Origin of the sequence: Pseudomonas sp. RA_5y_Pfl1_P24 (assembly GCF_963970945.1) — a bacterium.
In the GTDB taxonomy this organism is placed as follows: domain Bacteria; phylum Pseudomonadota; class Gammaproteobacteria; order Pseudomonadales; family Pseudomonadaceae; genus Aquipseudomonas; species Aquipseudomonas tritici.
The window spans coordinates 1-115,343 of sequence record NZ_CAXAOJ010000016.1; the positions used below are offsets into that span (position 1 = coordinate 1).

General features: G+C 56.3%; 108 protein-coding genes and 3 pseudogenes (1 of these 111 running past the window's edge). 34 read left to right on the top strand and 77 right to left on the bottom strand.

Translation table 11 applies throughout. The annotated features are described in order from the left end of the window. From tnpB to AACY30_RS23210, 3 genes and pseudogenes are all read left to right on the top strand, one after another. Window positions 1-168: IS66 family insertion sequence element accessory protein TnpB (gene tnpB, locus AACY30_RS23200; protein WP_339541209.1), on the top strand; the 168-nt coding region annotated here is incomplete at its 5' end. An 18-nt stretch (window positions 169-186) separates the two neighbouring features. Beyond that, window positions 187-1,719: an IS66 family transposase gene (gene tnpC / locus AACY30_RS23205; RefSeq protein ID WP_339541180.1), complete on the top strand. Its 1,533-nt coding sequence runs from the start codon at window positions 187-189 to the stop codon at window positions 1,717-1,719. A gap of 54 nt (window positions 1,720-1,773) precedes the next feature. Beyond that, window positions 1,774-1,962: pseudogene (locus AACY30_RS23210) on the top strand (IS630 family transposase); the annotation flags it as partial. 53 nt (window positions 1,963-2,015) lie between these two features. On the opposite strand, the gene AACY30_RS23215 reads toward AACY30_RS23210, so the two are convergent. The 12 genes from AACY30_RS23215 to AACY30_RS23270 all read right to left on the bottom strand — a co-directional run bounded on the left by AACY30_RS23215 (window position 2,016) and on the right by AACY30_RS23270 (window position 14,805). Further along, window positions 2,016-5,132, bottom strand: coding sequence for an N-6 DNA methylase (locus AACY30_RS23215; protein ID WP_339541181.1), 3,117 nt, complete (start codon window positions 5,130-5,132; stop codon window positions 2,016-2,018). 94 nt (window positions 5,133-5,226) lie between these two features. Next, complete coding sequence (locus AACY30_RS23220; protein ID WP_339541182.1) at window positions 5,227-6,312, bottom strand: DNA cytosine methyltransferase; 1,086 nt, start codon at window positions 6,310-6,312, stop codon at window positions 5,227-5,229. A 433-nt stretch (window positions 6,313-6,745) separates the two neighbouring features. Then, on the bottom strand, window positions 6,746-7,849 hold the full coding sequence (locus AACY30_RS23225) for a nuclease (protein ID WP_339541183.1): 1,104 nt from the start codon (window positions 7,847-7,849) through the stop codon (window positions 6,746-6,748). 247 nt (window positions 7,850-8,096) lie between these two features. After that, window positions 8,097-8,333 (bottom strand): DUF6124 family protein, encoded by a 237-nt coding sequence (locus tag AACY30_RS23230; protein ID WP_339416958.1) that lies wholly within the window; start codon window positions 8,331-8,333, stop codon window positions 8,097-8,099. Window positions 8,334-8,669: 336 nt separating this feature from the next. Next, window positions 8,670-9,827 (bottom strand): glutathionylspermidine synthase family protein, encoded by a 1,158-nt coding sequence (locus tag AACY30_RS23235; RefSeq protein ID WP_339541184.1) that lies wholly within the window; start codon window positions 9,825-9,827, stop codon window positions 8,670-8,672. A gap of 12 nt (window positions 9,828-9,839) precedes the next feature. Beyond that, window positions 9,840-10,550, bottom strand: coding sequence for a DUF1190 domain-containing protein (locus AACY30_RS23240; RefSeq protein WP_339471656.1), 711 nt, complete (start codon window positions 10,548-10,550; stop codon window positions 9,840-9,842). An 18-nt stretch (window positions 10,551-10,568) separates the two neighbouring features. Continuing rightward, window positions 10,569-10,997 (bottom strand): DUF350 domain-containing protein, encoded by a 429-nt coding sequence (locus AACY30_RS23245; protein WP_065873700.1) that lies wholly within the window; start codon window positions 10,995-10,997, stop codon window positions 10,569-10,571. A 16-nt stretch (window positions 10,998-11,013) separates the two neighbouring features. Then, window positions 11,014-11,688 (bottom strand): DUF2491 family protein, encoded by a 675-nt coding sequence (locus AACY30_RS23250; protein ID WP_339541185.1) that lies wholly within the window; start codon window positions 11,686-11,688, stop codon window positions 11,014-11,016. Then, window positions 11,675-12,709, bottom strand: a complete 1,035-nt coding sequence (locus AACY30_RS23255) for an ion channel (RefSeq protein WP_339471658.1) — start codon at window positions 12,707-12,709, stop codon at window positions 11,675-11,677. Before AACY30_RS23255 ends, AACY30_RS23250 begins: the two co-directional genes overlap by 14 nt. 72 nt (window positions 12,710-12,781) lie before the next feature. Next, window positions 12,782-13,342 (bottom strand): rhomboid family intramembrane serine protease, encoded by a 561-nt coding sequence (locus AACY30_RS23260; RefSeq protein WP_339541186.1) that lies wholly within the window; start codon window positions 13,340-13,342, stop codon window positions 12,782-12,784. A gap of 57 nt (window positions 13,343-13,399) precedes the next feature. After that, window positions 13,400-14,098 (bottom strand): PspA/IM30 family protein, encoded by a 699-nt coding sequence (locus AACY30_RS23265; RefSeq protein WP_065881133.1) that lies wholly within the window; start codon window positions 14,096-14,098, stop codon window positions 13,400-13,402. Between the two features lie 17 nt (window positions 14,099-14,115). After that, window positions 14,116-14,805, bottom strand: coding sequence for a YjfI family protein (locus AACY30_RS23270; RefSeq protein WP_445261453.1), 690 nt, complete (start codon window positions 14,803-14,805; stop codon window positions 14,116-14,118). Window positions 14,806-15,311: 506 nt separating this feature from the next. Between AACY30_RS23270 and AACY30_RS23275 the strand changes: the two genes are divergently transcribed. From AACY30_RS23275 to ycaC, 7 genes are all read left to right on the top strand, one after another. After that, window positions 15,312-16,643 (top strand): amino acid permease, encoded by a 1,332-nt coding sequence (locus AACY30_RS23275; protein WP_339471660.1) that lies wholly within the window; start codon window positions 15,312-15,314, stop codon window positions 16,641-16,643. Then, window positions 16,627-17,898, top strand: a complete 1,272-nt coding sequence (locus AACY30_RS23280; protein WP_339541187.1) for an aspartate aminotransferase family protein — start codon at window positions 16,627-16,629, stop codon at window positions 17,896-17,898. Before AACY30_RS23275 ends, AACY30_RS23280 begins: the two co-directional genes overlap by 17 nt. Before the next feature lie 75 nt (window positions 17,899-17,973). Next, window positions 17,974-18,702, top strand: coding sequence for a TetR/AcrR family transcriptional regulator C-terminal domain-containing protein (locus tag AACY30_RS23285; protein WP_339471662.1), 729 nt, complete (start codon window positions 17,974-17,976; stop codon window positions 18,700-18,702). Window positions 18,703-18,821: 119 nt separating this feature from the next. Continuing rightward, on the top strand, window positions 18,822-20,819 hold the full coding sequence (locus AACY30_RS23290; protein ID WP_339541188.1) for an acetoacetate--CoA ligase: 1,998 nt from the start codon (window positions 18,822-18,824) through the stop codon (window positions 20,817-20,819). Beyond that, window positions 20,816-21,994 carry a thiolase domain-containing protein gene (locus AACY30_RS23295; protein ID WP_339471665.1) on the top strand — a complete coding sequence of 393 codons (1,179 nt, stop codon included), beginning with the start codon at window positions 20,816-20,818 and terminating at the stop codon, window positions 21,992-21,994. The genes AACY30_RS23290 and AACY30_RS23295 overlap by 4 nt, the downstream gene beginning before the upstream one ends. Before the next feature lies 1 nt (window position 21,995). Further along, complete coding sequence (locus AACY30_RS23300) at window positions 21,996-22,382, top strand: Zn-ribbon domain-containing OB-fold protein (protein ID WP_339471666.1); 387 nt, start codon at window positions 21,996-21,998, stop codon at window positions 22,380-22,382. Between the two features lie 104 nt (window positions 22,383-22,486). After that, entirely contained in the window at window positions 22,487-23,119 is a 633-nt protein-coding gene (ycaC, locus tag AACY30_RS23305; RefSeq protein ID WP_049711340.1) for an isochorismate family cysteine hydrolase YcaC, read from the top strand. A gap of 96 nt (window positions 23,120-23,215) precedes the next feature. On the opposite strand, the gene AACY30_RS23310 is transcribed toward ycaC, so the two are convergent. After that, window positions 23,216-24,247: a PDDEXK nuclease domain-containing protein gene (locus AACY30_RS23310; protein WP_339541189.1), complete on the bottom strand. Its 1,032-nt coding sequence runs from the start codon at window positions 24,245-24,247 to the stop codon at window positions 23,216-23,218. 201 nt (window positions 24,248-24,448) lie between these two features. Between AACY30_RS23310 and AACY30_RS23315 the strand changes: the two genes are divergently transcribed. From AACY30_RS23315 to AACY30_RS23340, 6 genes are all read left to right on the top strand, one after another. Beyond that, on the top strand, window positions 24,449-25,093 hold the full coding sequence (locus AACY30_RS23315; RefSeq protein WP_339471668.1) for an NAD(P)H-dependent oxidoreductase: 645 nt from the start codon (window positions 24,449-24,451) through the stop codon (window positions 25,091-25,093). Next, on the top strand, window positions 25,032-25,409 hold the full coding sequence (locus tag AACY30_RS23320) for a MerR family transcriptional regulator (protein WP_339541190.1): 378 nt from the start codon (window positions 25,032-25,034) through the stop codon (window positions 25,407-25,409). The genes AACY30_RS23315 and AACY30_RS23320 overlap by 62 nt, the downstream gene beginning before the upstream one ends. A 125-nt stretch (window positions 25,410-25,534) precedes the next feature. Next, on the top strand, window positions 25,535-25,777 hold the full coding sequence (locus tag AACY30_RS23325; protein ID WP_003176346.1) for an exodeoxyribonuclease VII small subunit: 243 nt from the start codon (window positions 25,535-25,537) through the stop codon (window positions 25,775-25,777). After that, a complete protein-coding gene (gene ispA, locus AACY30_RS23330) occupies window positions 25,774-26,661 on the top strand; it encodes a (2E,6E)-farnesyl diphosphate synthase (protein ID WP_339541191.1) in 888 nt (295 codons plus the stop codon). The genes AACY30_RS23325 and ispA overlap by 4 nt, the downstream gene beginning before the upstream one ends. 111 nt (window positions 26,662-26,772) lie before the next feature. Next, the gene (gene dxs / locus AACY30_RS23335) at window positions 26,773-28,671 is read left to right on the top strand and encodes a 1-deoxy-D-xylulose-5-phosphate synthase (protein ID WP_339416981.1); all 1,899 of its coding nucleotides are present in this window, start codon (window positions 26,773-26,775) and stop codon (window positions 28,669-28,671) included. Window positions 28,672-28,765: 94 nt separating this feature from the next. Further along, window positions 28,766-30,661, top strand: a complete 1,896-nt coding sequence (locus AACY30_RS23340) for a TonB-dependent receptor domain-containing protein (RefSeq protein ID WP_339541192.1) — start codon at window positions 28,766-28,768, stop codon at window positions 30,659-30,661. 11 nt (window positions 30,662-30,672) lie between these two features. Here AACY30_RS23340 and AACY30_RS23345 read toward each other — a convergent pair. The 10 genes and pseudogenes from AACY30_RS23345 to nrdR all read right to left on the bottom strand — a co-directional run. Next, window positions 30,673-31,458, bottom strand: a pseudogene (locus AACY30_RS23345) (cobalamin-binding protein); the annotation flags it as partial. After that, entirely contained in the window at window positions 31,455-31,874 is a 420-nt protein-coding gene (locus tag AACY30_RS23350; protein WP_339471674.1) for an MFS transporter, read from the bottom strand. The gene AACY30_RS23350 and the pseudogene AACY30_RS23345, both read right to left, overlap by 4 nt. Next, window positions 31,871-32,488 carry a GTP cyclohydrolase II gene (gene ribA, locus AACY30_RS23355; RefSeq protein ID WP_339471676.1) on the bottom strand — a complete coding sequence of 206 codons (618 nt, stop codon included), beginning with the start codon at window positions 32,486-32,488 and terminating at the stop codon, window positions 31,871-31,873. Before ribA ends, AACY30_RS23350 begins: the two co-directional genes overlap by 4 nt. A 148-nt stretch (window positions 32,489-32,636) precedes the next feature. Beyond that, on the bottom strand, window positions 32,637-33,599 hold the full coding sequence (gene thiL, locus AACY30_RS23360) for a thiamine-phosphate kinase (protein ID WP_339471678.1): 963 nt from the start codon (window positions 33,597-33,599) through the stop codon (window positions 32,637-32,639). A gap of 18 nt (window positions 33,600-33,617) precedes the next feature. Further along, window positions 33,618-34,118: a transcription antitermination factor NusB gene (gene nusB, locus AACY30_RS23365; protein WP_065873720.1), complete on the bottom strand. Its 501-nt coding sequence runs from the start codon at window positions 34,116-34,118 to the stop codon at window positions 33,618-33,620. Continuing rightward, window positions 34,115-34,591, bottom strand: a complete 477-nt coding sequence (gene ribH, locus AACY30_RS23370; protein WP_003194576.1) for a 6,7-dimethyl-8-ribityllumazine synthase — start codon at window positions 34,589-34,591, stop codon at window positions 34,115-34,117. Before ribH ends, nusB begins: the two co-directional genes overlap by 4 nt. A 90-nt stretch (window positions 34,592-34,681) precedes the next feature. Further along, the gene (ribBA, locus tag AACY30_RS23375; protein WP_339471680.1) at window positions 34,682-35,773 is read right to left on the bottom strand and encodes a bifunctional 3,4-dihydroxy-2-butanone-4-phosphate synthase/GTP cyclohydrolase II; all 1,092 of its coding nucleotides are present in this window, start codon (window positions 35,771-35,773) and stop codon (window positions 34,682-34,684) included. A gap of 15 nt (window positions 35,774-35,788) precedes the next feature. Next, window positions 35,789-36,451 (bottom strand): riboflavin synthase, encoded by a 663-nt coding sequence (locus tag AACY30_RS23380; protein WP_339416990.1) that lies wholly within the window; start codon window positions 36,449-36,451, stop codon window positions 35,789-35,791. Between the two features lie 46 nt (window positions 36,452-36,497). Then, the gene (gene ribD, locus AACY30_RS23385) at window positions 36,498-37,634 is read right to left on the bottom strand and encodes a bifunctional diaminohydroxyphosphoribosylaminopyrimidine deaminase/5-amino-6-(5-phosphoribosylamino)uracil reductase RibD (RefSeq protein WP_339541194.1); all 1,137 of its coding nucleotides are present in this window, start codon (window positions 37,632-37,634) and stop codon (window positions 36,498-36,500) included. Further along, a complete protein-coding gene (gene nrdR / locus AACY30_RS23390; protein ID WP_049713467.1) occupies window positions 37,631-38,101 on the bottom strand; it encodes a transcriptional regulator NrdR in 471 nt (156 codons plus the stop codon). The genes ribD and nrdR overlap by 4 nt, the downstream gene beginning before the upstream one ends. A 140-nt stretch (window positions 38,102-38,241) precedes the next feature. On the opposite strand from nrdR, the gene AACY30_RS23395 reads away from it, so the two are divergent. From AACY30_RS23395 to trxA, 3 genes are read left to right on the top strand one after another with little or no spacing between them, the layout of a single operon-like run. Further along, on the top strand, window positions 38,242-38,697 hold the full coding sequence (locus tag AACY30_RS23395) for a YbaY family lipoprotein (RefSeq protein WP_339471684.1): 456 nt from the start codon (window positions 38,242-38,244) through the stop codon (window positions 38,695-38,697). Beyond that, window positions 38,694-39,350, top strand: a complete 657-nt coding sequence (locus AACY30_RS23400) for a class I SAM-dependent methyltransferase (protein ID WP_339416993.1) — start codon at window positions 38,694-38,696, stop codon at window positions 39,348-39,350. The genes AACY30_RS23395 and AACY30_RS23400 overlap by 4 nt, the downstream gene beginning before the upstream one ends. A 57-nt stretch (window positions 39,351-39,407) precedes the next feature. Then, window positions 39,408-40,280, top strand: a complete 873-nt coding sequence (trxA, locus tag AACY30_RS23405) for a thioredoxin (RefSeq protein WP_339471686.1) — start codon at window positions 39,408-39,410, stop codon at window positions 40,278-40,280. On the opposite strand, the gene AACY30_RS23410 is transcribed toward trxA, so the two are convergent. Beyond that, the gene (locus AACY30_RS23410) at window positions 40,277-40,618 is read right to left on the bottom strand and encodes a hypothetical protein (protein ID WP_339416995.1); all 342 of its coding nucleotides are present in this window, start codon (window positions 40,616-40,618) and stop codon (window positions 40,277-40,279) included. The two genes, trxA and AACY30_RS23410, sit on opposite strands and share 4 nt — an antisense overlap. Before the next feature lie 136 nt (window positions 40,619-40,754). On the opposite strand from AACY30_RS23410, the gene AACY30_RS23415 reads away from it, so the two are divergent. The 5 genes from AACY30_RS23415 to AACY30_RS23435 all read left to right on the top strand — a co-directional run bounded on the left by AACY30_RS23415 (window position 40,755) and on the right by AACY30_RS23435 (window position 44,866). After that, the gene (locus tag AACY30_RS23415) at window positions 40,755-41,342 is read left to right on the top strand and encodes a DUF2796 domain-containing protein (protein ID WP_339416996.1); all 588 of its coding nucleotides are present in this window, start codon (window positions 40,755-40,757) and stop codon (window positions 41,340-41,342) included. 149 nt (window positions 41,343-41,491) lie between these two features. Further along, complete coding sequence (locus tag AACY30_RS23420; RefSeq protein ID WP_339416997.1) at window positions 41,492-42,202, top strand: ABC transporter ATP-binding protein; 711 nt, start codon at window positions 41,492-41,494, stop codon at window positions 42,200-42,202. 1 nt (window position 42,203) lies between these two features. Beyond that, complete coding sequence (locus AACY30_RS23425) at window positions 42,204-43,469, top strand: ABC transporter permease (RefSeq protein WP_339416998.1); 1,266 nt, start codon at window positions 42,204-42,206, stop codon at window positions 43,467-43,469. A 91-nt stretch (window positions 43,470-43,560) separates the two neighbouring features. Next, entirely contained in the window at window positions 43,561-44,073 is a 513-nt protein-coding gene (locus AACY30_RS23430) for a DUF3299 domain-containing protein (RefSeq protein WP_339416999.1), read from the top strand. Window positions 44,074-44,167: 94 nt separating this feature from the next. After that, a complete protein-coding gene (locus tag AACY30_RS23435) occupies window positions 44,168-44,866 on the top strand; it encodes an OmpW/AlkL family protein (RefSeq protein ID WP_339417000.1) in 699 nt (232 codons plus the stop codon). Between the two features lie 77 nt (window positions 44,867-44,943). Here the strand turns inward: AACY30_RS23435 and AACY30_RS23440 are convergent, their stop codons facing one another. Then, the gene (locus AACY30_RS23440; protein WP_339417053.1) at window positions 44,944-45,828 is read right to left on the bottom strand and encodes a sugar nucleotide-binding protein; all 885 of its coding nucleotides are present in this window, start codon (window positions 45,826-45,828) and stop codon (window positions 44,944-44,946) included. Window positions 45,829-45,970: 142 nt separating this feature from the next. Here AACY30_RS23440 and AACY30_RS23445 point away from each other — a divergent pair, with 142 nt between their 5' ends. After that, window positions 45,971-50,221: a DEAD/DEAH box helicase gene (locus AACY30_RS23445; protein WP_339541195.1), complete on the top strand. Its 4,251-nt coding sequence runs from the start codon at window positions 45,971-45,973 to the stop codon at window positions 50,219-50,221. Window positions 50,222-50,262: 41 nt separating this feature from the next. On the opposite strand, the gene AACY30_RS23450 is transcribed toward AACY30_RS23445, so the two are convergent. Further along, window positions 50,263-52,368, bottom strand: coding sequence for a mechanosensitive ion channel family protein (locus AACY30_RS23450; RefSeq protein WP_339541196.1), 2,106 nt, complete (start codon window positions 52,366-52,368; stop codon window positions 50,263-50,265). A gap of 177 nt (window positions 52,369-52,545) precedes the next feature. Here AACY30_RS23450 and AACY30_RS23455 point away from each other — a divergent pair, with 177 nt between their 5' ends. Genes AACY30_RS23455 through AACY30_RS23470 form a run of 4 tightly spaced genes read left to right on the top strand, consistent with a single transcriptional unit; the run spans window position 52,546 to window position 55,928 of the window. Beyond that, on the top strand, window positions 52,546-52,950 hold the full coding sequence (locus AACY30_RS23455; RefSeq protein ID WP_339471690.1) for a DUF72 domain-containing protein: 405 nt from the start codon (window positions 52,546-52,548) through the stop codon (window positions 52,948-52,950). After that, window positions 52,947-53,723 carry an endonuclease/exonuclease/phosphatase family protein gene (locus AACY30_RS23460; RefSeq protein ID WP_339471691.1) on the top strand — a complete coding sequence of 259 codons (777 nt, stop codon included), beginning with the start codon at window positions 52,947-52,949 and terminating at the stop codon, window positions 53,721-53,723. Before AACY30_RS23455 ends, AACY30_RS23460 begins: the two co-directional genes overlap by 4 nt. Then, window positions 53,720-54,982 carry a cardiolipin synthase ClsB gene (gene clsB / locus AACY30_RS23465; protein ID WP_339541197.1) on the top strand — a complete coding sequence of 421 codons (1,263 nt, stop codon included), beginning with the start codon at window positions 53,720-53,722 and terminating at the stop codon, window positions 54,980-54,982. The genes AACY30_RS23460 and clsB overlap by 4 nt, the downstream gene beginning before the upstream one ends. Further along, a complete protein-coding gene (locus tag AACY30_RS23470; protein WP_339471692.1) occupies window positions 54,972-55,928 on the top strand; it encodes a lysylphosphatidylglycerol synthase domain-containing protein in 957 nt (318 codons plus the stop codon). The genes clsB and AACY30_RS23470 overlap by 11 nt, the downstream gene beginning before the upstream one ends. Window positions 55,929-55,971: 43 nt before the next feature. Here AACY30_RS23470 and AACY30_RS23475 read toward each other — a convergent pair whose 3' ends face one another. From AACY30_RS23475 to AACY30_RS23485, 3 genes are all read right to left on the bottom strand, one after another. After that, on the bottom strand, window positions 55,972-56,727 hold the full coding sequence (locus AACY30_RS23475) for an alpha/beta hydrolase family protein (RefSeq protein WP_339417011.1): 756 nt from the start codon (window positions 56,725-56,727) through the stop codon (window positions 55,972-55,974). Continuing rightward, window positions 56,717-57,826 (bottom strand): DUF3182 family protein, encoded by a 1,110-nt coding sequence (locus AACY30_RS23480; protein ID WP_339541198.1) that lies wholly within the window; start codon window positions 57,824-57,826, stop codon window positions 56,717-56,719. Before AACY30_RS23480 ends, AACY30_RS23475 begins: the two co-directional genes overlap by 11 nt. A gap of 171 nt (window positions 57,827-57,997) precedes the next feature. Continuing rightward, window positions 57,998-58,957 (bottom strand): GlxA family transcriptional regulator, encoded by a 960-nt coding sequence (locus tag AACY30_RS23485; protein ID WP_339471694.1) that lies wholly within the window; start codon window positions 58,955-58,957, stop codon window positions 57,998-58,000. 96 nt (window positions 58,958-59,053) lie between these two features. Here AACY30_RS23485 and AACY30_RS23490 point away from each other — a divergent pair, with 96 nt between their 5' ends. After that, window positions 59,054-59,617, top strand: a complete 564-nt coding sequence (locus AACY30_RS23490; protein ID WP_339417016.1) for a cysteine hydrolase family protein — start codon at window positions 59,054-59,056, stop codon at window positions 59,615-59,617. A gap of 21 nt (window positions 59,618-59,638) precedes the next feature. On the opposite strand, the gene tam is transcribed toward AACY30_RS23490, so the two are convergent. Beyond that, a complete protein-coding gene (gene tam / locus AACY30_RS23495; RefSeq protein ID WP_339541210.1) occupies window positions 59,639-60,400 on the bottom strand; it encodes a trans-aconitate 2-methyltransferase in 762 nt (253 codons plus the stop codon). A gap of 1,122 nt (window positions 60,401-61,522) precedes the next feature. Here tam and AACY30_RS23500 point away from each other — a divergent pair. Continuing rightward, window positions 61,523-63,928, top strand: a complete 2,406-nt coding sequence (locus AACY30_RS23500) for a sensor histidine kinase (protein WP_339541199.1) — start codon at window positions 61,523-61,525, stop codon at window positions 63,926-63,928. Window positions 63,929-63,930: 2 nt separating this feature from the next. Further along, entirely contained in the window at window positions 63,931-65,784 is a 1,854-nt protein-coding gene (locus tag AACY30_RS23505) for a hypothetical protein (protein WP_339541200.1), read from the top strand. Window positions 65,785-65,929: 145 nt separating this feature from the next. Here AACY30_RS23505 and AACY30_RS23510 read toward each other — a convergent pair whose 3' ends face one another. The 4 genes from AACY30_RS23510 to AACY30_RS23525 form a co-directional block, all read right to left on the bottom strand. Continuing rightward, window positions 65,930-66,769: a phosphoadenosine phosphosulfate reductase domain-containing protein gene (locus AACY30_RS23510; RefSeq protein WP_122706982.1), complete on the bottom strand. Its 840-nt coding sequence runs from the start codon at window positions 66,767-66,769 to the stop codon at window positions 65,930-65,932. Continuing rightward, window positions 66,762-70,073 carry an ATP-binding protein gene (locus tag AACY30_RS23515; RefSeq protein WP_206361711.1) on the bottom strand — a complete coding sequence of 1,104 codons (3,312 nt, stop codon included), beginning with the start codon at window positions 70,071-70,073 and terminating at the stop codon, window positions 66,762-66,764. Before AACY30_RS23515 ends, AACY30_RS23510 begins: the two co-directional genes overlap by 8 nt. Beyond that, on the bottom strand, window positions 70,063-70,989 hold the full coding sequence (locus AACY30_RS23520) for a DUF4007 family protein (RefSeq protein ID WP_122706980.1): 927 nt from the start codon (window positions 70,987-70,989) through the stop codon (window positions 70,063-70,065). The genes AACY30_RS23515 and AACY30_RS23520 overlap by 11 nt, the downstream gene beginning before the upstream one ends. A gap of 238 nt (window positions 70,990-71,227) precedes the next feature. Further along, window positions 71,228-71,518, bottom strand: coding sequence for a helix-turn-helix domain-containing protein (locus AACY30_RS23525; RefSeq protein WP_122706978.1), 291 nt, complete (start codon window positions 71,516-71,518; stop codon window positions 71,228-71,230). Window positions 71,519-72,697: 1,179 nt separating this feature from the next. On the opposite strand from AACY30_RS23525, the pseudogene AACY30_RS23530 reads away from it, so the two are divergent. Beyond that, window positions 72,698-73,142, top strand: a pseudogene (locus tag AACY30_RS23530) (transposase); the annotation flags it as partial. A gap of 306 nt (window positions 73,143-73,448) precedes the next feature. On the opposite strand, the gene AACY30_RS23535 reads toward AACY30_RS23530, so the two are convergent. The 7 genes from AACY30_RS23535 to AACY30_RS23565 all read right to left on the bottom strand — a co-directional run bounded on the left by AACY30_RS23535 (window position 73,449) and on the right by AACY30_RS23565 (window position 83,436). Continuing rightward, window positions 73,449-75,566, bottom strand: coding sequence for a hypothetical protein (locus AACY30_RS23535; RefSeq protein WP_339541201.1), 2,118 nt, complete (start codon window positions 75,564-75,566; stop codon window positions 73,449-73,451). Between the two features lie 438 nt (window positions 75,567-76,004). Continuing rightward, on the bottom strand, window positions 76,005-76,496 hold the full coding sequence (locus tag AACY30_RS23540) for a protein kinase (RefSeq protein ID WP_339541202.1): 492 nt from the start codon (window positions 76,494-76,496) through the stop codon (window positions 76,005-76,007). Further along, on the bottom strand, window positions 76,493-78,481 hold the full coding sequence (locus tag AACY30_RS23545) for an integrase (RefSeq protein WP_339541203.1): 1,989 nt from the start codon (window positions 78,479-78,481) through the stop codon (window positions 76,493-76,495). The genes AACY30_RS23540 and AACY30_RS23545 overlap by 4 nt, the downstream gene beginning before the upstream one ends. Further along, the gene (locus AACY30_RS23550) at window positions 78,481-79,881 is read right to left on the bottom strand and encodes a tyrosine-type recombinase/integrase (protein WP_339541204.1); all 1,401 of its coding nucleotides are present in this window, start codon (window positions 79,879-79,881) and stop codon (window positions 78,481-78,483) included. Before AACY30_RS23550 ends, AACY30_RS23545 begins: the two co-directional genes overlap by 1 nt. A gap of 172 nt (window positions 79,882-80,053) precedes the next feature. Next, the gene (locus AACY30_RS23555; protein WP_339541205.1) at window positions 80,054-81,292 is read right to left on the bottom strand and encodes a tyrosine-type recombinase/integrase; all 1,239 of its coding nucleotides are present in this window, start codon (window positions 81,290-81,292) and stop codon (window positions 80,054-80,056) included. A 212-nt stretch (window positions 81,293-81,504) separates the two neighbouring features. Continuing rightward, window positions 81,505-82,032, bottom strand: a complete 528-nt coding sequence (locus AACY30_RS23560; RefSeq protein ID WP_010467282.1) for a single-stranded DNA-binding protein — start codon at window positions 82,030-82,032, stop codon at window positions 81,505-81,507. A 9-nt stretch (window positions 82,033-82,041) separates the two neighbouring features. Then, window positions 82,042-83,436 carry an MFS transporter gene (locus tag AACY30_RS23565; RefSeq protein WP_339428436.1) on the bottom strand — a complete coding sequence of 465 codons (1,395 nt, stop codon included), beginning with the start codon at window positions 83,434-83,436 and terminating at the stop codon, window positions 82,042-82,044. A 178-nt stretch (window positions 83,437-83,614) separates the two neighbouring features. On the opposite strand from AACY30_RS23565, the gene uvrA reads away from it, so the two are divergent. Next, window positions 83,615-86,449: an excinuclease ABC subunit UvrA gene (uvrA, locus tag AACY30_RS23570; RefSeq protein ID WP_339471696.1), complete on the top strand. Its 2,835-nt coding sequence runs from the start codon at window positions 83,615-83,617 to the stop codon at window positions 86,447-86,449. Between the two features lie 66 nt (window positions 86,450-86,515). Here the strand turns inward: uvrA and bfr are convergent, their stop codons facing one another. The 36 genes from bfr to rpoB form a co-directional block, all read right to left on the bottom strand. Beyond that, window positions 86,516-86,980: a bacterioferritin gene (bfr, locus tag AACY30_RS23575; protein ID WP_015886133.1), complete on the bottom strand. Its 465-nt coding sequence runs from the start codon at window positions 86,978-86,980 to the stop codon at window positions 86,516-86,518. Window positions 86,981-87,135: 155 nt separating this feature from the next. Next, window positions 87,136-88,584, bottom strand: a complete 1,449-nt coding sequence (locus AACY30_RS23580) for a catalase (protein ID WP_339541206.1) — start codon at window positions 88,582-88,584, stop codon at window positions 87,136-87,138. Between the two features lie 236 nt (window positions 88,585-88,820). Further along, window positions 88,821-89,207, bottom strand: a complete 387-nt coding sequence (rplQ, locus tag AACY30_RS23585; RefSeq protein WP_017135967.1) for a 50S ribosomal protein L17 — start codon at window positions 89,205-89,207, stop codon at window positions 88,821-88,823. 41 nt (window positions 89,208-89,248) lie between these two features. Then, on the bottom strand, window positions 89,249-90,250 hold the full coding sequence (locus AACY30_RS23590; RefSeq protein WP_003176403.1) for a DNA-directed RNA polymerase subunit alpha: 1,002 nt from the start codon (window positions 90,248-90,250) through the stop codon (window positions 89,249-89,251). Window positions 90,251-90,272: 22 nt separating this feature from the next. Beyond that, window positions 90,273-90,893, bottom strand: coding sequence for a 30S ribosomal protein S4 (rpsD, locus tag AACY30_RS23595; protein WP_003210056.1), 621 nt, complete (start codon window positions 90,891-90,893; stop codon window positions 90,273-90,275). A gap of 18 nt (window positions 90,894-90,911) precedes the next feature. Beyond that, the gene (gene rpsK, locus AACY30_RS23600) at window positions 90,912-91,301 is read right to left on the bottom strand and encodes a 30S ribosomal protein S11 (protein ID WP_002555466.1); all 390 of its coding nucleotides are present in this window, start codon (window positions 91,299-91,301) and stop codon (window positions 90,912-90,914) included. A 30-nt stretch (window positions 91,302-91,331) separates the two neighbouring features. Then, on the bottom strand, window positions 91,332-91,688 hold the full coding sequence (gene rpsM, locus AACY30_RS23605) for a 30S ribosomal protein S13 (RefSeq protein ID WP_003210063.1): 357 nt from the start codon (window positions 91,686-91,688) through the stop codon (window positions 91,332-91,334). A 129-nt stretch (window positions 91,689-91,817) separates the two neighbouring features. After that, window positions 91,818-91,934, bottom strand: a complete 117-nt coding sequence (rpmJ, locus tag AACY30_RS23610) for a 50S ribosomal protein L36 (protein WP_002555468.1) — start codon at window positions 91,932-91,934, stop codon at window positions 91,818-91,820. Window positions 91,935-91,962: 28 nt separating this feature from the next. Beyond that, complete coding sequence (secY, locus tag AACY30_RS23615) at window positions 91,963-93,291, bottom strand: preprotein translocase subunit SecY (protein ID WP_003176406.1); 1,329 nt, start codon at window positions 93,289-93,291, stop codon at window positions 91,963-91,965. After that, window positions 93,292-93,729, bottom strand: a complete 438-nt coding sequence (gene rplO / locus AACY30_RS23620) for a 50S ribosomal protein L15 (protein WP_003176407.1) — start codon at window positions 93,727-93,729, stop codon at window positions 93,292-93,294. Window positions 93,730-93,732: 3 nt separating this feature from the next. Further along, window positions 93,733-93,909, bottom strand: a complete 177-nt coding sequence (gene rpmD / locus AACY30_RS23625; protein ID WP_003176408.1) for a 50S ribosomal protein L30 — start codon at window positions 93,907-93,909, stop codon at window positions 93,733-93,735. A 2-nt stretch (window positions 93,910-93,911) separates the two neighbouring features. Next, on the bottom strand, window positions 93,912-94,412 hold the full coding sequence (gene rpsE / locus AACY30_RS23630) for a 30S ribosomal protein S5 (protein WP_003176409.1): 501 nt from the start codon (window positions 94,410-94,412) through the stop codon (window positions 93,912-93,914). Window positions 94,413-94,415: 3 nt separating this feature from the next. Next, window positions 94,416-94,766: a 50S ribosomal protein L18 gene (gene rplR / locus AACY30_RS23635; RefSeq protein WP_003176410.1), complete on the bottom strand. Its 351-nt coding sequence runs from the start codon at window positions 94,764-94,766 to the stop codon at window positions 94,416-94,418. Between the two features lie 10 nt (window positions 94,767-94,776). Further along, window positions 94,777-95,310, bottom strand: coding sequence for a 50S ribosomal protein L6 (gene rplF, locus AACY30_RS23640; RefSeq protein ID WP_003176412.1), 534 nt, complete (start codon window positions 95,308-95,310; stop codon window positions 94,777-94,779). Between the two features lie 12 nt (window positions 95,311-95,322). Next, window positions 95,323-95,715, bottom strand: a complete 393-nt coding sequence (rpsH, locus tag AACY30_RS23645) for a 30S ribosomal protein S8 (RefSeq protein WP_003176413.1) — start codon at window positions 95,713-95,715, stop codon at window positions 95,323-95,325. 208 nt (window positions 95,716-95,923) lie between these two features. Beyond that, entirely contained in the window at window positions 95,924-96,229 is a 306-nt protein-coding gene (gene rpsN, locus AACY30_RS23650) for a 30S ribosomal protein S14 (protein ID WP_003176414.1), read from the bottom strand. Window positions 96,230-96,242: 13 nt separating this feature from the next. Continuing rightward, window positions 96,243-96,782: a 50S ribosomal protein L5 gene (gene rplE, locus AACY30_RS23655; protein ID WP_003176415.1), complete on the bottom strand. Its 540-nt coding sequence runs from the start codon at window positions 96,780-96,782 to the stop codon at window positions 96,243-96,245. Window positions 96,783-96,802: 20 nt separating this feature from the next. Continuing rightward, window positions 96,803-97,117, bottom strand: coding sequence for a 50S ribosomal protein L24 (gene rplX, locus AACY30_RS23660; protein ID WP_003176416.1), 315 nt, complete (start codon window positions 97,115-97,117; stop codon window positions 96,803-96,805). An 11-nt stretch (window positions 97,118-97,128) separates the two neighbouring features. After that, window positions 97,129-97,497 carry a 50S ribosomal protein L14 gene (rplN, locus tag AACY30_RS23665; RefSeq protein ID WP_002555479.1) on the bottom strand — a complete coding sequence of 123 codons (369 nt, stop codon included), beginning with the start codon at window positions 97,495-97,497 and terminating at the stop codon, window positions 97,129-97,131. Between the two features lie 23 nt (window positions 97,498-97,520). Further along, a complete protein-coding gene (rpsQ, locus tag AACY30_RS23670) occupies window positions 97,521-97,787 on the bottom strand; it encodes a 30S ribosomal protein S17 (RefSeq protein WP_003176419.1) in 267 nt (88 codons plus the stop codon). A gap of 2 nt (window positions 97,788-97,789) precedes the next feature. Beyond that, window positions 97,790-97,981, bottom strand: a complete 192-nt coding sequence (gene rpmC / locus AACY30_RS23675; RefSeq protein ID WP_002555481.1) for a 50S ribosomal protein L29 — start codon at window positions 97,979-97,981, stop codon at window positions 97,790-97,792. Further along, complete coding sequence (gene rplP, locus AACY30_RS23680; RefSeq protein ID WP_003232424.1) at window positions 97,981-98,394, bottom strand: 50S ribosomal protein L16; 414 nt, start codon at window positions 98,392-98,394, stop codon at window positions 97,981-97,983. The genes rpmC and rplP overlap by 1 nt, the downstream gene beginning before the upstream one ends. 12 nt (window positions 98,395-98,406) lie before the next feature. Next, window positions 98,407-99,093, bottom strand: a complete 687-nt coding sequence (rpsC, locus tag AACY30_RS23685) for a 30S ribosomal protein S3 (RefSeq protein ID WP_003176422.1) — start codon at window positions 99,091-99,093, stop codon at window positions 98,407-98,409. A gap of 13 nt (window positions 99,094-99,106) precedes the next feature. Beyond that, window positions 99,107-99,439 carry a 50S ribosomal protein L22 gene (gene rplV, locus AACY30_RS23690; RefSeq protein WP_003103908.1) on the bottom strand — a complete coding sequence of 111 codons (333 nt, stop codon included), beginning with the start codon at window positions 99,437-99,439 and terminating at the stop codon, window positions 99,107-99,109. Window positions 99,440-99,450: 11 nt separating this feature from the next. Then, a complete protein-coding gene (gene rpsS, locus AACY30_RS23695; RefSeq protein WP_003232420.1) occupies window positions 99,451-99,726 on the bottom strand; it encodes a 30S ribosomal protein S19 in 276 nt (91 codons plus the stop codon). A 16-nt stretch (window positions 99,727-99,742) separates the two neighbouring features. After that, window positions 99,743-100,567, bottom strand: coding sequence for a 50S ribosomal protein L2 (gene rplB, locus AACY30_RS23700; protein WP_003176423.1), 825 nt, complete (start codon window positions 100,565-100,567; stop codon window positions 99,743-99,745). A gap of 14 nt (window positions 100,568-100,581) precedes the next feature. Further along, window positions 100,582-100,881 (bottom strand): 50S ribosomal protein L23, encoded by a 300-nt coding sequence (rplW, locus tag AACY30_RS23705; RefSeq protein WP_046718923.1) that lies wholly within the window; start codon window positions 100,879-100,881, stop codon window positions 100,582-100,584. Further along, complete coding sequence (gene rplD, locus AACY30_RS23710) at window positions 100,878-101,480, bottom strand: 50S ribosomal protein L4 (protein WP_049711296.1); 603 nt, start codon at window positions 101,478-101,480, stop codon at window positions 100,878-100,880. Before rplD ends, rplW begins: the two co-directional genes overlap by 4 nt. A gap of 12 nt (window positions 101,481-101,492) precedes the next feature. Beyond that, window positions 101,493-102,128, bottom strand: coding sequence for a 50S ribosomal protein L3 (gene rplC, locus AACY30_RS23715; protein WP_003194649.1), 636 nt, complete (start codon window positions 102,126-102,128; stop codon window positions 101,493-101,495). A gap of 81 nt (window positions 102,129-102,209) precedes the next feature. Further along, on the bottom strand, window positions 102,210-102,521 hold the full coding sequence (rpsJ, locus tag AACY30_RS23720) for a 30S ribosomal protein S10 (protein WP_003186070.1): 312 nt from the start codon (window positions 102,519-102,521) through the stop codon (window positions 102,210-102,212). A gap of 159 nt (window positions 102,522-102,680) precedes the next feature. Further along, window positions 102,681-103,874, bottom strand: coding sequence for an elongation factor Tu (gene tuf / locus AACY30_RS23725; RefSeq protein ID WP_003176426.1), 1,194 nt, complete (start codon window positions 103,872-103,874; stop codon window positions 102,681-102,683). A 30-nt stretch (window positions 103,875-103,904) separates the two neighbouring features. Continuing rightward, entirely contained in the window at window positions 103,905-106,010 is a 2,106-nt protein-coding gene (fusA, locus tag AACY30_RS23730; RefSeq protein WP_339541207.1) for an elongation factor G, read from the bottom strand. A 30-nt stretch (window positions 106,011-106,040) separates the two neighbouring features. Further along, entirely contained in the window at window positions 106,041-106,511 is a 471-nt protein-coding gene (rpsG, locus tag AACY30_RS23735) for a 30S ribosomal protein S7 (protein ID WP_002555493.1), read from the bottom strand. 118 nt (window positions 106,512-106,629) lie between these two features. After that, complete coding sequence (gene rpsL / locus AACY30_RS23740; protein ID WP_002555494.1) at window positions 106,630-107,001, bottom strand: 30S ribosomal protein S12; 372 nt, start codon at window positions 106,999-107,001, stop codon at window positions 106,630-106,632. Between the two features lie 217 nt (window positions 107,002-107,218). Then, window positions 107,219-111,418, bottom strand: a complete 4,200-nt coding sequence (rpoC, locus tag AACY30_RS23745; protein WP_049711295.1) for a DNA-directed RNA polymerase subunit beta' — start codon at window positions 111,416-111,418, stop codon at window positions 107,219-107,221. A 64-nt stretch (window positions 111,419-111,482) separates the two neighbouring features. After that, window positions 111,483-115,343 carry the 3' portion of a DNA-directed RNA polymerase subunit beta gene (gene rpoB, locus AACY30_RS23750; RefSeq protein WP_339417034.1) on the bottom strand. It continues 213 nt past the right edge of the window, so the window shows 3,861 of its 4,074 coding nt (coding positions 214-4,074); its start codon lies off the right edge, out of view; its stop codon occupies window positions 111,483-111,485.

The following is a 115,343-nucleotide window of genomic DNA, read 5'->3' on the forward strand; positions in this document are numbered from 1 at the left end:
TTCTGCCTTTGGCTCAAGCGCCTCGAATCCGAACGATTCAAAACGTCCCCTGACGATACGGATGAAGCCATTGTCCTGACGGTTCAGGAACTGAACTGGCTGCTCGACGGTTTTGATCTCTGGCGCAACCGTCCGCATCAGGTTTTGACGCCGCGATTCGTCGCTTGATTGGGTATAATCCGGGCCATGATTTCCATGCCCGACGACCTCCCCGATGATCCGGTTCTGCTCAAGCAAATGCTTGTGCAGATGCTCAGTGAGCGTCAGGTGGACAAAGACCAGATTGTTGATCTGAAAGAACAGATCCGGCTATGGCGTGAACGTTTTTTCGGGCGTAAATCAGAACAAACCGTCGATCCGCAGACGCCACAGCTCGCGCTCTTTAATGAACCTGAAAGTCTCGCGGTTCCGGTCTGCGATGAGTCTGACGAAGAAGTCGTTGCCCCGACCCAACGCCGAGGCAAACGCAAACCACTGTCAGCCGATCTACCACGCATCGAAGTCATTCACGAACTGCCCGAACATGAACTGACCTGCGCGTGCGGCTGCCGCAAACACACCATCGGTGAAGAAACCAGCGAACAGCTTGAAATCGTGCCGATGCAGATCCGGGTGATCAAACACATCCGCAAGGTCTACGGCTGCCGTGGTTGTGAAGCCACGCCAATCACCGCCGACAAACCGGCCCAATTGATCGAAAAAAGCATGGCCAGCCCCAGCGTCCTGGCGATGCTGCTGACCACCAAATACGTCGACGGTCTGCCACTGTATCGGTTCGAAAAAGTCCTTGGCCGACACGGCGTCGACATCCCACGCCAAACCCTGGCGCGCTGGGTGATCCAGTGCTGCGAACACTTTCAGCCGCTGCTGAATCTGATGCGCGACCGGTTGCTGGAAAGTCCGGTGATCCACTGCGATGAAACGCGGGTACAAGTGCTGAAGGAACCGGATCGAGACCCGGCCAGCCAGTCCTGGATGTGGGTGCAGGCCAGCGGCCCGCCTGAGCGCCCAGTTATTCTTTTTGACTACACCACCAGCCGCGCGCAGGAGGTGCCACTGCGTCTGCTCGCCGATTATCGTGGCTACCTGATGAGCGACGATTACGCTGGCTATAACGCCGTGGGTGCGCAACCGGGTGTCGAGCGTCTGGGCTGCTGGGCGCATGCGCGGCGCAAGTTCGTCGATGCGCAAAAAGTGCAACCCAAAGGCAAGACGGGCCGTACCGATATCGCGCTGGCCATGATTAACAAGCTGTATGGAATCGAACGTGAACTCAAAGAGGTCACGGGTGATCAGCGTTTTGTCGGTCGCCAGGAACAGAGCTTACCGGTGCTTGCCCAACTGAAAAGCTGGCTGGAGAAAACCCAGTCCCAAATGACGCCGCAAAGTGCGCTGGGCAAGGCCGTTAATTATCTGGCCAGCAACTGGAGCCGGCTGGAGCGTTACGTGGAGGCTGGGTTTTTACCGATAGACAACAATAAAGCCGAGCGCGCAATAAAGCCGTTTGTCATAGGGCGCAAGGCATGGCTGTTCAGCGATACGCCCAAAGGCGCCACCGCCAGTGCGCAGATCTATAGCTTGGTCGAGACCGCCAAGGTCAACGGCCAGGAGCCCTATACGTGGCTGCGCCACGTACTTGAGCGGTTGCCGCATGCATCCACGGCAGAAGACTACGAAGCGTTGTTACCGTGGAACTGCTCACCGGAAATGCCACGGTAAACGGAAACCGTACCTGATTGTAGGTGTGCTTGGTGGCTTGGTGGATCGCTTACAGAGAGACGGGCGCTGTATCGAGGTGTGTTCACCAGCGTTACTGACCTGAAAGCCGCAATCCGCCAATTCATCACGACTCACAACGAGCATTTGGCCAAGCCGTTCAAATGGAACAAGACGGCAGAGGCCATCATCAGCTCGGTATATATGGCAAAGCTGAGCGTGACGAAAAACAAGCTAATGAATTAAGCACTCGGGACATTAGGTATGTAAGCTATAGTTGGACATTTCGTTATTAGAACCTAAAAATTCAACAATTTTTTAACGTATATATCAAGAGCCTGTAACTGAGATTTTGAAGCCCCCACTGACTTATTGGTAATCTCGAGAGATAAGTCGCGAATAGCTCTAACCTGAAAATTGCTTTCATCATATAGAGGAATATTAATATATTTGGTAACACTAACACCTAAGCTAAGCTTAGATGCGTAGGCAGATATGGTGCCTGAGATCACAGGAGCATTCAAAAATCCAGTTAAATACGCAGCCTCACCTTCTGTTTCAACGGGAATAAAATAAAGCTTATGATCTGGAATAACTAGCTTCTCACCTGCATACTCTGTTTTGGCACTGCCGATATATGCTGCGGCAAATACCCTACCAATCTCCCGCCACAGAACCTTATACGGCGAGAACGTATAAGCCCCCATATTCCACAAAGAATAAAAAGCTTCTTTTTTTTGAAATTTTTTATAACTACCCCGAGCTAAAAGCTGAGTTTCGAACCGCCTTAAAAACCTATACGTCAGGCGCGCATTGGTTTTGAGGTCTGGGTCACCATGCATACCACGCTGAGGAACAATGATCCGTAATTTTTCGTCCGGAATAGCACAAAATGCTTTCACTCCTTTACCTCTCAAAAGAGGAAACAGGTGCTCAGATTCTATCAAGGCTGTGACTTCGGGAATGCCTTTTGTTTTCCCGATAGCGGCAGCATTTTGTATTTTTACTACAGAGTAATTTATCCTTGCCCTCTCGTAGACCCAAAAAACCCCGTTGCGATCTGCCGTTACTCCTTTACGAGCTGTGTACAAACGCTCAGCGCCAGCAAATACCTTTGCAAACACCGCCTGCTCTTCATCAGATCCAATTAACCAGGGCCCTCCGCCTTCGTCACCTGGCACAGGTACAGCCGTGTGATTAATCTGATTTGCAGCCTGCCGAAAATCTTGAGCCGTTTTCGACCTCCGTAGCGTTGAAGCTAAGCCCTCTGCTGCAGTCCAAATACGATAGGGTACGGGAAAAACGGTTTGCGCATCTCGTTGTAAAACCAAAAAGCGAGGCATATTAGTCACACCATCAAATGGACTTATCGCATCGAAATCTTCAACTAGTAGCACTTTACAACTTAGCTTATCAGGCCCAACCGAAAACTTCCGAAACCCTGCACTTGAAGGTGTAGTAAAAACAGATCCCGGCAAGAAAAAACCTAGTCGACCTAACGGCGCCAAATAATGATAAATGGCTTGATAAGTCACTACCGTTGAAATATCCGCCTCAATCCCGCCGACCCATTTATCTTTACTAAAAACACCAAGTTGTTTGCATTGCGCTTGAATTGCCTTAGCATACTCTTTCGGAAGATTACTCCACTTTACCCAAGGAGGGTTGCCACAAACGTGGCTCGACGGAGGAATAGCTCCGGCGGCAAATCGATCTGCAAGTATTGCGCACCAAATACCGTTCCACCCTTGATCATGAAGCGAGACCAAGTTTTCGATAGTAGCCTCTACCGTTTGAATATCATGTCCATCTAATCTCATGCTATTAAGGTCAGATCGAACTGCGCTTTTTATTCCAGCAGCAGAGACGTCTGCATCTATCAACCCTCTGATTTTCGTAAATATCTTGAAAAAGTCTTCATGCCGAATCATGTTTTCCGGTACGGAAAACTCTTTTGGTCCGACCTCGGTTTGCATGATGTAGCTGTAGCTGGGAAATAGCCCGCTGCTCACTCGGGCCGGGTTGATGGCATCTGCCAAGTAAACTGGTAAGCGTATTGGATCAGAAGGATCCAGGAACGGAGAAAGAAAAATAGCTAGTGAACCCTTAGCAGCCAGCACTGCCAAAGGATTAAGGTCGATACCGTGCAGTCCATTAAGCAATGAGTGAGCAGTGTTCCTTCCGTCCGTTTGCAACAAACGACGGCGCAAAGCTTCGAGCAAGAAGGTACCTGAACCACATGTTGGATCTGTCAAAGAGTCTCCAATGCCCCACTGAACAAGATCCATCCCGTGTTCGGCAAGCCAGTCAGGAGTGTAAAACTCTCCTAGTGCATGGCGAACCTCTCGAGGAATAAAACGCTCGTATATTCCCTTAAACAAATCTCTAGTGGTATTCGGATTTTTTTTAGCTATCGTAAAATCAACGCCGGCAAGGGCTCCCAGTAAAGCCTCCAAACTAGAGCTAAATCGAGGCCAAGCACAATCATCCAAATACCAATCAAAAAAATCCCCACTCAGCATATTCAAAATACCTGAATGTTCGAAGAGCTCACCAGTTTCAATAACTCGCAACCGATCAAATACTGGAACGGAAGAATCTAAAACATTTTGACTTGGGGAGGGAAGAGTACACGCGGTAACGACCTTTGCTATTATTGCAATGTACGTATTTAAAGCAAAAAGATAGGCTGCTGGGTTTTCCTCATAAGGTTGATCATGAGATATTTCCTGACGAGCAAGCAAGGCCTTCATATTCGCAGGCTGAAAACCAACCACTTGGCTAAACAGCCTACGCCACTCGGTAAACAACATATTCGTTTTTGATGTACGAGAAATAGATTCTGCACGACACACACTTTCATAAAGTGCAGGAATTAAAGAAACACCATAATCAGAATCCGGCCCAACCAAAGTTTGTAAAAGCTGAGGGTGAACTAACGGACGGCCATCTCGCTCAAGAAATGCCAATAAACAATTTGCTGCGTTAATATCAAAATCTATTACGCGATCCCAATGCGGAGCGCCGCCTTCAAATCTACCGAAGTTAATATGGAGGCCATCCCAGATCACCAAGACGTACTCTTCTAAAACTCGCCCCTCCTCCGCAGAAATTAGAACAGCATATTCCTCCGCTTGAGAGCGAGCATGTTTTGCTTTGCTATTGAAACGCCCAGCAAAAGATTTCGGTGGTTCATATTCAATGACCACGGCTCCGTGAGCAACATCGGCAAACTTGGTGGACTTCCCCGTTTCTTTGAGAGCTCTTTCCAACTGAAAAGGGGTCCACGGAATCCCTTTAGCTTCACATGCAATTTTCAAGGCACTTTCCAGCTCGTGCCTTAACTGAGCCTCGTTGCTCGCAGCTTCAGAAGCAGAAATAACTTTACTTACAAGCTGATGAGCGACGTTTTGCACAGTTGTGTTCCTATTAGCTCTGGAGCAATCTAAGTCGTCGCTGATATTGAGGAGTTCGGGATAACATCAGCGCCGCATATATATGCGATAACTACTACACCGTGCTCTTCAAACCGGCCCCCGTGAAAAGATGCCTAAAAATCGCTTCGGCAAGCATTGGTGGAACAGCATTTCCTATCTGGGTAAATTTCGAATCAGTATCACCCACCGGTTCAAAATTTAGACCAAATGTCTGAATTCGAGAACACTCTCTCCATGAAAGTCTTCTAGGCTGTTCAAGAATAGGTCGAGAAGGGTCATCAGCCAGATGCTCATACTCATCTGAAAAGTCCCAACGCTGCTTCCATCCATCCGCTAAATTTGACCAGGTTAGCTTCATGACGGGGCTAGCAGGATGCAAAGTAATATGCCTCGAGTTTGCAACTACGGTATACGCAGGCTCACTCCACTTAGCTTTACGATTGCGAGACATAAAGTACCATGAAAAATGCCCCTCGGGATCATGAGGACGCTCATAAAACTCTCCCTCAGGCCACAAAGGAAGATCTAAAATCGCATCTCCATGAGAAGTGAAGGGTTTCAAATTTGGATTTTTTTTTGTGGCTTTCCCATGAGTTTCTGGAGGAAATTCAAAAACTTGATTTAGGTCCTCTCTAACACCAACGATGATTAAACGTTTGCGTGACTGGGGAACGCCATATGCTTTTGCATTAATAAGATGATGGCTAACAACGTAACCTTCCTGTCTATAGGCGGTCTCCTGTTCCTCCAAAAAGCTACCAGCACCCAACTGTTTTAATCCAGAAACATTTTCCGCCACAAAATACTTAGGCCGTACTAAACTAATTACTCGTAAAAATTGTTTGTAAAGGTTTGTGCGCTCATCTTTTTTAGGGTCTCTGTTCCCAGCCATAGAAAAAGACTGGCACGGATATCCACCAACAACAACATCCGCACTAGGAAACGCAAGAATTTGCGATATATCGCCATTCACCACGTCGGTATTAGGAAAGTACTTTTCCAGAGTTTTGCATGCATCTTTCAGGATATCATTTGCAAAAACTATGTGGCCGCCGGCAGCTTCGATACCGAAGTCCATTCCACCACATCCGGAAAATAACGATAGGACTCGAATATCGTCCCCATCCTTCTCAAAAATGTTATTCACTTTGTCACGCATCAGATTTCTTATCTTCCGAGCTACCGCCCTGCACCAAAAGCGGCCAGCGCGCCCTCAAGTCCCCCCCCCGCCGATGTCCAGCCTCCCCAAGCGAGAGTAAGCCGGCGTATGCCGTAAACGTCTCTCTATGTGGGGAGGTCCTCTGGAAGGCGAGGATTTCTTAACTCTGCGCCCTAGAGCGCATGCGTCTACGTTTTATCGTTGAGTCGAAATAACGGACGTAGTCGCAAAATTCGTCGACCAAGGTACACCAAACCGGCGAACTGTGGATACATCCAGCAGTCCGAAAATTCTGTGCCTATCGCACAGCCCAGTAAATGCCCATAGGCACATAGGCGCATACTCTGTGCTTAGCAGCACTCTATTTTGCTAGTAAACGCCGCGTATGCTAATGGCCTGGCTTTTGCGCAACCATTACCACCCGCTAACACCGTTAAAGCATGGTCACTACCACACGGTCAAAGTCTGTAAATCTTTCCTTCAACTGCTCAATCGTCCACCGCCACTTCTGCGTTCGCGGCCTACAAATCGTATTCTGATTGCCAAACATCCCAGTCTCCCGCACAGCCTGACTCACGGGCACGGTTTCCAACCACTCAACCGACACAAAGTAATCACACCGTTCCGGGTCTTCCACAAACTCAGCGTGATAATTTGCACGCTTGGCAACCTCAAGCACGGGCCTCTCCTCACCGTTCACGATCACAGTGAACTCGCTCGCAGGAGTCGACTTTCCGCGCACCCTGCCAACGCCCACGTAACCTTGTTGCGGAATGTTCACCCAGACACGATCACCTGGAGAGAGCAGCTGCAAAGTTCTGCTATACCATTCTCCGCCGCCGCCCGAGACAAAACCAAACTCCCTGGCATCCTCCCATGAACGCGAAGTCGAGTCCCCGAACGAGCAGTAGAACTCACCATTCCAAGGCTCACTATGCCCCTCGCTCGCCGATACCGCATTCACTTGTGTCTGAACGGGATCGAGCAGCCAAGACCGACTCAATAGCTGCTGCTCACCCATTTGGAAAATTTGAAAGCAGAGCACGTTGATCGGAATATCTCGCTTGCTGAGGTATTCAACAATCCGCTCGCTGCTGGCATCTAACTCGGTCGCAACAATGACCAGTTGATGACTTTGATTTAGCTCATCATCGTTCAAAACACGTCCAAAGCGAGCTAAAAAGTCAGCATAGAGTGTATTTCCAGGCTTGAACCGCTCATAGATCGCACCGATCTCATTTGGCTGCAAGCCTTGAACCCAAGCGGCGTAATCGAGCGTCTGGGCGACAACGTCCCGAGGAGTACGGTCGCGTTTAAGCTCAACCAGCACCAAGTATCCATCTGGATCGATCGCCAGCAGGTCAATGCGCCCACCTGAGCTGGTTTTTTCTTGCTTACCAATGATCATCCATTCGTCCGAGAGAATGCCTGGCGAGTTGAGGATCATATTTTCAAGCAATTGCTCACTGATCAATCGGCTCAAAGGGAGCTTGCTCGGTGCATTACCGACGGTCCAAACATCCGTTTTTATGGGCAATTACTGCATCCTTGATTCGATGGTTGTTCGTGACTCTACCACCGTCGCGTGCCGTTCCGGCGGCAAGCGCAATTGGGCAGCAGGCTGCTGCACAATTGAAACGGGTTGAGTTGATAGGTCGCCAATAACGCCATGAAGACTAGACGTGTCGCAAAAACCGGCAAATGGCGACATGAGCGCGGAAAGTAAACATGCGGGCCAGTAAGGCATCTGGTCAGCTCCTTACTGACCAAATGCGAATGTCACATCACCTCGGCTGCATACACTCCACCGCCCGATCCGCTACCATCTTCGCCATCTCCACCAAATGCATCACCGCTCTATGCGGCGCACCCAGCGGTTCACCAAGCGCCTGCGACGTGGCCACTGCACACTGCAGTAACTCAGCCACACGCACCCAGGCATCCTCAAAGCTCAGTTCTTCATTAACGGTAAATGGGTGAGTCGCGCCCGATGATGGCGAATCCGAACAAACGTTATCCATAGCAAAACTCCTAGCAGTAAGTGAATACCACCGTCCTTTCGCGACTAAACGAGCAGAGGTGGCGGCTGTACGCAGGTTAGTCGACCGGCCGCTAGGCACCGGCGCACCCGAAGGTGCCCTGCGCACAGCCACCATAAAGTGCAGGCGAGAAGACACCTGTCTTTGGGATGGCGCGTGCGCCTAGCGAGGTCTGGGCGACTAAACCCGATCACTGAATAGGCAGTGACGATCCGCAGCCTAGTCGCGGAATTTCGCTGGCGCAATGCACTTGGGATTCTCTCGGAAACGTCCTGCAAATGAAAGAGATCAACCCTGCTGGCCCTTTAAGCTCGGGCCTCAATCCAATATCAAATGCGGCAAAAACCGACTCGAATCCTTGGTAATCAAACTATTATCCTCGCGCACCCCAATCCCCGCCGCCTGATCACCAATCACCCAAGACCCAATCAACGTATAGCTGTCCCCAAACTTCGGCAGCGGCGCAAACTCTTGAAGAATGAACGGCGCATCCGTATAGGGGCCATCCTCCTTCACAATCAGCCCGTCCGCCGTTTGCAGCTCGATGTTGGCCCCTTCCCGCGAGAAGAACGGCTTGCGCACCCAGCCCTTTGGCACGGCTTTACCCGGGTCGGTATCCAGGTGGGACGCCAGCAAATTCGGATGCCCTTTATTGAATTCCCACAACAGCGGCAGGATGCCTTTGTTGGAAATAATGGACTTCCAGGCCGGCTCGAAAAACTGCGTATCACTCTGGGCAATCGCCGAGCCGAAGGGCTCGTGGAAGATGAATTCCCAGGCGTGCAGTTTGAACAGGTGGGGGATCCAGCGGTCTTCGAGGTCGACGAAGCGGCCTTCGGCTGTCAGGCCGATGTCTTCGATGTCGATGTGGCGTGATTCGATGCCGACTTTTTCCGCGACAAGGCGCAGGTAGTCGGTGGTGCCTTTGTCTTCGATCGAGTCTTTCATCGAGGCGAAGTAGAAAGGTTGGTTGATCTGCAATTGGGCGAAGGCCTGGTGCAGTTTGGTGTCGATGCTGTTGAACTGATCGGCGTGCTTGGGCAGCAGGCCGCGTTCGATGCATTGTTCCAGCCAGCCCCACTGGAACGCCGCCGCTTCGTACAGGCTGGTGGGGGTGTCGTAGTTGAGTTCGAGCAGCTTGGCGGGCCCGGTGCCGTTGTAGGAGAAGTCCATGCGCCCGTACAGGTGTGGGTGACCTTCGAGCCATGAGGTTCGAATAATGTCGTAGAACGGCGCGGGGATGCTCAGGCGGTCCAGCAGTTCCTCGCTATGGACCACGCGGGCCACGAGGTCCATGCACATGTCATGGATCTCGGTGGTCGGGTCTTCGAGGTCTTGCTCGATTTGCTTGAGCGTGAACTGGTAGTACGCGCGCTCGTCCCAGTAGGGTTCGTCGTCGATGGTGTGGAACAGGAAGCCGAGGCTGTCGGCGGTCTGTTTCCAGTCATGACGCTCTGCGCAATGGATCTTCTTCATGGCCCGGTTTCCTTAACTGCTCGACCCGCCGCCGCCCCAGCCGCTGCGTGCGCTGGCCTTGCTGCCGAAGCCGCCACGGGAGGTGGCCGACGATACGGCACTGGACGCGCTGGAGGAGCGCAGCGTGTTCGAGTAATTGCTGCTGCCGTACCGTGCCTGATTCGAGCGGCCGAATGTCGCCCCGCTGGAGGCTCGCTGACTCAGCGTCGAGGAACCATAACTGCCGCGATCGTCGCGGTAGCGATACACCGGCTCGGAGCGGTAGCTGTTGCGGTTGTTGCTCAGCATGTTGCCGATCAGCAACCCCGTCAGCAGGCTGCTGGTGGAGAAGCCTGAGCCGCCGCTCGCTTGCGACTCGCCCGCTTGCGCCTTGGCCGCGTCAACCTGGGATTGTGTGACCTGGCCTTCGGCGGTCAGTTCGAAACCGCCCAGCTTGGGGATGAACTTGCCGGTGGAGTCTTGCTGGCACCAGTCGGCGACAAAGTCGGCGTCGCAGTCGGCCTGGCTGTCGTACACCGGAGCAATGCGGCGGTGCTCGACCATGGCCTTCATGTAGGCGTCCGAGCAGACGTCCACCGGTAGCTTTTCATCGGCGCACTGCTGAACAGACTGGAAGTTGTACTTCTTCTGCAACTCGTAGGTTTTTTCCGTCGGCCCACAGCCGGATATCGCCATGGCGACCGACGCTGCCAGCGAAAGCTGGACGTACTTGCTTCGTTTCATCGGGAGCTCCGTGCGCAATCAGTTCTGGGAAGGCGTCATGCAGGCGGCATTCAACATGCCGACGCTGATGGCCACGGCTGCCACGTAGATACCGGCCGCGAGTTCACCTTTTTTGATGCGTTCGGAAGTGCCTTTGAGTACCAGGCTGGTCACCAGAAACGCCAACAGTTGGACGAGGGCGGCGATCACGGCCCAAACGACAAAGTCGAGGAGGCTGATCGAGAAGGCAATCACATTGCTGGCCGGAATCGCGAAACCGATGATGGCACCGCCCAGCGCGACCGCAGCCGATACGTTGCCCGCACGGATCAGTTCGAATTCCTTGTGCGGGGTGACGCGGGTGTAGATGAACTGGAACAGCGCGAACAGCACGGCGGCACCCAGGATGTAGGTGACAAACCCGAACACGGCGGGTTTATTCAGCGAGATGGACAGAGCTTCTAGCATGGATTTCTTCCTTTTTTCAGAGCGTATTCAGGTCGGTTGTGTACAGCGAAATGCCCAGCGAGGTGCTCAGGCTGACGGTGCCTTCAGCGTCTTCTTCAACGGAAAACAGCAGGAACTCCCGGCGATCGGTCAGGCCGGTATCGCGGGCGTACAACATCGAACGGTGCTCGACGGTGTAGGCACTCTCCGGATTGATCACCTGCTCGCTCATTGCCACTAATTCTGTCTGGCCCTCTTCGCTGCCCCACACGCGGCTGTATTCGACGCCGTTGTGCGTGTAGGTCGCCAGCCCGATCAGGCTCTGTGGACCTGCCAGCCGACGCAGTTCCGCCTCACTGCTGAGGGTGACGTAACTCAGGTAGTTGAACAGGATCACCGACTCGACCTGCCCGGCGATGTCACCCGTAGTGTGCACCTGCAGCCAGTAATCTTCGTCGTTCATGTAATAGCGCGACAGCCAGGTCGACTGCCCGAGGTCCACGGTGCCGTTGCTCCAGATTTCCTGGGAACCGGGGATGACCACGCTGGTTTTATCATCGAGCAACAATCGCAGGGTTGCGTCGAAGATCACACCTTTACCCGGCGCCAGGCCCAGCGGGCCAGTGGTCGGCAGGGCTACGCTGGCTGTGCGGTTCGACGCGGTATTCGCGTTCGGGGCCTCAAGCCCCATCAACTGTTTAAGCCATCCCATTGGAGATTTCCTTGAGGCGTGTAGAGGCGATGTAAAAGAGTTCGCCGCCTTCAACGCGCGTGGCGCTGGGCGGGTTGATCGACGGTTGTTGGGCACCTTTGGCGCGGTAGCCGATGAGGGTGGCGTTGTGGTGTTCCTTCATCTGCGCGTACAGGTCGCCGAACGTTGCTTCAAAGGCCTCGGGCAATTTCATCAGGTATTGGGTGGCGCCTTGGCCCACGCACAGCAGCTCATTAATGACCACTGACGAGCCCGGATCCTGGGAGGCGCGCACCAACATCTCAATCGCCATGCTGGAGGTGCATTCCAGGCTGGGGGCGTAGGAGCTGGCGAGTGCGGCAATTTCACTTTCGTTGAAGTGCGCGACCACATGCCCCACAGGATTCAATTGATTCACCGCCAGCACAGTGGCCAGCGTCAAGTCGTCAGACGAGGTTCGCACCAGCACACGCTCGGCACCGGGCACGCCTGCACGCAGCAGTAACGCGGTGGAGGACAGGCTTTCGCCGCGGATGAATGCCGCTTTGCCGGGCATCGGGTTTTCTTCGAGGGTGCAATCGCAGATGACGATCAGGTTGTCGTTCGAGGTTTCGTCTTGCAGCAACAACTCAATGACCCGCTCGCTGGATGCGCCTTCCCAGCCAATGAGCACCGTATGGTCGACCTTGCCCGTGAAATCGCCTTTGCCCTTCATGCCTTTTCTCCATGCATCGATGACACTGCTGGTGGTTTTGCCGATGGCTGCCGTCAACAGCGCAATGCCCCCGAGCATGACCCAGGTGGCCACGAAAATTCGTCCCGCCGAGGTCTGCGGCGCGAGATCGCCGTAGCCGACGGTGAGTGTGGTGGTGAGATAGAAGTAAATAAACGTGGCGGGAGCGGTGAGGTGCTGTTCGCCCAGAAACACCAGGCCCAGATAAGCCGTGCTCAGGTGGACGCCCAGGGCAATGACCAGACCTGCCCAGCCGAAGCGGTGAAAGAGGGAGGACGCGTACAGGCGCAGCAATAGAAAAATCGACATGTTGTCCCTGATTCCCTGGGTACTTGATTCCGGATGAGGTCAGCGCCTCGGCGTCTGGAGGCTCAAGTGCGTTCACCGCGCATTAAACCTGCTGCGCGGCGCAGAGAGAAGTACCTTGGCTGCAATAAATCCAGCGAACGCACCAAACAGGTGACCTTCGAAGGACACCCCCTGACGCGGCAGGAAGCCAAAAATCAGCCCGCCATACAGCAGAGCGACAACGCCGGCGATTATCAGGTTGCTCCAGCTCCGATGAAACCAGGCGCGAGACAGGAGGTAGGCCAACAGCCCGAATACCCAGCCGCTGGCACCCACGTGTACGCCTGCAAAACCGAACAGCCAGACCAACAAGCCGCCCAGCAGGATAATGATCGCGCTGACGCTGATGAACCGATTGAAACCTTCGAGGATGACCAGGGTGCCCAGTATCAAAAAGGCGATCAGGTTCGCACTCAGGTGAGCAAAGGACGCGTGCAAAAAGGGTGAGGTAAGAATGCCCGGCAGCCCGTACAGCGTTCTTGGGACCAGGCCGAATGCCATCAGGCTGTAACCGGTGGCTGCATTGAGTAGTTGCAGCGCGACCATCAAGAGGGCGAGGCCTGCAATTATCTTGAAACCCTTCAGGGCATCCATCCTGACCTCGATATAAAAAAGGAAGGGCAGACCATGCCCTTCCTGTTGCCGCGTTGCTTACTCGGCCGACTTTTGCTTCAGACGTTCCAGAATCGCATTGGCGCTGCCTTCGTTCGGCGTGATGCCGGCGTCGCGCAATTTGCGCTCCAGGTCGGTACCCGTCGAGGCGTCAGCCAGTTCGTCCTGGGCTTGCAGCTCAGCGGCGCGTTGCTGCTGCTTGGCTTGCAAGCGATTCAGCGTACCGACGGCGGTTTCCAGCTTGCCGTTGGCACCGCCACTGGCGATGGACGCGCTGACCTGGGCCTTCTGTACGCTGTCGCGCGCCTTGGCCATGTCCACTTGCTGACGCAGGCTTTTAATCCGGCTTTCAGCCTTGGTGATGTCCTTGCGCATGCTTTCAGCGTACCCACCGAACTCGGCGGCCTGCTTTTGCTCGACATCCAGTTCGTTGGTCAGGGTCGAAATGGCCTCGGCCACTTCCAGCGCCAGGTCTTCACGGTTGGCCTGGATAGCGGCCATCGCCTTGGACTCCAGGTCCTTGATCTTGGCGTTGTACTCGCCGACGCGATCATTCGCCAGTTTGTGCTTGGCCATGATGCTGACCAGCTCACGCTTGGCGTTAGCCAGCGCGCTGTCGGCGTCGCGAATTTCCTGGTCGAGGATGCGCAGGGCTTGTTGATCGACAATCGATTCGCCGACTTCGTTGGCACCGCCACGCAGCGCGGTGAACAATTTGCTCCAGATGGACTGAGTCATTGGATATTCCCTACTGATTAGTTGAAGAAGCGTTCAAAGGCTTCGCTCGCGCGCTGCACGTTATCGACGAGGGTTTTTACCTCGGTCACGATGTTCGTCAAGCTGGAGTCGGAGCTCAACGCGCCGAACATGTTGTAAATAACTTGCCCGTTCGGCATGGATTCGATGCCGATCGAGGACAGCGGGAACATCTCCCGGCTGCGCAGCACGGCGTCATTGAAGGCAGGTACGTCGTTGATGGACTCGACGTCGACCAGAACGGTGTCGACGATGATCTGCTCGCCGACCACCGCGATGTAAATCGGCAGGCCACCGAAGTCGTTCATTTCCAGCTTGATGCTGGACTCGGAGCCTTGAACCAGAGAAAGCGTAATGTCGTTGGAAACCACGTCATCCAGGGCCTGAAGTGCACTGAAGAGGCGATCGATGTTCCAGTTGGTACCTGCGCTCATGTAATTCTCCGACATGAATGAGCCAGCCAGAATCGGCTGGCGAAGCTGTTTCTCCATCTGCTTGAGCAGGCTTCGATTTTCGGGAAGCACCCAAGTCTCGTGTTTCACATAACCGGCGGCCGCCAGGCCCGCGCGCATCTGCTTCATATAAAAGCTCGACGGCTTTTTCGCAGGCGATTTCAAGCGCTCTCCCTTGCGGCTTGCTGAATCTGTATCGGGCCCAGCCGGCGGGCTCGATGGAGAGCTGCTTTTCATGGTACTGACCTCGTTGTGAAAAACTCACGCGTGAGAAACACTACAGGCAATCTCGACCATGCTCAAGAGCTCACGCGTGAGATTTTTGCGTTACGTTTTTCGGCCATCAAAAAGCGTCGACGAGCGATAGGCGCTCCCTAGGAAACGTCCTGCACGTAACAAAGATCAGCCCTGCTGGCCTTTGAAGATCACTTCCCACTCACTCCCGTGTTCCCCCCACCCACCTGTGTTCCCAGGTGACACCCTGCAACCTTACCCCCATCGCATAAACATCAAATGAAACGTCCTACACGCATATCTAAATGAACCGTTTAAACGCCAATTCCCCGACTCCCCTCGCCGCTGGCCCAAAACCTGCTTATTGCACAGCGTACAATAAAACCGGTTCAAGCCGGGCTCGCCCTCAACCACTGCTGCGTAATGCAGCCTGGGGAATGCTGATGTCTACAACACCGCTTCACTCTTCCAACCATGGCTTGGCGCGATCGCTCAAGGAGCGCCACGTCATGTTGATCGCTATCGGCGGCATTATCGGGGCCGGGTTGTTTTTGGGGTCGGGCAAGGCGATTGCCACGGCGGGGCCGGCGCTGTTGCTGGCGTATGCGTTGTGTGGAGGGATGGTTTATCTGATTGCGCGGGCGCTGGGGGAGTTGTCGTTGTATCGACCCAGCAGTGGGTCGTTTGCAACGTACGCGGAGGAGTTTTTGGGGCCGCGGGTGGCGTTTATCACGGGGTGGTCGTATTGGATGATCTGGATTCTGGTCGGGGTGCTGGAGGTGACCGGGATTGGTTTGTTGATGAAGTATTGGTACCCGGAGTTGCCGCAGTGGATTCCCGCGTTGGTCACTGTCGGCGTGTTGATGGTGATCAATCTGTTTGCGGTGAAGACGTTTGGTGAGGTGGAGTTCTGGCTGGCGTTGATCAAGGTGTTGACGATTGTCGGGCTGATTGGGGCGGGGTTGGTGATTTTGTTGTTTGGGTTGGAGACGTCTGCGCAGACGACACCCTCAGTCGCGAATCTCTGGCAGCACGGTGGGTTTTTTCCGAATGGCTGGCATGGCTTCTGGTTCGCGGTGCCTGTCGCCGCGTTTACCTTTGCCGGGGTCGAGGTGATTGGTTTGGTGGCGGCGGAAACAGCGGAGCCGCAGCGCACCTTGCCACGAGCGATCAATAGTATCCTGTGGCGCATGGCGATTTTTTACCTGGGGTCGACCGCTGTGATCATGGCGCTGTACCCGTGGAACCAGATCGACACCTCGCAAAGCCCGTTTGTGATGGTGTTCGACAGTATTGGGCTGGGTGTGGCGGCCGGATTTATCAATTTCGTGGTGATCAGCGCGTTGGCGTCCTCGTGTAATACCGGACTGTTTGCCACCAGCCGCATGTTGTTTGCACTGTCGCATATCAGGCAGGCGCCGCGTCAGTTACAGGTGTTGAGCGCGCAACAGGTGCCGGCCCGTTGCTTGATGGTGTCGACCGCCATTTTGCTAGTGGGGGTGCTGCTGAATTATTTGATCCCGGAGAGCATTTTCAGCCTGTTGATCACGGGAATCCTGGGCCTGTTGATTTGGGTGTGGATGGTGATCATCACCGCGCATATGGCCTATCGCCGTAAGGTGCAGCGCAGCGAGCTGGCAGAAGTGGATTACCGCCTGCCCTGGCCCAAGGTCAGCAGCGTGCTGGTGCTGGGTTACCTGGGCGTGCTGACGGTGTTGGTGATCCGCGACCCGGAAACGCGCGCGGCGTTTTACGTGGCGGCGGCGTGGTTTGGCTTATTGATGCTGGTGTATCCGAAACGTACTGCGTCGAAGGGGGTGAGTGATGCCTGGCAAGCTTGAGTTGGAGCGTTGCATTCAACGGTACATCCGGGCCAATCCCAAGAGTGCGCGCCAGCTGGAGTGGGCCGCGCAGGTGATGCCCGGCGGCAACACGCGCTCGGTGCTGTTTTATGAGCCGTTTCCGTTGGTGATGACAGGCGGCAACGGGTGTTTTCTCGATGATCTGGATGGGCACCGCTACGTCGATTTTCTCGCGGAATACACGGCAGCGCTGTATGGACACTCCCATCCGGTGATCACCCATGCGCTGACAAAGGCGATGGCGAATGGGCTGAACCTGAGCGCCCATACGGAATGTGAGGCGCGGCTGGCGACGCTGATTGTGGAGCGCTTCGGCTGCATCGAGCAGGTGCGGTTTACCAACTCCGGCACCGAGGCGAATCTTCTCGCGCTGGCGGCGGCGAAGGCCTACACCGGGCGCAGCGCAGTCATCGCGTTCAACGGCGGTTATCACGGCGGTGTGTTGAGTTTTGCCGGGACAAGCACGGCGATGAATGTGCCGCATCGGGTCTACTTGGCCGACTACAACGACCTGGACAGCGTCGAGCGTTTGTTGCATGAGCATGTCGACATTGCGGCCATCCTGGTGGAGCCGATGCTGGGTGCGGGCGGGTGTATCTGTGCCGAGCCGGGTTTTCTCGAAGGGTTGCGCAGAAGGAGCCACGCCCATGGCACGCTGCTGATCTTCGATGAGGTGATGACCTCGCGCCTGGCCCCCGGCGGCCTGCAGGAAAAGCTCGGCATCACCCCGGACCTGATCACGCTGGGCAAATACCTCGGCGGTGGCATGCCGTGCGGCGCGCTCGGTGGGCGGCGGGACATCCTCGCGCAGTTTGACCCGCGCCATGGATGCCTGTCCCATGCGGGCACGTTCAATAACAATGTGCTGACCATGGCGGCGGGCATCGCCGGACTGGAGCAGGTGTACACCCGCGAAGCAGCGTTGGAACTGAATGCCCGTGGCGACAGGTTGCGCGGCCAGCTCAATGAGGTGCTGGCGCCCATGCCGATGCAATTTACCGGGCAAGGATCGGTGATGAATCTGCATCCCACGGGCTTACCGATTCGTCGTCCTTCAGATATTCCAACGGAGCGAAACGACCTGCGCGACCTGTTCTTTTTTCACCTGCTCGAATGTGGGATCTACAGCGCGCGGCGCGGGTTGTTTGCGCTGAGTTTGCCGCTGACTGACCGCGAGCTGAGCCGACTGGTCACGGCCACGCAAGCGTTCGTCGAGCGCTACGGAGGGGATTGACGGCTATTGCGCAAGAGCGACAGCGAATCGGTGAGCCGCTATCCTTTCGCCGTCGCCCAACCGGAACCCACAATAATGACCAGCAAAACCGCAAACCCACGAGGCAGGCGTAAAAAAACCGCTGGCGAAGATGCAAAGAGCCCACTGAACAAAGACGCGATCATCACCGCCGCCCTGACGCTGATCGATCGCGAAGGCCTGGACAAATGCAGCCTGCGCAACCTGGCCAGCAGCCTGGGTGTGTACCCGACGGCCATCTATTGGTACGTCTCATCACGCGAGTTGTTGTTGAGTGAAGTGCTGGCCAAAGTCCTGGAACACGTTGCGCCAGCGCCTCAGGAGCGCTGGCAGGACTACCTGCGTGCGGCGATGGTCAACTGCCATGATGCCGTGCACCAGCATCCGAACATCGCGCCGTTGTTGGGCTCGCAATTGGTGTCCAACGCCAGCACCGACTTCACGTTGGTCGAGGGTGTGTTGGCAGCACTGCAACAAGCGGGTTTCAGCGGCCCTTCCCTGGCCGCCGCCTACAATACGTTTATCGCTGCGCTTGCCGGTTTCACGACGCTGGAGTACGCGCCATTGCCGGATAACACCGAGGCATGGCAATGCCAAGTGCAGGAGAAGCTGAGGGCCGTCGACGCAGAACAGCACCCCACTCTCGCGCAGAATATGGACCAACTGAGCAATCGCGGTTTCAGCCTGCGCTGGCAAAATGGCGTGCACGCCGCGCTGGATGAGAGCTTCACGTTCTACGTCGACACCCTCCTCTGCGGCCTGGAAACCCTGGCTGCCCGCCGCTGAAAATTCGCACAGCAAAACCAGACACGCCACTAATTGTACGACGTACAATTTATCGCTACAGTCCGCCACGCAAGAGCACCCCATGACCCGAATAACAACAACGTCAGAGGTCTTTTATCGTGGCGACTGCATTCAACGACGTGGCCCAGGGGCAATTGCTCTGGCAGCCCTCCCCTGAGCTTCTTCAACACGCCCGCCTCACTCATTACCTGAATTGGCTGAAGCACGAACGCCAGCTCAGATTCGCCGATTACCACGGGTTATGGCAGTGGTCCGCCGATAAGCCGGAGGCGTTCTGGCAATCGATCTGGGATCATTTTCACATTCAGGCCAGCAGCCCTCACCAGGCAGTGCTGGGTGACCGTGCGATGCCCGGTGCGCACTGGTTTCCCGGCGCGCGACTGAATTTTGCCGAACACATTCTGCGCAATGAACGCGAAGGCGACGCGCTGCTCTACCAGAGTGAAACGGCTGCCTTGCAAGGCCTGCCATGGAGTGACTTCGCCCGTCAGGTTCGCACCCTGGCGACCTACCTACGGGAAGTGGGAGTGGTGCCGGGTGATCGAGTGGTGGCTTATTTGCCAAATGTTCCCGAGGCGATGATTGCGCTGTGTGCATGTGCAGCCATCGGCGCGGTCTGGGCCAGTTGCTCGCCGGATTTCGGTGCGCAGGGCGTGCTGGACCGGGTGCGGCAATTGTCGCCAAAGGTGCTATTGGCGGTAGACGGTTATCGCTATGGCGGTAAGGCGTTTGATCGACGCGAACAGGTCCGGCACATTGCCCGCGAGCTGGGCAGTATCGAGCACGTCATCGTGCTGCCAGCGCTGTTTCCCGATGAACCGCTGACGTTTGCCAACGCCATCGACTGGCGCGCCTTGCTCTTGCGTCCTACCGTGCCCGCAGCCGATTTCCACTGCGAACAATTGCCCTTCGATCATCCGTTATGGGTGCTGTTTTCTTCCGGCACGACTGGCTTGCCCAAAGCCATCGTACACAGCCATGGCGGGATACTTCTGGAGCAGCTGAAGGCACTGCATCTACACCTGGATTTTCGCCCCGGTGATGCAGCATTCATCTTCACCACCACCGGCTGGATGATGTGGAACACCTTGTTCAGCGCCCTGCTCTGCGGAGTACGGCCAGTGCTCTATGACGGCCATCCGACCTGGCCGAACATCGATACGCTGTGGCAGATCGTGCAGGACAGCCGCGCCAGCTTTTTCGGCACCAGCCCCACCTATATCGAGTTGATGAAACGCTACGACGTAGTGCCCCGTGAGCGCTTTGAACTGGGCGCGCTGCGCACCGTGATGCCGGTGGGCTCGCCGGTTTCGCCGCAATGCAATGCCTGGTTTTACCGCAACCTCAAAACGGATATCTGGGTGACCACAGGCAGCGGGGGCACGGACATTTGCACGGGGCTGGTAAGCGGCGTGCCGACGCTGCCGGTGTATGCCGGTGAGATCCAGGCGCGCGCCCTGGGTGTGGCGGTTTATGCGTTTGATGAAAATGGTCAGGCGGTGGTTGAACAGGTTGGCGAGCTGGTGGTGACGTCGCCCATACCGTCAATGCCGGTGTACTTTTGGGATGACACTGGGGGCGAGCGCTACCGCGAAAGCTATTTCCACCCCTGGCCAGGGGTGTGGCGCCATGGGGATTTTTTCTTGCTCAATGCCCGCGGCGGTTGCCAGGTGCTGGGGCGTTCGGACGCCACGCTGAACCGCTTTGGGGTGCGGATCGGTACGGCAGAAATCTACCGGGCATTGGAGCCCATCGCAGAAATCGACGATGCGCTGATCGTGAATCTGGACCTGCCCGAAGGCGGTTTTTTCATGCCGCTGTTTGTCCAACTGCGTAATGGCGCGGTGCTGGACGACGCCTTGCAGCAGCGCGTGCGTGAATGCCTGCGCCAGGCGTGCACGCCCCGGCATGTACCGGACCAGATCCTCGCGGTGCCGCTGATTCCCCTGACGCTGACCGGTAAAAAAATGGAAGTGCCGGTGCGCCGAATCCTGATGGGACACGACCCGCAAAACGTCGCCAACCTCAGCGCCATGCGCGATCCGCAGGCGCTGGCGTTTTTCATCGAGTACGCCCGCCGGAGTCGTCAACCATGAAGGGCAAAGCCTTTATCGTCGGTGCCTATGAACATCCCACACGGCATGCGGTGGACCGCTCCCTCGCGCAATTGCACGCGGACGTGGCCCGCGGCGCCCTAGCGGATGCAGGGTTGAGCCTCAGCGATGTGGACGGCTACTTTTGCGCCGGCGACGTACCCGGTTGGGATGCACCGGGCGTGGGGCCTTTTTCCATGGTCGAGTACCTGGGCATTCATCCTCGGCACTTGGAGACCACAGAAAGTTGGGGTTCGTCCTACCTGCATCATGTCGCCCAGGCTACGCGCGCGATTGCCGACGGGCGCTGCACCGTTGCCCTGATCACCCAAGCCGGACGCCCGCGTGCCAGGCGCCAACGGCCGGACGCCAACCACCTCGATCAGCCCCAAACCACCTGCGAGGGCCCCTTTGAAATGCCCTACGGCGCCGCCGTGACCAACCTGTACGCGATGTGCGCGATGCGCCATCAGTACGAGCACGGTACCACCGCCGAGCAACTGGCCTGGATCAAAGTCGCAGCGTCGCACCATGCCCAGCACAACCCCCTGGCGATGTTGCGCAACATAGTGACGGTGGACGATGTGCTGAACTCACCGCTGATCGCCGCCCCATTGCGACGCTTGGATTGTTGTGTGATCAGCGACGGCGGTGGCGCGTTGGTGGTGGTTCATCCGGCCATTGCACGGGCACTCAAGCGGCCGCTGATTACACCCATCGGTGCAGGTTACTCAATCAGTCATCTGAACGGCGGCTACTTCGACCTGCTGGCTTCGGGCGCGGTGAAGTCTGGCGCCGATGCATTCGCCGAGGCACGGCTCAAACCCAGTGACATCCGCTACGCCTCGCTGTACGACAGCTTCACCATCACCGTATTGATCCAGCTGGAAAACCTCGGCTTCTGCCCCCCCGGCGAGGGCGGCGCTTTCGTTGCCGACGGTAAGTTGATCAGCGGCGTGGGCCCGTTGGCGATCAATACCGACGGTGGTGGGCTGTGCAACAACCACCCCGGCAATCGCGGCGGCATGGCCAGGCTGATAGAGGCCGTGCGTCAGTTACGTGGCGAGGCACACCCAGCGGTGCAACGGCCTGACTGCGCGCTGGCCCTGGCCCACGGCACCGGTGGATTGCTGGGCTCAAGGCATGGCAGCGCTACTCTCATTCTGGAGCGACTCTGATATGCACCTGACATCACCGCACATCACCCCCGAAAGCGCACCGTTCTGGGAAGCGGCCAACCGGGAGCAACTGCTGCTGCGCCGCTGCCTCGACACTGGCAAGGCCTTTTTCTACCCCCGCGACCACAGCCCTTTTACCGGCAGTGCGGCCACCGACTGGATCGTCGCCAGCGGCAACGCCACCTTGTACAGCTTCAGCTACAGCGGGCGAGACGATGAAGCGTATTGCATCGCCTACGTAACGCTCGACGAGGGACCGACAATGTTGTCCGTCATCGAGTGCGAGGACAGGCAACAGCTGCATATCGGGCAAAGGCTTGAGGTGACCTTCGCGCCGACGCCCAATGGGCAAAAAATACCCATCTTTAGATTGTCTCTTAAAGGTTGACAGTCAGACACACCGCAGCCGATTTATCCCCCGTCACCCCCCCATTAATCTGTGCCCATGTTGAACGCAACGCCAAACCCACTTAAACAAAAAAGGATTCAACCATGAGCACGCCAACCTACAACCGCTTGAACAAAGACGACGCCGTAGTGCTGCTGGTCGACCACCAGACCGGCCTGATCTCCCTGGTGCAAGACTTCTCCCCTAACGAGTTCAAGAACAACGTGCTCGCCTTGGCGGACCTGGCCAAGTTCTTCAACCTGCCGACCATCCTCACCACCAGCTTCGAGCAAGGCCCCAACGGCCCGCTGGTGCCGGAGCTGAAAGAAATGTTCCCGGACGCGCCGTACATCGCTCGCCCTGGCCAGATCAATGCATGGGACAACGAAGACTTCGTCAAGGCGATCAAGGCCACCGGCCGCAAGCAGATCATCATTGCCGGCGTGGTCACGGATGTGTGCGTCGCGTTCCCAACCTTGTCGGCACTGGCGGAAGGCTTTGATGTGTTTGTGGTGACTGATGCCTCGGGCACGTTCAACACCACAGTGCAGCAGGCGGCGTGGAGCCGGATGACCCAAGCCGGTGCGCAGATGATGAACTGGTTCTCGGTGGCCTGTGAGCTGCATCGCGACTGGCGCAACGATATCGAAGGCCTGGGCAATCTGTTGTCCCAGCGTATTCCGAACTACCGCAACTTGATGAATGGTTACTCGGCGCTGACGGCGCGTAAGGACTAAGCCAACCGTTTCACTCAACACAAGCCTGCCCTGAAAAGCAGGCTTTTTTTATTCGCTAAAACAACGTCCCCACCCGTATTTGGCCTATCACGCACTCTAATTCGCCAGCTCGCGCTCGATCTGCTCAATGCTAGGCAAAACCGTCTGCAGCTCCGCGGGCAGCGACTCAACCAGTTGATATTCAGCCACACCCATCGGTCGGTTGTTGTCGCGCAATGCATATTCGGCGACGACTTCGTTCTTGCTCTTGCACAGCAGCAGGCCAATCGTTGGTCCGTCTTGCGGGTGTTTGAGCTGGGCATCGACGGCCGCAAGATAAAAGCTCAACTGCCCCAGATGCTCGGGTTTGAACTTGCCCGCTTTCAGTTCGATCACCACGTAGCAGCGCAGCTTCAGGTGATAGAACAACAGGTCAACAAAGAATTCATCGCCCCCAACGTCGAGCAGCACTTGCTGGCCGACGAAGGCAAAACCCGCGCCCAGCTCCAACAGAAAGTCAGTGACGTGTTTGATCAAGGCGTTTTCTATGTCGCGCTCCTGCGCGTCCAAGCCCAGGCTGAGGAAATCAAAACGGTAAGGGTCTTTCAGCGATTCGCGCGCTAAATCGGATTGAGGTTTGGGCAGATGGCTGTCGAAATTGCTGACGGCCTTGCCACTGCGCTCCAGCAATCGGCTTTCGATCTGCATGACCAACGTGTTGCGCGACCAGTTGTGTGCTATCGCCTGGGCGATGTACCAGCGGCGGGTTTCGGGGCCGGGGAGTTTGTCCAGCAACACCACATTATGACCCCAGGGCAATTGTGCAGCAGCCTGTTGCACAAATTCCGAGCTTGGCCATGCCTGCGCGAAAGCACGCATGTATTTAAGATTACGCGGTGAAAAACCCTTCATTTTGGGAAAGGCCGCACGCAAATCCTGGGCAAGACGATCAATCACTTTACTGCCCCAGCCCTGCTCAGCCTGACGGGTCAAAATGTCCTGGCCGATCTGCCAGTAGAGCAGCACGAGTTCTCGGTTTACCGCCAGCGTTGCGCGCTGTTGCGCCGAATGGATGCGGCCTTTCAGGTCAGTCAGCCAGTCGCTGTAACCCGCAGGCGGTTGGGTCAAGCCGATAGCGGTTTCGCTCATGCCGTTGCACTCTTGTGTTTTAAGGCAGGCTAGTCAGGGGCATGTGCTGTCACAAGGGGCCAGGAACGGTTCAGGAAGGGCCTTTCAACGGTTACAGAAACGCCCTGCTGGCCATTGCAGATCGGCGTATTGCCGCCCCACGCTTGACTCTCCCCTATACGGTAACCCTTACCCTGAAAGGCCATGTTCAGGACCTTTCCCATGACCCCGCGCACCCTGGTTATCCTCGGGCACCCCTCCGCCACCAGCTTTTGTTCAGCCCTGGCCGAAACGTACGTCCACGCCGCAAAAGACGCCGGCCATGAGGTGCGCGTCCTACGCTTGGGCGACCTGGCTTTCGACCCTGTCTTGCACAACGGCTACTCCGAGATCCAAGCCTTGGAACCCGACCTGCTCAGCGTACAAGCTGACATCCTTTGGGCCACCCATCTGACGTTCATTTTCCCGATCTGGTGGGGCGGCGTCCCTGCCTTGATGAAAGGTTTTATCGACCGAACTTTCCTGCCCGGCTTTGCCTTCAAATACCGTGCTGGCAAGGCATTCCCTGACAAACTGTTGAAAGGCCGGAGCGCGCACCTATTGGTGACCCTGGACACCCCTGCGTGGTACTACCGCTGGTTCTATCGCATGCCAGCCATCCATCAGATGCGCAAGACCACGCTGGGGTTGTGTGGCATCAAGCCGACCAAGACGTTGCTGTTCGGGCCGGTACTGGGCTCTACTGCAGCGCAGCGGGCCAGGTGGCTGAAACAAACCGGCGCTTTATTGGGAAAAGGGAATTTTCATGTACATCGGCAAAGCCGCGCAGTTGTCGGGCACGACCATCAAGGCAATTCGTCACTATGAGGCGATCGGGCTATTACCTACGCCGCAGCGTCAGGGCCAGTACCGGGTCTATTCGGAGCAAAGCGTTCAGTTGCTGATGTTTATCAAGTGCGCGCAGCAACTGGGCTTCAAGCTCAAGGAGTTGCAGGACATTCTCCGAGGCCATCAAGGCGATGCGTTGCCCTGGGACCGAGCGGACCAGGCTATCGCTGGCAAAAAACAGGAACTGGCCGTGCAGATTGCCGAATTGCAGAAGATGCACATGGGATTGTTGGCATTTGAGGCACAGCTGAAGGATGCACAAGGACAGTGTTTGTCAGTAGCGCAGAGAACCTGACGGCTCATGAGCCGAATAATCCGCTTACTCGGCTCACACACCACGGCATCCTCCCCCGCTCATTTGCCCAGAATCCCCATGTCTGCTAGTGTCGCGCCGGTTTACCGTCTACCGGAATAGCCGCCATGGCCCGCAAAAAAGTTGCACTCGATTTCGAACAATCCCTCGCCGACCTGCAAACCCTGGTCGAGCGTCTGGAGAACGGCGAGTTGTCGCTGGAAGACTCGTTGACAGCGTTTGAGCAAGGCATCGGCCTGACCCGTGACTGCCAGAGTGCTTTGGCGCAGGCGGAACAGAAGGTCCAGGTATTGCTGGAACGTGACGGGGAGTTGGCCGAAGAGCCTTTCGATGCGGAACAGCCCGAATGATCGACGCGTATCAGGCCAGTAGCCAAGCCCGGGTCAATGCGGCGTTGGAACCCTTGTTTGTTGCGCCAAGCCCCGAACTCAAGCGTCTTTACGAAGCCATGCGCTACAGCGTGATGAATGGCGGCAAGCGCGTGCGCCCCTTGCTGGCCTATGCGGCCTGTGAAGCCTTGGGCGCGCCGGCCGAACAGGCGAATGGCGCGGCGTGTGCGGTGGAGTTGATTCACGCCTATTCGTTGGTGCATGACGATTTGCCGGCGATGGACGACGACGATTTGCGTCGCGGCCAGCCGACCACCCACAAAGCGTTTGATGAAGCCTGCGCGATCCTCGCCGGTGACGGCCTGCAAAGCCTGGCGTTCAGCGCACTGCTGGACCCGGCGCTGAGCAGCGTCAACGCCGACATCCGTCTGCGTATGGTGACCGCCCTGGCCGTGGCTGCAGGCCCCGCCGGTATGGTCGGAGGCCAAGCTATCGACCTCGGTTCGGTAGGCCAGAAGCTTGATCAACACGCTTTGGAATACATGCACCGGCACAAGACCGGCGCCTTGATCGAAGCCGCCGTGCACTTGGGCGCCCTGGCCAGTGGGCGGGCCGAAGCCCCTCAATTGGCGGCGCTGAAGACCTACGCGCTGGCCGTCGGCCTGGCGTTCCAGGTGCAGGACGACATTCTCGACGTAGAAAGTGACACCGCCACCCTGGGCAAACGCCAAGGCGCTGATATCGCACGGGACAAACCGACGTATCCTGCGCTGCTCGGGCTGGAATCGGCCAAGGTTTATGCCTTGGAACTGCGCGACCAGGCCCTGGACGCCCTGCGACCTTTCGACGCGGCGGCCGAGCCACTGCGTGACTTGGCGCGGTATATCGTCGAACGCCGGCACTGATTACAGCGGCCATTTCAGCCGCATATCGGCCAAGTTCGGCGCTCTGCGTGGGCAGTTTGCGATGCTTGAGGTAAACTGCCGCCTCTTCTTATACCTATAACGATTCGCCTGATGCCCACGACGTTTCAAGAGATTCCCCGCAAGCGCCCGTCCACGCCCCTGCTCGACCGTGCTGCCACGCCGGACGGCCTGCGTCGGTTGGGTGAAGCCGAGCTGGAAACCCTGGCCGATGAGTTGCGCCTGGAATTGCTCTACACGGTCGGCCAGACCGGTGGGCATTTTGGTGCTGGCCTGGGCGTCATCGAGCTGACCATCGCCCTGCATTACGTGTTCGACACCCCGGACGACCGGCTGGTGTGGGACGTGGGCCATCAGGCGTATCCGCATAAAATCCTTACGGGTCGCCGCGAGCAAATGGGCACCCTGCGCCAGAAGGACGGCGTTGCTGCCTTCCCGCGTCGCTCCGAGAGCGAGTACGACACCTTTGGCGTCGGCCATTCCAGCACCTCCATCAGTGCAGCGCTGGGCATGGCGATTGCCGCCCGTCTGCAAGGCAGCGATCGCAAGGCGATTGCCGTGATTGGTGATGGCGCGCTGACTGCCGGCATGGCCTTCGAAGCGCTGAACCATGCGCCGGAAGTGGACGCCAACATGCTGGTGATCCTCAACGACAACGACATGTCGATCTCGCGCAATGTCGGGGGCCTGTCCAACTACCTGGCAAAAATCCTCTCCAGCCGTACCTACGCCAGCATGCGCGAAGGCAGCAAGAAGGTGCTCTCGCGTCTTCCCGGTGCGTGGGAAATTGCCCGGCGCACCGAAGAATATGCCAAGGGCATGCTGGTTCCCGGCACCCTGTTCGAAGAGCTGGGCTGGAACTACATCGGCCCTATCGACGGCCACGACCTGCCGACCCTGATCGCCACGCTGCGCAACATGCGCGACCTCAAGGGCCCGCAGTTCCTGCACATCGTCACCAAGAAAGGCAAAGGCTTTGCCCCGGCAGAAGTCGACCCGATCGGCTATCACGCAATCACCAAGCTGGAGCCGCTGGACGCCCCCGCCGCTGCGCCGAAAAAAGCCAGCGGGCCTAAGTATTCCGGTGTGTTTGGCGAATGGCTGTGCGACATGGCCGCCGCCGACCCGCGCCTGGTGGGCATTACACCGGCGATGAAGGAAGGCTCCGACCTGGTGGCGTTCAGCGAACGGTTCCCGCTGCGTTACTTTGACGTGGCGATTGCCGAGCAGCACGCAGTGACATTCGCCGCCGGCATGGCCTGTGAAGGCGCCAAGCCGGTGGTAGCTATCTACTCGACGTTCCTGCAACGCGGTTATGACCAACTGGTGCATGACGTGGCGGTGCAGAACCTCGACGTGCTGTTTGCCATCGACCGCGCCGGCTTGGTCGGCGAAGACGGCCCGACCCACGCGGGCAGCTTCGACTTGTCCTACTTGCGTTGCATCCCCGGCATGCTGGTGATGACGCCGAGCGACGAAAACGAATTGCGCAAGATGCTCAGCACCGGCCATTTGTACAACGGCCCGGCGGCCGTGCGTTACCCGCGCGGCAATGGCCCGAATGCCGTGATCGAAAAGGACCTGGAGCCGATCGAGATCGGCAAAGGCATCGTGCGTCGCCAGGGCAGCAAGACCGCGTTCCTGGTGTTCGGCGTGCAGCTGGCGGAGGCCCTGAAAGTCGCCGAGAAGATCGACGCGACCGTGGTCGACATGCGTTTCGTCAAACCACTGGATGAAGCCTTGGTGCGCGAGATCGCCGGTAGCCACGAGCTGCTGGTGACGGTTGAAGAAAACGCCATCATGGGCGGCGCCGGTGCGGCGATCAGCGAATGCCTGGCGCGGGAGAACATCCTCAAGTCGGTGCTGCACCTGGGCTTGCCGGATGTATACGTTGAGCATGCCAAGCCGGCGCAGATGCTGGCGGAGTGCGGGTTGGATGAGGCCGGGATCGAGGCTTCGGTGCGCGAGCGCATGGCGCTATTGGGCCTCTAACCCAATCTCCAGGCTGAAACCGGGACTAGAATGTGGGAGCGAGCAAGCCGCTCCCAGATTGGTTTTGTGTCAATTTGATAGCCATGGACCGCCCATGAGTCGCCTTCGCCTCGCCCTGCCCTTGCTGCTTCTAGCCTCCCCGGACCTGCTCGCAGACACCCGCGACGACGCCCTGAAACTCCCCAACGTCGTCATCAGCGCCAACCGCCAGGTGCAGGCGCGCAACGACAGCAGCGCCGCCAACAGCGTGTTTACCCGCGACGACATCGACCGCCTGCAACCCACCAGCCTGACCGACCTGCTCAGCCGCGTTCCTGGCGTGCAAATAGCGCCTACTGGTGGGCGCGGCAGCCTGCCCGGCATCTATATTCGTGGCACCAAATCCGCCCAGAGCCTGGTGCTGGTGGACGGTCAGCGCATCGCCAATAGCACCTCCGGTGACAGCGGCTTGCAGTACCTGAACGTCGACCAGATTGAACGGGTGGAGGTGCTGCGCGGTTCACGCTCGGTGATCTACGGCAGCGATGCAATTGGCGGGGTGATCCAGGTGTTTACCCGGCGTAATACCGGGCAAGGCCTGCAACCACGCCTCAAGTTCGGTTTCGGCAGCAATCAGACCTGGGAGCGCAGCCTTGGCCTGTCCGGCGGTGATGAGCACACCCGTTTCAACCTCGGCGCGAGCCTGGATGAAACCTCGGGTATCAACTCGACGCACACGTCATTCCCAAGCGATGGCGACCACGACGCCTACCGCAACCAGTCACTCAGCCTGAACCTGAGCCATTCTTTCAGCGATGAGCTTGAGGCCGGGTTCAACCTGTTGGATAACCGTGGCAAATCGGAGTACGACAACAGTTTCGGCCGCTACGACGTCGCCACCGGGCAAACGCTTGGGCAAAAGCCCTACACCGACTACACCGTCAGCAGCGCCAGCGGCTATGTCGACGCCAGGCTCAACGAGCGCTGGCAGTCGCGCCTGGAGCTGGGCCATAGCGAGAACCGGGACACCAAGCGCGATACCCTCAGCGATGACTTCAGCGTGTTCAATACGTACCGCGACTCGGTCAACTGGCAGAACGACCTGACGCTGAATGACCAGAACAGCCTGATTCTCGGCGGCGACTGGTACGAAGACCGGTTCCACGGCTCCACCACCTTTACCGAAAACAGCCGCTGGAACCGTGCAGCTTTTGTGCAACATCGGTTCCACGGCGACTGGTTTTCCACCGAGTTGGGGGTACGGCGCGACCAGAACCAGCAATTTGGCGGGCAGAACAGCTGGAGCGGCACCGTCACCGTGCCGGTCAACCCCGACAACGACGTGCTGCTGAGCTACAGCGAAGGCTTCCGTGCGCCGACCTTCAACGACCTGTATTACCCGGATACGAAATACAGCAACCCCAACCTGCAGCCCGAAACCTCGAAAAGCTACGCGCTGCAATGGCGCAGCCAGTTGAGCGACAGCACGCGCCTGGAAGCCTCGCTGTACCGCACCGAATTGAGCGATGCGATCATCCTCGACAGTAACAGCAAGCCCCAAAACGTGGCGTCGGCGCGCATCGATGGCGTTGAGGCCGCGCTGAAGCAAGAGCTGTTTGGGTGGCAGGGCAACCTGGGGCTTGCGGTCATCGACCCGCGCGACCGTGACAGCGGCCACACCCTGGCCCGCCGGGCGCGGCGTACGTTGAGCCTGGATCTGGATCGGCAGTTCGACAAACTGGGCGTAGGTGCCAGTTGGCAGGCCATCAGCAGCAGCTATGACGATGAAGACAACACACACCGCCTTGGCGGGTATGCCTTGCTGGGGTTACGCGGCAGTTGGACGTTGAATCGGGAAGTGGCGTTGTCGGTGAAGGTCGATAATCTGTTGGACAAGTCTTATGCACGGGCGCGTTACAGCTATAACGACCCGGGGTTCTTGAACAATCAGGATTACCGTGAAGAAGGCCGGGCTTGGATGATTGGGGTGACTTGGACACCCGAGATCTGAGTTGGCTGTGACAGGTCAGGTGCAATCACCTGGCACAACCTCGCCACCGCCTCCAACATCTGCCCACTGGGCCGCTCCAGGCCTTTGTCCGGCACCACCCGCACCCGCGTCGCCATCGCCGGCCAGACCTTCCAGGCCTCCTTCTGCGCCTGATCCCCCACCAGAATCAGCTCGGGATCACGCTGCAACACCGACTCGATATTCACTTGCGGCGCGGGCAGCGTGAGGTCGTCAAACACATTGCGCGCGCCGCACACACCCAAGGCATCGCTGATGATCTGCCCGCCGCCCACGGTGTACAGCGGCGGGTTCCATACTTGGTAGAACACTCGCAACGGCTTGACCCGCTGATAACGCTGACGCAGTTCAGCCAGGCGCTGGCGCAACTGTGCAGCCAACTGCCGACCGGCTTCAGGCCGACCTAATTGTTCGGCGATGGCCTGCACTTGGGTAGTGAGTTGCTCAAGGCTGTGGGGTTCGGAGACGTACACCGGAATGTTCAGGCGCTGCAACTGCTCACGCTGGGCCGGGCCGACACTGCCGGGCCACAGCAGGATCAGGTCGGGCTTGAGGCTGAGCAGGCGTTCCATGTCCAGTTGGCCATAACGCCCCACCGACGGTACTTGCGCCAAGGCTGCCGGGCGATCGCCGCCGTCGAGCACGCCCACCAGCAGGTCGGCAGCGCCCAGTTCAGCGACGATTTCAGACAGCGATGGCGCCAGGCTGATCACGCGTTCGGCAGCCAACGCCTGGGCACTCGATGCCAGCAGCAGGAACGCCAGCCAGTGACGCCTCATCCCAATTGACGGGGGATGCGGTAGAGGTAAAACAGCACGAGTGTCGATAGCACCAGCAAGAACAGCGGCACTGCTTCAAGGCCGACAAACACCGCTAACGCGCCGATCCAGGCTGGCATGGAGGCAATCAGCAACGCCGTGCGCCGACGCGCCGCCAACGTAATCCAGGCAGCCGGTTCTTCGGGGGTATCGAGGGCTTTGGAGGTCGCGATCAACGCATGTTTATAGCCGTTGAAGTAGCGCAGACTGAGGAACATCGAAGCCACACCGGCAATAAAGAACGGCATGGCCAGCACCGGCAGCAAGGACTGGGCCTTACCAAATACCAGGTTGATCACGAACAAAGGGAGCAGCGCCAGCGCCAGGTACTGCCACCAATTGAAGGACAGTCGCCGTTTCACCTGGCCACGAGTCACGCGCGGTCGACCTCGCCCTGGTGCTCGTTGCCCATCATGTGATCAAGCTTGCTGGCCTTGGTGGCCAGGTAGAGCTTGTTATGCGGGTTGTGCCCGGTGTGCAACGGCACGCGCTCGGCAACGGTGATGCCCATTTCGGTCAAGGCTTTGACCTTGCGCGGGTTATTGGTCATCAGGCGCAGGGACTTGACGCCCAGATACTCCAACATCGGCAGGCAGATCGCATAGTCACGCTGATCAGCGGCGAAGCCCAGGCGCTCGTTGGCCTCCACGGTATCGGCACCGCCATCTTGCAGCTCGTAGGCGCGGATCTTGTTCATCAGGCCAATGCCACGGCCTTCCTGACGCAAGTACAGCAGCACGCCACGGCCTTCACGCGCGATGGCTCGCATAGCCGCTTCGAGTTGCGAGCCGCAGTCGCAACGCTGGCTGAACAGTGCATCGCCGGTCAGGCACTCGGAGTGCAAACGCCCAAGCACCGGCGCGCCATCCGCGATATCGCCCAGGCTAAGCACAACGTGCTCGCGCCCGGTGGCTTCTTCAAGAAAGCCGTTCATGGTGAACGTGGCAAAAGGGGTAGGCAGCTTGGAAGCGGCGACGAAAACGACGGGCACCGTGTGCTCCTGATTTCAGTTTTTACAGAGGCGGCCATTGTAACAGCACGTTCCTACAGACGCTTAAGCTGAATTATCGCTGATAAAGATCAATCGGTTTGATTGGCCTTTGTTCAGGTTCTATGCAGCGCCACTGGCCAAGACCTCTTCACGCGTCGCGAAAATGCTGATAACCCCGAATGGCCGGGGTGATGTCCTGCCCGTTGTCGTCGAGCAGCGTCACGCCCTGCCCCGCCCGGACACGGCCGATCACATGGATCGGCCAGCCATTGGCCTGCAACGGCGCCAATTCGGCGGGTGGCAGGGTGAACGCCAGCACGTAGTCGTCGCCCCCGCTCAGGGCCGCCACGCGCGCCTCATGATCGCCGACAAACGCCAGCAGCGCCTGGGACAATGGCAACCGCTGACGCTCAATCAGCAGGCTGACCTTTGATGCCGTGGCGATATGCCCGCAATCGGCGAGGAGCCCGTCGGAAATATCCATCGCAGACGTGGCCTTGCCGCGCAGCGCCAGCCCCAGGGCCAACTGCGGCTGCGGCGACCAGTAATGGGCCAGCAGCGGGTCGGCGATGGTCACATCGGCGCTGCGTTGGCCCAACACCAGCGCCAAGGCGCCAGCCGCATTGCCCAGCTCGCCGCCGACACACAGCAGGTCACCCGGCTGCGCACCGCTGCGGGTCAAGGCTTGCCCGGCCGGCACACGACCAAACACGGTCAGGGTCAGGCTGAGGGGCCCGCGCGTGGTATCGCCGCCCACCAAGCCCACGCCGCAGCGTTGCGCCATGCGGTTCAAACCCAGGGCATAGCGTTGCAGCCAATCGGCATCAACCGTCGGCGTGGTAAGGGCAAGGGTAAACGCGAGAGGGTTGGCGCCCATGGCAGCCAGGTCGCTCACCGCCACCGCCAACGAGCGTTGGCCGAGCAGGAAGGGGTCGCAGGGGTCCGAAAAGTGCACCCCGGCCACCAATGTATCGGTAGAAATTGCCAGTTGCTCCCCGGCAGGGAGCGCCAGCAAGGCGCAGTCGTCGCCGATCCCCAAGGCAATGCCTTCGCCGCCTTGCGCACAAGGCGCGGCGGCGAAGTAGTTGCGGATCAGCTCAAACTCGCCCATTCAGGACTCAAGCGCCGGTTAGCGCTTGTACGCCTTCACTTCAGCTTCACGCAGGCGCGGGGCCAGCTTGTCGAGCACGCCGTTGACGAACTTGTGACCGTCGGTCGAACCGTAGACTTTCGCCAGTTCGATGCCTTCGTTGATCACTACGCGGTACGGCACATCGACGCGATACAGCAGTTCCCAGGTGGACAGGCGCATCACGCACAGTTCAACCGGGTCCAGCTCTTCGATGGTCAGGTCCAGGCAAGGTGCCAGGGCCGTGTCGATCTCGCTCAGGTGCGCATACACACCGTGCAGGATGTCGTGGAAGTACGGCAGGTCGGCGAAGGTGAAATCGTTATCGACGCGAAACTGTGCTTCGATTTCGTTCAACGAGGCGCCCGCCATCTGACGCTGATACAGCGCCTGGGTGGCCAGTTGACGAGCAGCGCGACGCTTCTCGTTCTTGGACGGCTTACCGGCGTCGGCTGGACGCTCGTCGCGTGGGTTGAAACGATCGCTCTCGTCGGAAATCACTTGGCCTCCAACTGCGACAGCAGGCTGACCATTTCCAGGGCGGACAGGGCAGCTTCAGCGCCTTTGTTACCGGCCTTGGTGCCGGAACGCTCGATGGCTTGTTCGATGGAATCAACGGTCAGTACGCCGAAGGCGACCGGCACGCCGAACTCCATGGACACCTGGGCCAGGCCCTTGGTGCATTCGCCAGCCACGTATTCGAAGTGCGGAGTACCGCCACGAATGACCGCGCCCAGGGCGATGATGGCCGCGTATTCACCCTGTTGAGCAACTTTTTGCGCAACCAGTGGAATTTCGAAGGCGCCAGGGGCACGGATAAGGGTGATGTCGCTTTCGCTCACACCGTGGCGAACCAGGGCGTCCACGGCACCGCTAACCAGGCTTTCAACCACGAAGCTGTTGAAGCGGCCAACTACCAGGGCGTAGCGGCCTTTGGGGGCGATGAAGGTACCTTCGATGGTCTTCAGGGTCATTCGACAAATCTCTTAAAGAGCCGGGACGCGTGTATGACGCGTCCCTTAGTGATATTTGAACCGCGAACAAGGGGCGACAATCGCCGGCCTTTATTCGGAGGGCACGTATTCTACTACTTCCAGGTCGAAACCGGATATCGCATTAAATTTCATGGGTGCACTCATCAAGCGCATTTTGCGCACGCCCAGGTCACGCAGGATCTGCGAACCGGCACCGACGATGCTATAGGTGGTCGGTTTTTTCACCGGCACGTTGTCAGCCGTTTCGCGGATATGCGCCAGCAACACATCGCCGTCCACCGGATTACCCAGCAGCAACACCACGCCGCTACCCGCCTCGGAGACCGCAGCCATGGCGGCGCGCAGGCTCCAACGGCCCGGTTGCTTGACCATCAGCAGGTCACGCAGCGGGTCCATATTGTGCACGCGCACCAAGGTCGGTTCGTCTGCGCAAATGGCACCCAGGGTCAGGGCCATGTGCACGTCGCCTTCCACTGAATCACGGTAGGTCACCAAATTGAATTGGCCCAGTTCGCTGTCCAGTGGCTGCTCGGCAATCCGCTGAACGGTACGTTCGTGGATCATCCGGTAGTGAATCAGGTCGGCAATAGTGCCGACCTTGATGTTGTGTTCGGCGGCAAAGGCTTCCAGTTCACCACGGCGGGCCATGGTGCCGTCGTCGTTCATCACTTCGCAGATCACCCCGCTCGGCTCGAAACCGGCCATGCGCGCCAGATCGCAGGCCGCTTCAGTATGACCGGCGCGAGCCAGGGTGCCGCCCGGCTGGGCCATCAGCGGGAAGATGTGGCCTGGGCTGACGATGTCTTCGGCCTTGGCGTCTTTCGCGGCGGCCGCCTGTACGGTGCGTGCACGGTCAGCAGCAGAGATACCGGTGGTGACGCCGGTGGTGGCTTCAATCGATACGGTGAACTTGGTGCCAAAACCCGAACCGTTGCGCGGCGCCATCAACGGCAGCTTGAGCAACTCGCAGCGCTCACGGCTCATGGGCATGCAGATCAGCCCACGGGCGTGCTTGGCCATGAAATTGATGTGCTCAGCCTGGCAGGCCTCGGCGGCCATGATGATGTCGCCTTCGTTCTCGCGGTCTTCGTCATCCATCAGGATGACCATCTTGCCTTGGCGGATGTCTTCAACCAGTTCTTCGATGCTATTGAGCGCCACGTGGCACCCCCTTGGTCAGGATTTCAGGTAGCCATTAGCGGCCAGAAAACTTTCGGTGATGTTACTGGCAGCAGGCTCTGCGGCCTTGTCGCCCAGCAATAGGCGCTCCAGATAACGGGCAAGCAAGTCGACTTCAAGGTTCACCCGGCGACCCGGCTGGTACGACGCCATGATGGTTTCGCTCAGGGTGTGGGGAATAATGGTCAGTTCAAATTCGGCGCCGTTCACGGCGTTCACGGTCAGGCTGGTGCCATCGACGGTGATCGAGCCTTTGTGGGCAATGTACTTGGCCAACGCTTTGGGCGCGCGGATGCGGAATTCCACGGCCCGCGCGTTTTCGCTGCGCGCCACGACTTCGCCGACGCCGTCGACGTGGCCGCTGACCAGGTGGCCGCCGAGGCGGGTGGTCGGCGTCAGGGCTTTTTCCAGGTTGACAGGGCTGCCGGCCTTAAGGTCATTCATCGCGGTGCAGTCCAGGGTTTCCCGGCTGACATCGGCGGCGAAGCCGTTGCCCGGCAGCTCGATGACGGTCAGGCACACGCCACTGACGGCGATACTGTCGCCCAGTTTGACGTCGCCCAGGTCGAGCTTGCCGGTTTCAACCAGCAGGCGTACATCGCCGCCTTTGGGTGTCATTGCACGGATGCTGCCGATGGATTCGATAATGCCGGTGAACATTTCGTTCTCCTGAAAACGGGGCTGACGCTCAAGCGCAGGCCGGGAATTATACGCTCGCTGCGGGGAGCGGGATGGCAGTGACTCGCCAGTCGTCGCCAACAGCGCGCATTTCAGTGATCTTGAGTTGGGGGGAGTCGGCGAGTTTCTCAAGCGGCCAGTCCAGCAAAGGCCGGGCGGCGGAGCCGAGGAACTTGCCGGCGACGAAAATCACGTACTCATCCACCAGGCCTTGCTGGGCGAACGCGCCCGCCAGGCTTGGGCCGGCTTCTACCAGCACGTCATTGACGCCGCGGGCAGCCAGCGCAACCAGTGCTGAACGCAGGTCGACCTGGCCCACGACGCCCGGCACCACCAGGCACTCGGGGCCACGGGGGAACTGGTTTTCCGCCGTCACGCACGTGATGACCAACGCCGGGCCGGCCTTGAAGAACGGCGCATTGAGCGGCACGCGCAAGCGGCCATCGATCAGCACGCGCAACGGCGGGCGCGACATCGCCAGGGCAGTCGTGGCTTCGTCCAGGCCAAGCTCGGCGGCGCGCACGGTCAGGCGCGCACCGTCCGCCAACACCGTGTCGGCGCCAGTCAGCACCACGCTGGCCTCGGCGCGCAGGCGCTGTACCGCGGCGCGGGCGGCGGGGCCGGTGATCCATTGACTTTCGCCGCTGGCCATCGCGGTGCGACCGTCCAGGCTCATCGCCAATTTGACCCGCACGAAAGGCAGGCCGTGTTCCATACGCTTGAGGAAACCCTTGTTGAGGGCCCTGGCTTCACCCTCCAACACACCGCTGCGCACCTCGATCCCGGCCTGGGCCAGGCGCTGCATGCCGCGCCCGGCGACTTCCGGGTTAGGGTCCTGCATCGCCGCAACCACCCGCGCCAACCCGGCGCTCAGCAACGCATCGGCGCACGGCGGGGTGTGACCATAGTGGCTGCAAGGTTCAAGGGTTACGTAGGCCGTGGCACCGCGAGCCTTGTCACCGGCTGCGCGCAGGGCATGCACTTCGGCATGGGGCTCGCCGGTACGCACATGCCAGCCTTCGCCGACAATCTGCCCATCACGCACAATCACGCAACCTACCCGCGGGTTGGGGTGGGTGGTGTACAAGCCATTGCGTGCAAGTTCCAGGGCGCGGGCCATGTAATGGGCGTCGAGCACAGCCTGTTCAGCAGAAGGTGGGTTCATTCTTTGGCAGGCTCACGGGCCAGGCGGTCGATCTCTTCACGGAACTCATTGAGGTCCTGGAAGCGTCGATACACCGAGGCGAAACGGATATAGGCAACTTCGTCGAGCTTTTGCAGCTCGCCCATTACCAGTTCTCCAACTACCAGGCTCTTGACCTCGCGCTCGCCGGTCGCCCGCAGCTTGTGCTTGATGTGCACCAGCGCCGCTTCCAGCCGCTCGACACTCACTGGTCGTTTTTCCAGGGCGCGCTGCATACCGGCGCGTAATTTATCTTCGTCGAAAGGCTGGCGGCTGCCGTCGGACTTGATCAGACGTGGCAATACCAGTTCGGCGGTTTCGAAGGTGGTGAAACGCTCACCGCAGCCAGAGGCCAGGCATTCGCGCCGGCGACGCACTTGATCGCCCTCGGCGACCAGACGCGAGTCAATGACCTTGGTGTCGTTGGCACCGCAGAAGGGACAGTGCATGGTTGGCAGGCAACAAATAAAGGGAGGACCATGGTAGCGCATCCCCGTGGCAAGACAAGCCATAGCCTTTACGGTATATAGGCTGACTATTATGTTTCATATCTTTTAAGCCACGGATTTTGTCCTTTCTGGAGCCGTACATGCAGTTACGACCACTTGTTTTGCTCACCCTCTTCAGTTTCCTGGTCGCCTGCAGCAGCGAAGCCCCAAAGCCGGCCGCACCTCAACCGACGCCAGCGCAAGAGAAAAAAGTCCCAGGGATTGAAGACATGGGCCCCCTGCCTGCCTATCAGCGGGAAATCAGCGGCAGCCTGACCAACGTACCGGCGGGTGCCGAAGTCGAGATGGCCTTGTTGGTCATCGACGACCGTTCGCGCCCGCAGCAACTGCTCGCCAGCAGTGTATTGAGCGGCAACGGCAAGCCCTTGGCATTCCGCCTGCGCTACAACCCCGAAGCCTTCCCAGCCGGTGCGCGGGTTGAACTGCGTGGCCGCGCCAGCCAGTCCGGCGAGTTGATCCTGCACCTGCCCGCCGTGCTGATCACCCAGGCAATCACCCAGACCACCGGCCCCCTGCAACTCGTCAAGGCACCATGACGCCACCGCTGGACCTGCAAGCGGCGCTGAGCGAACTGATCGGCGACGCGCAACTGGTGCCCTGCCCGCTGCCGGGTACCGAGCTGTCTTTGTGGCTGCTGGACGCAGACAACATGGACCGCGCCTTCAGCCCCGAAGAAACCCGGCGCATCCTGCATGAACCGCCTTACTGGAGTTTTTGCTGGGCCAGTGGTTTGGCGCTGGCACGGTATCTGGCGGCGACTCCTGAATGGGTCGCCGGCAAGCGCGTGCTGGATTTTGGCGCGGGTTCCGGTGTGGCCGGGATTGCGGCGGCTAAAGCGGGCGCGCTGGAAGTAGTCGCCTGCGACCTGGACCCGCTGGCCTTGGCATCCTGCCGGGCGAATGCCGAGCTTAATGGTGTGGAACTGGGTTATTCGGCGGACTTTTTCGCCGAATCAGACCGCTTCGACCTGATCCTGGTGGCTGACGTGCTCTACGACCGGGCGAACCTGCCGCTGTTGGACCAGTTCCTGACCCGTGGCCGCGAAGCGTTGGTGGCGGATTCGCGGGTGCGGGACTTTCAGCACCCGGATTATCAACGGCTGGAGATTCTGGATGCGCTGACGTTGCCGGACTTGGCGGAGCCTTGGGAGTTTCGCAAGGTGAGCCTGTACCATTCGCGGCGCACTTGAGACCTTCGCGAGCAAGCCCTTATAGTTGCCCCATTCCCGCTTTATTCGAGACGCCCCATGAGTGAGCCCACGCCATACATCTTCGACGTTACTACTGCCACCTTCGACCAGGCAGTGATCCAGAACTCCTTCGAAAAACCCGTGCTGGTGGATTTCTGGGCCGAGTGGTGCGCGCCGTGCAAGGCGTTGATGCCGATGCTCGCGAAAGTTGCCGAGAGTTATCAGGGCGAGTTGCTGCTGGCCAAGGTTGATTGCGAGGCCGAGCAGGACATCGTCGCGCGTTTTGGCATTCAAAGCCTGCCGACGGTGGTGCTGTTCAAGGATGGCCAGCCGGTGGACGGTTTTGCCGGGGCGCAGCCGGAGTCGGCGGTGCGGGCGCTGTTGGAGCCGCATGTGCAGATGCCGCCGCCAGCTGCGGCGGACCCGTTGGAGCAGGCCCAGGGGCTGTTTGCAGAAGGTCGCATCAGTGATGCCGAAGCCCTGCTGGTCGCGCTGTTGGGCGAGGACAACACCAACGCCGCCGCACTGATCCTGTATGCACGCTGCCTGGCCGAGCGCGGTGAGTTGGGCGAAGCCCAGGCCGTGCTGGACGCCGTGAAAAGCGACGACCACAAAGCCGCCCTCGCCGGGGCCAAGGCGCAGATCACTTTCCTGCGCCAGGCTGCCGACCTGCCGGACGCCGCCGACTTGAAAAGCCGACTGGCGCAAAACCCGCAGGACGACGAAGCGGCCTATCAACTGGCAATCCAGCAACTGGCGCGCCAGCAGTACGATGCGGCGCTGGAAGGTTTGCTCAAGCTGTTCATCCGCAACCGCAGCTACAACGAAGGCCTGCCGCACAAGACCTTGCTGCAGGTGTTCGAACTGCTGGGCAATGATCACCCGCTGGTGACCGTGTACCGCCGCAAGCTGTTTGCCGCGTTGTATTAATCGCCGACCCAACTGTACAGCGGCGTATCACCGCCGCTGGCCACTTTCACCTTGGCGCTATGGCGCAGGCGCACCAACAGGCGCTTGCCCGCCGAGGCGTCCCCCGCCAAGCCTTCCAACTGGTCGAGCAGTTCGAGGCCACTGAGTTGCCCGGCCTCGCGCAACAGATCCTGAGCGTTCTGCCACAGGTCATCGTTCTGTTTTATCGGCACAACTGGCGGCGTACTCTCTACTGGGGCGGCCTGCAATTGCGCGCCCAGGCGTGCCCAATCAGCGTCGTCCAGCTCCAGGGTCAAGTCCACCGGCAGGTCGCCGACGGTTCCACGAATTCGCAACATCGTCGTTACTCCTGCACATTTTCCGATAGGCATGCTCCCATGCGGCTTGCGCAACGCCAAGCAGGCGGTCAAACTCCCGGCTCCATTGTTATAAGATCACATAACAAAACTTTTATCTTCGCTCGGGAGTTTCACCATGCGCCGTCTGTTGCTTGCTTTGCCGTTTGCCCTGCTGCCACTGGCGGTCGCCTATGCTCACGACGATCACGACCATGAACACGGCAGCCTCGGCGCCCATGAGCACGGCGTTGGTCGCCTCAACGCGGTGCTCGACGGCCAAGCCCTTGAACTTGAGCTGGACAGCCCGGCGATGAACCTGGTGGGTTTCGAACACGTGGCCACCAGCGCGGCGGACAAAGCTAAAGTCGCCGCTGCACGTAAACAGCTGGAAAACCCTGTCGCCCTGTTCAACTTGCCCAAGGCCGCCGGCTGCGTCGTCGGCAACCAGGAACTCAACAGCCCGTTGTTCGGCGACAAGCCCGAAGCCGACCATGACCATGATGATGACGCCAAAGACGGCGCCCACGAGCACCATCACGACCACAGCGAGATCCACGCCCACTACCAGTTCACCTGCGCCACGCCGACAGCCTTGAGCAATCTCGACCTGAGCCAAGTGTTCAAGACCTTCCCCGCCACCCAGAAAATTCAGGTACAACTGATCGGCCCGAGCGGCCAGCAAGGTGTTGAAGCGACGGCCACAGCAGCCACCCTGAAGTTCTGATTTGAAAATACGGTCAATGTGGGAGCTGGCTTGCCTGCGAACGGATCGCCTCGGTATCTCTGGAACAACCGAGTCGCCCGCATCACAGGCAAGCCAGCGCCTACAAGGGATCGGCGCCATTTTCTACAACCAGGCAATACTGATTTAACATGACCCATGCATTGATCGAACTGTCTGACCTGGGCTTTAACTGGCCCGGGCAGCCACAGTTGCTGGATATCCCCGCTTTCCGCCTGGAAGCAGGAGAAACCCTGTTTCTGAAGGGCCCGAGCGGCAGTGGCAAAACCACGCTACTGGGCCTGCTCGGGGGCGTACAGAAACCCAGCCAGGGCAGCATCCGCCTGCTCGGCCAGGAGCTGACCGAACTTTCGGCCGGCGCCCGCGACCGCTTCCGTGTCGACCACACCGGCTACATCTTCCAGCAGTTCAACCTGCTGCCGTTCCTGTCGGTGCGCGAGAACGTCGAGTTGCCCTGCCACTTCTCCAAGCTGCGCGCGCAACGGGCGAAACAACGTCACGGCAGTGTCGACCGCGCCGCCGCGACCCTGCTGGCGCACCTGGGGTTGAAAGACAAAGACCTGCTGGAGCGCCGCGCCGACTCGCTGTCCATCGGCCAGCAACAACGGGTGGCCGCCGCTCGCGCGCTGATCGGTCAACCCGAGTTGGTGATCGCCGACGAGCCCACTTCGGCCCTGGACTACGACGCCCGCGAAGCTTTCCTTCAGCTGTTGTTCGCTGAATGCCGCGAAGCCGGCGCCAGCCTGTTGTTTGTCAGCCATGACCAAAGTCTGGCCGCGCTGTTCGACCGCCACCTGTCGCTGGCCGAACTCAATCGCGCCGCCACGCCCGCAGAGGTTTGAGATGTATCTGTTCCGTCTAGCCATGGCCAGCCTGGCTAACCGCCGCTTTACCGCGATCCTCACCGCATTCGCCATCGCCCTGTCTGTGTGCCTGCTGCTGGCCGTGGAACGCGTCCGTGTCGAGGCGCGCAACAGTTTCGCCAGCACCATCAGCGGCACCGACCTGATCGTCGGCGCCCGCTCCGGCTCGGTGAACCTGCTGCTGTATTCGGTGTTTCGCATCGGCAATGCCACTAACAACATCCGTTGGGACAGCTACGAACACTTCGCCGCCAGCCCTCAGGTGAAATGGGCGATCCCGATTTCCTTGGGTGATTCCCACCGTGGCTACCGCGTGATGGGCACCAACGAGTCCTACTTCGAGCACTACCAATACGGTCGCAAGCAACACCTCGAACTGGCCAGCGGCCGCGCCTTCGCCACCGACCCGTTCGAAGTGGTGCTCGGCGCCGAAGTGGCTGACGCACTGCACTACAAACTCGGCGACAAACTGGTGCTGGCCCATGGCGTCGCGGTGGTCAGCCTGGTCAAGCACGATGACAAACCCTTCACCGTGGTCGGCATCCTCAAGCGCACCGGCACGCCGGTGGACCGCACGTTGCACATCAGCCTCGGCGGCATGGAGGCGATCCATATCGACTGGCACAACGGTGTGCCGGCTCAAGGCAAAGGCCGCATCAGCGCCGATCAAGCGCGCAACATGGACCTCACGCCGCAGGCCATTACCGCGTTCATGCTAGGGCTGAACAACAAGATTTCCACCTTCGCCCTGCAACGGGAGATCAACGAATTCCGTGGCGAGCCGATGCTGGCGATCCTGCCGGGCGTGGCGCTGCAAGAACTGTGGAGCATGATGGGCACAGCTGAAAAAGCGCTGTTCGTGATCTCGCTGTTCGTGGTGCTGACCGGCTTGATCGGCATGCTCACGGCGATCCTCACCAGCCTCAACGAGCGCCGTCGCGAAATGGCGATCCTGCGCTCAGTGGGCGCACGGCCGTGGCATATTGCAACCTTGCTGATCGTTGAAGCCTTCGCCCTGGCGCTGTCCGGCGTGATCGCAGGCGTGGGCCTGCTGTACGTGTGCATCGCCGCCTCGCGCGGTTACCTGCAGGCCAATTACGGCCTGGACCTGCCCATGTCGTGGCCCAGCGAATATGAATGGACGCTGCTCGCCGGTATCCTGGCCGCCGCGCTGTTGATGGGCAGCGTGCCCGCGTGGCGCGCCTATCGACAATCTTTGGCCGATGGCCTGTCGATTAGGCTGTAGAACAGCCGCTGCAAGTTTCAAGCGTTAAGCTGCAAGCGAATCGGCTTTAACTTAAAGCTTGCGGCTTCTAGCTACCTAATGAGGAGTTTTCATGCGTCGCGCCCTCGCTGCACTGTTTTTGCTGGTGGCCCTGCCCGCCTGGGCCGCCGAGCCCAAGGAACTGACCTGGTCGGAGCTGATCCCGCCGGATGCCATGCCCGAAGTGCCCAATATGCAGCCGCTGCACAACCTGTCCGGCATGGCGGATGCACTGGAGTCGGCGCCGGCGGCCAAGCAGGAAATGCCCCACGCGCCTGTGGTGCAAAGCCTTGATGGCAAGCACATCCGACTGCCCGGTTATATCGTGCCGCTGGAAGTGGGTGAAAACGGCCGCACCACTGAATTCTTGCTAGTGCCGTATTTCGGCGCGTGCATCCACGTTCCGCCACCGCCGTCGAACCAGATCGTGCACGTTAAAAGTGAAGTCGGCGTGAAGCTCGATGAGCTGTATCAACCGTACTGGATCGAAGGCGCGATGCGGGTCAAACCGTCCACCAGCGAACTGGCCGACGCCGGTTACCAGATGGATGCCGAGAAGATTTACATCTACGAGCTGCCGGAGTAGCGCTGATCGCCCTTTCGTTGAGCTGAGTCAAAAGATCGAGCGGAACGATCTTTACCATTGGACGTACAACTTTTAACGTCCTTTTGGAGCTCCCATGAACAAGTCTCTGCTCGGCGCGTCCCTCTTCGCGCTCGCCCTCGTTGCCCCTGTCGCACACGCTCACGAAGCGGGCGACATTCTGGTTCGCGCCGGTGCAATCACCGTGAATCCGAAGGCTGACAGCAGCACCGTCAAAGTTGACCAGGGCCCATTGGCCGGCACCAACCTGGGCGGCAAGGCGACCATGAGCAGCGATACCCAACTGGGCTTGAACTTTGCCTACATGCTGACCAACCACGTGGGTATCGAACTGCTGGCCGCCACACCGTTCGAGCACGACGTGAAGATCAAAGGCACCGCCCTGGGCGCCGCCAACGGCAAGCTCGGTACCCTGAAACACCTGCCGCCAACCCTGAGCGTCGTGTACTACCCGCTGGATAACAAATCGGCCTTCCAACCTTACGTAGGCGCCGGTATCAACTACACCTGGATCTACGACGAGCACGTCGGCAGCCGTGCCCAAGGCGCAGGTTTCAGCAACTTCAAGGCTGAAAACTCCTGGGGCTGGGCCGCACAGATCGGCGCGGACTACATGATCAACGACAAGTGGATGATCAACGCCCAGGCGCGCTACATCGACATCAGCACCAAGGCCACCGTGGAAAACAACGCCGTGGCACCTGGCACGCGTGCCAAGGTCAATGTGGACGTTGACCCAATGGTTTACATGGTGGGTATTGGCTACAAGTTCTAATCCCGACCTAAGCAACACTGCATAACCAAATGTGGGAGCGGCGCACCGCCGCTCCCACATTTTGGTTTTGCGTGTATTCAGTTGTGCCGGTAGAAGCGATCCAGCAACGCCGGCAGCCCCGCCCGCCATGCCCGTGGCTTGATGCCAAAGGTATGGAGGATTTTCTTGCAGGCGAGCACCGCGTGTTGCGGTTCTTCACTGGCATCCGGCCGGGCCGCATGGGCCTGGGCGGTGGGGGATTCGATCGCCAACGGATGAAAATTGCGCGCTTCAGTGAGGATCGCCTGGCCCAGCGCCAACGGCGTGGTCGCCTCATGGCCGGCGTAGTGGTAAGTGCCCCACAACGGCGCCGCGCAATCGAGTTGCTTGAGCACCGAAATGATCACCCGCGCCGCATCGTCCACTGGCGTCGGGTTGCCGCGTCGGTCGTCAGCCATCAGTAATTCATCGGTTTTTTCGGCCCGGGCCAGGAAGCGCCCGAGGGTGCCGTCGACGCTGTCATCCAGCAGCCAGCCAAACCGCAGCAACACATGTTGCGGGCAAGTGGCGCGCACGCTTTGTTCGATACGCCACAACGCCTGGCCGCGCAGGCCCAGGGGCACCGGCTCGTCTTTTTCGCTGTAAGCGGTGGCGCGAGAGCCATCGAACACGCGGTAGCTGGACGGTTGCAGCAAGGTGATGTTGTGGTGCTGGCACAGCTCGGCCAGACGCTCGATAGCGAACTCCTGGGAGGCCAGGCGGGTTTCGCTGACCGCTTCGGCCTGGAACCAGTCGAAATAGTAGGCGAGGTTGATCAACGCATCGGGACGGGTGTCGTCGAGCAATTGGGTGAGGCTCGCGGCATCCCAGCCGTCTTGGGGCGGTTTGGGTGCGAGGAAACCAATGTCTTCCTCTGCACCGAGGCGAATCAGCGCCTGCCCGAGGGCATTCCCGCCGCCCAGTAACATAAGGCGCATTCGCATAGATTGAGCAGGCCCGGTCTGGTTGGAACGAAGGTTATTCATGTATTTGTCAGAATCGTTGCATTTTGCGGGTTCGTAGCGCAACCGTCACGGACAAACTGCGCGATTGCAACTTGTTGGAGCGGGCGGTATCAATCACTCCATGAACCTTCCTGAATCCACCGACAGCGCGTTGCACGGCTTCCACCCCGCCGTCAGCGCCTGGTTCCGCAGCACCTTCCCTTCGGTGACAAGCGCCCAGGCCCAGGCATGGCCGCTGATCCGCCAACGCCAATCGACGCTGATCGCCGCGCCCACCGGCTCCGGCAAGACGCTCACAGCCTTTTTGGCGGTGCTGGATGACTTGGTCCAGCAAGGCCTGGCGCACGGCGGGCAACTGCCGGACGAAACCGTGGTGGTCTACGTGTCGCCGCTGAAGGCGCTGTCCAATGACATCCAGATCAACCTGCAGAATCCGCTTGCCGGAATCACTCAGCACTTGCAGAACCAGGGCCTGCCGCCGCTGGTGATCCGCACCGCCGTGCGCACGGGCGACACCCCGCAAAAAGACCGCATGCAGATGCGCAAGCGCCCGCCGCACATTCTGGTGACCACTCCGGAATCGCTCTACGTGCTGCTGGGGTCGGACTCCGGGCGGCAAATGCTCGCCCGCACGCGCACGGTGATCGTCGATGAAATCCACGCTATCGCGGCCGGCAAACGTGGCAGCCACTTGGCGTTGAGCCTGGAGCGCCTGCAAGGCCTGTGCGCCGAACCACTGACACGCATTGGCTTGTCGGCCACGCAAAAGCCCATCGACGCGGTGTCACGTTTTCTCGTGGGCACCGGCCGCCACTGCGCGATTGTGGATATCGGCCACGCCCGCCCCCGCGACCTGGATATCGAAGTACCGCCAGTGCCGCTCTCGGCAGTAATGGCCAACGATGTGTGGGAACGGGTCTACGACCGCCTCGCCGAATTGGCCCGCGAGCACCGCACCACGCTGGTGTTCGTCAACACCCGCCGCCTGGCAGAACGCCTGGCCCGGCATTTGAGCGAACGCCTGGGCAAAAGCGCCGTGGCCGCGCACCACGGCAGCCTGGCCAAGGAAATGCGCCTGGACGCCGAACAACGACTCAAGGCCGGTGAGCTGCAAGTGCTGATCGCCACCGCGTCCCTGGAGCTGGGGATTGATATCGGCGACGTGGATCTGGTCTGTCAGATCGGCTCGCCCGGCTCCATCAACGGTTTTCTGCAAAGAGTGGGACGCTCCGGCCACCAGGTCGGCGGCACGCCCAAAGGGCGCTTGTTCGCCACCACACGCGACGACTTGATCGAATGCGCCGCGCTGCTCGATTGCGTACGCCGGGGTGAGCTGGACACCTTGCACATACCGGTCGCGCCGTTGGACGTGCTGGCCCAACAGATCATCGCCGAGGTCAGCGCCCAGGAATGGTCGGAGCAGGCCTTGCTCGACCTGATCCGCCGCGCCGCGCCCTATGCCGAGCTGGATGAACGCCAATACCAAGCGCTGCTGCAGATGCTCAGCGACGGCTACAACGGTCGCCAGGGCATCCGTAGCGCCTACCTGCACCGCGACGCCCTGAGCCGCACCTTGCGCGGTCGTCGCGGCGCCAGACTCACTGCCGTGACCAGCGGCGGCACCATCCCCGACAATGCCGACTATAGCGTGTTGCTCGAACCCCAAAGCCTGAACATCGGCAGCGTCAACGAAGACTTTGCGGTGGAAAGCATCGCCGGGGATATCTTCCAGCTCGGCAATACGTCCTACCGAATCCTGCGGGTCGACGCCGGCAAGGTGCGCGTCGAGGATGCCCATGGCCAGCCGCCGAACATTCCGTTCTGGCTCGGCGAAGCGCCCGGGCGCAGCAACGAATTGTCGGCGGCGGTGGCGCGTTTGCAGGGTCAATTGGACGCGCTGCTCAGCGCCACGCCCGGCAACCTGCAAGCCGCGCAAGACTGGCTCACCGAAACCCTCGGCCTAAACCACGCCAGCGCCGAACAAATCCTCGATTACCTGGCGCGCACACGCTTGGCCCTGAGCGCCCTGCCGTCCCAGGACACGTTGATCATGGAGCGTTTCTTCGACGCGTCCGGCGGCACCCAACTGATCATCCACACGCCGTTCGGCAGCCGCGTCAACCGCGCCTGGGGCCTGGCCTTGCGCAAGCGTTTTTGCCGCACCTTCAATTTCGAATTGCAGGCCGCCGCCAGCGAAAATGCGATCGTGCTGTCGCTGTCCACCAGCCACAGTTTCGAGCTGGACGCGGTGTGGCGTTACCTCAACAGCCACAGCGCCGAACATATCCTGATCCAGGCCGTGCTGGAGGCGCCGCTCTTCGGCGTGCGCTGGCGCTGGAATGCCGGTGTGGCGCTGGCATTGCCGCGCTTTACCGGCGGGCGCAAGGTGGCGCCGCAGATCCAGCGCATGAAAAGCGAAGACCTGATCGCCAGTGTGTTTCCCGACCAGATCGCCTGCCTGGAAAACCTCGCCGGCGAGCGCGAAGTGCCTGAACACCCGCTGGTCGAGCAAACCCTCGACGACTGCCTTCACGAAGCCATGGACAGCGACGCCTGGCTGGCCCTGCTGCGGCGCATGGAGCACGGCGACGTGCGCCTGATCAGCCGCGACTTGCCAGCGCCCTCGCCGATGGCCGCTGAAATCCTCAGTGCGCGGCCCTACACCTTTCTTGACGATGCGCCACTGGAAGAGCGCCGAACCCAGGCCGTGCTCAACCGACGCTGGAGCGACCCGCAAAGTACCGACGACCTAGGGGCGCTGGATGCTGACGCTATTGCTGGCGTGCGCGAAGAAGTCTGGCCGGCGCCCAACGGGCTGGATGAAATGCACGAGGCGTTGATGAGTCTGGCGTGTATCGCCGCCAGCGAAGTCACGCCGCAATGGGCGCAATGGTTGCACGCCTTGGCCAAGAGCGGCCGCGCCTTTCAATTGCACAATGACCTGTGGGTCGCCGTTGAACGCTTGAGTTGCTTGCAGGCAATCTTCCCCAACGACTTGCCGCTGTTACCTGGTTTCGATGAGCCCTGGACCTTTGATGAGGCCGTGGTGGAAGTGCTGCGCGCACGCCTCGGTGGGTTCGGCCCGCTGAGCCTGAGCGAGATCGCCGCGCCCCTGGCCTTGCGAGAATCTGATGGGGTCCAGGCGCTGGCCCGTCTGGAGCAGGAAGGCTATGTATTACGCGGCCATTTCAGCCCCGCTGCCACTGAGGAGCAATGGTGCGAACGCCACCTGCTGGCGCGTATTCATCGCTATACGGTCAAGCGCTTGCGCCGGGAAATCGAGCCGGTGGCACTGCAGGATTTCATGCGTTTTCTGTTCGATTGGCAGCACCTGTCCGACGGCACACGCGGTCAGGGCAGCGCGATGTTGCCGCAGATCGTTGCGCAGTTTGAAGGGTATGCCGCCGCCACATCCGCCTGGGACAGCGACCTGCTCAGCGCACGGCTCAAGGATTACTCCTCCACCTGGCTCGATGACCTGTGCCGCAGCGGCAAACTGGTGTGGACGCGCTTGGGCAACAAACCCGGCGCCATGGCATTACGCAGTACGCCAGTGGTGTTGCTGCCCCGCAGCCAGGTGGGACTGTGGAGCGGACTGACCGAACTCACCGACGCCACCACGCTGTCACCCAAGGCGCAGAAGGTGCATCAAGCCCTGCGCGACCACGGCGCGCTGTTTTTTGATGAGCTGGTGCACGAGGCCCACTTGCTGCGCAGCGAACTGGAAAGCGCCTTGCAGGAACTGGTCGGCGCCGGGCTGGTAAACGCCGACAGCTTCGCCGGCCTGCGCGCCCTGACCACGCCCGCCAGCAAACGCCAGGCGCGCAGCAGTCGGCGTGGGCGCGGCGCGTTTATCGGCGGCATGGACGACGCCGGGCGCTGGGCCTTGGTGCGGCGTTCACCCACCGCCGCCAGCGCGCATTCGGCCCAGACGCTGGAGCATGTGGCAATGACCTTGCTGCGCCGCTATGGCGTGGTGTTCTGGCGCTTGCTCGAGCGTGAGGCGGATTGGCTACCAAGCTGGCGCGAGTTGCTGCGCACTTTTCATCGGCTGGAAGCACGCGGGGAGATTCGCGGGGGGCGATTTGTCAGTGGGTTGGCGGGGGAACAGTTTGCGTTGCCGGAGGCGATCCCGTTGTTGCGTGAAGTGCGACGTCGGGCCCATGACGGCAGTTTGATTGTTGTGTGTGGGCCTGATCCGCTGAACCTGGTGGGCACGTTGTTGCCGGGCACCAAGGTGCCGGCCTTGAGTGGTAATCGAATTGTGTATCGGGACGGGTTGCCGGCGGCGGTGATGGTCGCTGGCAAGCAGCAGGCGTTGTTGGAGGTGGATCAGGTGGCGGTGCAGAATAAACTGATGAAGCGTCCGTAACGTAGCAGCTGTCGAGCGCCAGCTGCTACGGGTTGTGAAGGTCACTGAGCCCGAGGCGGCTCCGTGACCACCACCGAAGCCGGCACCTCTGCATCAGGTTCATCCGCCAGCAGCGCACGCTTGGGCAACAAAATCTGCTGTGGATAAGTCTGCGCGAAGTGCACCTCGTCACAATTATCCACACGCTTTTTCAGCCGCTGGTTAAACGCGCGACTCACCGCGTATTGCCCGCCCGAGACCGTGCGGAACTGCGCCGTCAGCACCACGCCGTTGAGGTCCATCTTGTCGACACCAAACACCTCCAGCGGGCCTTGCAGGTTGTACTTGAGGAACACGTCGTCGCGAATCGATTGCCCGGCCTCGCGGATCAATTCCAGCGCCTTGTCCACGTCCGTGTCGTAGGTGAACTGCACTGAGAAGAATGCATAGGCAAACTGCCGCGACTGGTTGGTAACCGCCTTGATCTGCCCGAACGGCACCGAATGCACAAACCCCTTGCCGTCGCGCAGGCGCAGGGTGCGGATGGTCAGGCCTTCTACAGTGCCGGCGTGGCCGGAGTCGAGCACCACCCAGTCGCCGATGGACAGGGTGTCTTCAATGATGATGAACAGCCCGGTGATCACATCCTGCACCAACTGCTGGGAACCAAAACCGATAGCCAGGCCGACCACGCCGGCACCGGCCAGCAGCGGTGCGACGTTGATGCCGAGGTTGGCCATGGTGGTGATTGCGCAAATCACCACCAGAATGATTTTCACCGCGTTGCGCACCAGCGGCAGGATGGTTTTCACCCGGGTACTGGGCTGGCGGCTCGAGCGATCGTTGACCGACGGTTTCAGCGCTTCCTGAATCGCCGTATCCAGGACCACCCAGAACAACCCGGTCATCAGCAGGATCAAGCCAATGCTGCTGAGGGAATCGCTGATCGCTCGACCGATCGAGTTGCGCTCGGCGAATTCAAACAGCGAGACACCCCAGATACGCCCGAGGACTTCAATAAACCCGATCGCCATCGCAATGCGCAAGATCGCGTGCAGCACGCTGAGGAAACGCTCCTTGTAAGCACTGCTGCGCTGGATCGCCACTTGGCTGCGCGACTTGAACAGGTGTTGCAGCACAGTGCTCAGGAACACCGTGCCGATTAGCAAAATGGTGGTGAGCAGCGCGCAGCGCAGGGCTTTCTGGTTATCGTCCCCGGCGCCGATCAGGTTTATCGCCGAAACCAGCACCATCAGCAGGATCGGCCAGTACCAGAGCCCGGAAAATATCCGCAGCGATTGTTGCAACGCCGGGTGTTTAAGGCGCTGGGTCAGCGCTTGATTACGGATCAAGTGCGCGACCGGGCGACGCAGGCGAATCACCAGCATGCCGAAGGTTACCGCCGCAAACAGGCCGGTAAACACCGCAATGCCGCTGGTGATATTGCCGCCGAACTGGCGGGCGATCTGCGGGCTGGTCAGCGCATCGCTGAGGGCGGCGAGGAACCCGATCATGAACATCGGCTTTGGGCAGTAATCGCGGATGATCTTCACGGCCGGGCGTTTATGCCCGACGTCAAACATAACGATCACGCACAACAGGATGGACGTGGAGAAGATGCCGCTACTGGTCGCATAGGCAAAACACAACGCCAGCGCCCGGCCGACGGAGGTCGGCAAAAAGTGACTGACGTAAAGCGTCAGCGGCAGACAGATCACGGCCGGGATCGTGTAGGGCACTAAATAACCGAGTACGCCTTGCAAGCGTCCGCGCCGATGGACAAAGGGACGTTGGCTGACACGCCTGACCAGCCTGCGCCCCAGTAAGGTCAACAGCGCGAAGGCACCGATCCAGACGCCAGACAACAGCAGGAAGTCCCCGGCCACGCTCCATGGCGAGCGGTCCGAGGGACGGTTGACCAGGCGCCCCACCTCATTGGCCGCACGGTCGGCGCGCAGGCGCCAAGCGTCAAGGAGGTTCTGGTTGAGATCAAGCTTGTCCTGCACATCAACGATGCTGGAGCTGATGGCCCCTAGCAGGCCGCCCTCGACCAGAATTTCCGGCTTGGCCGGCGTTTCGGCTTCAGGCGCGGCCGCCGCGGCGTGCACTGCGCCGCTACCGCAAAACAGCAGCGCGCCGAGCAGTAATGCAGTCTTTGAATTCAGCAAAACACCGGGCTCCTTGAGGTAGGTCTGTAACGAGCTGACGGGTTTTGGCGCTGATCGTTCCCGTTTAAAACGCAATGCGCTGGGGCGTGCCGTCCGTAAGGCGCTGGAAACTTTCTCGCAAATCCCACAGTCATCCCTCCATGGAGGTCATTCGACCCATTAACCACGGGAGCAACCATGTCCGCGATTCATATCGGCATTTCCGGCTGGCGCTACACGCCTTGGCGGGGGGACTTCTACCCCGAGGGCCTGACCCAGAAACGTGAGTTGCAGTTTGCGTCACGGGCGGTCAACAGCATTGAGATCAATGGTTCGTTCTACGCGCTGCAACCGTCGCAGCGCTATGCCCAATGGTACGCCGATACGCCAGACCGGATCGAGTGCTGGCGCCACGGCAAACAACCGTCAGACGCCCACCTGATCGACCAGAAACGCAAGCAGCGCGACGTGTTCTGCTTCTTCGACAACGACATCAAGGTGCGCGCGCCCTTCGATGCGCGCCAATTGCTACAGCGCTTCGAGCTGGATAAAGCAATGACCACTGAGCCCGGCAAACTACCAGAATCGAGAGTGCTGCCATGACTCATCCGGAATTGATTCCCGTGACGCCCACCGCGGCCATCACGCGCTTCACCGTGCTGACGGTCAATATCCACAAGGGTTTCACTGCCTTGAATCGACGCTTCATCCTGCCAGAGCTGCGTGAAGCGGTGCGCGGCGTGGGCGCCGACATGGTGTTCCTGCAAGAAATTCACGGCACCCATGAGCGTCACCCCCAGCGCTTCAGCGACTGGCCGAACATGCCGCAGTACGAGTTCCTCGCTGACAGCATCTGGCCGCAGTTTGCTTACGGGCGCAATGCGGTCTACCCCCACGGCGATCACGGCAATGCGTTGCTGTCGAAATTCCAGATCGTGCGCTACGACAACCTCGATATCTCGCAAAGCGGCCATGAAAACCGTGGCCTTTTGCATTGCGTGATGCGCCTGCCGGGCACCGGTCAAGAGGTGCATGCGATCTGCATTCACTTGGGGCTGCGCGAAGTGCACCGCCAGCAGCAATTGCGCTTGATCGAACAGCGCATCAGCGAAATTCCTGCCGACGCGCCGCTGGTGGTTGCCGGTGATTTCAACGATTGGCGCCAAAAGGCCGACCTGAGCCAGAGCGGCCTAAAAGAAGTATTCATCGAAACCCAGGGCAAACCCGCGCGCACCTTCCCGGCGCGCTTGCCTCTGCTGCCGCTGGACCGGATTTATGTGCGCAATTTGAAGGTGCATAACCCCCGAGTGCTGACGACACGGCCCTGGTCCCATCTATCAGACCATGTCCCCCTGTCAGTGGAGATTGAGCTATGAACGTCGCCGTAGAACATATTTCCACCGACCAGCCGCCGGACCAAGCCAAGGCACGTGACCTGGATTACGGCTGGCAGAGTGGCAACCAGGTCCAATTGCTGGAGAACGGCGAAGCGTACTTCCCTGAGGTGTTCACTGCACTGCGCGAAGCCCGGCGCGAGATTCTGCTGGAGACCTTCATTCTCTTCGAAGACAAAGTGGGCCATGAGCTGCATGGCATCCTGATCGAGGCGGCGCGCCGTGGGGTCAACGTAGTGGTCAGCCTGGATGGCTTTGGCTGTGGCGAACTGAGCCCGTCGTTTCTCGGCGAGCTGGCCGCGGCCGGCGTCGCGGTGCAGATGTTCGACCCCGCGCCAAAGACCCTGGGCATTCGCACCAATTGGTTTCGCCGCCTGCACCGCAAAATCGTGGTAGTGGACGCGGAGGTGGCATTCATCGGCGGAATCAATTTCTCCGCCGACCACCTGGGCGATTACGGTCCCGAGGCCAAGCAGGATTACGCGGTGAAGGTGATCGGCCCGGCGGTAGCGGACTTGCATCATTTCGCCTTGGCCCAAAGCGGTCGCCAAGTACGCACGCGGCGCGGTTGGCGACGACGCCAGCAGCGGCCGCAGATCTGGTCGACCGATAAGGGCGATGGCCAGGTGCGCCTGATTTACCGCGACAACGCGCAGCATCGCGATGACATCGAAGAAGCGTATATCCACGCCTTGAGCAAAGCCCAGACACGCGCGGTGATCGCCAACGCCTACTTCTTCCCAGGCTACCGCCTGCTGCGGGAAATCCGCAACGCCGCGCGCCGTGGCGTGCACGTGCAATTGATCATGCAGGGCCAGCCCGATGTACTGCTGGCCAAGCTGGCGGCGCGCATGCTCTACGACTACTTGCTCAAGGACGGCGTGGTGATCCACGAGTATTGCCAGCGCCCACTGCACGGCAAAGTCGCACTGGTGGATGACGAATGGAGCACGGTGGGGTCGAGCAATCTGGACCCATTGAGCTTGTCGCTGAACCTGGAAGCCAACGTGTTGATTCGCGACCGTGCGTTCAATCAACAGCTGTATGAACGACTGGAAGCCCTGGCAAAAAACCACTGCCAGACCATGCCGAAAAAACGCAAGCCGCGCCTGTGGCTGTGGCGTTTGACCGTGGGTTTCCTGGTGTTCCATGTGATGCGCCACTTTCCTGCACTCACCGGCTGGTTGCCCGCGCACAAGCCGCGTTTGAAACCTTTTGAGGCTCAGCGCCATGACGTCTGAAACCAAAGGCTCGCGGTTCAAACGCTGGAAGAAGCCGCTGACCATCGTCTTCTTCTTGCTGCTGATTGCGCTGTTCACCCTGCTCGCGCGGCGCATCGATTGGAGCGAAGTGGTTCAGACCCTGGGCGACTTCAAGGTGCGCACGCTGGTGATCGCCAGCGCACTGACGTTATGCAGCTTTCTGGTCTACGCCAGCTTTGACCTGATCGGCCGCACGTACATTCGCCAGCCCCTGGGGTGGCGGCAAATCCTGCCGGTGGGGATCATCAGCTATGCCTTCAACCTCAACTTGAGCGCCTGGGTGGGCGGCATCGCCATGCGCTATCGACTGTATTCGCGCTTGGGGGTGAGCACAGGCAATATCGCCAAGATCCTCGGTCTGAGCCTGGCGACCAATTGGTTTGGCTATATGGCGATAGCCGGCGTGGTTTTCAGCAGCGGCCTGGTCACGATGCCACCGGGCTGGAAGGTCAGCACCACGGCATTGCAAGGCATTGGCGCGTTGTTGGTAGTGGCCAGCCTGGGTTACCTGGTGGCCTGCCAGTTTTCGAAAAAGCGTGCGTGGACGATTCGCGGCATGGAAATCAACCTGCCGTCGCTGCGTATGGCGTGTTTGCAACTGATGTTGGGCGCGTTGAACTGGTCGCTGATGGCGGCGGTGATTTTCACGTTGCTGCCGGCCAAACTGGATTATCCGCTGGTGTTGGGGGTGTTGCTGATCAGCGCGATTGCTGGCGTGCTCACCCACATCCCGGCTGGGCTTGGGGTGCTGGAGGCGGTGTTTATCGCGCTGTTGCAGCATGAAGCGTCGCGGGGCAGTTTGCTGGCGGGGTTGATTGCGTATCGGGCGATCTACTTCATCTTGCCGCTGCTGATCGCGCTGGTGATGTACCTTGGCGTAGAGGCCAAGGCCAAGGCGTTGCGGGTGAAGAAAGCACCGGCTTAAGACTGTAGTGACTGCTCGCGAAGGCGGCCTAAAGAGCACCCTATTATTGAGACTGGATAATGCTCAACCGCTCACCCACCACCATCTCGGTAATCCAGTCCACCAGGATTGAGGTGTACGCCTGCTGAGACACCGGGTCGCTGAGCGAGTGGTCGGCACCATCGATGATGCGATGAGTCAGGGAATGGGTCTGCTGGCACGCCGCGCGGTAACTCATGATGGTGGCGTGGGGCACGTGGGCATCGGTTTGCGACTCAACGATCAGCACATCACCGGTAAACGCAGAACAAGCGTGCAAGGCGCGATTGGTTTCGGCGTGGACCCGCGTGCTGCGGTAATCCATCAGGTCGGCCTTATCCAGATCACGCTTGGGTTTGAGCCATTCCTGGTCGCGGTACAGCGCCGGCACGCGCAGCGCCAGCCAGCGCACCGGGCGCAGTGAGGTGAGAATTGCCGCGAGGTAGCCGCCGTAACTGGTGCCCACCACCGCCACCGCCGAGGTGTCGATGGCCGGGTGGGACAGCAGTCGATCATAGGCCGCCAGCAGGTCGCGCAGGTTGTCTTCGCGGGTGACGCGAGACAGCGGAATGCCAGTGGCGGCATGGCCGCGCAGGTCGAAGGTGAGGCACACACAGCCCAAGCCGGCGATGCCTTTGGCTCGTTCAAGATCACGCTCTTGGCTACCGCCCCAGCCGTGCACAAACAACACGCCAGGTACTTTGGATTTGGGGCTCAGGAAGGTGCCGCTCATCTGTTCGTCGTCGATGTCGATCGCAATGCTTTCGCTTCTAGCCGTCATAAGATTTAACCGTCACGTACTTGAGAAGAAAGGCGCTGTTTTGCGCCGGGCCGCGATACACCTCAATGGCATCAGCCGGCAAGGGTTGGTCCGCGTAGGCTTCCACAGAGGACACACGGATCGCACGCAGGCCGGGGTTGTTGATAAAACTCTGCAACGCTGCGACTTCCGCGCTGCTGGCCCCGCCCATGCGCCAGGATTGTTCGAGCACGCCGCTGCGGCGTTGGCCGTCGCTGTCCAGGCCCTGAGCGATGTCGTAGTTGCGCCGCGATGCGTAGAAGCCGGGATAGGCTTCATCGGCGGCCGCGTCGAACACCTGTGCTTGTTCGATGGCTTCGCGAACGTCGTCGGGCAGTTCGAGTTGCAGCAGGGTTTCGTAGCCACCCGGCACCGCCAACAGGTCGGAGCCGCCGTAGACGTCTTCGCCCTGCCCGTCTTTCGTCAGGGATTGCTCGCCGCAGTAGCTGAACACGTGATCGCCGATGAAGCTTTGGCCGACGCTGTGGGTGATCACGTCCTGCAGGTCTTGCTCCAACACCACACCATCGCTGAAGAGCTTCGCGGCCTCAGGCCGAGCCAGCACGGCTTCGAACTCATCGAGACTGTGGATAACTTCCTGGCCTCGGCCGGCGCAGGCCTGCACGGGTTTCAGGCGAATGGGTCCGCTGTAGAGCAAGCGCGTGGCAGCGGGCCGGGCGTCTTCCAGCGCGAAGACGCTCAAACCATCCAGCACGACGTTTCGCACACGTTCGCAGAATAGCGATGACCAACCTTCGGGCGCTTTGGCTTCAGGCCCGAGCAGACCATGGCTGATGGCTTTGGTGCAGATGAAGTCGTGGTCGACGTAACCGCCCCACACATCCTCAGGCCCCTTGATATTGAGCGCACGCGCCTGGGCTGCACCGACCAGGGTTTGCGTGGGCAGCAGGTAAAGTGATCGTCCCGCATGCAGAGCGGGGTCGTAGCTGCCACCGAATTTTAGCCCGAGAATCTGCGCCAGCCAGCGCGCCAGGGTGCGGTTGGTTTCGATCTCATGCAGAGGGGCGCCTTCACGTGTGGAGTGAGCGACGACCAGCTTCTTGCGTTGAGTCGGGGTCATGCGTCCCCCTTGGCCTTGCCGCCATGTGTGTGCAAGAGAGGTTGCAGGGATCAGGCCAAGGCGCTTTCGGGGCGGATGGTTGAGAAATCAAGCAGTTGCCGAAAAACCGATGGCAGTTGGCCTGCTCCATTCTGCACGACAGCGCGTCGGCGTCGCGGCGTTCTGCACGATTCAGACGCCAAAACGGTTGCGGTAATCGCTGGGCGCCAGGCCGGTGATCTTCTTGAAGGTGGCGCGGAAGGCGCTGGGGTCCTGATAGCCCACGGTCCACGCGATGTGATCAATGGTGCCGTTGGTAAACTCGAGCATCTGCCGAGCCTTGCCCACGCGCAGATGCTGACAGTATTCGGTGGGTTTCAAACCGGTGGCGTTGCGAAAGCGCCGTAGGAATGTGCGCTCCTCCAAGCCGGCCTCCAGTGCCATCGCCGCCACGGAAACATCCACTGCACCGCTGGCCTGCAACCAGTGCTGAACCTTGAGAATGGCACCGTCACCGTGGCCAAGAATCGGCGCGAAGTTACTGCCGCACTGGCTGGCGCTGTCACTGTGCTCGATCACCAGGAAACGCGCGGTATCCGCCGCAATGCTGGGGCCCATCAAGCGATCGACCAGGCGCAGGCCGAGTTCGGACCAGGCCATTAAGCCAGCGGTGGTAATCAGGTCGCCGTCATCAACGATGGGTTTATCCGCTTCAAGGCGCACGGCCGGGTAACGCGCGGCGAAGGATTTGGCGGAAGACCAATGGGTGGTGGCGCTGCGCCCATCGAGCAATCCGCTGCGCGCGAGCATGATCGAACCAATGCAGACGCCACCCAGTACGGTACCTGCCGCATGTTGCCGGCGAAGCCATTCCAGTAGTGCAGGCGGCGCTTGTTCTTCGGTGAACTCACCAATCGACGGGGGCACCAGTACGGCCATCATGGGTTGATCAGGGCCGGGGTGGCTATCGAATACGCGTACCGTTTCACCGGTAGCCTCCACCTGCCAATGGCTGATCCGCAAGAGCGGCAACTGTGCGCACTGGTGCTCGGCGGCGATGCGGTTGGCGACGCCGAACAGGTCAGTCAGGCCGTGCACGGCCGCCATCTGCGCCCCCTGGTAGATCAACACGCCCAGCTCAACAACGACCATTGTCAGTTTTCCCCCTGTTATTGTCGGTGCAGCCAATCCCAAGTGCAGGCGCCAGCTAAGATACTGGGCCCATCAACCCATCACGAGGCAACACACATGGCCAAGCAAGCGCTCATCCTAATCGATATCCAGAACGACTACTTCCCTCAAGGCAAGTGGCCACTCGACGGCGTCGAAGCCGCAGCGGACAAGGCCGTGCAGGTGTTGCAGGCGTTTCGCCAGGCGGGCGATGCGGTGATTCATGTGCGTCATGAGTTCACGTCTGAGGACGCGCCGTTCTTCACACCGGGCTCCGAGGGTGCGCATCTGCATACCAAAGTGCTGAACGAAGACAATGAGCCAGTGGTGCTTAAACATTTTGTGAATTCGTTTCGCGAGACCAACCTGCGCGCGCTGCTGGAACAACGCAGCATCACCGAACTGGTGGTGGTCGGCAGCATGAGCCATATGTGTATCGATGCGGTGGTGCGGGCGGCGGCGGACCTGGGCTACAAGGTCACGGTCATTCATGACGCGTGTGCGACCCGGGACCTGGAGTTCAATGGCCAGGTGATCCCGGCTGCGCAGGTGCATGGGGCGTATATGGCGTCGCTGGCATTCGGGTATGCGGGCGTGGTGTCGGCAAATGAGTATTTGAAGGCGCAAGCGGCGGCGGCATAACCGCCACGTGTCTTGGCGAAGTTAGCGGGTAGCGATAATGAACAGGCGCGGAAAAGGCAGCAGCACGGTGCCATCGGCCAGGGCTGGGTAAGCCTGGGTAATCCGCGCCTGGTACTCCTGCAGGAAGGCAGCCTTTTCGCGATCGGTCAACGGAGCCAGGAAGGGTCTTAGGGCCGAGGCCTTGAACCACTCCACCACCGCAGCGTGATCCGCCAGCGGGTGCTGATAGGTGGTGCGCCACACATCGACGGTGCTGCAATGGTTGCTCAGCAGCTCGTAGTAGTAGCTCGCGGCGTGGCGTTCATTGTGTTTGACCGCGCCGATCTTGGCAGACCACGGGCCATCAGCGGCAACTTCACGGGCAAGTCGGTGGGCAGGCTCATCGAGGTTGTCCGGCGTTTGCACCGCCAGCGTGCCAGCGGGTGTCAGTTGGTGGACCAAGTGCGGGTAAAGCGTGGCGTGGTCAGGCAGCCATTGCAGCGAAGCGTTGGCCAGGATCACATCGAAAGTCTGCGCGGGGCTCCAGGCGCCGATGTCCGCCAGTTCGAAGTTCAGCGCCGGTAGCCGTTGGCGTGCATCGACCAGCATGTCGACGGAGCTGTCCATGCCGGTAACGTGCGCATGCGGGAAGCGCTCGGCCAGCACCTCGGTAGAATTGCCGGGGCCGCAGCCCAGGTCGACAGCCGTGCGCACCTCGGTATTCGGAATGGCCGCGACCAGGTCGCGGACGGGACGGGTGCGTTGTTGTTCAAACATCGTGTATTGCTTGGCTGACCAGGTCATCGCGGCTTCCTTCTGTTTGAGGTTGGCCACAGCCTAACTCTTGTAAGCGCTGAGGACATATCCCGGGGTTGACGAGCCCCTTGGTCCGTTTTCGCGAAAACAGCCTCTGCGGTATAAAGCGTTTATAGTCTCGAGCACGTTAAAGATGATATGCCTCTTTTTTGCCGCAATGATGCTCTCCTTGTTTATCATTTCTCGAGTCGTGTATTGGGTCGAACGGCGAAACTACCCACAGGGGTACCCACTCCAAGCGGACCTTGAACCACCCTTGCTGGAAAATATCAGGGCAATGCTCAGCATTGTGGTCAAAGGCAAGAAACATCGAATATCCACATCATTGTTCGACTGGGGGAAACCCATCTTGCTGACCGGCAAGAAAGCCAAACGACGCTCTGTGGGTGATTGGATTCGATAGCCTCATGCTCAGGATGTGCCTGCGCCCAATAAAAAGCCCCAAGAGCTTGCGCCTCGGGGCTTTCAGGATAAAACTTTACACCAAGTATCTGAGCCGTAACCCCTAAAACGGTAGTTCACATAAGGTTGACTCTTTAGACGCTGAAAATCCATATCGCCCTTATGCGCAAAGCTCTGTAGGACCTCAGCTAATCATTTACTCTCAAAAACGTAAAGAACGTAACCTGTAGCCTTGTCCTTAAAGGGGTGATCTCAGCAGTGCCTACAACGGTGTAAAGGTCCTGCTTTACGAAGCTACGATTACTGCTATTGCAGGTAAGCAACAAAGCTTCGAGTGCGTACACAGCAACTGGGGGTAACGGAAAGGGATAAGTCACGGTTGATTGTTCTTCAAGATCTATGTCGAGGTTCAGACGATGGTCAAATGTCAGCTGCCACGATCAGCCGTCAAGACACCCAGACTCAGTGCCCTGACAAACGCGATTAAGCTCGAGGAAAAGCTTTCTAACCCAGAAGGATCGAGCATCGAATACGAAGGATTGAGACTATAGCCAGCACTATGGCATCATCTGTCGATGCTACCCCTGGAGAGGCCTTCGCATTGAGTCTATAGTGAATGCACGGATCTATGACTAACGACTCGAAAATCAGTACAATTTTTCTGACTGAATTCACGCCTGTAAACATCTATTCAAGGAATTGAATCAAGTGGCAATTTTTTCGGTAGCTGCTAGGACATTAGTACACCTTGGTGCAGAACTGATCACCTCTGACGAAGTAGCTATCAATGAGCTAATTAAAAATGCTTTTGATGCTGAGTCGCCTAGAGTAAAAATTGACATTCACATACCTATATCTCATACAACGATCGATGAGAGCATAAGGAAAATAGATCAAAGTCAAGACATCATCGCATTAAAAAAAGAAATTGAAATTATAAAAAAAAATATCAGTGATGAGATTACAGGCTCTAGCAACGACTCCAGAGTTCAAGAACTATTAGCCAAGCTAGATTCAAACCCCTCAAAAGAGGACGTGAAAAGTATACTTGAATCGCTCAATTATATTTCAATTGAAGATACAGGGTGCGGAATGGATGCAGAAACACTGGAGTCTGTATTCTTAGCGATTGGCACGCCATCCAAACTGACAACCAACGACACCAAAGATCTGAGCCGAAAAATCCTCGGGAATAAAGGGATCGGGCGTCTAGCAATGATGCGCCTTGGTGATAACGCAAACGTGACGTCTTGGACTAACGACAGTCAAGCACACGAGATACAGTTTGACTGGAGATTATTTGACGATCCAACCAAAGAAATAAATGATATCACGCTCGACATCAGACCAACTAAACCTCCTCGCCAAACGCCAGCGGGAACTGTAATTACTATTTCCGCTTTGAAAAGCCATTGGACGGACGAAAAAGTCAGAAACAAGTTGGTAGGCGATTTTTTGCGCCGACTGCAAAACCCCTTCATCAAAATCGAAGAAGAAAGTGTAAATAACGATGAAGTGCAAGAGGGTGAAACGAAAAAAAAGAAAAAAACTTTAGGATTCCCCATCGACGTCCATATTAATGGGGGGGCACGCATACCCATCGAAGGAATGAAAAAGGTTCTAACGGACTTAGTTCAAGCCGATATGGAGCTTGAATTTGATCCAAATGGTTTAGAGGACTGTAGCGCAGGCATATTACGAACTAACCTTATTGATTACCAACGTGGAAATGAGCCTGAAGTAACAATAAGAACCGAGCAAGAGCTTACACATGCTCTGACTACATCAATAGATGCGCTAAAGAAAATCGGGCCTATCCGCGCGACCATTCGATGGTTCAATCGTGATCGCCTTCGCCAACAAGCGACGTTACATGGTAATTGGAAAGCCGCGAAAGCAGAGCTCGATATATGGAGCGGCGGAATTGCAATTTATCGCGATGGCTTTCGTGTGGGATTTTCAGGACAGTCTACAGGCGAGGATTGGCTGGGATTGGATAGCTCAGCTTTAAAACGCGGGGGATTTGCCGTCAACCGTATTCAAACGGTAGGCGCTTTGGAGATTTCAAGAGCGTTGAATCCTGGCTTGGTAGATCGTTCAAACCGTGAAGGTTTGATTGAATCACCTGAGGCGAACCTTGTCCGAGAAATGCTGACGAAATTCGCAATCGACGAGCTGCGGCGGTACATTGGGCACGAAGGCCAAGAGGAGAAAAAAGCAAAACTTGATGACATCGTTGAAAGTGCGCCAGCGACGATAAGAGCAAGAGTCCTTCAAGCCGAGCAAGGCTTGACTGACATTCGCTCAAAAGTCTCGGCAGAAGTGCAGGGTTCGGTTCAGTCCATTGCTAACCACCTCCACTTCATAAAAAATGAAGTCACGCGCTTTGAAGAAGCGAGCAAACTAGCTGGGGAGCGTAGAGAGGACATACTCGAGTTGGCCGGCGTTGGCACAGTTATGTCAGGCGTTTTACATGAACTAACTCGAACGACTGGCCATACACGACAATTGATGCAGAAACTTTCTAAAGACGAATCTCCACAGACCAAAGCGCTTCTTAGTAAACTGGACGCTGAAATCAAAGCTATCAACACTCGACTACGTCAACTAGACCCGCTTACGCCGTCTGGCAGACACCGAAAAGAGTTATTTGATCTTGCAGCGCTGCTAAATACCATAGTTGAGGGTTATGCAGCACGATTTGAACGCCACGAAGTAAATTGCAAACTATTCATTTCTAATGAGTCAGAACTTCGACCAGTCAAAGTTAACATGGTCCGTGGCTTTGTGAGTCTGGCAATTGAAAACCTTATTACAAACTCCATCTACTGGGTACAACAAGGAGCGAAGCCTGGCAGGACTGAACGATGCATTTCAATAGAACTTGATCCTGAGTCACGAACCTTAACTCTAAGGGATAACGGTCCTGGCATTTCACCAGCAGATAAAAACAGAGTTTTCACGGCTGGCTTTTCGCTTCGACCTCGCGGCCAAGGGCTCGGTCTTTTCATCGCAGCGGAGGTTGCGACTTATCATGAAGCAAAGCTTGTATTGGACTCAGCGGACGATGATGGTCGTTTTCGAGGCTTTGTACTTGAGCTACCCAAGGAATAGGTATGGATCTCAAAAAATCGCTGTTTGACGCAAAAATAATTAAAATTGCAATTATCGATGACGACTTGTCCGAAAACATTTGTACCGCAGACCTTCAAACCATTGACGGCGACGTCGCTGCGTTGCTTGGAGACCCGCACGATCCTGATTACGAAGCCTATATCGCGATTCTAACAAGTCATGGATTTAACATAGATACAATCCACGACCTTGCCACGCCGCTTTCCCACAAGTACATACGCGATGAAGCTCCTGCAAGACTAAAGGATGCTGTTAGTAAAATTCTTGACGCCCGCCATGACAGTGCAGCACCTGTAAGGCGCGTGCAACGCCTACTATTAAGCGCAGGTGTGCCTGAGGAAAATATTGAATACTACTCATCGCCATCAATACCTGAAGACAAATTTTACGACCTGATAATTGTTGACTACTATTTAGTCAACAACTCCAACCAGCAAACGCTCCCCTTTATAGACTCAGTTATTACAGCACATAAAGACTGCGAAAACCCACTTCAAGTAATATTAATGTCTACCCATGTAGCCCAACTGCGAGCAGAATTTCGCGAAATACGTCCTATTCTTAAAGCGTCTAGCTCTAGAATGCGGATCATGGGCAAGCCAATGAGTGATGATGATTTAATCCATTGGAAGACTGCATTATATCAGCTGGCATCCGATAGGCCCTTCATCTCAGCAGTGGAAAATTTTGTAAGTGAAACCTCCAAGGGGTTAGAACTTGCTGCCCTTGACCAAGCAAAAAAGCTGTGGGAGCTAGATCTGCAAGCAATGGACATACTTCACGAAACAGCAACTTTGGATAACGATGACTTTTGTCGTTATGTCGAAGAATGCCTGAGTCGGCACTTACTCACCGCACTTGAATCGTATACAGGCATTCGTAACTCACTTCGCGCGCTTGGCGACTCATTAATCGCGCACCGCGCCACCAAAGTCATTGCACCTGTAGCCGAAATCGGCGATTCACGAGCAGCTATTCGAGGATTAATGAGAAGTATGGAGTGGCGCGGAGGGGCAGGCCTGGATCATTTAACGTACCCCGCCCAATCCACCCCCCTTGAAAAATCAAGATGGCTGACGAACAATCTTCGCTTCGGTATGGTACTTCGTTCAAACGACGGTAGGGAGTGGCTAAATCTCACTCAAGCATGCGATCTCGCTCAGGCTAAGGATGATTCGTTCGACAAGGTATCGTTACTCCTTGTTAGCGGAGTTCGCTCGCGACCGCTAAATCAAGAAAAAAACCAAGCCATGGTCTATCTTAGCTCTACAGCGACCGATACGGAGACCGAAACTCTGGGGTGGAACCTGCGGAATATCCGAACACCATCGATACAGGAGTTTGCAATAGATTTTGTAAACGGCTGGACTTCAGTAGGTGAGCTTCGTCTTGACCAGGCTCAAAGTATCGCGGCTATATATAGTTCGAGAGCTTCGAGGGTTGGACTTCAACGCACTTTAAGTACTTGGCACTTACAAGGCACCGCTTTACTTGCTGGAACACTATCAGAAACTGATCCTGCGACGACACTGACAGGAACTTCCTTGTCGGGGCACGCCATGAACCGAGGCAACCTGGATGAGCTTCATATTGACCAAGAAAGCCTAAGTTCTATAATCGCAGCTTTCCCCGAATCTATTAACGATGAGCTTCTCAGCGTCTACATGGGTGTACAGCTCAAGGCTGGCAACAAGCTCACTAGTGAAAACTTGCTAATTTATTGTAAGGAAAAGCCTGCCACCATGGGCGACCTGAAAATTTCGATCAACCATGAAAAATGGCTAACCCACGCGACAAACAGAGCGAAAATTATATTGGCTGTTTGGCACGCTTAAGGTTACAAAAAATTGAGGGGCTATATTTATCAATAGTAAGTCGAAAATATTATGCCCCTCTGTCAGTAATTTGGCTTAACTAGCCAACGGTGAAGTAACACAGACGCTGTTACAGAATCACAGTTGGATAGTGGCTGCCCCTAGATCACTTATGGCAGATGGCACACGCCCCATCTGCCTCGTCGACTCCATACACGTCGTCGATATCTAAGTTTTCTTCCCATGGACGGAGCGGATTACGCGGTCTACGTGATTTACTTCTCAAGCGACGAGCCTCATATTCCTTTCTAATCGCTCCCACGCGCTCAGGTTTTTCCAGCTCGGTCAGCGGCTCTCCCTTAGTCCACGTGAAAGGAGACCCTTGATCCAAAGCCGTCTTTTCAAGTGCTTTCGCCTCTTCAAATGCGTCAGGATGCCTCTCTCGCAGCCGAACCCATTCGATTTTCTGTTGAAAAAAACAGAATGTGCATCCACTTCTGCTGCGCCACTCATAATACCTTGGAAGTCCCACGCCAGATGACTCGAGGATCTCAAGGACTCCCGCCTTGTCTATACCATCAACTCGAAACGGCAGCACAACCTTGAGATTGTCGCTCTTGGAGGAGTAACCCTCGCGATAGTCTTCATCCGATCGGATTGCGACGTATGAAAATACCTTCTCACCCTTGGCCAGCATTGGACGGACCCACTCTTCAAATGGTGCCAGTTTCAACTGCCGAGTACACCAACGTGTCTGTGGAGAGGGTAGAAAGTTATTGTACTCTTTGAGCCAGAATTCAAAGTCACGTCTAGGATTGAGCCGCAGTATAGGTTGACCCAAAAAGCCCTCCAAACGTCCAAGAAACTCCTGAACTTCAGGAAGCTCCTCGCCTGTATCTGTGAAGAAGTATTCAATATCAAGTTCGGGCAGTGTTTGACGGACATAGAGTGCGAGAGCGGCGCTATCACGCCCACCAGATAGCCCCAATAGATGCCGTTCACGCATGTTCGAGCTCCTCTTCGTTCACGAGTACAGTGCCCGCCTGAGCAAGCGCTGCGAGCAACAAGTCCCCCTCCAACCCCAAAGCTTTGAGGAGCTCGACAACCTTGTCAGCTGCGCCGCGAACAGCCTGCCGATCTCTACCAGCGACCTCAAAGTCCTTAGCTACTACCGATGAAGAGCCGCCGGCGCCTATGACAATCGCAAAAGACTCACGCCCAGGCTGCCTCCCCTTTACGGAAACTAGAGCTTCGGCCTTACGGAATGCGAGCGATAGCTCAGCAACAGCCACGAGAGCGGCATCGACATCAAGATCAGTCCAGTCCCTAGGTGGCTTATTTACCGCTAGGCTTAAAATACCTTCGATGGATGTTGTAGAACCATCACGCTTGCGCAGCCTTGCTGCAAACCCTTCTAAACGAAGATCTCCGGTTACCTTAGCAATATACTCGGCACGCTCCCTTAGCTCTGGATCATCACCCGTTTTACCGTCAACAGCATCGGCAAGACGAGTATCAACTTTCCTCAACATTTCGGGATATGCAACCAGCATCTCTTTTAAGGGAGCCTCGAGCCGATCGCAAATATCTGTAGGGGTAGCGGATAATGCTTCGGGCAAATCTATGAAAAGCAACCTATGAGGATCAGATGCCTTCAGTAGTATGTCCCGAACAGCTCGAGCTTCTGGTGAAATGCGTTGGGTGCGTCTAGCCCACATAGGAAGCGAAAAGGCTAACGCGACAAGAGCCCTGGCTACTTCAAGCGGTGTATCGCCTGCGGCGCCAAAACCGCAGCTTTCTAACATCACTGACAGCGACCCAAGGGCGACCTTTCTATCAACATCTTCGTCAACCCAACGTAGCGAAAAGCGGCCAGCATCCTGCAACATTTCATCTACATCTACATCCGTAAGCCTTGGTTCAAACACACCATCACGATAGACCGCCACCTTATCAGCATGGGCCAGCATGAAAGCTACAGTTAAGACCGGCATCAATCCGTTTTTCACACCATAAGGAGGCGCACCCCAAAGAGCGTAAAGTTCCTTGATCGATACGGTACCCGCGATCCGACTGGAGATCATCTTTAACGCCGCAATCCAAAGCGGGTGAAGGCCTCTCTCATCGGACTTCTTGGGTGGACAGAAGCGCCAACTACCATCTGTGTCTCGACGATGTAACCCGGTGGACGATAGGAGTGTCTCGTACAATCCTCGTTCAGCAGGGAAGCCCTCAATCCCGAGACTTTCCTCGAAGCTATTACCGACCATCCTGTGAAGCAAGTCGCGACGAGCTTTTACGCTATTGGCGGATAATGCATCTCGGTTGACGAGTTCGCTCCATACCTTAGGTGCCTTCCCGAATATCTCAGCTGCCACTTTTGAAGCCATTGAAGAGAGGGTGTCGGAGCTTTTTTGTGTCCCTTTCAATCTCCAATCTGCGCTGCTTATTGCATCCCTTAGAGCCTCCTCAAGCGCACCCTTGACCGATGACAGTCGAGCACTGACTTCGCGTCGTGCGACAGAGTCGCCCTCCAACTCAGGGCGGCCTTCAAAAACAGTCCGAAGAGATAGCAGCTCAGAACCAAGATCGGCAATCAACTCATGATTGGGAGGTATACCAAAAAATATAGGGCACTTAAGATCAATCGGTAACTCAGACAACACCTTGGCCGCGTCCTCAGTAGTCGCGTGGCGCTCAGGTAAAACTAAAGCTAGACGACCAAACTCCCCCCCCATAGGCTGATAAGTTTTTGCGAGACGCTCCGCTTCTTGGACGGTGTGCATAGAAACACCGAGCCATCGGAACGTTCCCGTTTGGTTGTAGTGACGCTTAGCGATAACCGGATGTAGGTTCGTTACCGCAGTTAACATTTTCATATCAACGGATACAAATGTCGCCCTTGCTTTGGAAACCGCCTCATCAATATCAAAGTCGCTTCCCTCGAAAATAGTCCAGGCACCCACATGCTTTCTATAGAGTGCAACACGCCAAGTAGAAAGCTGTTCAAGCATCGCAGCAACTTCGAGGGAAGAATGCTGAGGCAGCACTGTTCGAAGTACGTTATCGTCTGCAGCAAGACCCGAAACGCTACGGAACATGTCAATAAGTGCTAAAGACTTAGCCAAAGCCACTTCAGCGTCCGCTCCTCCTTTGGATGCGGTTCTTTCTACCGCCTCCACAGCCTGAGCCCAACGGTGCCCGTCAGGAGATGCCAAAATAGCCTGTTCCAGATTCGCTCTCAGGTAGTCCCACAATTTTTCAGGGCCATAAGCTACCTGCCCATCCCATTGAGCAAGAAACTCTTGAAAGCCAAAAGGTTCAAGAGAGGTCAAAAAACCGAATACACTGCGCTCGTTTTGCCCAAACTGGCGGCGCGAGGCGGGCCCTAGCAGCGCTGCTGTCACCGGATGAAGGGGCCAACAATGATCTAAGAGCTCCCCCATACCCGAGCCAACAGCTGGCCGACGCCCGGAGATAGCCAAACCAACGGCGTTACTTGATTCTAAGGTGCTTGGGTGAGGTGTCTCGCACTCGATAGCCCTACCGATAAGCTCAACGACCTCATCGCCGGTCGCCACAAACGAAACATCAGAGAAACGCCCTTGGACTTTTGCCCACTCTTCTCGAGCCTCGATACCCAGACGAGATGCATATTGGCGAAATGCCTGATGAAGGACGCCGACTACAACTAATTTGCCTTGGCAACGAGCAGCAGTCTCGGCCAAATCCTGGAAGAAATGGACGTCGTCGCCGCCGTTGGCGGAGGCTTCGAGGAACTTTCCCATTTCATCGACAATCAACAGAACGCCTGAACGCCCTTTACGTGCTGCCTCGACAGCCAAGTCCGTAACAAGTCGCTCAGGTGCTACGTTACTCTCATCTCTCCCAAGAGCCTTTTCAAAAGCTTTTGCGATCTCACTTGTCACGCTACCGCGCTTTCCCACCACTGGTATGACTAGCCATCCGGCATCAGCTACTTCAAATACCTCTTGGAAATGCGGGATCTCCCCCACGATAGCGGCGACTTCTTGTCGAGTTTTCTTGTCATTAGACACAGCTGCCGCAAGTACTAGAGCGAGCGACGACTTACCTCCGCCATACGGGCCCGTCCATGTAAAAGCGCGTTGATTGGAACCTGCGATCTGCCTTGTCATCACGGAAAGTGCTTCCCGCGCGGTCTCGGTTAGGAGGTAACCTTCTAAGGCATCGGCTCGTCCAAGATCTGCGTCGATCCGTACAGAGCGTCGATAGTGTCTTGTGATTTTCACTAGAGATTGATCAGGAGCAGTCATCAGCTCATTGGTCATAAGATTTTCTCAAAAGCTTGGACATCAGCAACTCATGATCGAAATCGCCACGGTGAATTTGGCGGAGTCCTGAGGTGTCGGACCATCGGAGTTTCCCTTCCGTAAGGTCGGCAAGGGCAAACAAGCGCTCAGCAACCGAGTCTTCGTCGAGTTTGAATACCCGTCCTGGAGAACCTTGCGCGTACGCAGCAGCCTCAATAGTCAAAGAAGACTCGGCTCTACGATTATTTGACCAATAGTCGAGAAGCGCCCATGCAAAGAAAGCATCCGGCAACGTTGATTTAGGACCTCGACGGAACGAGAAAACCCCCTTGCGCTCCTCTTGCAACAGGCCTAGCTCTGCAAGCATGGGCTCAGCGGCCTCCTCAACCGAGGCCGAGGCACCTCTTGGGGCATAGCCGCGTAAACATGTATCCAAATCCCTACTCAATGTAGCTTGGGAAAGCTTCTTTCCCTTAGCCACTGAGAGCGCATATTTTGTGAGGATGGGGAGGGCTTCATCTCTGCTGAACGACTGCGCCGAAAACACGTTAAATAACCAATACCACGTCGTTGCTCGGGTCCCGCGACCTGCAAGGCACCAATGTGCATGCCACGCAGTGACCGGACTCTCAGAATAAGGATCGAAACCACCCTCTCCAAAAATTGCCTTTCCAACAGGGGTGAGGAGAAAATGGCGACGAGAATCATCCTCAGCAATTACATCGCACGCGAGGGCCCAATGCTTAATGGAAGCGACCATATTTCTACCGACGCCAAAATCAGCGATAGCCTTCTCGTCGGAGAACGTACTTTTAGGCAGGTGGCCATCAGCGTCAGCTTTGTCCACAGCCTTTTTTAGCCACATTTGACGGAGCGGGAAGGTTTCATGCCCGGAGAAATGGGCATCTGTTTTGCCAATCAACATAGAGGTCATTGATCCTTTTTCCACGCTTGTGACCCTCTCCAGTTTAAAAAATGCTCGCTGGTGGACTCATCCAGTCGTCCCGGGTCGAATGAGGCGCATTGTAGCTCTGAGAGGTCCCGATGTCTGCCAAGGAGTGAATGGCCCGCGTCCCGTTGCGATAATTCGGCCTCAGGACGAGTATCTATAGCGGTCAACGAATCCCGGACTCCAGAAAGTAGAGAAGCCCATATGGCAGGAAAAGCCGAAACTATTTAGATCCTGACGCCGGCGAGCCAACCTCCGCGCGTACACGTGCCAATAAAGAGTCGAGACCGTCCTCATCGCTTTTTATCTGATAAGCAGCCGCTAGCAGGCTCAAAGGATGGACCTCCATAACCGAAGCTAGGCCCTCAAGCTTTTCCAATGTAGGGCATTTGAGACCACGCTCAAGGGTGCTCAGATATGTCCGGCTGCTGATGTTTGAAAAGTCTTCTTGGGTCAGCCCCTTGGCCGTTCTCAGTTGCTTAAGTGCCTGACCAAACGCTTGCTTCAGCTCCATTTCGCGCCCTACGCAAAATAGATGATCAAGCCCTGTAGACCACTATAGGGCTACAATCTATAGTGGTCGTTTTGAGGGTCCGTGATATGTATGTGACACGGCATGAAGCGTACGTTGATCTTTCCGGATTGGGTGCGGATGGCTTACATTGGAGCTACGTAGAGCACAGTCTGCATGAGCCATGGTTCTACATCGCGCTGATCCGTCGTAGCGACGGAGAAGCATACCGGACGATGCTCCAAACAATGGATCCATTTGTCTTGGCTACGGCGATATGCAACTCATCACGCGACTTTTCTGTAACCGATGTGATGCTAGTCACGCCGCCCTACATAAATGGCACTGAGTCCTGGCTTATGGAAAAACTTTTAGAATTTTCGCAATGCCATAATGAAAAACATGGAAGCCTTGACTTATACCTAGTTCCAGGAAAATGCTATCACACGCCAAAATTCGCGGCAGACCTAAAGAATCTGAAACTGGAAAAATGCATATATTATAACGCCCGCAACACGTAAGAAATTTCTGCCTAAACGACTGGCCGAAAGTAAGTTTATATGACCTTGCATGAAGGGGGCGGCACGTGAGTATCGAAATACCTTCCAAGATGCCGTTGGACACTCTGGCCGTGAACGAAAGTTCAAGACCGGCCCGACTAGAATCACCGGGATCTTCTCCAGAACACCTTCGTGCGGGCTCACTTCTTACAGAGAGCGAAGTAAAATCGTTACGAGAAGAAATGATAAGGGATGGCGCACAAATGAAGAAATGGTTAGCCGCCCTGCAATGTGATCGCTAAACAGGTTAAAAAACCCAACTCATTGGGCTAGTAGTATTGGGCTGCCCCCCCTTACTAGCCTGACAGACGGTTGAATCGCCAAGTGCGGCTTCACTTTGAACGCCATTCTGTTTTCACATCAATCTAGATTTACATAAGCTCCGATAAAAGCAAATGCATACCTCGCCAACATGAACATGGCGAAGTCGCCCCTCCAGTGTGCGCCGATGTCGAAATGTGGACCATACCTAGCTCATTCTTGGGCGATATCGATCATGGATGACCTACCCATAGCTCAAATCCATAGCTAAAAACCGACTTGAGGTGCCACTCGAGCGACTCGATTAAGGTACTCCCTTGAGTAGGAGCCCCGCCTACCCTTCGCGTTATTGGCGCCGGAAAAAGAAAGGGGGCCTGAAGAACCGTCCGATCACGCGCTCGGCCGCGGCCGCGGAGGGCTGCCGACCAGGATCCTCATGCTCTGCGATACCCAACCGCTGGTGGATGAAGCTACGCTTCAAACCCGAGGGGGCGTCCCCGCAAACGCTGCCGATTGCTGCTGGCCGACAAAGCCTATGACGCCGAAGCCTGCGTCGTTACTGCGACTGTTATCGGATGCAGCCGGTGATTCCGCTGCGCAGCATGAAGCGCAACCCCAGCCCGGGCTTGCCGACATTGTTTGATCGCCCCAAGTACCGGCAACGCAAAATCATCGAGCGCATGTTTGGATGGCTGAAAGAGAACCGCCGCATCGTGACGCGCGTTGACAAGCTTGCGAAAAGTTATGCGGCGATGGTCTCATTGGCATGTGCTATGCAGTGCTTGAGAAAACTGTTTTCGTACAGAGCCAAGCATAACCGACCATTGTTTAGCGAATCGAGCGTCGCCTTAAGTCAGACTTACCTCTTCCATCAAGCGCGCCAGTCCAAAGCAGCGCAAGCTGCAACCATCTCGCGGGGCCGTGTGAGCCCGAGCCAGGTTTGCAGCACGTTTACCCTGACTGCCAGCTTGTCCGGATCGTGAAACGTGAGACCTGAATGTCCGCTCCGCGTCCAGACTCTCGACCCACTTCAGCCGGTCAATACCGGAAGGATTCGACTAGAAGTAGTCAGTAATGCCCAAACGAACGAGACCGGGCCGGATTTTCGACAACTAACTATCGAACGGAACGTCCGGAACATCAAAATACATTAATTTCGTCATAGATGAACTGCCGGCATCCGTTCGTACCTCTAAGACCTGAAGTCTATCCAACTGTGTTCTGGCTATTCCACCATCGTTCAGATAAAAAACAAGATCTTGTGCAGTGAAGACTGGCGTCTTCCAAAAAGAAATTGGCTCCAACCCCTCTCTTTCAATCTTGCCGCGCAAGATAACATTGATAAATTCGTGGGCCTGCCTGCTAGGATGCTCACCCTGCTTATACCCTGTAAAAAGTCGATTCGCAGTTATCACCGCAGTATGGACCTCAGTCACTAAAACATCCCACTCTAACGACTTTACCAGCCTTTCCTTATTACCCGGCTTTTCTAACCAATTCTTCCGAATAGTCAGTTGCTTTTCGGCGGTTTTCAAATGCTCAAATGTATTGCTTAGTTCGTGAGCCGAGCAAGGCAAGTATGAATTCTTACACTCAAAAATAAACAAACAACCATCCCTCCAGCAAATTATGTCTGTTTCTCGCCTGCCGTCTATATTATATATATATCCTGTTTCCACTTTAAAACCTGCACTCATTAGAGCGCTCGCAACGGCATTCTGCATCGGGTCATTTTGGGAGTCGACCTGCTTTTGCCTGAGACCATTGGCAATAGCTATATTTCTCGCCAAGTTTGAAGAGCCGATTAACGCCGGCGCCAGAACATACCAGTCACCGGATTTTATAAACGGCCTGTATTGTACATCAATAAACTTATGCGTTGAGTCAAGACTGAGAAGCTCAATCGCCTCTTCCGCCTTTTCTTCTCCAATAAGCATGGAAAGCTGTTGCAGCAACATATCAGCCTTCATCATTGGCAGTGTCGATCTGACTTTTAAAATACGATCCTTCTTTGGATCTCCTGCGGACTTAAAGTACTCACCAAACATCGCACTCACAAAACGAAAGTATCTCTGGATATATATAGCATCACCAGCACTAAGATTTCGCCCTATTAGAATATCTCGCGGATCATTTTCGGCAGCCTGGTAATTATCTATACTGAGCCCTACAAGCGATACCATTTCATCTGGGAACAAAAAATCTCCGGTCAGTATGGGAAATACAAAATTCGGAACACCTACGACGACTCTCTTTACCGGCTGAGTCACTAACACTACGAACTCACTAAGAGCATCGTTAAATTCCTGACCAACAAATTCCTCAATAGAAGTATAAGAAGGAGAAGGAGAAGCTTCAAGCCGCTTCTGCACCCCCCGAGCCCTTATATAAACCTGTTTGGTGGTTTGAATATAACCCAGCTGAACGGTTTTATCGAAATCTTCATTTTCAGAAAATACACGAAAGGAACCTTCTTCTACCGAAATTATATATGGCATTGATTGGATCTTAGACTCTGCCTCCCTTATTTCGTTAAGCACCGCGGCATCCATTAGTATTTCGCCGTAGGAATTATCTAAATTACTAGCCATTGATTCGTCGACGTGCTGCCAGTCCAACGGAGAAATTTTCAGCTTTTCCCTCATTATACTGAATATATAAGAGTACGCTCCGGCCATATCTTCCTGACTCCACCTGCGAAGATCATTCGAAGGCATCTCTGGATTACCTGACCACGGTATTGAAAAGAGATGATTGACGTAAGCCAGCAAGGTTTTCAAAACAAACTTTCTTTTCACGACTAACCTTGCAACAAGCCTTCTATAGATCTTTTCCGCGTCGCGACTAATGAGAACTAAATTATTGAGAGATAGCAGATAATTTTTGCGTTGCTGCTGAAGTTTTGAAAGTTCCGGATCTAAGATTAAAATTGCCTCAATTGCCTTTCTAATCCCCCCAGCCCGAAACTGGTATTTAGTCAGACTAAAAGTTCCGTTTCGCCTAATACGCGCGACTGCCCCATCTGGATCTACAATCATCATAGCAATTACCAATGCCACTACTGCGCAATGGTTGTTTTTTCTAATATGGCTTTCAAGCAGCTCAACTCCCTCTTTTAGATCATCTTTGACTCGTAATATGCTAGAGATCGCTCCCGCCTCGACGTAAATCTTAGAGATGCTCCCCAGCTTCTCTAGCTTTATCGCAGTATCGAAAATATCCAAACCCATGAAAGGCACTTCCTTATTTGCTGACTAAGAATGAGTGATGCACCATAAAAAATACAACACTTTATACACAAACGCTATCAAACTGAAAAGAAGCTCTGTAAATACTATATTGAAAAACTTGCAACACCATCCTCCGCCCATCCTTCGGCGTGACGATTCATCCTTCAAAGAGTATGAGCGCCATTCCTATTAGCGCATTACAATTGCATTGTTGCTGCGCGAAAATCGATAGAAATTGGGGAACCGTAGGTTTGAGAGGAATGAAAACATCGAGATACCTACTTATCGCACACTTGATGATAATACACCGCCAAGAGGTCGAAGCTCCCCCCGGACCTCCCTGTTTAGGCTCCGAACATTTCTAGGAGGTTGTGGGCACATCAACAATGTGTGCCCACTGTCCGAATTACCCCGGATACGGCGAGATCCTGTAGATCATTAATCTTCAGCATCCAATGTCCCGACCGAGGGAATGGGTAGATCAAGCGGTTTCAAAATTGCGTCTGTTTGACGTTGATTAGGAAGGCCGTACCTAGAACCGCCCGAAGCATCAATATAGGCCATTTGAACACCAAACCTTGCCCTAACGTTGTACGCAATCTGCTGCCATCTCAGGAGCCACTTCACCTCTCGCTCCTTGTATGCCTGCAACTCCCTTTCGAGCTGTTCCACTCGGATGACCAGCTCTCCAGCATCCCTGATTGCATTCTTCTGCTTGGATGCCAAGCCACCCGCTAGCGATGCTTTAGCAGCATCAAACGCCACTTTGATTTCAAGACGAGCATTCAAAGCCTGGCGCGTAAACCCGAACTGGTCTTCAAGCGTCTTCCACCGCAGGCCGGAACCCAGCTCACCTAAAGCCCAGCGATCCAATTCCCTTACGATGGCTTTGACATCCCCGGAGCCCATCCTCTTACCAAATTTGCTCATGGCTGTGCTCCAAGTGCTTTCGCTTTGATGGCTTCAGCGTCCATCTGCAAATCAACCAGCATGGCGGTGAGGGTTTCGATTTTCTTCTGTGAATGGGCCATCCATTGGTGGCTCTCGCCCTGCCTATTCGATTGAGACTTGGTTATCGCATTCTCGTATTGAACGACCTCGATCTCGAAAGCGCGCACTACGCCTGCTTTCTTACCTACGTTATCCTTCTCCCAGGAAAAATCCGAACATTTGGCATGGCATTCGAGATGATTTGGGCAAGGCGATTGCGACAGGTTACGCGTACACATACCGGTCCCAAGCTCATGGACTCCGGTAATCTTAGCCTTGAGATAAGCATCTTTGTACTCAACAGGAAGTTGGATGTAGTTGTCAGCTACCACTCCGCCAATCTTGCCTTGCCGAATTTTTTCTTGATAAATTAATGCTCTCTTTTCACGGGATGTGTGCTGATAAGCCTTTGTGTCATTTGCATACTTCCGCCCAAACCACTTAGTTTGTACGTAATCGCTCATTCCGCCGTCATTCAAGAGAGTGTTAATGGTGTGTCTAAAATCGTGGCTTGAGAAGTCGGGTTTGACGTTGCTTCCACCGTACTCGGACGCAAGCGGCTCAAGATGATCTCGTATAAATGTCGTGAACATTGAGTGGGTGACTGGTGCGACCACACACACAGAGACGCCCCCGGAAGACATACCCGCGTATCGCACGAAGAAAAGATCTTCTTGGTAATACACCTTACCGCTGGTAGCGATCCGGACAGGGTCATTCAATCGTGGGTCAAACATGCTCTTGCAATAGGAAACTAAGGCCTGCTTGGTGGTGAAGCGAGATGGCTTAGCTGGACGAATACCCTGAACTGTCAGCTTATCCGGATCTGGAAACGTGAGGCCATTTTTCGTAAGCCAACCCGCTGGGCGCAAGACATTGAAGCTAAAACCCAAGGCTTCAAGGTCGGCTATGTAGAATCGATGATCTTCAGCAAAAGGTACGATCCAACGTAGATCAGGGCCACCAGTGATCCGCATCTCCTGCGCTGTCGACCTGGCAGCTCCGGTAATATCTATTAGCTCAGCGATTACGTCCTCAACAATCGAAACGGCATCAGTAGGAAGCCATGTTCTGTCAATGGGATGAGAGTTGTCTCCTTTGCTTGTTTTCATCAAAAAAAAGCGTAAGTATTTTCTTCCTTCCGAGTCAAAGCCGACCCCCTGCAACGGCAGTGTAGCGATTTCGCTAAAACGCCTTCCAATGCACGCCAACAAAACGAGCATCAGGATGTACATCCGGTACTTATGGTTGCTCGGTACATGTTGGTACAGCAAACCAATAAGCTCAAACACCTCTAGGTCGATGAGTCGGTCCCCGGAGGTCTGTTCCAGGTTTTCAGGTGCGTCCAATCGTTTTTGAGCTGCACTCCCGGCGTTTGCAGGGCGCTTCAGTCCTGAATACTTATATTCAAACCTAACATTACAAAGCTGATTAGCGTCGCAATGCGCTGCGAATTCGTTTATTGCCTTATGTAGGTTATAAGCGGTTGACTCTTGGTAATCACTCGAAATGATCCTACATGCATAATCTAAATCTTCGGGCATCAGCTTTGATAACGGACGACCCGCTCCGCCTACGCAGTGACTTATATAACTTATGGCAGTTACAAATGTTTGCTGGTTGCTAATTTTTTGATTTGACCGGTGCGCCCGCAAACAGAAAAGAGATTTCGCCACAGCAGCCCAATCGCCTTCCATGGGCTGTTCGCCGATGTTAGGCGCGTGCCGAAAGTAGATACTAGGAGAGCCAGAACGTTTAGCCGACAATATTGTCATTGAGCCGGCTGTAAACTTCCACCTCGGCTCATCCCAGACAATACTTTCAAACCCGAGCATGCCGAGCATCTTCGCCTTTTGCACCAAAAGCGATAAGTTAGCGACACGATCTAGCTCAAGCTTGCTTAAGAACGCTGCTACCTTTGCCATTATGTTGCTCCCGCGTTAACTTCTTTGCATTTCTCAACAACTTGAGCTACAGCGAAGATGATTTCGTCGAGCTGGCTGGCTATTCGCTTGTCAGCGGACTGAAATTTCTCTTCGCGCTCACTTATCAAATGCTCCAACACGGCTTGATGATCAGCTTCAAGGTAAGCCTGAAACTTTGGACATTTGTAACAGGAATACGGAGGGTGCAAGGAGCAAAGTGAGTGTTTCCCACACACGCCCAAATCGATGTCCGGAGCAGTCTCAATATAAACGAACGGAATATGCTTACCTATGTCTCCTTCATTTACGGCTTTCTGCCCGGGCGCGATGAAATCACCCTTGAAGAAACGGAGAATCTGCGCGTAAGGACCAATTAGAGCCTTGTCTAATAACTCTACGATATTGCCAGCCAGGTCAAAATAAACCTGTACGTGCTGAAGATCAGTATGGTCAAGAATCTGGGCCAGCTGCCGCTGCGTTGCCCCATCTTTAACTAAGTTTGTTGCCAACGTGTAACGAAGACGCCTAGGACTAAGATGTATCAACATCTTGGTCAAAGGCGATACTATACGATGCCTTAGTCCGAAATTTTGAAGCAGCGTTGCAAAGTAACCAGACTCGTAATTGAAATATGCATCGCGCTGGCCTGATGCGGCAGCTGCCGTATTGATGTTGTGATTGAAAAATAATGGCCTGTCAAAACCTACAGGATCAACTCCCATCCAATCGAACGGTTCAATATTACGATTGACGGCGATTAGGTCTTGAATATAAGGCGCAAATTCCGTAGGGAGTTGCACCTCAACGAAGTCATCCCGAGGGCTCAACAGTCGTTTTTTGATTCTTGGGTATCTTATTACCCAGCACGGCTCATCTAGTCCTGGGGCTACGTTGATCAGATCGCTTTCTCGCAGCCACGACAGGTTCGCCGGGTTTCTACCGTGAGCAATGAACAATGCCAGTGCAGCTCGCTGCTCGCACTCTGCGACATCGGCGCAAGTCGTAGTTTGAAGAGCGTTGTAGAGTGGCTGCAATTCATAGATACGATGAAGTGGACCGGCATCTACGTCTTCGTTTTTAACCGCCTCCCCCTTGGGACCTCCGGGTATTTTGAGAGCTTCCAACACGCTGCCATATTCGGCATTGAAGCCTATTTCACTTAGGTACTGGCATCCCCAGAGATACCACGACTTAGCACGCGAGACTTGATATAGCTTATGATCTCGTCTCGTAGTTGCTATCATTCGTTCGTAATAACTAACCAGCTCAACCTCAAAATCGGCAATTTCTTCCCGATTAAACTCCGGATAAGGCAAAAGAAGAAACCTATGACAATCTACCCAAGTGGTGTAAGCATAGCCCGCCGACGAGGTTCTCATCACATACACACAGTAACGCATCAGTGCATACCGAAACCTCAAATTACGTATACGTTGAAACTTAAGAGTAGCGTATCTGCCACTGGTCGTTGGCATGTGCCATTGTAAACCACTCGTGTCAACTACATGTCCTTCTCTGCTTATAACAGATTTAGGAATGGACTCCCACAGTTTAGCTTCATCAGGCTGAGGCCTAAACGCTTGACTCATCACTGGAGTACTCCAAAAAAGTTCCCATTAATGTATCATGATATTTAGATTGAACAGCGGTGGCCTGGCGAATGATTTCACCAATGATATACACCTCTTGAGAACGCACGCTACTATCACCCCTTAAGTACGCCAAAACCTGTTTACGCTCATCTTCAGGAACGCCACGCTCAGCCATTTCACGTTCAGTTCTACTCGAGTATGTATGCCGTAGGGCCTTAGGAGTTAGATTTGGAGGTAACGCCTGCTTGAACTTCTCGCGGATGATCTGAAAATAATTAGACACGCTATTTCCATGCAACGGGTCACCCTCATCTGAAACGATCAAATAGTTATGATCTTTTCCAAAGCGTTCCATAACGCTTTCGCGATGAACTTCAATGTACTCTTCAATCAGGCGTATGAGCGTAGGCGTTTGCATTATCATGTCTCGACCATTCCGCTTGACTCTAGGCCGGGGGCTCCTTACATCATTCGGATCCGAGACACGCCTTAAGACACGCAGAGCAGTGACGCCACCAAACTCGACATCTCCTACTCTAAGAGTCAAAAGCTCTGCTGGTCTTAAACCAAAGGCCAGCATAATCATCACAATAATGAAGTTCCTAAATCTTACATGTTCGTTTAAGCCATACGCTTCTGGATTTCTAAAATCTACACACCAAATGAGAGCTGTTACTTGATGATCCCGCAGGCCTTTAGTAATAGATTTATTCTGGGGAGGATTATTGATTTCTTGATCACTGAGAACTTTATCGACATGCTCTTTGTGTGCTTGAATTCTGAGAAGCGCGGGATCTCCAGACTCCATCGCCCCCATCTTTAATCGAAAACACCACCCCATAAATTGCCGCACAGTGATCAGGCGCAATTTATATGTCAGAGGTGACACGGCTACCTTCTTGCCCTGATTTATAGAAATCCCCCCCGCTTGCAAGGCGGGGACCTTCACCGCTATGCGTAGGTGCTCACAGAGACTTCCCGCTAACTCAGCCTCGGTAAACATGCGGTCACCAGCCATGCATGCACCAAAATCAATGCGAAGAGAATCAAGCCAAGCAAATAGAATCGCCAGCTCCCTGAGGTTTCTCGTGAGAGTGTTAGGGCTTAGGCCTCGCCTTTGCAAGATCCACTCATTTGCAAGCGGAACCGGCAGGCCATCATCGTCAAGGAGGATTGGCAGGTTCAACCCAGAAGGATGTCGTACCATTTTCACATCCACAGCACACTCCTCCTTTACGTTTAGTAATGTAGACTTTTATCTCTACACACCTCTCTTGTGTAGTTAAATTATTTGTAGCTTTACACCAGGCAAAAAAAAGCCCTCTTAGCTTTACAGCAAAGAGGGCTTTGGCTTACTCACGTAAGGCAATGATTTAGGTACTCAAACCCGCCGAGCCACTCAATCACCTTTACGCTTTACTTTTATGTAGGTTAGAACGGAATATCGTCATCAAAGCTGTCGAAATCCGGTGCCGGTTGCGGAGCAGCCTGCTGTGGAGGCGGCGCCTGGCGCGACTGTTGCGGTGCCGACTGCTGCGGACGCGGAGCCTGCTGGCGTGGGGCCGGGGCGGACTGCTGGTAGTTATTGCCCCCGCCTTGTTGGTCGCCCTGCTGTGGACGGCCGCCCAGCAGTTGCATGGTGCCTTGCATGTCGACCACGATTTCAGTGGTGTAACGCTTGATGCCGTCTTTTTCCCACTCACGGGTTTGCAGCTTGCCTTCGATGTAGACCTGCGAACCTTTGCGCAGGTACTCACCGGCGATTTCAGCCACTTTGCCAAACATCGACACACGGTGCCACTCGGTTTTCTCGACCTTCTGGCCGGTCTGCTTGTCGGTCCACTGCTCGCTGGTCGCCAGACTCAGGTTGGTCACGGCGTTACCGTTAGGCAAGTAGCGAACTTCGGGATCCTGGCCGCATGTACCGACCAATATGACTTTGTTAACCCCACGGGCCATAACGTTCTCCTAGGCTGGGCGCGCTGTCGGCACTGGGTTGACCAGTTGCTCAAGCGTCGCGCGATCCAATAATTCGGTGTCCAATTTGATGTAAATGGCCGCTTCTTCAGCGACCACGACTGCATCTGTTACTCCAACAACGGCCTTAAGGCGCTCTACCAGGCCAGCGTCACGAATGGCTTCGGGCGACAACGGCAGGCGCAGGCTTGTGACGTATGGAGGTTCGCGCATGGTAACAGCAAAGGCCAGCCAAAGTGCAGCCAGCCCGGCGCATCCAAGGAACACAACCGACAAACCGCCATGCTGGAACATCCAGCCACCCATGATGCCGCCCAGTGCAGAACCCAGGAACTGGCTGGTGGAATACACCCCCATGGCCGTCCCTTTGCCACCGGCCGGTGAAACCTTACTGATCAGCGAAGGCAATGAAGCCTCCAGCAGGTTGAACGCGGTGAAAAATACCACCGTGCCGATTACCAGCGCCCGCAGGCTGTCGCCGAACTGCCAGAAGAATAGCTCAGTGAGCATCAACGTCGCGACGGCGCCCAAGAGAACTCGTTTCATTTTGCGTTTCTTCTCGCCATAGATGATGAACGGGATCATGGCGAAGAACGAAATCAACAGCGCGGTGAGGTAGACCCACCAGTGCTGTTCCTTGGGTAGCCCGGCTTTTTCCACCAGCGCCAGGGGCAAGGCGACGAAGCTGCACATGAGCATGGCGTGTAATACGAAGATACCTAAATCCAGGCGCAGCAGGTCGGGATGTTTGAGCGTCGGCAATAACGCCTTGCGCGCGACGCCCGACTCGCGGTGCTGCAACGTACCGGTGGAGCGCGGCACCATAAAGGCAACGATCACGATACCGAACAGCGCCATGCCGCCGGTGACCAGAAACAGCCCGTGCAAGCCGAACGCGCGTGTCAGCAGGGGGCCGACGACCATGGCCACGGCAAACGACAGGCCGATGGTCATGCCGATCATGGCCATGGCCTTGGTGCGGTGTTGTTCACGGGTCAGGTCTGATAGCAGCGCCATGACCGCGGCGGAAATCGCACCGGCCCCTTGCAGGATGCGTCCGGCAATCACGCCCCATATCGAATCCGATTGCGCCGCGAGCACACTGCCGAGAGCGAACACGATCAGACCCAGATAGATCACCGGACGGCGGCCGATGCGGTCAGAAATGATCCCGAACGGAATCTGAAAAATCGCTTGGGTCAGGCCATAGGCGCCAATGGCCAGGCCGATCAATGCCGGGGTCGCGCCTGGGAGGTCCATCCCATAGGTCGCCAGCACCGGCAACACCATAAACATGCCCAGCATACGGAAGGCGAACACCAGGGCAAGACCGCTTGCCGCCCGGGTCTCGCCGCTACTCATGCGTTCGCTGTGGGGATCGTGCATGGAAAAACCTCGTGTGAACCGGCGGCGATTCTACCAGTCCCATCGATTGAGAGGGTATATGCGGCGCTTTGCCGCGCAGCTTTCATCTAAGGCTGCAAGCGGCCTTTTGGCAGTGTATATTCATCCAGTCTTTAGCCGTATACTCCGGCATTATTTACGCCCGCCGTGCGAGGCCATCTTGGACAAGATCCTGATTCGTGGGGCTAGAACCCACAACCTGAAGAACATCGACCTGACCCTGCCACGGGACAAACTGATTGTCATCACCGGCTTGTCCGGGTCCGGCAAATCGTCGCTGGCGTTTGACACGCTGTATGCCGAGGGCCAGCGTCGCTATGTGGAATCGCTGTCGGCCTATGCCCGCCAGTTCCTGTCGATGATGGAAAAGCCCGACGTCGACACCATTGAAGGCCTGTCGCCGGCCATTTCCATCGAGCAAAAATCGACTTCCCATAACCCGCGCTCCACCGTGGGCACCATTACTGAAATCTACGACTACCTGCGTCTGCTGTACGCACGCGTGGGTATTCCGCGTTGCCCGGACCACGATATTCCCCTGGAAGCCCAGACCGTGAGCCAAATGGTCGACTTGGTGCTCGCCCAGCCGGAAGGCGCCAAGCTCATGCTGCTGGCACCGGTGATTCGTGAGCGCAAGGGCGAACACCTTTCCGTCTTCGAAGAACTGCGTGCGCAAGGCTTTGTGCGGGCGCGAATCAACGGCAAGCTCTACGAGCTGGACGAAGCGCCGAAGCTCGACAAGCAGAAGAAGCACTCGATTGATGTGGTAGTCGACCGCTTCAAGGTACGGGCAGACCTGCAGCAGCGCCTTGCGGAGTCCTTCGAAACCGCGTTGAAGCTGGCCGACGGCATTGCCCTGGTGGCCCCGATGGATGACGAGCCGGGCGAAGAGATCATCTTCTCCGCGCGCTTTGCTTGCCCGATCTGCGGGCACGCCATCAGTGAGCTGGAACCCAAGCTGTTCTCCTTCAACAACCCGGCCGGCGCGTGCCCGACCTGTGATGGCCTGGGGGTGAAGCAGTTCTTCGACATCAAGCGTCTGGTCAACGGTGACTTGACCCTGGCGGAGGGCGCGATACGTGGCTGGGACAGGCGTAACGTTTACTACTTCCAAATGTTGGGGTCGTTGGCGTCGCATTATAAATTCAGCCTGGAAGTGCCATTCAACCAACTGCCGGCGGACCAACAGAAGGTCATCCTCCACGGCAGTGGTTCGCAGAATGTCGACTTCAAGTACTTGAATGACCGTGGCGATATCGTCAAGCGCTCGCACCCGTTCGAAGGCATCGTGCCGAACCTTGAGCGTCGCTACCGCGAGACTGAATCGGCCAGCGTGCGCGAAGAGTTGGCAAAATTCCTCAGCACGCAGCCTTGCCCGGATTGCCGTGGCACTCGCCTGCGTCGAGAGGCGCGGCATGTGTGGGTGGGCGAGAAGACATTGCCTGCGGTGACCAACCTGCCCATCGGTGATGCCTGCGAATACTTTGGTGTGCTCAAGTTGACCGGTCGCCGTGGGGAAATCGCCGACAAGATCCTCAAGGAAATTCGCGAGCGGTTGCAGTTCCTGGTCAACGTTGGCCTGGATTACCTGTCGCTGGATCGAAGTGCCGACACCTTGTCTGGTGGTGAAGCCCAGCGAATTCGCTTGGCCAGCCAGATTGGCGCCGGGCTCGTGGGGGTGCTGTACATCCTCGATGAACCGTCGATTGGCTTGCACCAACGCGACAACGATCGCCTGCTGGGCACGCTGAAACACCTTCGGGACATCGGGAACACGGTGATCGTGGTCGAGCACGATGAAGATGCGATTCGCCTGGCGGATTACGTGGTTGATATTGGCCCAGGCGCGGGTGTGCATGGCGGGCATATTGTCGCCGAAGGTACGCCTGCAGAAGTCATGGCCCATCCGGACTCGCTGACCGGCAAGTACTTGTCTGGCCGTGTGAAAATTGCCGTGCCGGCCAAACGTACACCGCGCAACAAGAAGCAGGCGCTGCACCTCAAGGGCGCGCGCGGCAACAACTTGCGCAATGTCGACCTGGAAATTCCGCTGGGCCTGCTGACCTGCGTGACCGGTGTTTCCGGCTCGGGCAAATCAACGCTGATCAACAACACGCTGTTCCCCTTGAGTGCCACCGCCTTGAACGGCGCGACGACTCTGGAAGCGGCTGCTCACGACAGCATCAAGGGTTTGGAGCTGCTGGACAAAGTCGTCGATATCGACCAGAGCCCTATTGGCCGCACGCCGCGTTCCAACCCGGCGACCTACACCGGGTTATTTACACCCATTCGTGAGTTGTTTGCTGGCGTTCCGGAGTCCCGCTCGCGGGGTTATGGGCCGGGCCGGTTCTCGTTCAACGTCAAGGGCGGTCGCTGTGAAGCGTGCCAAGGCGATGGCTTGATCAAGGTGGAGATGCACTTCCTGCCGGACATTTACGTGCCGTGCGATGTGTGCAAGAGCAAGCGCTATAACCGCGAGACCCTGGAGATCAAATACAAGGGCAAAAGCATCCACGAAACCCTGGAGATGACCATCGAGGAAGCACGGGTGTTCTTTGACGCGGTTCCGGCGTTGGCGCGCAAGCTGCAGACACTGATGGATGTAGGCCTGTCGTATATCAAGCTGGGTCAATCGGCGACCACGTTGTCCGGTGGTGAGGCGCAACGGGTGAAGCTGTCCCGCGAGTTGTCCAAGCGCGACACCGGCAAGACCCTGTACATCCTCGATGAGCCGACCACCGGCCTGCATTTTGCGGATATACAGCAACTGTTGGACGTGTTGCACCGCCTGCGCGACCACGGCAACACCGTGGTAGTGATCGAGCACAACCTGGATGTGATCAAGACCGCCGACTGGTTGGTCGACTTGGGGCCTGAAGGTGGCTCGAAGGGTGGTCAGATCATCGCGGTAGGCACACCGGAGCAAGTTTCCGAAATGCCGCAGTCACACACGGGCTTCTACTTGAAGCCGTTACTGGAGCGCGACCGGGCCTGAGTTTTTCGGGCCCAATGAAAAGCCCCTGTCACGTTGCGGTGAGAGGGGCTTTTTTGTAGCCGGGAATTAGAACTGCGATTGCAGGTAATTCTCCAAGCCGACCAGCTTGATCAGGCCCAACTGCTTTTCAAGCCAATAGGTATGATCTTCTTCGGTGTCATTCAACTGAACCCGCAGGATTTCCCGGGTGACATAGTCATTATGCTGCTCACAGAGCTCGATGCCTTTGCAGAGCGCGGCACGGACCTTGTACTCGAGGCGCAGGTCGGCAGCGAGCATGTCAGGTACCGTGGTGCCCACATCCAGATCATCGGGACGCATACGTGGCGTGCCTTCGAGCATGAGGATACGGCGCATCAGTGCGTCGGCGTGCTGTGCCTCTTCTTCCATCTCATGGTTGATACGCTCGTAGAGCTCGGTAAAGCCCCAGTCTTCGTACATGCGCGAATGGATGAAATATTGGTCACGAGCAGCCAGTTCGCCCGTCAGCAACGTGTTGAGGTAATCGATTACGTCGGGGTGACCTTGCATCGCCCTACATCTCCCTGCTTGAAAGTCTGTAGTTTGAACCATGATGACCCGGAGGTCACGGGATCAACGGCAGAAAAGTGAAGATTTCCCGAGAAAAGTGGCTGAAATAACGCAAAAACCGCCCAATTGAGGGCGGTTCTGCTTATCGTTTAGAGTTAGTTAAGCGATACACCCAGTGCCTTTGCGATTGCTTCTCCATAAGCAGGATCTGCTTTGTAGAAATGTTGCAACTGGCGCTGAACCACATCACTGGAAACGCCACCCATCGCACCGGCGATGTTGTTGGTGAGCAACGCTTTCTGCTCATCGTTCATCAGGCGGAACAGTGCACCTGCGTGGCTGTAGTAATCGGTGTCTTCCCGGTGATCATAACGGTCAGCAGCACCGCTCAATGCCAACGCAGGCTCTGCGTATTGGGGTGCCTGCTTCGGTGCGTCTGCGTAGCTGTTCGGCTCATAATTGGGCGCCGCACCACCGTTGCTGCCAAATGCCATCGAACCATCACGCTGATAGCTGTTCACCTGGTTACGCGGGGCATTCACCGGCAGTTGCTGGTGATTGGTGCCGACGCGGTAACGGTGAGCATCTGCGTATGCGAACACACGACCTTGCAGCATACGGTCTGGCGACAGACCTACACCTGGCACCATGTTGCTCGGGCCGAACGCAGCCTGCTCCACTTCAGCGAAGTAGTTCTGCGGATTGCGGTTGAGTTCGAGCTCGCCAACTTCGATGAACGGGAACTCCTTCTGCGACCAGGTCTTGGTCACGTCAAAGGGGTTCTCGTAGTGGGCATTAGCCTGGGCCTCCGTCATGATCTGGATGCAGACCCGCCATTTCGGGAAATCACCGCGCTCAATCGCGCCGAACAGATCGCGTTGGGCGTAATCCGGGTCGGTACCGGCCAGGCGCGCGGCCTCAGCCGGCGCCAAGTTCTTGATGCCCTGCTTAGTCTTGTAGTGCCACTTCACCCAGTGGCGCTCGCCATTGGCGTTAATCAGGCTGTAGGTGTGACTGCCGAAGCCGTGCATGTGGCGATAGCCGTCAGGGATGCCACGGTCCGAAAACAGAATGGTGACCTGGTGCAGTGCTTCCGGAGAGTGCGACCAGAAGTCCCACATCATCTGAGCGCTTTTGAGATTGCTTTGCGGCAGGCGCTTCTGGGTGTGGATGAAGTCCGGAAACTTTAAAGGATCGCGAATGAAGAACACTGGGGTGTTGTTACCGACGATGTCCCAGTTGCCTTCTTCGGTGTAGAACTTCAAGGCGAAGCCGCGTGGATCGCGCTCGGTATCAGCCGAACCGCGCTCACCACCAACGGTGGAAAAGCGCAAGAAGGTCGGGGTTTGCTTGCCAACAGACTCAAACAACTTGGCACTGGTGTATTGGGTAATGTCTTGAGTAACCGTAAAGGTACCGAAGGCACCCGAACCTTTCGCGTGCACGCGACGCTCCGGAATGTTTTCACGGTTGAAGTGCGCGAGCTTCTCGATCAGGTGGAAATCGTCGAGCAGCAATGGGCCACGTGGACCGGCGGAACGGGAATTCTGATTGTCCGCAACGGGCGCGCCGCTGGCGGTAGTAAGGATTTTATTCTGGCTCATGCAATCTTCCTCAGGTCGGACTTGGAACTGCCGGCTAGTCGGCTTGGAAGGAGTATTGATCATCGCTATGAAGCCATCAAATTCATTAAATTGTCGGCATCGATAGAAAATAACTAACAACATCCCCAGCACGCATAGTGCCGAGCACAGCCCGTGAACGCTTGTACAAATCGCGCTTTTATTAAGCACACAAAAAACCGGGCACTAGGCCCGGTTCTTCGTTACAACTTGTCGTCTTACTCAGCGCTTACAGCTTCGCCGGCAGTAGCACGATCAACCAACTCGACGTACGCCATTGGCGCGTTGTCGCCAGTGCGGAAACCGCACTTGAGGATGCGCAGGTAGCCACCCTCACGGGTAGCGTAACGCTTGCCCAGGTCGTTGAAGAGCTTACCAACGATAGCTTTCGAACGAGTACGGTCGAAAACCAAACGGCGGTTAGCCAGGCTGTCTGTCTTAGCCAAAGTGATCAGCGGCTCAGCAACGCGACGCAGTTCTTTAGCTTTTGGCAGTGTAGTTTTGATCAGCTCGTGCTCGAACAGCGACACCGCCATGTTTTGAAACATGGCCTTGCGGTGCGAGCTGGTACGGCTCAGGTGACGACCACTTTTACGATGACGCATGGTTCATTCCTTACCAAACTCACGTTCGGTGATTACGACGATCAGGCAGTCGCCTTGTCGTCCTTCTTAAGACTTGCAGGCGGCCAGTTGTCGAGGCGCATGCCGAGGGACAGACCGCGGGAGGCCAGAACGTCCTTGATTTCAGTCAAGGATTTCTTGCCGAGGTTCGGAGTCTTCAACAGTTCTACTTCGGTGCGCTGAATCAGGTCACCGATGTAGTAAATGTTTTCCGCCTTAAGGCAGTTAGCCGAACGTACAGTCAGTTCCAGATCGTCAACCGGGCGAAGCAGGATCGGATCGATCTCGTCTTCCTGCTCGATTACCACTGGTTCGCTGTCACCTTTGAGGTCGACGAACGCAGCCAACTGCTGTTGCAGAATGGTTGCAGCGCGGCGTATAGCCTCTTCAGGATCGAGAGTACCGTTGGTTTCCAGATCAATAACCAGCTTGTCCAGGTTAGTACGCTGCTCGACACGGGCGTTTTCCACCACGTATGCGATACGGCGAACCGGGCTGAACGAAGAGTCAAGCTGCAAGCGACCAATGCTGCGGCTTTCATCTTCATCGCTCTGACGCGAGTCGGCCGGTTCATAACCACGACCACGAGCTACAGTGAGCTTCATGTTCAGGGCGCCGTTAGACGCCAGGTTAGCGATTACGTGATCGGGATTAACGATCTCGACATCATGATCCAGCTGAATATCGGCAGCGGTAACCACCCCCGAACCCTTCTTCGACAAGGTCAGCGTAACTTCGTCACGGCCGTGCAGCTTGATAGCCAGACCTTTAAGGTTCAACAGGATTTCAATTACGTCTTCCTGTACACCTTCGATGGCGCTGTACTCGTGGAGCACACCGTCAATCTCGGCCTCGACTACTGCACAGCCGGGCATTGAGGACAACAGGATGCGGCGCAGCGCGTTGCCCAGGGTGTGGCCAAAACCACGCTCGAGAGGCTCGAGCGTGATCTTGGCGCGGGTTGGACTGACAACCTGCACATCAATGTGGCGGGGTGTCAGGAACTCATTTACCGAAATCTGCATGGATGCACCTATTTTCTAGCCCTTACTTGGAGTAGAGCTCGACAATCAGGCTTTCGTTGATGTCGGCGGACAGATCACTGCGAGCAGGAACGTTCTTGAAAACGCCCGACTTCTTCTCAGTGTCTACTTCTACCCATTCTACGCGGCCACGTTGGGCACACAGATCGAGAGCTTGGACAATGCGAAGTTGGTTTTTTGCTTTCTCGCGAATCGCGACCACGTCACCAGCACGAACCTGGTAAGACGGGACGTTAACGGTTTGGCCGTTTACGCTGACGGATTTGTGCGATACCAGCTGACGGGATTCGGCGCGAGTCGAACCAAAGCCCATACGGTATACAACGTTGTCCAGACGGCATTCGAGCAGTTGCAGCAGGTTTTCACCGGTTGCACCTTTCTTGCCAGCAGCTTCTTTGTAGTAGCCGCTGAATTGACGCTCGAGAACGCCGTAGATACGACGGACCTTCTGCTTTTCACGCAGTTGGGTGCCGTAATCGGACTGGCGACCGCGGCGTTGGCCGTGGATACCAGGTGCTGCTTCAATGTTGCACTTCGATTCGATCGCGCGCACGCCGCTCTTCAAGAAGAGATCGGTGCCTTCACGACGAGCGAGTTTGCATTTTGGACCAATGTAACGAGCCATTCTTTACAATCTCCTGGATTACACGCGGCGCTTCTTCGGCGGACGGCACCCGTTGTGCGGGATTGGCGTCACGTCGGTGATGCTGGCGATCTTATAGCCACAGCCGTTCAAAGCACGGACAGCAGACTCACGACCTGGACCTGGACCTTTGACGTTAACGTCTAGGTTTTTCAGGCCGTATTCCAGCGCAGCTTGACCAGCACGTTCAGCAGCTACTTGAGCAGCGAACGGGGTGGACTTGCGGGAACCGCGGAAACCCGAACCACCGGAGGTAGCCCAAGAAAGCGCGTTACCTTGACGGTCGGTGATGGTCACGATTGTGTTGTTAAAAGAAGCATGGATGTGGGCGATGCCATCAACCACTGTCTTTTTAACTTTTTTACGAGGACGAGCAGCAGGTTTAGCCATGATAATTTTCCTGTCGATTCGCGTGGGCGATTACTTGCGGATCGGCTTACGCGGACCTTTACGGGTACGCGCGTTAGTCTTGGTACGCTGACCGCGTACTGGAAGACCACGACGATGACGCAGACCACGGTAGCAACCGAGGTCCATCAAACGCTTGATTTTCATGTTGATTTCGCGACGCAGGTCACCTTCAGTGGTGAACTTCGCCACTTCGCCACGCAACAGCTCAATCTGCTCGTCGCTCAGATCTTTGATCTTTGCGGCTGGGTTTACCCCAGTGTCTGCGCAAATTTTCTGCGCAGTAGTGCGACCAACACCATAGATGTAGGTCAGCGAGATAACAGTGTGCTTGTTATCTGGAATGTTAACGCCTGCAATACGGGCCATTCAGTGGGACTCCAATTGACAGCTACCTACGCCCCGGAAGCCAAGAAATAGGGCGCGAGATAATATCGCTGTAATAACAAATAATCAACCCGGCAGCGCACTAGCTGCCGGGCTTCAAGCGGATCACACTCAGCCTTGGCGCTGTTTGTGACGCGGTTCCGCGCTGCAAATTACTCGAACAACACCTTCGCGGCGAATAATCTTGCAGTTACGGCACAGCTTTTTCACCGATGCACGAACTTTCATCACCAACTCCTCGAACCTTATGGGGTACTCAGCGCAACATGCCGCTGCCGTAGCCCTTCAGGTTGGCTTTCTTCATCAGGGATTCGTACTGGTGCGAAACGAGGTGCGATTGTACTTGGGACATGAAGTCCATCACAACCACGACCACGATCAGCAACGAGGTCCCGCCAAGGTAGAACGGAACGTTTGCTGCAACCACCAGGAACTGGGGAAGCAAGCACACGGCCGTCATATATAGAGCACCGAACAGGGTCAAACGGGTCAGAACGCCATCAATGTAGCGTGCAGACTGCTCACCTGGACGGATGCCCGGAATAAAGGCACCGGACTTCTTCAGGTTTTCCGCTACGTCTTTCGGATTGAACATCAACGCCGTATAGAAGAAGCAGAAGAAAATAATCCCTGCACTAAACAGCAGAATATTCAACGGCTGACCAGGAGCGATCGACTGAGAGAGGTCCTGCAGCCAGCCCATATTTTCAGACTGACCAAACCAGGTACCCAACGAAGCCGGAAACAGCAAAATGCTGCTCGCGAAAATCGCCGGAATAACACCGGCCATATTCACTTTCAGCGGCAAGTGGCTGGTCTGCGCAGCAAAAACCTTACGGCCCTGCTGACGCTTGGCGTAATGAACAGCAATACGACGCTGACCACGCTCAATGAACACCACAAAACCGATAATCGCTACTGCCAGCAAACCGATGGCAACCAAAGCGAAAATATTGATATCACCCTGACGTGCAGACTCGAAAGACTGCCCAATTGCTCTCGGAAGACCGGCGACGATACCTGCGAAAATCAACATCGAGATACCGTTACCAACACCACGCTCAGTAATCTGCTCACCCAGCCACATCATGAACATCGCACCAGCCACAAACGTGGATACCGCGACGAAATGGAAGCCAAAGTCACCAGTGAACGCAACACCCTGCCCGGCCAGACCAACGGACATGCCGATAGCTTGAACCAAGGCGAGGATGACAGTGCCGTAGCGGGTGTACTGGCTAATCTTGCGACGGCCAGCTTCACCTTCCTTCTTCAACTGCTCCAGCTGCGGGCTGACGGCGGTCATCAGTTGCATGATGATCGATGCCGAAATATACGGCATGATCCCCAGTGCAAAGATGCTCATCCGCTCCAGCGCGCCGCCGGAAAACATGTTGAACAAGCTAAGAATGGTCCCCTCATTCTGTCGAAACAGGTCTGCGAGTCGGTCCGGGTTGATACCTGGAACCGGGATGTGTGCGCCTATTCGGTAGACGATAATCGCCAGGAACAGAAAACGCAGACGAGCCCAGAGTTCAGACATACCGCCTTTGCCGAGCGCTGAGAGAGCACCTTGCTTAGCCATTTATTCCTCGAACTTGCCGCCAGCTGCTTCGATAGCCGAACGCGCACCTTTGGTGGCGCCGATTCCCTTGCCGATAGTGACAGCGCGAGTCACTTCACCGGACAGCATGATTTTCACACGCTGTACGTTGACGTTGATCACGTTGGCATCTTTCAGGGTCTGCACAGTAACGATATCGCCTTCCACTTTGGCCAGCTCGGACAAGCGCACTTCTGCGCGGTCCATGGCTTTCAGGGATACGAAACCGAACTTAGGCAGGCGACGATGCAGCGGCTGTTGACCGCCTTCAAAGCCCGGAGCGATGGTGCCACCGGAGCGGGAGGTTTGACCTTTGTGGCCACGGCCACCAGTCTTACCCAAACCGCTACCGATACCACGGCCCGGACGATGCTTTTCGCGACGGGAACCCGGCGCTGGACTCAGATCATTGAGTTTCATCGATTAACCCTCTACACGCAGCATGTAGTAAGCCTTGTTGATCATCCCGCGATTCTCGGGAGTATCCTGGACTTCTACAGTGTGACCGATGCGACGCAGACCCAGACCTTTAACGCACAGTTTGTGGTTAGGGATGCGGCCGGTCATGCTTTTGATCAGCGTTACTTTTACGGTAGCCATGATCAGAAGATCTCCTTCACAGTCAGACCACGCTTCGCAGCGATGGACTCAGGAGATTGCATCGCTTTCAAACCTTTGAAAGTGGCGTGAACCACGTTTACCGGGTTAGTCGAGCCGTAGCACTTGGCCAGAACGTTCTGAACCCCAGCAACTTCGAGGACAGCACGCATAGCGCCGCCAGCGATGATACCGGTACCTTCAGAGGCAGGCTGCATGTACACCTTCGAAGCGCCATGGGCGGACTTCATTGCGTACTGCAGCGTGGTGCCGTTCAGATCAACTTGGATCATGTTGCGACGAGCAGCTTCCATTGCCTTCTGGATCGCGGCAGGCACTTCACGTGACTTGCCACGGCCGAAGCCAACACGCCCTTTACCATCACCAACCACGGTCAACGCGGTGAAAGTGAAGATACGGCCGCCTTTAACGGTTTTGGCTACGCGGTTAACTTGAACCAGCTTCTCAATGTAGCCTTCGTCGCGCTTTTGGTCGTTATTTGACATAACTTAGAACTCCAGCCCAGCTTCACGAGCAGCATCAGCCAGCGCTTTCACGCGACCGTGGTACTTGAAGCCAGAGCGGTCGAAAGCCACTTGCGAGACGCCAGCGGCCTTAGCACGCGTAGCGACCAGCTGGCCAACCTTAGTGGCCGCGTCGATGTTGCCGGTGGCACCATCACGCAGTTCTTTATCCAAAGTCGAGGCGCTTGCCAGGACTTGGTTGCCGTCGGCCGAGATGACCTGGGCGTAGATGTGCTGCGACGAGCGGTACACGCAGAGACGCACGACTTCGAGTTCGTGCATTTTCAGGCGTGCTTTGCGAGCGCGACGCAGTCGAGTAACTTTTTTGTCGGTCATTTGCTATGCCCTACTTCTTCTTGGCTTCTTTACGACGGACGACTTCGTCCGCGTAGCGCACACCTTTGCCTTTGTACGGCTCTGGTGGACGGAAGTCGCGGATCTCAGCGGCCACCTGACCTACCAGCTGCTTATCGATGCCCTTGATCAGGATATCGGTTTGGCTAGGGGTCTCAGCGGTGATGCCTTCCGGCAGTTCGTAATCCACTGGGTGCGAGAAGCCAAGGGCCAGGTTCAAAACCGTGCCTTTTGCTTGCGCTTTGTAACCAACACCGACCAGCTGGAGCTTACGCTCGAAGCCTTGGCTTACGCCTTGGACCATGTTGTTTACCAACGCACGCGTGGTACCGGCCATTGCGCGAGTTTGTTGATCGCCATTGCGAGCAGCGAAACGCAGCTCACCAGCTTCTTCAACGATCTCAACGGACGAATGGATGTTCAGTTCAAGAGTGCCCTTGGCACCCTTCACCGAAAGCTGTTGGCCTGCGAATTTTACTTCGACACCGGCTGGCAGCTTAACGGGGTTCTTAGCGACGCGAGACATGCTTATCCCCCCTTAGAACACAGTGCAAAGAACTTCGCCGCCGACACCGGCAGCGCGCGCAGCACGATCCGTCATCACACCTTTGTTGGTGGAGACGATAGACACGCCCAGACCGCCACGAACTTTCGGCAGATCTTCAGCGGACTTGTACTGACGCAGGCCTGGACGGCTAACGCGCTTCACTTCCTCGATGACCGAACGGCCTTCGAAGTACTTCAGCTCGATGGACAGCAGTGGTTTGATTTCGCTGCTGATCTGATAACCCGCAATGTAACCTTCGTCTTTCAGGACTTTGGCAACAGCTACCTTCAACTTGGAAGATGGCATGCTTACGACGGACTTTTCAGCCATCTGGGCATTACGGATACGAGTTAGCATGTCCGCTAACGGGTCCTGCATACTCATGGGCTAGACGCTCCTAATACAAAAAAATTAGCCTTGCGGCTACATATGTCGCCGAGAATCTCCGGGCATAAATAACACGGGCTCAGGCGAGCCGCGTATTTTAAACACACTCCAGAAATGAAACAAGCCCCAAAAGGGGCTTGTTCCAGATTCAAGGTCACCGGCGGTCAATATCTTGCGATACCGACCACCTGGACGCTGAAAGTACTTACCAGCTGGCTTTAACCAGACCTGGTACGTCACCACGCATTGCCGCTTCACGCAGTTTGTTACGGCCAAGGCCGAACTTGCGGTAAACGCCGTGTGGACGACCGGTCAGGCGGCAGCGGTTACGCATGCGCGAAGCGCTTGCGTCACGTGGCTGCTTCTGCAGAGCAACTGTAGCTTCCCAACGTGCTTCTGGACTTGCGTTCAGATCAACGATGATTGCTTTCAGTGCTGCACGCTTCTTGGCGTACTTGGCAACCGTGAGCTGACGCTTCAGCTCGCGGTTTTTCATGCTCATCTTGGCCATGGTCCTACTCCAATCAGTTGCGGAACGGGAATTTGAAAGCACGCAACAGGGCGCGACCTTCATCATCGTTCTTGGCAGTGGTGGTCAGGGTGATGTCCAGACCGCGGAGAGCATCGATCTTGTCGTAGTCGATTTCCGGGAAGATGATCTGCTCTTTCACGCCCATGCTGTAGTTACCACGACCATCGAAGGACTTGGCATTCAGGCCGCGGAAGTCGCGAACCCGAGGCAGGGAGATCGACAGCAGACGATCCAGGAATTCATACATACGCTCACGGCGCAGAGTCACTTTGACGCCGATCGGCCAACCTTCACGGACTTTAAAGCCAGCGATGGATTTCCGAGCGTAAGTCACAACGACTTTTTGACCGGTGATCTTTTCCAGGTCAGCAACGGCATGCTCGATGACTTTTTTGTCGCCGACCGCTTCGCCCAGACCCATGTTCAGGGTGATTTTGGTAACGCGTGGAACTTCCATCACGTTCGAAAGCTTAAGTTCTTCCTTAAGTTTCGGTGCGATTTCTTTCCAGTAAATCTCTTTTAGTCGTGCCATGGTCTTCTACCTAGCAGTGTTCAAGCATCAACCGCTTTTTGGGTCGACTTGAAGACACGAATTTTCTTGCCATCTTCTACTTTGAAACCAACGCGGTCAGCCTTGTTGGTTTCACCGTTGAAAATGGCGACGTTAGAAGCGTCCAGCGGAGCTTCTTTCTCGACGATACCGCCTTGTACGCCCGACATCGGGTTAGGCTTGGTATGACGCTTAACCAGGTTCAGACCACCGATAACCAGACGGTTATTAGCGAGAACCTTAAGCACCTTACCGCGCTTACCTTTGTCTTTGCCGGCGATCACGATGATCTCGTCGTCACGACGAATCTTTTGCATGTCGGATCTCCTTACAGCACTTCTGGGGCGAGCGAGACGATCTTCATGAACTTCTCAGTACGAAGTTCACGGGTCACTGGCCCAAAGATACGGGTGCCGATGGGCTCTTGCTTGTTGTTCAGAAGAACAGCAGCGTTGCCATCAAAGCGGATAATGGAGCCATCAGCACGACGTACGCCGTGACGAGTGCGGACTACAACAGCAGTCATCACTTGGCCTTTCTTCACCTTACCGCGAGGAATTGCTTCCTTCACGGTAACTTTGATGATGTCACCGATACCAGCGTAACGACGATGGGAGCCACCCAGCACCTTGATGCACATAACACGGCGGGCGCCGCTGTTATCGGCCACATCGAGCATGGATTGAGTCTGAATCATATAATTTCTCCGACCCCTAGTCCTTAGACTTCCACAGCGCGTTCGAGAACATCAACCAATGCCCAAGACTTAGTCTTGGCCAGCGGACGAGTTTCACGAATAGTGACTTTGTCGCCGATGTGGCACTGGTTGGTTTCGTCGTGCGCGTGCAGCTTAGTCGAACGCTTAACATATTTACCGTAGATCGGGTGCTTAACGCGACGCTCGATCAGTACGGTGATGGTTTTGTCCATCTTGTCGCTGACAACACGGCCAGTCAGCGTACGGACAGTCTTTTCGGCTTCAGCCATGATCACTTACCTGCCTGCTGGTTGAGCACAGTCTTCACGCGAGCGATGTCACGCTTAACTTGCGAGAGCAGATGAGACTGCCCCAACTGGCCAGTTGCTTTCTGCATACGCAGATTGAACTGGTCGCGCAGCAAGCCGAGCAATTGCTCGTTCAGCTGCTGTGCGGATTTTTCACGAAGTTCATTCGCTTTCATCACATCACCGTCCGTTTAACAAAGGCGGTGGCGAGCGGCAGCTTTGCAGCAGCCAGGGCAAAAGCCTCACGCGCCAGCTCTTCAGTAACACCCTCGATTTCATACAGGACTTTGCCTGGCTGAATCTGGGCAACCCAGTACTCCACGTTACCCTTACCTTTACCCATACGAACTTCGAGGGGCTTTTTGGAGATAGGCTTGTCCGGGAATACACGGATCCAGATCTTGCCGCCACGTTTAACGTGACGGGTCAGAGCACGACGCGCTGACTCGATCTGACGAGCGGTGAGACGACCACGAGCTACAGACTTCAGCGCGAACTCGCCGAAGCTGACTTTGCTACCGCGCTGAGCCAGACCACGGTTGTGGCCTGTCATCTGCTTGCGGAACTTCGTACGCTTAGGTTGCAACATTTGGCGTACCCCTTACTTAGCAGCTTTTTTACGAGGCGCTGGTGCTTGTGGTTTCAGTTCTTCTTGGCGACCACCAATTACTTCGCCTTTGAAGATCCAAACCTTTACACCGATCACACCGTAAGTGGTGTGAGCTTCGTAGTTGGCATAGTCGATGTCGGCACGCAGGGTGTGCAGTGGCACACGACCTTCGCGATACCATTCAGTACGTGCGATTTCAGCACCGCCGAGACGACCGCTCACTTGGATTTTGATGCCTTTGGCACCAATGCGCATGGCGTTCTGTACAGCGCGCTTCATAGCGCGACGGAACATTACGCGACGCTCCAGCTGCTGAGCTACGCTCTGCGCAACCAGCATACCGTCGAGCTCCGGCTTGCGGATCTCTTCGATATTGATGTGCACAGGCACACCCATTTGCTTGGTCAGGTCCTGACGCAGTTTCTCAACATCTTCACCTTTCTTCCCGATAACGATACCTGGACGAGCGGTGTGGATGGTGATACGTGCAGTTTGTGCCGGACGATGGATATCGATACGGCTTACGGACGCGCTTTTTAGTTTGTCTTGGAGATACTCACGCACCTTCAGATCAGCGAACAAATAGTCCGCATAAGTCCGACCGTCTGCGTACCAGACGGAGGTGTGCTCCTTGACGATTCCCAGGCGAATGCCAATGGGATGTACTTTCTGACCCATCTCTTCGACTCCGTTACTTGTCAGCAACCTTGACAGTGATATGGCAAGACCGCTTGACGATGCGATCAGCACGGCCTTTGGCACGTGGCATGATGCGCTTCAGCGAACGCCCTTCGTTGACGAAAACGGTGCTGACCTTCAGGTCATCAACGTCTGCGCCTTCGTTATGCTCGGCGTTGGCTACGGCCGACTCCAGCACTTTCTTCATGATCTCGGCGGCTTTCTTACTGCTGAAAGCCAACAGGTTGAGCGCTTCGCCCACCTTCTTCCCGCGGATCTGGTCGGCGACCAAGCGGGCTTTCTGGGCGGAGATTCGAGCGCCCGACAACTTAGCGGCTACTTCCATTTCCTAACCCCTTAACGCTTGGCTTTCTTGTCTGCCACGTGCCCACGATATGTGCGGGTACCGGCAAACTCGCCTAGTTTGTGGCCGACCATGTCTTCGTTCACGAGAACTGGGACGTGCAAGCGACCGTTGTGTACAGCGATGGTCAAACCGACCATTTGTGGCAGGATCATCGAACGACGCGACCAGGTCTTAACTGGTTTGCGATCGTTCTTTTCCGCCGCCACTTCGATCTTCTTCAGTAGGTGAAGATCAATAAAAGGACCTTTTTTCAGAGAACGTGGCACTGTCGTATCCCTCTATTTACTTGCGACGACGGACGATCATTTTGTCGGTACGCTTATTACCACGAGTCTTCGCGCCCTTAGTCGGGAAGCCCCATGGCGATACCGGATGACGACCACCAGAGGTACGACCTTCACCACCACCGTGTGGGTGGTCAACCGGGTTCATGGCAACACCACGAACGGTTGGGCGAACGCCACGCCAGCGTTTGGCACCAGCTTTACCCAGCGAACGAAGGCTGTGCTCGGAGTTCGAGACTTCACCCAAGGTCGCGCGGCATTCAGCCAGCACTTTACGCATCTCACCAGAACGCAGACGCAGGGTCACGTAGACACCTTCACGAGCGATCAACTGAGCCGAAGCACCAGCGGAACGAGCGATCTGTGCGCCTTTACCTGGCTTCAATTCGATGCCGTGTACGGTGCTACCAACTGGAATGTTGCGCAGTTGCAGAGCGTTGCCCGGCTTGATCGGTGCCAAGGCACCTGCGATCAGCTGGTCGCCAGCGCTCACGCCTTTAGGGGCGATGATGTAGCGACGCTCGCCATCTGCGTACAGCAGCAGAGCGATGTGAGCAGTACGGTTTGGATCGTATTCAATACGCTCGACAGTGGCAGAGATGCCATCTTTGTCGTTGCGACGGAAATCGACCAGACGATAATGCTGCTTATGGCCACCACCGATGTGACGAGTGGTAATACGACCATTGTTGTTACGACCACCAGTCTTCGATTTTTTCTCGAGCAGCGGTGCGTGAGGAGCGCCTTTATGCAGCTCCTGGTTGACCACCTTGACCACAAAACGGCGGCCAGGGGAAGTCGGTTTGCATTTAACGATTGCCATGATGCACCCCTTCCTTACTCAGCACTGCTGCTGAAATCGAGATCTTGGCCTGGCTGAAGGGAGATAACTGCCTTCTTCCAGTCATTACGCTTGCCCAGACCGCGAGCAGTGCGCTTGCTCTTACCCAGAACATTCAGGGTAGTAACACGCTCTACTTTCACGCTGAACAGGCTTTCGACGGCCTTCTTGATTTCCAGCTTGGTTGCGTCAGTTGCAACCTTGAAAACGAACTGGCTTTTCTTGTCAGCCAGAACCGTAGCCTTTTCGGAAACGTGCGGGCCAAGCAGAACTTTAAATACGCGTTCCTGGTTCATCCCAGCAGCTCCTCGAATTTCTTCACGGCCGACACGGTGATCAACACCTTGTCGTATGCGATCAGACTAACTGGATCGGAACCTTGCACGTCACGTACATCAACGTGTGGCAGGTTGCGAGCAGCCAGGTACAGGTTCTGATCAACAGCTTCAGACACGATCAAAACGTCGGTCAGGCTCATGTCGTTCAGTTTGCCCAGCAGGTCTTTAGTTTTTGGACTTTCAACAGCGAAGTCCTGAACCACAACCAGACGATCGGTACGCACGAGTTCAGCAAGGATGGAGCGCAGTGCTGCGCGATACATCTTCTTGTTGAGCTTCTGCGAGTGATCCTGTGGACGAGCTGCGAAAGTGGTACCACCGCCACGCCAGATTGGGCTACGGATAGTACCGGCACGAGCACGGCCAGTACCTTTCTGACGCCAAGGGCGCTTACCGCCACCACGAACGTCGGAACGGGTCTTTTGCTGCTTGCTACCTTGACGGCCGCCGGCCATGTAGGCCACGACTGCTTGGTGAACCAGCGTCTCGTTGAATTCGCCGCCAAATGTCAGTTCGGAAACTTCGATCGCTTGAGCGTCATTTACATTTAATTGCATGTCAGCTTCCCCTTAACCGCGAGCCTTGGCCGCTGGACGTACAACCAGGTTGCCGCCAGTAGCGCCAGGAACAGCACCCTTGACCAACAACAGATTGCGTTCAGCGTCGACGCGCACTACTTCGAGGGACTGCACGGTCACGCGCTCAGCGCCCATATGACCGGACATTTTTTTGCCCTTGAATACACGACCAGGAGTCTGGCACTGGCCAATAGAGCCCGGGACGCGGTGGGAGACGGAGTTACCGTGAGTGTTGTCTTGGCCACGGAAATTCCAACGCTTGATCGTACCCTGGAAGCCTTTACCTTTGGACTGACCGGTTACATCAACCAGTTGACCAGCGGCGAAGATTTCAGCGTTGATCAGATCGCCAGCCTGGTAGTCGCCATCTTCGAGACGGAACTCCATAACAGTGCGACCAGCTGCAACGTTTGCTTTAGCGAAGTGACCTGCTTGAGCAGCAGTCACACGCGAAGCACGACGCTCGCCGACAGTGACTTGCACTGCACGATAGCCATCGGTCTCTTCAGTTTTGAACTGGGTGACGCGATTCGGCTCGATCTCAATGACCGTAACCGGAATGGAGACACCTTCTTCGGTGAAAATACGGGTCATACCGCATTTACGACCGACTACACCAATAGTCATGTTGTAAACCTCATGAGTGTACGGGGCTTTCACCCGCTATGGCCGCCCATTTCAGAGCGTTACACGACTAAGACCCAAGTCTTAGCCGAGGCTGATCTGTACTTCCACACCGGCCGCCAGATCGAGCTTCATAAGTGCGTCAACGGTTTTATCCGTTGGCTGGACGATGTCCAGTACGCGCTTATGAGTACGGATCTCGTACTGGTCACGCGCGTCTTTGTTGACGTGCGGGGAGACCAGAACGGTGAACCGCTCTTTACGGGTAGGCAGTGGAATTGGACCACGCACTTGAGCACCAGTACGTTTCGCGGTTTCCACGATTTCCTGGGTGGATTGGTCGATCAGGCGATGGTCAAAAGCCTTCAACCTGATACGGATTTGCTGATTTTGCATTGGATTTCAGACTCCGGCTGCTATTCCCAGCGAGCGCAATACGCCCGTTAAAAGGAGGCGCAATTCTATAGACGCCCCAGATAGGTGTCAACCCAATAAAAAAGGCCCCCGCTAAGCGGGGGCCCTCTCAAAACATCGAAACTACCTCAGAAGAGATAATTACTCGATGATTTTAGCTACAACGCCAGCACCAACGGTACGGCCGCCTTCGCGAATAGCGAAACGCAGGCCGTCTTCCATTGCGATGGTTTTGATCAGGGTAACAACCATTTTGATGTTGTCGCCCGGCATTACCATCTCAACGCCTTCCGGCAGCTCGCAGTTACCAGTCACGTCAGTAGTACGGAAGTAGAACTGTGGACGGTAGCCTTTGAAGAACGGAGTGTGACGACCGCCCTCTTCTTTGCTCAGCACGTACACTTCTGCTTCGAACTTGGTGTGCGGCTTAACCGAACCTGGCTTAACCAGAACCTGGCCACGCTCAACGTCGTCACGCTTGGTACCACGCAGCAGAACGCCGCAGTTCTCGCCCGCACGACCTTCGTCGAGCAGTTTACGGAACATTTCAACACCGGTGCAGGTGGTGACAGTAGTGTCACGCAGACCAACGATTTCCAGTGGATCTTGAACCTTAACGATACCGCGCTCGATACGACCAGTCACAACAGTACCGCGACCGGAGATCGAGAATACGTCTTCGATTGGCATCAGGAACGGCTTGTCGATAACACGAACTGGATCTGGGATGTAGCTGTCCAGAGTCTCAACCAGTTTACGAACGGACGTGGTGCCCATTTCGTTGTCGTCTTTGCCTTCAAGAGCCATACGAGCAGAACCGATGATGATCGGAGTGTCGTCGCCTGGGAAGTCGTAAGTGCTCAGCAGATCGCGCACTTCCATCTCAACCAGTTCCAGCAGCTCAGCGTCGTCTACCAGGTCAGCCTTGTTCAGGTAAACCACGATGTACGGAACGCCTACCTGACGGGACAGCAGGATGTGCTCACGGGTTTGTGGCATCGGACCATCAGCGGCCGAGCAAACCAGGATAGCGCCGTCCATTTGAGCAGCACCGGTGATCATGTTCTTCACATAGTCAGCGTGACCTGGGCAGTCAACGTGAGCGTAGTGACGGATCAGCGAGTTGTATTCAACGTGCGCGGTGTTGATGGTGATACCACGAGCTTTCTCTTCTGGTGCGCTGTCGATTTTATCGAAATCAACGATTGCAGAACCGAAAACTTCGGAGCAAACGCGAGTCAGAGCAGCAGTCAGAGTGGTTTTACCGTGGTCAACGTGACCGATGGTGCCAACGTTGACGTGCGGTAGGGAACGATCAAATTTTTCTTTAGCCACGACAATTAACTCCTTGCCTAAAGGACTGAATCAGCCTTGTTTTTTGGATACAGTTTCAGCGATGTGCGCCGGAGCTGTGTTGTATTTTTTGAATTCCATAGAGTAGCTTGCGCGACCCTGAGACATGGAGCGAACGTCGGTCGCATAACCGAACATCTCACCCAACGGAACCTCGGCGCGAATCACCTTGCCGGAAACCGTGTCTTCCATACCCAAGATCATGCCGCGACGACGGTTAAGGTCGCCCATGACATCACCCATATAGTCTTCAGGTGTAACAACTTCTACCGCCATGATTGGCTCAAGCAACTCACCACCGCCCTTCTGGGCCAGTTGCTTGGTTGCCATGGAAGCAGCCACCTTAAACGCCATCTCGTTGGAGTCGACGTCGTGGTAAGAACCGTCAAAAACGGTTGCTTTCAGGCCGATCAGCGGATAGCCGGCAACAACACCGTTCTTCATCTGCTCTTCGATACCCTTCTGGATAGCAGGGATGTATTCCTTAGGAACCACACCACCTACTACTTCGTTCACGAATTGCAGACCTTCCTGACCTTCGTCAGCAGGAGCAAAACGGATCCAGCAGTGACCGAACTGACCACGACCGCCGGACTGACGAACGAACTTGCCTTCGATTTCACAGTTCTTCGTGATGCGCTCACGATAGGAAACCTGAGGCTTACCGATGTTGGCTTCGACGTTGAACTCACGGCGCATCCGGTCAACCAGGATGTCCAGGTGAAGCTCGCCCATGCCGGAGATGATCGTTTGACCAGTCTCTTCATCAGTCTTGACACGGAAAGATGGATCTTCCTGAGCGAGCTTGCCCAGAGCGATACCCATTTTTTCCTGGTCATCCTTGGTCTTAGGCTCTACGGCAACCGAAATAACCGGCTCCGGGAAGTCCATGCGAACCAGGATGATTGGCTTGTCAGCGCTGCACAAGGTCTCACCGGTGGTGACGTCCTTCATGCCGATCAAGGCCGCGATGTCACCAGCGCGTACTTCCTTGATCTCTTCGCGGGCGTTTGCGTGCATTTGCACCATACGACCCACGCGCTCTTTCTTGCCTTTAACCGAGTTGATCACGCCGTCGCCGGAGTTCAACACGCCCGAGTAAACACGGACGAAGGTCAAGGTACCCACGAATGGGTCAGTGGCAATTTTAAATGCCAGAGCGGAGAACGGTTCTGCGTCGTCTGCATGACGCTCCAGCTCGATAGTCTCGTCATCCGGGTCTGTACCCTTGATGGCAGGAATATCAACTGGTGCCGGCAGGTAGTCGATCACAGCATCGAGAACCAGGGGAACACCCTTGTTCTTGAACGAGGAACCGCAAACAGCCAAGACGATCTCACCAGCGATAGTACGCTGACGCAGAGCAGCCTTGATTTCCACGTTGGTGAGTTCTTCACCTTCGAGGTACTTGTTCATCAGCTCTTCGCTGGCTTCGGCCGCAGCTTCAACCATGTTGTTGCGCCATTCGTCAGCCAGCTCCTGCAGTTCAGCAGGGATAGACTTGCGAACAGGAACCATACCTTTGTCAGCGTCGTTCCAGTAAACAGCTTCCATGGTCAGCAGATCGATCTGGCCTTGGAAATTGTCTTCGGAACCGATAGCCAACTGGATTGGCACCGGAGTGTGACCCAGACGCTGCTTGATCTGAGCGATCACGCGCAGGAAGTTCGCACCAGCACGGTCCATCTTGTTTACGTAAACAAGACGTGGAACGCCGTATTTGTTGGCTTGACGCCATACGGTTTCCGACTGAGGCTCAACACCCGAGGTGCCGCAGAACACAACGACAGCGCCGTCGAGCACACGCAGGGAACGCTCAACTTCAATGGTGAAGTCCACGTGACCCGGAGTATCGATTACGTTGAAGCGGTGCTCATCTTTGTACTGCTTCTCGGAACCTTTCCAGAAGGCGGTAATAGCAGCAGAAGTAATGGTAATACCACGCTCCTGCTCCTGAACCATCCAGTCTGTGGTCGCGGCGCCATCATGCACCTCGCCCATCTTGTGACTTTTGCCGGTGTAAAACAGTACGCGCTCGGTGGTGGTGGTTTTACCAGCATCCACGTGAGCAACGATACCGATGTTACGATAACGGCTAATCGGAGTAGTACGAGCCATAAAGCCCTCGCAAAATTAGTGAAGCTAAGATTAGAAGCGGTAGTGCGAGAAAGCTTTGTTAGCTTCAGCCATACGGTGCACGTCTTCACGCTTCTTAACAGCAGCACCTTTACCTTCAGCAGCGTCCAACAGTTCGCCAGCCAAACGCAGGGCCATAGACTTCTCGCCGCGCTTACGGGCGAAGTCTACCAACCAGCGCATTGCCAGAGCGTTACGACGGGACGGACGAACTTCAACCGGAACCTGGTAAGTAGCACCGCCTACGCGGCGCGACTTCACTTCGACCAGCGGAGCGATGGCGTCGAGAGCTTTCTCGAAGATTTCCAGGGGGTCGCTGTTCTTGCGTTCTTTAACCTTTTCCAGCGCGCCATAAACGATACGTTCGGCAACGGCTTTCTTGCCGCTTTCCATCACGTGGTTCATGAACTTGGCCAGGATTTGGCTTCCGTATTTTGGATCGTCAAGCACTTCGCGCTTGGCTGCTACGCGTCTTCTTGGCATGGATAAGCCCTCAAACGGTCTTCAGGTTCGCTCGGAATTAGCACCCTTTCGGCACGGCTCCGACCTTACTCTTATCGACTCAGAAAATAAGATGATTCAGTTTTACAAAAAGCCGCTACTACTTAGGCTTCTTGGTACCGTACTTCGAACGACCCTGGTTACGACCTTTAACGCCGGAAGTATCCAAGGAGCCGCGTACGGTGTGGTAACGAACACCTGGCAAGTCTTTTACACGACCGCCGCGGATCAGTACCACGCTGTGCTCTTGCAGGTTGTGACCTTCACCACCGATGTACGAGGAAACCTCGAAACCGTTGGTCAGGCGCACACGGCATACTTTACGCAGTGCCGAGTTAGGTTTTTTCGGCGTAGTGGTATACACGCGAGTGCATACGCCACGACGTTGCGGGCAGTTCTGCAGCGCAGGCACGTCGGACTTCTCGACGATACGCTTACGCGGCTGACGTACCAGCTGGTTGATAGTTGCCATCTACTAGCTCCACTGTTGTCTTGCGACGCTATTGTCTTGCAAGAAAAGCAAAATGGCAGGAACGAATTCCCGCCAAATTTAGGGGTACAAGAGTCTAAAGAGGATCTTGCCCCCAGTCAAGGCAAGGCCCCGACATCCCCTCTCATCGAACCGGGGCAAAACTGCCTCGATCCGACGAATGGGGGCTGCCAGGGCCCAGACTTATTTATCGCAGAACTCAGTTACCGCTAGAGTTCAGCGCTTCGGTCAGTGCAGCTTCCACTTCACTGGCGCTCACGCGCAGCGGCTTGTCAGCATCACGGCGGCGCTTGCGCTCGCTGTGGTAAGCCAAACCGGTACCGGCTGGGATCAAACGACCCACAACCACGTTTTCTTTAAGGCCGCGCAGGTAATCGCGCTTGCCGGTTACCGCTGCTTCGGTCAGTACACGAGTGGTCTCCTGGAAGGAGGCCGCCGAGATGAACGACTCAGTGGACAACGACGCCTTCGTGATACCCAGCAGCACACGAGTGAATTTGGAAACGAATTTCTCGTCGCCAGCCAGACGCTCGTTCTCTACGAGTACGTGAGTCAATTCCATCTGGTCGCCCTTGATGAAACTGGAATCGCCGGATTCAGCGATCTCAACTTTACGCAGCATCTGACGCAGGATGGTCTCGATGTGCTTATCGTTGATTTTCACGCCTTGCAGGCGATAAACGTCCTGGATCTCGTTAACGATGTACTTGGCCAGCGCACTCACACCCAGCAGACGCAGGATGTCGTGTGGATCGCTAGGGCCGTCGGAGATAACTTCGCCGCGGTTTACCTGTTCGCCTTCGAAGACGTTCAGGTGACGCCACTTCGGAATCAGCTCTTCGTACGGATCGCTACCGTCGTTCGGGGTAATGACCAGACGACGCTTGCCTTTGGTCTCTTTACCGAACGCGATGGTGCCGCTGACCTCAGCCAGAATCGACGCTTCTTTCGGACGACGCGCTTCGAACAAGTCGGCAACACGCGGCAGACCACCGGTGATGTCACGGGTCTTCGAAGTTTCTTGCGGGATACGCGCGATAACATCACCGATCGCGATCTTCGCACCATCCGCTACACCGACCAGGGCGTTGGCTGGCAGGAAGTACTGAGCGATTACGTCAGTGCCTGGCAGCAACAGATCCTTGCCGTTGTCATCGACCATCTTCACGGCAGGACGGATGTCTTTACCGGCAGCTGGACGATCTTTCGCGTCGAGTACTTCAATGTTGGTCATACCGGTCAATTCGTCAGTCTGACGCTTGATCGTGATGCCTTCTTCCATGCCCACGTAGGTCACGGTACCTTTCATTTCGGTAACGATTGGGTGAGTGTGCGGATCCCACTTGGCCACGATTGCGCCAGCGTCGACCTTGTCACCTTCTTTGACCGAAATCACAGCACCGTACGGTAGCTTGTAACGCTCACGCTCACGACCGTAGTCATCAGCGATAGCCAGCTCACCGGAACGGGACACCGCAACCAGGCAACCATCCACTCGCTCAACGTGTTTCAGGTTGTGCAGACGGACGGTACCGCCATTCTTCACCTGAACGCTGTCGGCTGCGGAGGTCCGGCTTGCCGCACCACCGATGTGGAACGTACGCATGGTCAGCTGGGTACCCGGCTCACCGATGGACTGAGCAGCGATAACGCCGACCGCTTCACCGATGTTCACCTGGTGACCACGAGCCAAGTCACGGCCGTAGCACTTGGCGCAGATGCCGTAGCGGGTTTCGCAGCTGATCGGCGAGCGAACGATCACTTCGTCGATGCTGTTGAGTTCGATGAACTCGACCCACTTTTCATCCACCAGGGTGCCAGCAGGAACGATAACTTCCTCGGTACCTGGCTTGAATACGTCACGGGCAATGACTCGGCCCAGTACGCGTTCGCCCAACGGCTCTACAACGTCGCCGCCTTCGATGTGCGGAGTCATCAGCAGACCGTGCTCGGTACCGCAGTCAACTTCAGTCACAACCAAGTCTTGCGCAACGTCTACCAAACGACGAGTCAGGTAACCGGAGTTAGCGGTTTTCAACGCGGTATCCGCCAGACCTTTACGAGCACCGTGAGTCGAGATGAAGTACTGAAGTACGCTCAAACCTTCACGGAAGTTCGCAGTAATCGGCGTTTCGATGATGGAACCGTCCGGTTTGGCCATCAGGCCACGCATACCGGCGAGCTGACGGATCTGCGCGGCAGAACCCCGTGCGCCCGAGTCGGCCATCATGTACATCGAGTTGAACGACTCTTGATCGACTTCTACGCCATGACGGTCGATAACCTTCTCTTTCGAGAGGTTAGCCATCATCGCCTTCGACACTTCGTCGTTGGCCTTGGACCAAAGGTCGATCACTTTGTTGTACTTCTCACCCTGTGTTACCAGGCCCGAGGCGTACTGGCTTTCGATCTCTTTCACTTCATCGGTTGCAGCCGCGATGATGCGGGCTTTTTCATCAGGGATAACGAAGTCGTTAACGCCGATGGAAACGCCGGAGATGGTCGAATAAGCAAAACCGGTGTACATCAGCTGGTCAGCGAAGATCACGGTCTCTTTCAAACCAACCACGCGGTAGCACTGGTTGATCAGCTTGGAGATCGCCTTTTTCTTCATCGGCAGGTTGACGACGTCGTACGACAGACCTTTGGGCACAACTTGATACAACAGCGCACGGCCGACAGTGGTGTCGACAATACGAGTGCCGCTCACGCTGCCACCGTCACGGTCGTTGACGGTTTCGTTGATCCGCACTTTGACCTTGGCGTGCAGTGCGGCTTCGCCGGCACGGAACACACGGTCAACTTCTTGCAGGTCAGCGAACACACGACCTTCGCCTTTGGCGTTGATCGCTTCACGGGTCATGTAGTACAGACCCAATACAACGTCCTGCGACGGAACGATGATTGGCTCACCGTTGGCTGGCGACAGAATGTTGTTGGTCGACATCATCAACGCACGCGCTTCCAACTGGGCTTCCAGTGTCAGCGGTACGTGCACGGCCATTTGGTCGCCGTCGAAGTCGGCGTTGTACGCAGCACAGACCAGAGGGTGCAGCTGGATAGCCTTACCTTCGATCAGAACTGGTTCAAACGCCTGGATACCCAGACGGTGAAGGGTCGGTGCACGGTTGAGGAGAACCGGGTGTTCGCGAATCACTTCAGCGAGAACGTCCCAAACCTCTGGCAGTTCGCGCTCGACCATTTTCTTGGCCGCTTTGATGGTGGTCGCAAGACCGCGCATTTCCAGCTTGCCGAAGATGAATGGCTTGAACAGCTCAAGTGCCATCTTCTTAGGCAGACCGCACTGGTGCAGACGCAGGGTCGGGCCTACGGTAATTACCGAACGACCGGAGTAGTCAACGCGCTTACCGAGCAAGTTCTGACGGAAACGACCTTGCTTACCCTTGATCATGTCAGCCAGGGATTTCAGAGGACGCTTGTTGGAACCGGTAATGGCACGACCACGACGACCGTTGTCGAGCAAGGCATCGACTGCTTCTTGCAACATACGCTTTTCGTTGCGCACGATGATGTCCGGAGCGGACAGATCGAGCAGGCGCTTCAAGCGGTTGTTACGGTTGATCACGCGGCGGTACAGGTCGTTGAGGTCGGACGTCGCGAAACGACCACCGTCCAACGGTACCAGCGGACGCAGGTCTGGCGGCAGAACCGGCAGAACGGTCAGCACCATCCACTCTGGCAAGTTGCCGGAACCCTGGAAGGCTTCCATCAACTTCAGACGCTTGGACAGCTTTTTGATTTTGGTTTCGGAGTTGGTTTGCGGAATTTCTTCACGCAGACGGCCAATCTCGTGCTCCAGGTCGATAGCGTGCAGCAGTTCACGGACAGCCTCAGCACCCATGCGGGCATCGAAATCGTCGCCGAACTCTTCCAGCGCTTCGAAGTACTGCTCGTCGTTCAGCAGCTGACCTTTTTCAAGGGTGGTCATGCCCGGGTCGATAACGACGTAGCTCTCGAAGTAGAGAACGCGTTCGATATCACGCAGGGTCATGTCCATCAGCAAGCCGATACGGGACGGCAGCGATTTCAGGAACCAGATGTGCGCAACCGGCGAAGCCAGTTCGATGTGCGCCATACGCTCACGACGAACCTTGGCCAGTGCAACTTCAACGCCGCACTTCTCGCAGATCACACCACGGTGCTTCAAGCGCTTGTACTTACCGCACAGGCACTCGTAATCCTTAACCGGGCCAAAGATCTTGGCGCAGAACAGGCCGTCACGTTCAGGTTTGAACGTACGGTAGTTAATGGTTTCCGGTTTTTTAACTTCACCGAACGACCACGAACGGATCATCTCAGGCGATGCCAATCCAATACGGATGGCGTCGAACTCTTCGACTTGACCCTGGTTTTTCAGCAAATTCAGTAGGTCTTTCAAGGCCTTTCCTCCTGGCGGAGCAGAGAGCGGGCTAAACAGCCCCGCTCTCGATTCGCGTCACGTGTTATTCGGTTTCCAGATCGATATCGATGCCGAGGGAACGAATTTCTTTGATCAACACGTTGAAAGACTCGGGCATGCCCGGCTCCATACGGTGATCGCCGTCCACGATGTTTTTGTACATCTTGGTCCGACCGTTCACATCGTCCGACTTCACTGTGAGCATTTCTTGCAGAGTGTAAGCAGCACCGTATGCTTCCAGTGCCCAGACCTCCATCTCCCCGAAACGCTGACCACCGAACTGAGCCTTACCACCCAGCGGCTGCTGGGTAACCAGGCTGTACGAACCGGTAGAACGAGCGTGCATCTTGTCGTCTACCAAGTGGTTCAGCTTCAGCATGTACATGTAGCCAACAGTAACCGGACGCTCAAACTTGTTGCCGGTACGGCCGTCGAACAGCTGCATCTGGCCGCTTTCTGGCAGGTCTGCCAGTTTCAGCATGGCCTTAATTTCGCTTTCCTTGGCACCGTCGAACACCGGGGTAGCCATTGGAACGCCGCCGCGCAGGTTCTTCGCCAGATCCAGGATTTCCTGGTCAGTGAAGGTATCCAGCTCTTCGTTGCGACCGCCGATCTCGTTGTAGATCTCGTGCAGGAACTTACGCAGGTCTGCGACCTTGCGCTGCTCTTCGATCATGCGGTTGATCTTCTCGCCCAGACCTTTGGCCGCGAGGCCCAGGTGGGTTTCAAGGATCTGACCAACGTTCATACGCGAAGGTACACCCAACGGGTTGAGGACCACGTCCACCGGAGTGCCATTGGCATCGTGCGGCATGTCTTCAACCGGCATGATAACGGACACCACACCTTTGTTACCGTGACGACCGGCCATCTTGTCGCCCGGCTGGATGCGACGACGGATTGCCAGGTAAACCTTGACGATTTTCAGCACGCCTGGAGCCAGGTCATCGCCTTGCTGCAGTTTGCGCTTCTTGTCTTCGAACTTGTCGTCCAGCAGACGGCGACGATCAACGATGTAAGCCTGGGCTTTCTCGAGCTGCTCGTTCAGAGCATCTTCAGCCATGCGCAGTTTGAACCACTGGCCATGCTCGAGACCGTCGAGGATTTCGTCGGTGATGTCCTGACCTTTCTTCAGACCTGCGCCGCCTTCAGCCTTGTGGCCTACCAGAGCGGAACGCAGACGTTCGAAGGTCGCGCCTTCAACGATACGGAACTCTTCGTTCAGGTCCTTGCGGATCTCGTCGAGCTGGGTCTTCTCGATGGACAGTGCGCGAGCATCACGCTCAACGCCGTCACGGGTGAAGACCTGTACGTCGATGACGGTGCCCTTGGTACCGGTAGGTACACGCAGGGAGGTGTCTTTAACGTCGCTGGCTTTTTCACCGAAGATGGCACGCAACAGCTTCTCTTCCGGAGTCAGTTGGGTCTCGCCTTTCGGAGTGACCTTACCGACCAGGATGTCGCCTGCGCCAACTTCAGCACCTACATAAACGATACCGGCTTCGTCCAGCTTGTTCAGTGCAGCTTCACCCACGTTCGGGATGTCTGCAGTGATCTCTTCTGGCCCAAGCTTGGTGTCACGTGCCACACAGGTCAGTTCCTGAATGTGGATCGTGGTGAAGCGATCTTCCTGAACCACACGCTCGGACAGGCAGATGGAGTCTTCGAAGTTGTAACCGTTCCAGGCCATGAACGCGATGCGCATGTTCTGACCCAGTGCCAGCTCGCCCATATCGGTGGAAGGACCGTCTGCCATGATGTCGCTGCGCTGAACCCGATCACCCTTGCTCACCAGCGGACGCTGGTTGATGCAGGTGTTCTGGTTGGAGCGGGTATACTTGGTCAAGTTGTAGATGTCGACACCGGCTTCGCCAGTTTCAACTTCGTCATCGGCAACACGAACCACAATACGGCTGGCATCAACAGAGTCGATCACGCCGCCACGACGAGCCACGACGCATACGCCGGAGTCACGGGCTACGTTACGCTCCATGCCGGTACCTACCAGCGGCTTGTCAGCACGCAGGGTGGGTACAGCTTGACGCTGCATGTTGGAACCCATCAACGCACGGTTGGCGTCATCGTGTTCCAGGAACGGGATCAGCGACGCTGCAACCGAAACTACCTGCTTCGGCGATACGTCCATCAAGGTGACGTCTTCCGGCGCCTTAACGGTGAACTCGTTCAAGTGACGAACAGCTACCAGCTCGTCGATCAGCATTTTCTTGTCGTTCATCGTGGCCGAAGCTTGAGCGATCACGTGATCAGCTTCTTCGATGGCGGACAGGAACACGATCTCGTCGGTGACCAGAGCGTCTTTCACCACACGGTACGGGCTCTCGAGGAAGCCGTACTGGTTGGTGCGCGCATAGGCAGCCAGGGAGTTGATCAGACCGATGTTCGGACCTTCCGGCGTTTCGATCGGGCAAACACGACCGTAGTGCGTCGGGTGTACGTCACGAACTTCAAAGCCCGCACGCTCACGCGTCAGACCGCCCGGGCCCAGTGCAGATACACGGCGCTTGTGGGTGATCTCGGAGAGCGGGTTGTTCTGGTCCATGAACTGCGAGAGCTGGCTGGAACCGAAGAACTCTTTCACCGCCGCAGCGACTGGCTTGGCGTTGATCAGGTCTTGCGGCATCAGGCCTTCGCTTTCGGCCATCGACAGACGCTCTTTGACCGCGCGCTCAACACGCACCAGGCCAACGCGGAACTGGTTCTCGGCCATTTCGCCGACACAGCGAACACGACGGTTACCCAGGTGGTCGATGTCATCGACGATGCCTTTGCCGTTACGGATGTCGACCAGAGTCTTCAGGACCGCAACGATGTCTTCTTTGCACAACACGCCCGAACCTTCGATCTCGGTACGACCGATACGACGGTTGAACTTCATCCGGCCGACCGCAGACAGGTCATAGCGCTCAGGGCTGAAGAACAGGTTGTTGAACAGAGTCTCGGCAGCGTCTTTGGTTGGAGGCTCGCCAGGACGCATCATGCGATAGATCTCGACCAGCGCTTCCAATTGGTTGCTGGTGGAGTCGATCTTCAAGGTGTCGGAGACAAACGGACCGCAGTCGATGTCGTTGGTGTAAAGGGTCTCGATGCGGACAACCTGAGCCTTGGCGATTTTGGCCAGGATCTCGGTATTCAGCTCGGTGTTGCACTCAGCCAGGATTTCGCCTGTAGCCGGGTGAACGATGACCTTGGCGGTGGTGCGGCCCAGGACGTATTCCAGAGGAACGTCCAGCGACTTGATACCGGCTTTTTCGATCTGGTTGATGTGGCGCGCAGTAATACGACGACCCGCTTCAACAATGACCTTGCCCTTCTCATCCTGGATGTCCAGGACGGCAATTTCACCACGCAGACGCGATGCGATCAGTTCCAGGCTGAGGGTTTCACCCTTCAGGCTGAATACGTTGGTGGTGTAGAAGGCATCCAGCACTTGTTCAGTGGTATAGCCGAGCGCGCGCAGCAGTACCGAGGCCGGCAGCTTACGACGACGGTCGATACGCACAAACACGCAGTCTTTCGGGTCGAACTCGAAGTCCAACCACGAACCACGGTACGGAATGATCCGCGCGGAGTACAGGAGCTTACCGGAGCTGTGCGTCTTGCCGCGGTCGTGGTCAAAGAACACGCCCGGGGAACGGTGCAGCTGGGAAACGATTACACGCTCGGTACCGTTGATAACGAAGGTACCGTTTTCAGTCATCAGTGGGATTTCGCCCATGTAGACTTCTTGCTCTTTGATGTCCTTGATCGCTTTGTTCGACGATTCTTTGTCGAAAATGATCAGGCGGACTTTTACCCGCAAAGGTACGGCGTACGTGACACCGCGCAACACGCATTCTTTGACATCAAATGCCGGTTCGCCCAGGCGATAACCGACGTACTCCAG

Bases quoted from the DNA above. Each gene is read 5' to 3' on its own strand.
- tnpC (WP_339541180.1), top strand. From the start codon at position 187: ATGATTTCCATGCCCGACGACCTCCCCGATGATCCGGTTCTGCTCAAG.
- AACY30_RS23415 (WP_339416996.1), top strand. From the start codon at position 40,755: ATGCGCCGTCTGTTGCTTGCTTTGCCGTTTGCCCTGCTGCCACTGGCG.
- rplO (WP_003176407.1), bottom strand. From the start codon at position 93,729: ATGAAACTCAATGATCTGAGTCCAGCGCCGGGTTCCCGTCGCGAAAAG.
- rpsJ (WP_003186070.1), bottom strand. From the start codon at position 102,521: ATGCAAAATCAGCAAATCCGTATCAGGTTGAAGGCTTTTGACCATCGC.
- AACY30_RS23240 (WP_339471656.1), bottom strand. From the start codon at position 10,550: ATGAAACGAAGCAAGTACGTCCAGCTTTCGCTGGCAGCGTCGGTCGCC.
- bfr (WP_015886133.1), bottom strand. From the start codon at position 86,980: ATGCAAGGTCACCCCGACGTAATCGATTACCTCAACACGTTGCTGACG.
- AACY30_RS23340 (WP_339541192.1), top strand. From the start codon at position 28,766: ATGAGTCGCCTTCGCCTCGCCCTGCCCTTGCTGCTTCTAGCCTCCCCG.
- rplW (WP_046718923.1), bottom strand. From the start codon at position 100,881: ATGAACCAGGAACGCGTATTTAAAGTTCTGCTTGGCCCGCACGTTTCC.
- AACY30_RS23515 (WP_206361711.1), bottom strand. From the start codon at position 70,073: ATGACCAATGAGCTGATGACTGCTCCTGATCAATCTCTAGTGAAAATC.
- rpmJ (WP_002555468.1), bottom strand. From the start codon at position 91,934: ATGAAAGTTCGTGCATCGGTGAAAAAGCTGTGCCGTAACTGCAAGATT.
- rpsM (WP_003210063.1), bottom strand. From the start codon at position 91,688: ATGGCCCGTATTGCAGGCGTTAACATTCCAGATAACAAGCACACTGTT.
- AACY30_RS23310 (WP_339541189.1), bottom strand. From the start codon at position 24,247: ATGAGCGAAACCGCTATCGGCTTGACCCAACCGCCTGCGGGTTACAGC.
- ycaC (WP_049711340.1), top strand. From the start codon at position 22,487: ATGAGCACGCCAACCTACAACCGCTTGAACAAAGACGACGCCGTAGTG.
- rpsE (WP_003176409.1), bottom strand. From the start codon at position 94,412: ATGTCAAATAACGACCAAAAGCGCGACGAAGGCTACATTGAGAAGCTG.
- rplE (WP_003176415.1), bottom strand. From the start codon at position 96,782: ATGGCACGACTAAAAGAGATTTACTGGAAAGAAATCGCACCGAAACTT.
- AACY30_RS23255 (WP_339471658.1), bottom strand. From the start codon at position 12,709: ATGTCGATTTTTCTATTGCTGCGCCTGTACGCGTCCTCCCTCTTTCAC.
- AACY30_RS23525 (WP_122706978.1), bottom strand. From the start codon at position 71,518: ATGGAGCTGAAGCAAGCGTTTGGTCAGGCACTTAAGCAACTGAGAACG.
- AACY30_RS23565 (WP_339428436.1), bottom strand. From the start codon at position 83,436: ATGCACGATCCCCACAGCGAACGCATGAGTAGCGGCGAGACCCGGGCG.
- AACY30_RS23545 (WP_339541203.1), bottom strand. From the start codon at position 78,481: ATGGCAAAGGTAGCAGCGTTCTTAAGCAAGCTTGAGCTAGATCGTGTC.
- rplN (WP_002555479.1), bottom strand. From the start codon at position 97,497: ATGATTCAGACTCAATCCATGCTCGATGTGGCCGATAACAGCGGCGCC.
- AACY30_RS23295 (WP_339471665.1), top strand. From the start codon at position 20,816: ATGAAGGGCAAAGCCTTTATCGTCGGTGCCTATGAACATCCCACACGG.
- AACY30_RS23475 (WP_339417011.1), bottom strand. From the start codon at position 56,727: ATGACGGCTAGAAGCGAAAGCATTGCGATCGACATCGACGACGAACAG.
- AACY30_RS23300 (WP_339471666.1), top strand. From the start codon at position 21,996: ATGCACCTGACATCACCGCACATCACCCCCGAAAGCGCACCGTTCTGG.
- rpmD (WP_003176408.1), bottom strand. From the start codon at position 93,909: ATGGCTACCGTAAAAGTAACGCTGATCAAAAGCATGACCGGCCGCATC.
- AACY30_RS23380 (WP_339416990.1), bottom strand. From the start codon at position 36,451: ATGTTCACCGGCATTATCGAATCCATCGGCAGCATCCGTGCAATGACA.
- AACY30_RS23315 (WP_339471668.1), top strand. From the start codon at position 24,449: ATGACCCCGCGCACCCTGGTTATCCTCGGGCACCCCTCCGCCACCAGC.
- rplC (WP_003194649.1), bottom strand. From the start codon at position 102,128: ATGACTATTGGTGTAGTCGGTCGTAAATGCGGTATGACCCGTATTTTC.
- rplF (WP_003176412.1), bottom strand. From the start codon at position 95,310: ATGTCTCGCGTCGCTAAGAACCCCGTTAAGCTGCCAGCCGGTGTCGAA.
- clsB (WP_339541197.1), top strand. From the start codon at position 53,720: ATGAACGTCGCCGTAGAACATATTTCCACCGACCAGCCGCCGGACCAA.
- AACY30_RS23285 (WP_339471662.1), top strand. From the start codon at position 17,974: ATGACCAGCAAAACCGCAAACCCACGAGGCAGGCGTAAAAAAACCGCT.
- AACY30_RS23395 (WP_339471684.1), top strand. From the start codon at position 38,242: ATGCAGTTACGACCACTTGTTTTGCTCACCCTCTTCAGTTTCCTGGTC.
- AACY30_RS23410 (WP_339416995.1), bottom strand. From the start codon at position 40,618: ATGTTGCGAATTCGTGGAACCGTCGGCGACCTGCCGGTGGACTTGACC.
- rplR (WP_003176410.1), bottom strand. From the start codon at position 94,766: ATGACCGACAAAAAAGTTACTCGACTGCGTCGCGCTCGCAAAGCACGC.
- AACY30_RS23250 (WP_339541185.1), bottom strand. From the start codon at position 11,688: ATGGGATGGCTTAAACAGTTGATGGGGCTTGAGGCCCCGAACGCGAAT.
- AACY30_RS23590 (WP_003176403.1), bottom strand. From the start codon at position 90,250: ATGCAGATTTCGGTAAATGAGTTCCTGACACCCCGCCACATTGATGTG.
- rplP (WP_003232424.1), bottom strand. From the start codon at position 98,394: ATGTTGCAACCTAAGCGTACGAAGTTCCGCAAGCAGATGACAGGCCAC.
- rpsG (WP_002555493.1), bottom strand. From the start codon at position 106,511: ATGCCAAGAAGACGCGTAGCAGCCAAGCGCGAAGTGCTTGACGATCCA.
- AACY30_RS23235 (WP_339541184.1), bottom strand. From the start codon at position 9,827: ATGAAGAAGATCCATTGCGCAGAGCGTCATGACTGGAAACAGACCGCC.
- AACY30_RS23275 (WP_339471660.1), top strand. From the start codon at position 15,312: ATGTTGATCGCTATCGGCGGCATTATCGGGGCCGGGTTGTTTTTGGGG.
- trxA (WP_339471686.1), top strand. From the start codon at position 39,408: ATGAGTGAGCCCACGCCATACATCTTCGACGTTACTACTGCCACCTTC.
- AACY30_RS23220 (WP_339541182.1), bottom strand. From the start codon at position 6,312: ATGCGTGACAAAGTGAATAACATTTTTGAGAAGGATGGGGACGATATT.
- thiL (WP_339471678.1), bottom strand. From the start codon at position 33,599: ATGGGCGAGTTTGAGCTGATCCGCAACTACTTCGCCGCCGCGCCTTGT.
- AACY30_RS23505 (WP_339541200.1), top strand. From the start codon at position 63,931: ATGGATCTCAAAAAATCGCTGTTTGACGCAAAAATAATTAAAATTGCA.
- AACY30_RS23445 (WP_339541195.1), top strand. From the start codon at position 45,971: ATGAACCTTCCTGAATCCACCGACAGCGCGTTGCACGGCTTCCACCCC.
- rpsD (WP_003210056.1), bottom strand. From the start codon at position 90,893: ATGGCTCGTTACATTGGTCCAAAATGCAAACTCGCTCGTCGTGAAGGC.
- AACY30_RS23550 (WP_339541204.1), bottom strand. From the start codon at position 79,881: ATGCGTTACTGTGTGTATGTGATGAGAACCTCGTCGGCGGGCTATGCT.
- AACY30_RS23265 (WP_065881133.1), bottom strand. From the start codon at position 14,098: ATGACTCAGTCCATCTGGAGCAAATTGTTCACCGCGCTGCGTGGCGGT.
- AACY30_RS23320 (WP_339541190.1), top strand. From the start codon at position 25,032: ATGTACATCGGCAAAGCCGCGCAGTTGTCGGGCACGACCATCAAGGCA.
- AACY30_RS23430 (WP_339416999.1), top strand. From the start codon at position 43,561: ATGCGTCGCGCCCTCGCTGCACTGTTTTTGCTGGTGGCCCTGCCCGCC.
- rpsQ (WP_003176419.1), bottom strand. From the start codon at position 97,787: ATGGCTGAAGCCGAAAAGACTGTCCGTACGCTGACTGGCCGTGTTGTC.
- AACY30_RS23260 (WP_339541186.1), bottom strand. From the start codon at position 13,342: ATGGATGCCCTGAAGGGTTTCAAGATAATTGCAGGCCTCGCCCTCTTG.
- AACY30_RS23230 (WP_339416958.1), bottom strand. From the start codon at position 8,333: ATGGATAACGTTTGTTCGGATTCGCCATCATCGGGCGCGACTCACCCA.
- rpmC (WP_002555481.1), bottom strand. From the start codon at position 97,981: ATGAAAGCGAATGAACTTCGTGAAAAATCCGCACAGCAGCTGAACGAG.
- rpsK (WP_002555466.1), bottom strand. From the start codon at position 91,301: ATGGCTAAACCTGCTGCTCGTCCTCGTAAAAAAGTTAAAAAGACAGTG.
- AACY30_RS23460 (WP_339471691.1), top strand. From the start codon at position 52,947: ATGACTCATCCGGAATTGATTCCCGTGACGCCCACCGCGGCCATCACG.
- AACY30_RS23400 (WP_339416993.1), top strand. From the start codon at position 38,694: ATGACGCCACCGCTGGACCTGCAAGCGGCGCTGAGCGAACTGATCGGC.
- AACY30_RS23490 (WP_339417016.1), top strand. From the start codon at position 59,054: ATGGCCAAGCAAGCGCTCATCCTAATCGATATCCAGAACGACTACTTC.
- nrdR (WP_049713467.1), bottom strand. From the start codon at position 38,101: ATGCACTGTCCCTTCTGCGGTGCCAACGACACCAAGGTCATTGACTCG.
- AACY30_RS23560 (WP_010467282.1), bottom strand. From the start codon at position 82,032: ATGGCCCGTGGGGTTAACAAAGTCATATTGGTCGGTACATGCGGCCAG.
- fusA (WP_339541207.1), bottom strand. From the start codon at position 106,010: ATGGCTCGTACTACTCCGATTAGCCGTTATCGTAACATCGGTATCGTT.
- AACY30_RS23420 (WP_339416997.1), top strand. From the start codon at position 41,492: ATGACCCATGCATTGATCGAACTGTCTGACCTGGGCTTTAACTGGCCC.
- rpsN (WP_003176414.1), bottom strand. From the start codon at position 96,229: ATGGCCAAGATGAGCATGAAAAACCGCGAGCTGAAGCGTCAGCTCACG.
- AACY30_RS23455 (WP_339471690.1), top strand. From the start codon at position 52,546: ATGTCCGCGATTCATATCGGCATTTCCGGCTGGCGCTACACGCCTTGG.
- AACY30_RS23245 (WP_065873700.1), bottom strand. From the start codon at position 10,997: ATGCTAGAAGCTCTGTCCATCTCGCTGAATAAACCCGCCGTGTTCGGG.
- rpsC (WP_003176422.1), bottom strand. From the start codon at position 99,093: ATGGGTCAGAAAGTACATCCCATTGGCATTCGCCTGGGAATCGTCAAG.
- AACY30_RS23510 (WP_122706982.1), bottom strand. From the start codon at position 66,769: ATGCGTGAACGGCATCTATTGGGGCTATCTGGTGGGCGTGATAGCGCC.
- rplD (WP_049711296.1), bottom strand. From the start codon at position 101,480: ATGCAATTAAATGTAAATGACGCTCAAGCGATCGAAGTTTCCGAACTG.
- AACY30_RS23535 (WP_339541201.1), bottom strand. From the start codon at position 75,566: ATGGGTTTGGATATTTTCGATACTGCGATAAAGCTAGAGAAGCTGGGG.
- AACY30_RS23425 (WP_339416998.1), top strand. From the start codon at position 42,204: ATGTATCTGTTCCGTCTAGCCATGGCCAGCCTGGCTAACCGCCGCTTT.
- rplV (WP_003103908.1), bottom strand. From the start codon at position 99,439: ATGGAAGTAGCCGCTAAGTTGTCGGGCGCTCGAATCTCCGCCCAGAAA.
- rplQ (WP_017135967.1), bottom strand. From the start codon at position 89,207: ATGCGTCATCGTAAAAGTGGTCGTCACCTGAGCCGTACCAGCTCGCAC.
- AACY30_RS23520 (WP_122706980.1), bottom strand. From the start codon at position 70,989: ATGACCTCTATGTTGATTGGCAAAACAGATGCCCATTTCTCCGGGCAT.
- AACY30_RS23480 (WP_339541198.1), bottom strand. From the start codon at position 57,826: ATGACCCCGACTCAACGCAAGAAGCTGGTCGTCGCTCACTCCACACGT.
- ispA (WP_339541191.1), top strand. From the start codon at position 25,774: ATGATCGACGCGTATCAGGCCAGTAGCCAAGCCCGGGTCAATGCGGCG.
- rpsH (WP_003176413.1), bottom strand. From the start codon at position 95,715: ATGAGTATGCAGGACCCGTTAGCGGACATGCTAACTCGTATCCGTAAT.
- AACY30_RS23580 (WP_339541206.1), bottom strand. From the start codon at position 88,584: ATGAGCCAGAATAAAATCCTTACTACCGCCAGCGGCGCGCCCGTTGCG.
- ribD (WP_339541194.1), bottom strand. From the start codon at position 37,634: ATGAACCCACCTTCTGCTGAACAGGCTGTGCTCGACGCCCATTACATG.
- AACY30_RS23280 (WP_339541187.1), top strand. From the start codon at position 16,627: ATGCCTGGCAAGCTTGAGTTGGAGCGTTGCATTCAACGGTACATCCGG.
- AACY30_RS23440 (WP_339417053.1), bottom strand. From the start codon at position 45,828: ATGCGAATGCGCCTTATGTTACTGGGCGGCGGGAATGCCCTCGGGCAG.
- rpsL (WP_002555494.1), bottom strand. From the start codon at position 107,001: ATGGCAACTATCAACCAGCTGGTACGTCAGCCGCGTAAGCGTATCGTC.
- tam (WP_339541210.1), bottom strand. From the start codon at position 60,400: ATGACCTGGTCAGCCAAGCAATACACGATGTTTGAACAACAACGCACC.
- dxs (WP_339416981.1), top strand. From the start codon at position 26,773: ATGCCCACGACGTTTCAAGAGATTCCCCGCAAGCGCCCGTCCACGCCC.
- secY (WP_003176406.1), bottom strand. From the start codon at position 93,291: ATGGCTAAGCAAGGTGCTCTCTCAGCGCTCGGCAAAGGCGGTATGTCT.
- AACY30_RS23540 (WP_339541202.1), bottom strand. From the start codon at position 76,496: ATGAGCAAATTTGGTAAGAGGATGGGCTCCGGGGATGTCAAAGCCATC.
- AACY30_RS23270 (WP_445261453.1), bottom strand. From the start codon at position 14,805: ATGAAAAGCAGCTCTCCATCGAGCCCGCCGGCTGGGCCCGATACAGAT.
- ribH (WP_003194576.1), bottom strand. From the start codon at position 34,591: ATGACCCTGAAGACCATCGAAGGTACCTTCATCGCCCCCAAAGGCCGC.
- AACY30_RS23470 (WP_339471692.1), top strand. From the start codon at position 54,972: ATGACGTCTGAAACCAAAGGCTCGCGGTTCAAACGCTGGAAGAAGCCG.
- AACY30_RS23435 (WP_339417000.1), top strand. From the start codon at position 44,168: ATGAACAAGTCTCTGCTCGGCGCGTCCCTCTTCGCGCTCGCCCTCGTT.
- AACY30_RS23325 (WP_003176346.1), top strand. From the start codon at position 25,535: ATGGCCCGCAAAAAAGTTGCACTCGATTTCGAACAATCCCTCGCCGAC.
- AACY30_RS23485 (WP_339471694.1), bottom strand. From the start codon at position 58,957: ATGGTCGTTGTTGAGCTGGGCGTGTTGATCTACCAGGGGGCGCAGATG.
- rplX (WP_003176416.1), bottom strand. From the start codon at position 97,117: ATGCAAAAGATTCGTCGTGACGACGAGATCATCGTGATCGCCGGCAAA.
- rplB (WP_003176423.1), bottom strand. From the start codon at position 100,567: ATGGCAATCGTTAAATGCAAACCGACTTCCCCTGGCCGCCGTTTTGTG.